Below are 84548 nucleotides of genomic sequence, written 5' to 3'. Positions count from 1 at the left end.
CGCCCGCTCCCGCTCCCGCGCCGCCCGAACCGGCACCGGCACCACCGGAGCCGGAACCGCTGCCTCCCGAGCCCGCGCCGTTGCCGCCTGACCCGGCACCATTGCCGCCGGAGCCCGCTCCCGATCCCGCACCTGCACCGTTGCCACCTACACCCGCACCGACGCCCGCACCGACCCCCGCGCCATTGCCACCCACGCCCGCACCGACGCCCGCACCGACGCCCGCACCGACGCCCGCACCGACGCCCGCACCGTGGCCGCCATTGCCGCCATTGCCGCCATTGCCGTTGCCATTGCCATTGCCATTGCCATTGCCATTGCCATTGCCGTTGCCACCCACGCCTGCGCCTGCGCCAGCACCGTGGCCACCGCCGTTGCCGCCCGCGCCGCCACCGTGGCCGCCACCGCCGCCGCCGCCGTTGCCACCCGCCGCTGCGTAAGCCGCACCGGACAGCGCTAAAGCCACCACCCATGTCGCCGTGTATTTCGTCGCTCGGTTCATCGTCCGCCCCTTTCTTCCTACAAACCGCTTCGAAAGTGCGCCGGTGCACGCTCGAATTCTGCGCGTAGGCCAGCAGCCGTCTCGCGCATACGATGTGCCACGATGAGCAGGGGAATCGATTCTAGTAAGGATAACTACGAAAAATACGATGCATCGCCCGATGCAGCCGCGCTCACCCTGGCGTTTCCTGGTACGGTGGGGTGTTTTCGCCGATGGCATTTTGAAGAATTGGCATCGGCAAAGTACGGATCTGACCACACGTCATGCGTGTGATCCCCGTCGAGGGGCGGGCTTGAATAAGAGTCTTTATCAATCGCCGGGACAGCATGAACCGTGCGCAGATTCCGGAGAAGAGGAACCTGGAGGAGCCACAGAATTCCTCAGAACACCGGGGCTGACGTTCCGATCGGCGTCAGAGTTTCCCGCTTTGCGCAAATTCGCGGATGCGCGTGGCGAGTGCCGGTATGCCAGCATTGCGGGCCACGTAGTGGGAAAGCTGGCGTGTGGCCAGATCGACGGTCACCTGGTCGTCGGGCGCTTTGGTATACGGTCCGTCGACGGCAGCGTGATATTCGATGCGCAACTGGGTGGCGTTCGCGACGATGCGCAAATAGCCGTAATTCTGGTCGTCGTAGTTTTCGATGACCACGGCATCGGTGGTCTTCGTTGCGGCCTGGATCAGCTGCGGTGCACGAAGCGGCGGTTGCCCGTTGGTGGTCAGTCGTTGTACGTTGTGTCCGCCGTTGCCGCACACGATGTACGGAATGTGGGTGCCGTCCGGACGCGTGCGAGTAAAGCGCTGATAGTTGTGCGCGTGTCCCGCAAGATCGGCATGAGGCCATACGCCCACCTCTTCGCATATCGCATCGATCTGCTGCTGCATCTCGATACTCCAGCCGTGACGTCCGCGAGCGACATACGGCGGATGATGATGCGCGAACAGTAATGCGCCCCTGTAGCCCTCCTTTTTCACCCGCGTCAACGCCGCCTTGAGAAACTTCAACTGGCTGTTGCCGATGTCGCTGTTCGAGATCACGCCAGGATCTTCGAGCGTATTGCTATACAACGCGATGATGCGCACGAACGGCGCTTCGAATGTAAAGAAGACGCCCGGCTGAATTTGCGCAGTACGTGAAAGATTGCCTGCATCGGGGGAGACCTGAAAGCAGTCGGAGCAGAAGTTTCGCAGAAACGCCTGCAAACTCTTTTCGTGCTGCAAAGGCGAGATCATCCCGTCATGATTGCCGGCAACGGCGAGGATCGGTGCGTGATAGTCGCGATAGGGTTCGTAGAACTGGTCGTAGTAGTACTGCGCTTCGCCGAAGCTGTAGACAATGTCGCCCAGCAGAAAGTTGAATTGCGGCACTTCGGCAGGATCGGTTTCGTCGAAGTCGCTGACCATCTTGTCGGAGACTTCGTTCTGCGTTTTGGGGCCGCGGGTACTGCCGCAATCGCCCGTCGAGTGAAAAACGATCTGTGCGTTCGCGTTGATCTGGTCGAGGACGGTCTGATCGTTGTCGATCACGTCCGCGAGTGTCAGGCGGGGCTCGACGCCGCCGCGCGGCGCAGGAAACGGAAGGGCCTTGAGTTTGTGCTCGCGGTTGAGTTCGTCGATCATCCGGTAGGCCGCCACATCGGAGGCGTGCCTGACGATGAAGGTTTGCGGATCTGGCGTTGGCTGCGGCTGCGAGAAGACGGGGGCGGCGAGAACGCGGCCGTTGCCGCCGTCACTGCCATTGCTGGCTGACGTTCGAACTGAGCGCTTCTTTGGCATGTTTTGTTTCCTCCGATCGCGGTTGAAAGGCGGGACCGCGTTTGACTGACGCGATCCCCTGCCGAATGCTCCGGGTGAGACGGTGGCTTGCGGGAGAGGTTCAGTCGTAGTCGTTGCAGGTCGTAACAGGCGATTTTTTTCTCCGCTTATACTCACTCTCGCCTGAATGGCGCATGCCCAGGTCCCACGCTGCACGCCGAGAAAAAACCACGACCTCAGTCGACAACACGGCACGCGATTCACGTTTCGTAACCGCGGTTCTTACATGACAGGTGGGACCTTTTATGCTAAATCGTGCTTTTGGCGCAGTGATTTCATCGTTGCTCGTGGCCGGCGCGGCCGCTGCACCTGCCATCGCGCATGCCGAAGACAGCTTCGCGCAGGACGACGACGCGTCGCATGGCCGAGCGGTCAAGGTGATGATCATTTCGATGTTCGGTCCGGAAGGGCAGGTGTGGCTCGATCATCTCGGACCGTGGCAGGACATCACCGTCGCGGGTCTGTCCCCCGATTACCCGGCCGTGCATTGCAACCGGCAGGATATCTGCGTGATGACGACGGGCATGGGGCACGCGAACGCCGCCGCGTCGATCATGGCGCTGACGTTCTCGCCGCGTTTCGACTTGCGCCACACATACTTCATGGTGGCGGGCATCGCCGGTATCGATCCGCTTCAGGGGACCGTGGGTTCCGCTGCGTGGGCGAACTGGCTCGTCGACTTCGGGATTCAGTGGGAGATCGACGGACGCGAAATTCCGGCGGGCTGGAACACCGGCTATCTCGGCATCAACACGACGGGCCCGACGCAGAAGCCGCCGCTCGACTATCGTACCGAAGTGTTCCAGTTGAACCCCGCGCTCACGAAGGCGGCATTCGCGCTGTCTCGCAACGTGACGCTCACCGACGACGCCCAGGCGCAGGCCGCGCGCGCCAGGTACAGCTATGCACCCGCGAACCGTCCGCCGACCGTGATCCAGTGCGACACGCTCGCGGGCGACACCTGGTGGTCAGGCACCGACCTCGGCGAGCGAGCGCGGCAATGGACGAAGATCCTGACCGACGGCAAGGGCACCTATTGCACGACGCAGCAGGAGGACAACGCCACCTTCGAGGCGCTGACACGTGCGGCAAACGTGCATCGCGTCGACCTGAATCGCGTCGCGGTGCTGCGCGCCGGCTCGGACTTCGACCGGCCGTATGCGGGCCAGTCGAGCGCCGATAATCTGCTCAACTACGCGTCGCAAGGCGGCTTCACGATCGCGATCGATAATCTGTTCCTCGCGGGCAATCCGCTGGTTCAGGACATCGTCACGCATTGGGGCGAGTGGCGCAACGGCGTACCGCAGCGGTAACGCATTTGAGGTGCGGTGACGCGGGCCGGGTGCCGGCCCGCGCACGCATCGCGTGTCTGCGCCATTGATTCATGTGCTGCGTCGTGGGCGGTGGTCACGTGTAAACCAGCGCAGGCGGGTGGCGTCTTGCGGTACCGGCTCAACTTTCTTCATCTATCCAGGCATTCTTTCGGATGCCTTTCCATTGGCGCGCCACAACCCGGCGGGAATATTCGAGGTGCCTTCTCGTTTACGCAGGACGCGAGTCGCGCGAAGCAACGCTGCGCGACCCGTCATGATCGATCAGGTCCATCGTACGCGCAGGAGGTGTCGAATGGAAACTTCACGTTTACTGTCCGCATTCAGTTCATGTCGCTAGCGAGCCCCCTACCAAAAATAGAGGGGGTTGACCCATCGCGATTCTGATTGCGCGTTTGCACAATGAAGACGTCGCGTGCGTGCAAAGGGTTCATCGTGAACGGTTTCACCAGCTGGAGCCTCGCGCTCCTCGATCGCCGCGGCACACGGAATACGGACTCCAGCTCTCACTGCCGACGCGATGTATTTGCTCCATGCGGCGCAGGAGTGGCAGCCATGACAAAGTTACTCGTCAGCCATGCAGCATTTCATCACTGGCTGTTCTGTGGCTGGGCACTCGCATTCGTGTTGCTCGCGTTGTTGCCGGCGACCATCGCACACGCGCTGCCGATCTTCGCGCGCCAAACCGGCCAGAGTTGTGTGGCTTGCCACGCCGGAGGACAATTTCCTGAGCTCACGCCATATGGGCGAATGTTCAAGCTCACCGGTTATACGCTCGGTGAACGCACGATCCCGATTGCCGCAATGGCAATCGGCAATCTGAGCCAGACGCGAGTCAATACTGATGCGAGCGGCAACACCATCAACACCAAGAATGGTCTGCCGATCTTCGACTTTGCGAGCATCTTTCTTGCCGGAAAGATCACCGACAAAATTGGTGCATTTACGCAATTCACCTACACGAACTACGACCATCAGAATGGCGAAACGAACAAATGGGAAGGCCACTGGGCATCCGACAATACAGACTTCCGGTTCGTGGACCGGATCATGGGCGAAGCGAACGACCTGATCCTCGGAGCAACGCTGCACAACAATCCAACCGTGCAGGATGTCTGGAACTCCGCGCCGGCATGGGGTTATCCGTACATTTCATCGACGATCAGTCCGGTTGCCAAAATCCCCAATCTTCCCGTTATCGAAGGAAGTCTTGCGTCGCAGGTGGTGGGTTTCGGCGGCTACCTGTACTGGAACAAGACGGTCTACGCCGAACTGACCGCGTACAGCACGGCCGATGGCATCTGGTCGTTCATGAGTCACGGCAACCGGGAAGGAAACGCGGCTCACCCGCAAATTTATCTGCGCGGTTACAACCCGTATGCACGCATTGCGTTGACGCGGGACTGGGGGCCTCATAGCGCAATGGTCGGCGCGTTCCTGTTGAACGTGAACATCTATCCGAACGACTCGAACCAGTTCCCGATCTTTACGCAGGGCGTGACGCGCTACCGCGATTACGGCGTGGACGCGCAGTACGAGTACCTGCTCGAGCCGCACACGATCACCGCGCAAGCCCGCTACGTGCGTGAGAACGTCCACGATCCGAATAATCTGGTCCTGAGCGACAGCACGTCGGGGAATCTCGACTCGTTGAGGATCAAGGCATCGTATGTGTATCAGGCCAAGTACGGGTTCAGTCTTTCGTTCTTCAATACGACAGGTAGTCCAGACAGCACGGCCTACGCGGCCAGCGCGAATTTCCACCCCAATACGCAGGGATGGACGCCAGAAATATTCTGGATACCGAATCAACGCATCCGGATAGGTATTCAGTACACGCACTACACCAAATTTCTCGGTGCGACGTCGAATTACGACGGCGCGGGCCGTAATGCGAGAGACAACGACACGCTTTTCATCTATCTGTGGGCTGCTTCATGGTGATGTCCCGTGGCTACCGGGGACAGCAAAGGCTGCAGCAAGGAGGTTGTTGCCATGAACAAGGTGACGCATATCGTCTCCATTGGGATGCTGCTGGCCGGGTCGGCGTGTCAGGACCTCGAGCATTCGCGACAGGTCGATAACCCGCAGGTGCGCGGAAAGACCATCGCCTTGCAGGTGTGCTCGAACTGCCATGGTGTGAACGGCGTTTCGGTGTCGCCTACGTTTCCGAAGCTCGCCGGGCAGCGCAAGGAATATCTGGTCGATCAACTGACGGACTTCAAGAGTCATTCGCGGGCCGACCCGAATGCGCAGCGTTTCATGTGGGGATTCACCCATTTGACCGACGCGCAGATCGACGAGCTCGCGACGTACTTCTCGAGTCAACCCGCGGTTCTCGGCGAAGCGAGCGATCTCGCGCTCATCAACGAAGGCAACGCGATCTATCATTCGGGCCTGCCGGACAAGGGCGTCTCGGCGTGCATGGCTTGCCATGGACAGCATGGCGAAGGGATAAATCAGTTTCCCCGGCTCGCGGGCCAGCACGCGGACTACGTCATGAAGCAGCTCAAGGTCTTCCAGCAATCGGATACCCGGCCTCGCGGCGCTGTCATGAAGGCTGTGTGCGCCAACATGTCGGACCGTGACATGCGTGCCGTCGCGGCCTACGTCGAGGTGTTTCCGCCGGAAGGGGAGGCGTCCGTCAGTCCGGCAGACGATCGATGAGCAATCAGGCGCACAGACCGCGATTTTTCGACGTCGTCTTTGAATAGCGAATGCCATGAAATCATCCTCACCGTCTTCCGATGCTGCGATGGCGACGCCAGCGGCACTACATCGGCCACGATCCACGTGGCGAGCGGCTCAAACGAGCCTGCTGTCCGACGAACGCCCCTTTGTGAGGCGCCTCGGTGCATTCGACTGGCTGTTTGCCCTTGCGATGGCTGGAGGCGCTGGCTTTGCCTTGTCGCGCTACCACGCGTACATGAGCGTCTATGACCAACTGGTGCTGGTGTGCTCGGTGCCGGCCTTCGTCGTGCTCGGCTGGCGCTGGAAGCCGGCACGGCTGCTGATCGCGGCAATCGCAGCGCTGTCGCTGTTTGCAATCCAGTTGTACCAGGGCGACCTGGGGCGCGCCAACAGCACGTTCTTCCTGAAGTATTGCCTGTCCAGCCAGTCGGCCATTCTCTGGATGAGCGTGCTTTTCGTGCTCGCCACCTTGTTTTACTGGCTGGGCACGCTGTCGCGCTCGCCGTCTGGCGGCGCAATCGGCTCGAAACTGACGTGGGCCGCGGTATTGATGGGTTTCGTCGGGATGATGGTGCGGTGGTATGAGTCGTATCTGATCGGTGCGGACGTCGGCCACATTCCGATTTCGAATCTCTATGAAGTGTTCGTGCTGTTCTGCGTGATCACGGCGCTCTTTTACCTGTACTACGAGGAGCACTACAACACGCGCTCGCTTGGCGCCTTAGTGTTGCTCGTGATCAGCGCGTCGGTCGGGTTCCTGATGTGGTACTCGATCGCACGCGACGCGCAGCAGATCCAGCCGCTGGTGCCGGCGCTACAAAGCTGGTGGATGAAGATTCACGTCCCGGCCAACTTCATCGGCTACGGCAGTTTTGCGCTGTCCGCAATGGTCGGCGTGGCGTACCTGCTGAAGGAGCGGGGTGTGCTGTCGGACCGGCTGCCGACGCTCGATGTGCTCGACGACGTCATGTACAAGTCGACCGCTGTCGGTTTTGGGTTTTTCACCATTGCGACGATTCTCGGCGCGCTGTGGGCCGCCGAGGCGTGGGGCGGTTACTGGAGCTGGGATCCGAAGGAAACGTGGGCGCTGATCGTCTGGCTGAATTATGCGGCCTGGCTGCATATGCGGCTGATGAAGGGGTTGCGGGGGCATGTTGCCGCGTGGTGGGCGCTCACGGGCCTGATGGTCACCGCCTTCGCATTCCTCGGGGTGAATATGTTCCTGTCCGGGTTGCATAGCTACGGCCGCCTATGAGGATAACGAACGAATGCGATGACGTATGAAGCTTCTGTTCTCGCCACAAGGCCCTATCAGGGTTTGAGCTTCGCGAGGCGCGGTGCGAAGCGGCACATTACGAGGGGGAGCAGTGCCAGGACGGCGCCGGCAAAGAATGTGGTGGACGCGCCGTGCCGATCCCACAACCAGCCGGCGATGACGCTTGCAAACAGCAGGCAGATGCCGCTTGCGAGATTGAAGACGCCGAACGCCGTGCCCCTGAGCGATTGCGGCGCGGTTTCGGCGACCATCGCAGCGAGAAGGCCTTGCGTGAGCCCCATGTGCAGGCCCCACAGTGCGACGCCGATGAGCACGGTGATGATCGACGCACTCGCGCCGAGCACCAGATCCGCCGCGATCAGTGTGACGATGCCGAGCGCAAGCAAAACGCGACGGTCGGTTCGATCGGACAGCGCGCCCGCGGGGTACGCACTAAGTGCATAGGCGAGACTCATCACCACCATCACGCCGGGAATCCACGCGATATCGATGCCGGTCTGCTGGGCGCGCAACACAAGGAACGCTTCGCTGAAGCGCGCGAGGGTGAAGGTCGCGCCTATCGCGACCACGAACCAGTAGCGCCCCGGAAATTCCCGCAACGCTTTCCAGCGCAGCGGTGACCGGAAGCTGCGAGACGCCTGTTCATGAGCCGGCTCCTCGATGCCGAACACAATCAGACCGACCGCAATGACGGCTGGCACGACAGCGAACCAGAGGACGGCGCGGATGTGATCCGAGAAGCGCAGCATCAGCACGATGGCCACGAGGGGCCCGGCGAACGCGCCTATCGTATCCATCGACTGTCTGAGCCCATAGCACGCACCGCGAATCTCCGGCGGCGCGACATCCGCGAGGAGCGCGTCGCGCGGCGCACCGCGAATTCCCTTGCCGGCACGGTCGATGAGACGCGCCACCGCGACAAGCGCGGGCGTGTGCGCCAGCGGAAAAAGCGGCTTGGACAGCGCGCCCAGCCCGTAGCCGAGCAGCAACAGCGCCTTGCGCTTGCCGAGCCAGTCGCTCACGGGGCCCGAGAAGATCCTGACGATCATCGCCGTCGCTTCGGCGGCCCCTTCGAGCAAGCCCAGCGCGCTCACGCTCATACCCATCGTGGTGACGAGGAAGACAGGTAGCAGCGCGTGAATGAGTTCGGAGGAAAGGTCCATGAAAAGGCTCACGTATCCCAGCATGCGTACCGCGCGGGGAATGGGGATGCGTGAGGTAGCGGGCGTCTCAGGCAGCACTGCGCTTGCTCCGGAGATACGTGTACTCGTGCCACGTGAGGGCGATGACGACAATGTCCAATGCCGTCACCAGCAGCGGCTCGTGCAGCAAGCTGATCCTACCGCAGTTCTTCCATGCGTTGCGGCTGCATCGGTCGCGACTGATTCGTGTTTCCGCCTCGCCTGCCGGTTGGCTCGCATGCACGTAACATGGAGTTGCGGCGCGATGGAACCCCGGGTTGCGCTGCGCCCATCAGACGCGTGGAGATGCGCCATGAAGAGCCTCTCGAGAATGTCCCCGACGCTGACTGCGTTGGCGCTCCTGCTGGCGGGATGTGCCATCGGCGTGTCACAAAGCGTGCAACAAAGCGGGCCACATCTGAGCCCAACCGAGTGCCGTGACCTGGCTGCGCTCAGAAGCAACGCGCCCCCGACGATGGCGCAGCACCAAAGCGAGCTGGCGGCCCTGAGGAAAGCGGGTTACAACCCGTCACCCTGGTACGACGACCCGTACTACCCAGACGATCTGCAGGCGGCGCAGCACGTGGTCGACTATTGGTTCAACACGGAGTGCCACCCGTCTGCGCCCGGGTGAGAAAGGTGGATTCGCTCCACTTCCCGGCAACAACGCGGAGTTCTGCTACCGGGTCTCTCGCGAGTGGACTATCCTGAAAGGATTAGTGGAGGCTGGTTTTCTTCTCCGCATTCGACAGGAGGTGTGCCATGTCGATGTCGACCACTTTGCAGGAGCGCCTGCGCAGCAAGGGCTCACGCTACGAAATCGTGCGCCACCCATACAGCCATTCGAGCATGGAAAGTGCTGCTGCGGCGCACATTCCCGGCGACCGTCTAGCAAAAACGGTGCTGCTCGAGGACGAGCACGGCTATGTGGCCGTCGTGCTGCCGTCAACCTATGCCGTGCAATTGTCCGAGCTTTGGAACAAGACAGGGCGCAGGCTCGGCCTTGCTACGGAAGACGAGCTGCGTGAGCTGTTCAAGGACTGCGATGCGGGGGCGCTGCCGCCGATCTGTGCGGCGTATGGGATGAAAACCTACCTCGAGACGAACCTGGCCGGCCAGCCGGACGTCTACTTCGAGGCGGGCGATCACGAAGAACTGGTTCATATGGACGGGGACCAGTTTCTGGCGCTAATGGACGACGCGGAGCGAGCCCATTTCGCAAGACGCATGCGAGGCATGGGTGGACGTGCGTGAGTGAGTAGTCGAACTGCGTACGTTCAGGCGGGGGCGGTGCCGATTGACCACATCGCGCCGGGGCAATCGCGTCCTGGTTTCGTGCGCATGGGTGGTTGCGTAAGCAACGATTAACGGCGCCGTCCTCGCAATCGTATCAATTAACCGGGAACAGGAGAGAAAATGCCTATCGCCAGACAAATATCGGCCCTGCTCGTCGCGGCATCGCTTGGGAGTGGCACAGTGACACCAACCGTCGCGCAGGACGACGCTTCGGGTGCAGCCAATGTCGCAGTGCCGGGGGGCGCGTCGTCCGCGAAGCCAACCAAAGCGGAGCGCAAGCAGGCCCGAAAGGAAGCCCGGGCGAAAAAGAACGCCGAATTGAAGAAGCTGGAGGCCGCGGGCTATCAACCCGGCCGCGCCAATGATCAGAACTATCCGCAGGATCTCCAGAACGCGCAAAAAAAGGCGGGGATTGGGCAGGGAGCCAGTCAATAGCGGCCGAATGCCTCAAAAATCCGCATGCAGGGTAACGTAGGCGCTAAGGGGCTCACCAAGATAGGCGCCGGCCTCATTGGCGGCGATGAAGTAGCGCCGGTTGGTCAGATTGTGGACATTGAGATCCACGCCCCAGTGATTCGCCTGATAGCCGAACGCCGCATTGGCGATGACATAGGATGGCACCGAATTGATGTTCGAGATGTCGCTGTACACCTTGCTCATGTAATTGATGCCCGCTCCGAAATGAAACCCGGGATGTCCCGCGATAGCGAATGTGTAGGTCGACCACAGATTCGCCATGAACGCGGGCACGTCCTGCGGGCGGTGGCCGACCGCCGTTATCCCTTGGGGATTGCTCGTGACATAGGCGTGCTGCGCCGTGAAATTGGCGATCACGTGCCAGTTGTCCGTAATGCCGGCATCGAGAGACGCCTCGCCGCCTTGTGTGCGCTGGCTGTCGTACACGACGGTTTCGATGTTGTTGACGGTCGTCGGCGTCGCCACGTTGTCGCGCGATACGTCGAAGAGTGCCGTGTTCAGAACGTATTGGCCGTCGAGCAATGAAAACTTGACGCCCACCTCGTACTGCAGCGCCGATTCAGGCGCGCCGATACCCGTCTGCGTGTTCTCCGAGTTGAAGTTCGTCAGATAGCTCTTCGATATGCCGAAGTACGGCGACATCCACGGCGTGAGCTTGTAAAGCGCGCCGATATTCCAGCTCACCGGCGCATCATTGCGCGAGTAGGTATTGCCCGCCAGTATCGGTACGCCTTCGTTGTCCACCCGTCCAGGCACGGTGATATTCGGTGTCAGCGAAGTCTGCCACCAGTCCTTTCGCACACCGACTCGTATTTTCAGCTTGCTCGTCGCATCCACCTGATCGGTGGCGTACAGGCTGTAGAAGTTCGCAACCAGATGATCGTTGTCGCATGAATGCTTCGCATCGCAAAGGAAATGCAGGCTCGCAATCGAAGTTTCAGGCGGCACCGGTGCGAACACATCTTCGATATTCGGAAGGTCCGCCGTGGAGCGATCGGTATTGATGGTCTGATGCTGATACTCGAAGCCTGTCAGCAGCGTGTGCTTGACGTTTCCCGTTGCGAATTTCCACACAGGTTCGAGCTGATAGTCGAGCGTATTGTCCGAATCGTTTTGTTGGCGCAACTGCCGGTTGACGACCTCGTTGCCGACCACCTTCGTCTTCGAACTATCCCCGTTGCCAAAGAACTCCAGGGAGCGGTGAAGGAACGAGAGCCGGTTGTTGATCGTCAGCACGTCGCTGACCTTCCACTCGTCGGTGAGGGTCGGGCGAACGTAGCTTGCGCGCGCATAGGCGAACGGCGTCGAATATTTCGCGTCGAATGGAACGTTCCGGATGGGGGTGCCGTTGTAATAGATGATGCCGTACGAATCCGGCGTCGAGCGGGAGTCTTGCGCCTCGAGCGAGAAGTCGATCTTGTGGTCGCCGATCTTCCATTCGACTGCAGGACGGATCTCCTTGTCCCAGTACGACAGGCTGCGGTATCCGTCCGATCTCGCACCCGTCGCGTCGACGCGATAGTTCAAGCCCGAGAGGCCGGTCGGCCCCGTGACATACGCGCTGCCCCAGACCGTGCCGAATGAACCGGCCTGGATGCTGCCTCCATATTGAAGCGTGGGAGACGGCGTGTAGTGGACGATATTGATCGTGCCGCCCGGCGGTCCGCTGCCAAAAAGTGATGAACCCGGTCCTTCGAGAACCTCGATGCGCTCGACACCATTCAGCGAATGCGAAACGCCGTTGACCTGATCGCCGTCGGAAAACCCGTCGGTGTAAATCTGCGCCTGGAGGCCGCGGATCATGAAGTGATCGAAGAAGCCCTTGGCATCCGGTCCGCCGGAATTCACCCCGGTGGCGTTGCTGAGGCTCTGCTGAAGCTTCGTGGCGCCTTGCTCCTTGAGCAGCCCGCTGGGGATTTCCTGCACAGTCATGGGCAGGTCGCCTATCGGCGTTCCGGTCTTGCTGACGTCTGCAGTCTGGTCAGGATCGTTGACGTTGTCGGGGGCGGTCGTCGGTCTGGTTGCGCGAACAACGACCGTGTTCAATGTGGATGGCGGTTGAGATTGTTGGGCCTGTTGAGCGTTCGCTGCGCTAGAAAAAGACAGCGTTGAAAACGCAACCGATACGGCGATTGCGATGAGAGACGGGGACGATTTCATTAACGTCATCCTGTTTTTGGGGATTTCTGATAATTCGTCGCCCCCTATATTCTTGAACGGAAATGACTTGCATATGTAAGCTGCAAATAGACAACGCGTGGGCCGTTTTACGAGCAGCCCGCCCGCTACCTCGAAGCAGCTTGGTGAAGCAATGGCCTACGGTTTGGGCTCGGTGACGAATCCGATCTTCGTCAGGCCGCCTGCATAGGCAGCTGACATCACTTGCGCCACCGCTTCGTATGCCACCTTGCGATCTGCGCCGAGATGCAGTTCGGGAAGCGGGTTCTCGTGTGCGGCCGCGGCGATTTTCGCGCGCAGCGCACTGGGGGTGACTGGCTGCCCGTCCCATAGCACGGTGCCATTGGCCTCGATCGAAACATTGACCTGCGCCGCCTTCGCGTCCTCCTTCTGACTGCTTGCGTGTGGTAGTTCAACTTTTACCGCATGGCGCAACGCAGGGATCGTCACCATAAAGACGATGAGTAAAACCAGCATGACGTCGACGAGCGGCGTCATGTTGATTTCGCCCATCAGACCATCGTCTTCGTCGTCACTAAACGGGGTTATGGCCATTGCCGTATCTCGAGGTCAGTCGCTGCCGGTGGCGAGCCGCAGGCCGCTGTCGTGGACAGTCGGCGAGAGGCTCGAACCGGTCACGAAGTACGCGTGAAGCCGATGCGCGAACCGCCTCAGCTTTCCGGCGAGCGCCTTGTTGGCGCGCGTCAACGCGTTGTAGCCCAGCACGGCGGGAATGGCCACGAAAAGGCCGAATGCCGTCATGATCAGCGCTTCGCCGACGGGGCCCGCGACCTGGTCGATCGACGACTCGCCAGTCGCCCCAACCGCCAGCATGGCGTGATAGATGCCCCACACCGTACCCAGCAATCCGACGAACGGCGCAGTGCTGCCGATCGATGCCAGGATAGAAAGACCGCCCTGCATTTGGGCGACACTCTCGTCCATCGTGTCTTTCAGGCAGCGCGTTATCCAGTCCGATACGTCCATGCGCTCGCGCAAAAGCGGCTGCGCGCTGCGATGATGATCGGCGGCCTCCTTGCCGGCCAGCGCGAGTGCGAGAAACGGATTGTCTCGCGTGGTGCTTGCGCGGTTTTCCGGTTGCCATGCCCCGTCCGTGAAATCGTCGAGTTGTGCGATTGTCGGATCGATGTCGCGAGCCAGTTTTTTGAGCCGGATGACATTCCAGCCCTTGACGATGATCACGCTCCACGAGAGCACCGACATGACCAGCAGTACCAGCGCGATGCCGCGCGTCACAAAGTCTCCGGCTGCCAGGAAGTGCGAAATACCATAGTTTTGCATGGCGGGTTCCCTATAAACGTCCGCGCTAGTTGTTCAGGGCGAATACGAAAGGCACAGACGTCGGCACACGGCGCGGCGTTCCGTTCTCGAGATACGGCTGGCACGTGCTGTCGCGCACAGCGGCAAGCGCCGCTTCGTCGAGGCGGTCGTGCCCGCTGCCGCTCTTCAGTTCCACGGATTCAGGCTGGCCCGTCAGTCCCACGATGAATTTCACCATCACAGAACCTGTTTCGCCTCGTCGTTGCGAGAGCGCCGGGTAGGGCGGTTGTGCGATGCTGCAATGCAGATGCGAGATATCCTGCGGAGCGGCCAGTGCGATTGTTGGGCGGGCGGAGACGGCATCGTGCGACGACGCGGCTGCCTGCTGTGCAGCGGCCATGGGTGCCGCTGGTGTCGAGGTGGAGGTAGTGCTCGACTGCGCCGAGACGGGTTCGGTTGCAGCAAGCCTGCGCGGTGAGGGAGTCATGGTTTCATGCAGCGTCGTCACATGATTCGGTTTCCTGATATTTTGCGGCTGCACCTTTGGCTTCGCAATGTCGACGGATGTCGCACGGTGCTCGAGCGGGGAAGGAGGCGACTGCGCGACGGCAGGTGCCGTAACCGGCGCGGGACTCAGCAGCTCGGCCGTGATCGTGCGCGGCTCGGCGGCCGGCGGCACAGGATCGTTGCGACTGCTCGACACGACCGCGAGTAGCACCGCGTGTATGGCAGCGACGACAACGATGGCGCTCGTTGCGCGGACATTGGGTCTGTCGGGCCATGCCGGCTCGCGATCGGCACTAAAAGGAAGCGAAATGTGCATGCGTTAGATCCGGTTCAAGCGGTTCGCTTTATCGAACGTCTGCGCAGTCGATGCCAACGGGCGGCTGCCCCTATGGACAGCCGCCCGCCGATGCCAGCTACAGTGCGCTTAACGCAGCGGGCGTCACGATCCCGTCAACGCAACGCCCGGACGACGTGATTCGCTCAATCGTCATCGTCGTCAGCAGCGGCGACCGTCTTCGCGCCATCGGTCGTGGGCTTCGTATAGACCGAGTGCGGCTCCGGATACGGCTTATTGCCCATCACGCCCGCCCACAGCACGCGGTTGAACACTTCCGGCGGGACGCGATCTTCCTTGGAGAAGTCGAAGCCCTTCGTCGCGTTCGCCCAGTAGGTCGCGTCATGCAGCGGATGAATGTCCGGACCCTGTGCATACTGGTTGCCGTCGTTGCCGCTCGACGTCGGGCCAGTCGCCACGTTGCCCACGTTCGTGCCCTTCAGGATCGTCGACGCAACGGCGGTGTAGGTCCACGAACCGTCCGAACCGGTGTCGAAGACATCGGCCATCGGTTGCGCGTACGCCGTGTTCAGGTCGATGTGCTGGGTGCCGAGCACGTCTTCCATGGTGCGGACCGCGTTGACCTGGCTGTAGGCGGTGCTGACCACGGCGTTCTTCTTCACATACGCGCCAACGACGTAGGCCGGAGCACGGTGCGAATCGACGTGATCGGAGCCGGCCTGCGAGTCGTCTTCGACCACCACGATCAGCGTGCTTTTCGCGTACGGGCTGTGCGCGACCGTCTCGATCAGCTTGCCGACCGCGAAGTCGTTGTCCGCTTGCTCCTGCTCGGCCGTGCCCATCTGGCCGACGTTCTGCGCATAGCTGCCGGTGTGATCGGAACCCATGCGGACGAATTCAAACGACGGGAGATGGCCGTTCGCGACGTACTGCTGGAATTCGCGGTTCCATTCGAGTTCGCGGAACGTGTCCGGATAGGCCTGGTCGAAGCCGCGATAGTACGGGTCCGTCAAGGTGACGAGCGACGGCTTGAGCGGGTAGACCTGAATATTGCCGGAGGCGAACGGGGTGAGGAGGGGGCTGGCGATCGTGCCGATCGAGCCGGTGTTGTTGACCATGCCGCCGTAGTTGCGGACCGTACCGCCGGCTTGCAGCACCGCATCGTAGATGCTCGCTTTCTGGTAGCCGAACGGGGCATCCGGCACCGAGATATCGGCGATTCCCGGCAGCGCGTTCGCCGTGCCGCCCGGCAGCGACGACGTTACCGTGGAGTAGGCGCCGCCCGAGGCGGTGTCGCGCATGGCAGTCGTGGCGAGGCCGACCGGCAGACCGCGGTTGGCGCCTTCGGATTCATACGACATGCCGCGGCTTACGCCAGCGTAGTTTTCCTGCTGCGAAACCTCCTCGGTCGGCGTGACGTGCGCATGCTGCACCCACGACCAGCCGTCCATCGAACCGTCGCCCGGATCGGTGAAATTGTCGATCGTGACGAAGTTGCCGGCGATATTGTGGAAGTTCGGCGTGGTCGACTTGCCATACATCGTCAGCGAGGGATCGCCGTTCGAGCCGTTGCCAAGGTCGCCGAGGATCTGGTCGAACGTGCGATTCTCCTTGACGACATAAATCACATGCTTGATGTGATCGCGCAGGAAATGCATCGTTTGGCGCTCGCTTTCCGACTCTCTGATCGAGTAGTGATTGTTTTCAGCGACCTGGCTGGTCAGCCGGGCAAGCGCGTCGCCCCGCGGAACCGGTGCGCTCACGAGGCTGCTCTGCTCGAGACCGAACTGGTACTGCGCCGAGGTACCCGAGGTGTACAGCGGGTTCGGACCGGTGTTCGACTTGCCATTGATGATGTACATCTGCGACCCGTCGGCGCTCAGCGTGATGTCCTTGGGCGCATAGGCCGTCGGGATCAGGCCGGTGACGTGGTAGCCTTCGTCGCCATCGAGCGAGATCACGGCGATCGAGTTGTCGCCATTGTTGACCGCATACAGGGTTCTGCCGTCGCGTGACACGGTCACGTTCACCGTGTCGCGGCCGCTGTATTTCTTGTTGTTGCCGTGGCCCTGATCGTCGCGGTCGCCGTCGTCGGACTGGCTGGCGATGTCGATCGTCCTCTCGACCCTGTGGCTGGCGGTATTGATGACCGCAACCTGGTCGGTGTTCGCCACGGCGACATAGAGTTTCGACTGATCGGGCGAGAGGGTCATGCCATAAGCATTGCCTTTCACCGGGATGCGAGTGATGAATTGCGGTGCGGCCGGGTTCGACAGGTTCAGCACCACGACTTCACGGTCCCGCACCGACGAGATAAACGCGGTGTCGTCGGACTTCAGTGAGACGGCCCACGGGTATTCGCCACCTGCGGCGCCTTGCGTGCCCGATGTGTTGAACGGACGCAGATCGTATTCGGACGTAACCGTGTTCGTCGTCGTGTCGATGATGGTAATCGAGTCGTTGTAGTTGTTCGCAACGACGAGGATCCGGCCATTGCCGGAGAGGGCGAGACCACCGGCGTTCGGTTTCACACCGTTGCCGATCCCCTTGCTGTGATTCAGGGCGATGGCTGCAGTTTGCGACCATTGGGCCGACGGAAGCGCCGATGGGCGGCCGTACACGTAGACCGCGTCGTCAGCGCCGCCGGTGCCGTACAGGGTCTGGTTTCCATTCCAGACGAGGCCATCGAACGCGTTGTTCTGGTGAATGGCCTGGACGAACTTCGGATTGGCCTTGTTGGCGCCCGACACGTCATAGATGAATATGTACTGAGTCGAGTCAGTCTTGTCGAGCGTGCTGTTACTGGGGCCCGTGTAGACGGTGTTGTAGCCTGCCGTGATCACGGCGAGGGTATTACCGTCCGGGCTGAGTTGTGACCGGATGGCGCCGCTGACGACCTGGGTCGGCTTTGCGGCGAGTTGCGGGTTGAGCAACTGCTGCACAGCACCCGGAATGGCTCCCGGGGAGATGAACTGGCCCGTCGGCAGAAGTTCCATGTTGCCTTGCGGCGGTGCTGCAAATGCAATACAGCTAGTCAGTAATCCTAATGCAATGCCAGATTGAACGACGTTTCGATTCATTTTGGTTCTCTCCAGATAATCAAAACAGAAAAGCCAAATTCGATTCAAGCGGAATCATTTGTCAGGTCTGTTGCCCCTGATTGCGGAGACGTGCAAGCGATTGGACCAGGTGGGATGTATTGCAGTGGCGCCATCCCGGCGCTTTCAGCCCGGTAACATTTAGTCAGTTTCGAATGTCAATCGAATGACATGTTCTGAGCGTGGATATTCAGAATGCGAATCGTTCTCTGTTGCTTCGTCGGTTATTTCGGCATACTGAGTTATATATGTGCCGAAAAAATGAGGTCGAGGTGCGATGCGGGGGGGCGCTAGCCGTCTTTGGTGCGCAGTCGGGGCCCGGTGCATTGTGGCACTCAATGCCTGCGTGGTTGCGCAACGGTTCGCCATAGAGACTACGAGTCTTGCATGACAGATGGGTGAAGGTTCTAGAGGCCGGCTATCATCTCGTTGCGCTCGCAAGTAAGATGCGCAGATTCTTCGATGCATAAGATGGCATGTCTACTCGCATGTTGTCCCTCACGTCGACATCAGGCTGCCCAGAATGGGCAGTTTTACCGGTGCTGATGGCCGGGATGCGCCACGTCGAGGACACGTCATACCTTTCTTTATCCTTTTATTCACCTTTCATTTCGCAAGATCGATGGGGCTTCCTCGGCACTGCCCGCAGCGAATTCCGTAAACAAGAAAGAATAGATGCCGCTACGCCTGGAGCTTTGACGCGAGGCAGATCGTCGTCGCGGGCAAGAGCATGGGTCAGCGAAAAGGAATCTGAGCGACAACCGGTAACTCCTACGCAAATCGCAAATCCCACAACACATCGAGTACGTGTTGCGTGGAACGTTCAACGTACCCCGCGCGATATGCAATGCCGAGCCGTCGCCACAACGCCGGGCGCAGTGGACGCATGACAATGCGATTGTCGGGTAATGGCGTGGTGGCCTCATGGGGCAAGAGCGCTGCGCCGTAACCCGCCGCTACCAGACTCTTGATCGCGTCGTTGTAGTTGAGCTGTATGCGCGGCGAAGGATGGTGCCCCGCGGTCGCGAACCACTCCGCAGTCAGACGCGAGAGACGCGTGGTCGAGTCATTGAGAATGAGCGGTTGGGCGGCGAGCCATTCGGGGGTGACGCGGGCCGGACACCGCCAATGCGCCGGCACAAAGGCCATCACAGGGTCGCGGCGCCAAGGCTTTATCACGAGTCCAGGCACCGGGGGCTGAGGCAGCGCGACCAGCCCGACATCCAGCGTTCCATCCACCAGCCGGGACAGCGTTTCTTGCGAAGTCAGCACTGCAATCTGAATGTCGATGGCAGGGTGGTGCTCGCGCAGGACCTCGAGCGCTTGCGGCAGCAGGTGCGCAATCACGCCCGTGGACGCGCCGAGACGCGCACGCCCTTCGAGCCCCTCTACCTGGCGTTGAATATCGTCTAACGCCTGCTCCGCGTCGGCCAGCAGTCGGCGCGCGCGCTCCACCAGCACCTCGCCGATCGAGGTCGGCCCCACATTTCCGCGCTTGCGTAACAGGAGGGGAGCCCCAACGCGGTCTTCGAGTTCGGCGATGTGAAGGCTGACCGTTGGCGGCGCCAGGTGCAATGCACGCGCCGCATCGGCAAATGAACCACGGTCGGTGACGGCGACCAGAGTGCGCAGGCGGTCCAGGCTGATCTCTCGCATGACGACGTCCAGATTCAGAAAAACTGAATGTTTGCGTTGTGAAATTCAACTTTCACTATTCTAACCGTCCGCGCAACATAGGGGTTCGTTTACCTCGGTTCAACTGTTCCAATCCATATCAGCGGAGTCATCCACATATGAGCTCTCCCGTAGTTTTCATCGACGGCGACCAAGGCACCACCGGGCTGCAAATCCACGACCGGCTGCGCAACCGGACCGACATCAGACTGTTCACACTTGCCGCTGCGCAGCGCAAGGATTCGCGGCGTCGCGCAGAAGCCATCAATGCCTGCGACATTGCTATCCTCTGTTTGCCGGATGCCGCCGCGCGCGAGGCAGTGGGCGCCATTGCCAATCCTGCCGTCCGGGTGATCGACGCAAGCTCCGCTCACCGCACGCAGCCGGACTGGACTTACGGTTTTCCGGAAATGACGCCGGGGCAGGCTGAGCAAATTGCGAACGCATGTCGGGTCACCAATCCTGGTTGTTATCCGACCGGTGCAGTCGGCCTGCTGCGTCCGTTGGTGCACGCCGGGCTCATACCGGGCAATTACCCGATCAGCATTCATGCTGTATCCGGCTACTCCGGGCGCGGACGTGCCGGTGTGGAGGAACATGAGGGGCCGCGAGCCGCCAACGCGCCCTCATACCAGGTCTATGGCCTGGAACTCGCGCACAAACACACGCCGGAGATCCAGCAGCATGCCGGGCTTGCGCAGCGTCCCATCTTCATTCCTGCGTACGGATCGTTCCGTCAGGGCATCGTGCTGACGGTGCCGCTGGCGTTGCCGCTGCTGGCACCCGGCGTGGATGGCGCCACGCTACACGCATGCTTCGCACGCCACTATGCCGAGGCAACTCACGTACGAGTTTTGCCGTTGCACGAATCGAGCGCCTTAAAACAGCTGGATCCGCAAGTACTGAACGGCACGAACGACATGCACTTGAGCGTATTTCACGACGAGGAACACGGGCACGTCCTGCTGTCGGCAGTTTTCGACAATCTTGGCAAAGGCGCATCCGGAGCTGCGGTTCAGAACCTGAACCTCATGCTCACGCGGCAATAGTGGCCCATGCCTTGAGCTTCCGTTTTCGACGCTGAATGTCTCCTGGTTTTCGCGGCAGCAGACATTCCTGTAGCGACGCGAAGGAGCGTACCCTTTCGTTGTGAGCCGACTGATGGCGTCGGCGCGCAATTGCCAGTCTTCTATAGGAGACGACCATGAAAAAGGAGCGAAAAACAGCCCGGCAAATTCTGTCCGGGAACTCCCGGGAGGTGATCTCGGTGGGCCCCGCGGACTCAGTGCTGACGGCGCTGCGTCTGATGGCCGATAAGGATGTCACCGCCGTGCTGGTGCTGCAGAGCAGCAATCTTGTCGGCATCCTGTCTCAGCGCGATTACGCGCGCAAGGTCGAACTGGCCGGGCGCAACGCGGCAGAGACGAAGGTCGGCGAGATCATGACTTCCGAGGTGATTTACGTCACGCCAGAGCATATCTGTGACCAGTGCCTGGCGTTGATGCATACGAGGCGGATCCGGCATCTGCCGGTCATCGATTCAGGACAGGTAATCGGCGTGCTATCCACTAGCGATGTCCTCGAAGAATTGATCCAGGAAGACGAACATTTCATCAGCATTCTCGAGCATGACATGCTTTACCTGACCGTCGATACGGGTGGCGCCTATTAATTCATTCGCGGGCGGTGAGGAGCGCGCCAACTGATTCCCGGCCAGATCACCAGCACGCATTTAGCGATGCGCGTGGCCGATCTGACTTTGTCGCAACGCGCCGCTATTTGAACTTGACGAGATCCTCGAAGATCAGCTGAGCCCAGCTATTCCCCTTGGCCTGGACAAGCGAGCCGCCATCCTTGAGCGGGCCTAGCGCAATGGGCGCGAAACCGAGTTGTTCGGCCAAAGCTGCGACCGGTGCCACCGCATTTTCGTCATCGCTCGACAGAAATACGACACGGCTGCCGCCCTTCACGTTCGGATCAGCGGCCAGAACGGCAGCGGGCAGATGGTTAAAGCCCTTTACGAACCTGGCGCCGGCAAACGCCCGGGCGACAACCGCGGACGACGGCAGTCCTTCCAGGTCTGCGACGGGAACGCCGAAAGCATTTGTCGTGTCGATGATCGTCTTGTCCTGCCAGGTCGTGAGCAGTTTCGCGACTTCGCGATGTTCCCAAAACGGAACTGCCAGGAAGATCGTGTCGGACGCGATCGCATCCCGCAGCGTTCTCGGGACAACGGTGGGGCCGATCGCTCGTGCCTGCTCCATCAACGCATCGGGTGGGCGCCGGCTGGCGACGCTCACGTCGATGTTCTTTCTTGCAAACGCTCGGGCGAGCGCCTGGCCTACGGCGCCAAAGCCAATAATCGAATAGCTCATGCGAACTCTCCATGTAGGCGGAAATTCCGCCTATTGATCAGGAATCCATATTTATATACACAATCTGGATCACTCACTCCTGGCTTTACGGCACGATTTCAGATAGCCGACAAGCCGCCGTCGACGGACAACTCCACCCCATTCACGAAACTCGAATCGTCTGAAGCAAGAAACAACGCGACCGTCGCGATTTCCTCGGGGCGCCCCATCTTTCCCCGCGGGATCACGGATTCGAACATCCGCTTCGCCTCTTCGTCGAGAACCTGGTCTTGCATCGGTGTGGCGATCGGCCCCGGGCTCAGCACGTTCACGCGGATATTCCTGCCCTTTAGCTCGTTGAGCCACGTGCGTGCGAATGAGTGCAACGCCGCCTTGCTCGCCGCATACACGCCGTAACCAGGAAAGCCTTTTACCGAAGCGACTGACCCGGTCATGAAGATCGATCCGCCATCGTTGAACAGCGGCAACGCCTTCTGAACCGTAAACAGCGTGCCGCGCGCATTCAGGTCGAAGATCGCGTCGTAGTGCTGCTCGGTAATCTCGCCCAGTGGTACGGCTTCGCCCCAGCCGGCGCTCGCGTAGAGGATATCGATCTTGCCTTTTTCCCGCTTGACGGTATCGAACAAGCGGTCGAGATCGTTGAGATTGGCGGCGTCGCCGCGCACGCCGGTGACGTTCCGGCCAATCGCGTTGACGGCTTCGTCCAGCGTTCGCTGCCGCCGGCCCGTGATGAAAACGTAGGCACCTTCTTCAACGAACAGCTTGGCGCTTGCCAGCGCCATGCCGCTCGATCCACCGGTGATGACTGCAACCTTACCCTCGAGCTTTCCCATAATGGCTCCTTTCGTGGTGTCGGACAGCGTCTCTGTTCCCATTTGCACAAAATCGCTGTATCTTGTGGATCACTGATCCACATCCAGATTCCGAAGATACGGATCACCGATCCACTTGTCAAGAAAACTATGCGGGCCGACGCCAGAAAGAATTACGACCATCTATTAGCAGTCGCGCGGGACGTCGTCACCGAGCATGGTGCCGATGCGTCAATGCGAGATATCGCCCGCCGGGCCGACGTCGGGTTGGCCACGCTGTTTCGTCATTTCCCGACTCGAGAAGCCTTGTTCGAAGCGTTGCTGCGAGAGGATCTGGACGCGCTGACGCAGAAGGCAGTCGAACTCGAAAGGTCGAATCCACCTGATGAAGCGCTCGTGTCCTGGTTTCGCGAAGGGGTGGCATTCGTCCATAGCTATAGCGGCGTTGTCGCGATGATGGCGAGTGCCCACGCGACCCCGGACTCCGCGCTTTACGCTTCATGTGCAGCGGTGCACTCAGCGGGCGAGCGCTTGCTGCTCCGTGCTCAGGCCGAGGGGTCCGCGCGTGCCGATGTGAATGGCGACGACCTGTTCGCCCTGATGTCGGCGCTCGGCTGGCTCGGTGACCAACCCTCATTCGCACCACGGGCCGACCATCTCTTTCAGGTCATCGCGAGCGCCATTCTGTCTGAGCGCACGAGCGGCGATGTCAGGAAAGCAAGGTGTTGAATCGGATCGGCGATCGGATGCGCGGGGCCGAGACGTCGCACATTTGCGGTTGATGGCGTAAGTGCCGGCCCACCGTCTCGTGCGCCGGCAGCCGACCGCTATCGCGCCGGCGAGTCGAAACAGGTCGAGTTGTGAGTTCAAGTCTTCGCCCTTGCCCCCTTCTTGCTCAGCGTTGACTCAGTCGGGCTACGGTTCTTGCAGTATCGGGATAGTGGATAGTTCCTTCCCTACGACATGGGTCTTCGTCTGATGGCGGGTCTCCCCAATGCCGAATTCCATATGTTCAACCGCTGTGGTCACTGGGTGCAATGGGAACACGTGGACAAGTTCAATCGCATGGTGCTGGACTTCCTGTCCAACTAAGCGTCGCTGGTGTGGAAGCCGCCAGGATTGCAAGCGGGGTTCGCCGTCGGCGTCCAGGTGAAAGCCGCCTGTTCTTCGGTCCGGGTAGTTTCGCAACCGTGACCTGAGACGGATTGTGTAGCTAATCGGCAAATGAGTTTGCCAGTCCTGGAGGCCAGGGACGGCCTCAACCGTGCGGCATGCCCTTCGGCGAAGCGATCTTCAAACGGCTCAGCGGCACCGATTACGAAGCCGTCTTCGTCGCCATGCGCTGATAGACGCGCAGCACCTCGTCGTTGTCACCCGGACGGCTGCCTTCCCAGTACAGTCGCCAGCCCCCGACGGGCGACTGACCGTCTGCAGGTCGACCCTGTTCGATGAGCCAGTTGCAGGACGTGGTCTGAGGGTCCGCGGTGGGCACGTGCATGACACCGGCGAAGTAATAGAGCATGGGCGCTTCAGATTCGCCCAGCCCACTGCTCGCCATGCAGTCTCCGGCTTTCCAGGTGCTGTTCAGTTTGGCACGCAGATCCTCGAACGGTGCGCGATAGCTCTTCGCGACGTCGAGCCAGGGCAGCAGCAGCGTGCCGACGAGCCCCCATGCGACGATGGCGCCCAGACACCAGCTGAATGCGCCGCGCCAGTTGCCCGCTGACTTGAGCCGGGGAAGCAGCAATACCCACCCGAGCGTGAGGGCGAGCGCCGCGATGATCAGCTTCGGCTGAATGGGCATCACCCATTCGAGCGGCAGCCAGCGGCCAAGCAAATGCAGGACACCGTGGGTCTCGGGGGCGCCCGTCATCTTCCACCACACGACCCATACAAGCACCACGAACGATCCGAACACGATACGGCTCGTGATATCCCACGCGAGGTGCACGCGCGGCGGCAGATAGCGGATTCCCTGCATGGCTAACAGGGAGAGCGGGGCAATGAACGGCAGGATGTAAAGTTCGCGCACTGTCGACGACGCCTGCAGTACCGCGAAGCCGATCCCCGAAAACAGCACCGGCAGTGCGACTTCGGGATGGCGTAGACGTCGCCATGCGCCGCCCGCAAGCGCCACGAGGGCGAGCGGAACGACCGGAAAGCCGACTGTCAACGCCGTGCGCAGCACAAACAGGTGCCCGACGTTTTCCGAGCCGAGTTGCGCCACCGAAAAGCCGAAGAAGCGGCCGATGTTGTTGTCCCACAGCCAGATCTTGAATAGCGCTTCGGAGCGCAGATAGAAGCAAAGCGGCCAGATCAGCGCGAAGGGAGCGAAGTACAGCGCCGAACGTGCCAGTGAGCGCGCAAAAAGGCTGCTGCGGCACGCAGGGTAAACCAGCATCGCCGCGCAGATGGTCGCACCCAACACGAGCGGCACGAACAGGCCTTTCGCCAGAAAGGCGATGCCGACGCCAACACCGAACATCGCAGCGGCATGACGGGCAGCGCGCCCTTGAATGCGGCTGTTCTCGCAGTCGCTGGACGCTTGCTGTGAAGTTGTGGATTCTGGCCACGCGGGTGCTGTGTTGCGGCCTCCGTTAGGAGAACGACGCAAGCCGCCTTCCATCCGCAAGTGAGCGCAGACAAGCTCGTAAAGTGCGCAGAATGCCAGCGCGGCGCCGGCCATCAGCGCGACATCCGTCATCATGTCGTGGATATGCTTGACGACTACCAGCGTGCTGGCGAAGAGTGCGAGCGTTCCGGGCACGCGCGGATAGCTCCACCGCACGGCGCCGGTAGCGCGCCGGGCGAGACGCGCCGTACAGGCAAGCGTGAGTGCAGCGAAGACGACGCTCGCGAGACGGGCCGCGTCGTGCAGCGGCAGAAAGCGGCCGAACATCCACGCGAGTGAGGCGGCTACCCAATCGTAGACGGGCGGTTTTTCCACGAAGGGCTGCCCGGCGCTGGTCGGGACGACCAGATCGCCGGTGTCGAGCATGTGCTCGATGATGCCGAAGGTGTAGGTTTCGTCCTGCTTCCAGGGATCGTGGCCGAGCGTGCCAGGCAGGAGCCAGGCGCAAACGAGCGCGAATGCAAGCAGCCCGACGAACAATCGTGAAGTCGCCAATGCCCGCGCGCCTTTGCGGGTAGCTGGTAATTCCGGGGGCAACGGAGTGACGGGCGGCGCCGGCTGACCGCCCGTGGTCAAGTCCCGCAGGTGCGCGACGCCAGTGGAGACGGAAGCCTGTTCGAGGCTAACTTGCGCGACGCCGGCGTCACCCTTGCTTTCCTGCATGTAACCTCTGCTCCCGGCGCGCCTATCTGGTCAGCGCCTTTCGTTATCGCCGTCGACGGACAGCTGTCACGAATACGATTGTATGCGCCGATTATTACTAAACATTACAGGGTGTAGTGTATTTGAAGGGTTTGCTTCCCACTATGCAACTGGAGCACTACACAAGCCGTCCGGCCTGCCTCATTTATTTGCATCCCTAACAAGCGCCAGTGACGCCGTGCAGGACGTCGCAAATTTTCTAGCACCTCGTTAGTGGAGCAATGAGCCAATTCGGGGCACGACCGCTCCGTGGTTTCCGAAATCAGTTTCTGGTATTTGTCGGTGGGAACGACCGATGCGGCGAAGTAGCCAACTGTATGGGAAATAGCGATGAGCCGCGTACTACTGGCTGACGACGATACCGCTTTTCGTGATGCACTTCAGACCTTGCTGGGCGACGCCGGCCATGAAGTCGCGACCGCCGGCAATGGCCTGGAAACGGTTTCGGCGGCCCTGGCCGCCACGCCAGAGGTGATTGTCTCCGACGTCCACATGCCTGTTCTCGAAGGGCCGGACGCCGTATCGATGTTGCGAGCTATCCCACGGTTTTGCGATGTTTCAGTCATTCTCATGTCTGGAGACGACACACGCGCAGGTATCGTTGCCGAAGGTTTTCTCCACAAACCTTTTGACCCAAGCCTGCTTCTCGATGCCCTTGCGAGCCTTTCAGAGCGCAAGAAGTGTGGAAGCGCAAGCGAACTCCCGAAGTCGCATCGCGCCGCGTACTGGTTGGGAAAATCGGGCATGACATCGGCAATCGCGAATCGGCAGCATCAGCGCGTTGCGCGCGCCTTCGAACTGGTGGCCGAGCAGGAGCGCCGGATATCCGGGCTTGAACGGCGCGGTATCGAGACCGGGCTGGCAATCGACTTGTACGAGATCATGGTGTGTAGCGTTGCGACGCTGACGCGCTTTGAGCAGATTACAGTTGACCCGATCAATACCGCCCCAAGCTGATCTTGCGTCTGCGATGCCGATAAAGCGCGGCGCGCGAAATGTCGATGCAGCCGCGCGGACTGGTGCGCCTGGCCGTGCCGATGTCGTTCGGCCTGCGCTGGGTCGCGCCGCTGCTGCCGGGCTTCTACCCCGAGGTGTCGATCGACCTGCATCTCTCCGATGCGACTGTCGATCTCGTGCGAGCTCGCGGATCATGTTACGCGCATATCGGTCACGGCCTACAATCCAAGGCGTGCAAGCTTCTTCGTGGCGGTCTATACGACGAACGCGGGCATGAGTTATGCGGCTTGCGCCGACAGGCGGCGAGGACGCCGCGCGCAATTGCGGAGGGGAAAGTCATGAGGCCAACCGTGTTAGGCGTGTACGACAGCTACGCGAATGCGAGTTCGGCGCAGCGCGCACTGGGCGAGGCTGGGATAGCCCAAGCGGATATTGCCATCTACTCGATATCGGCTGATGCTCCCCGCGAAAAGGGGCCACGTGTCTATGTGCAGGGCGCTGTCGATACGCACCACCACAAGAAAGTCTTCGATCGACTGGAACAGTTGTTCACGCGCATCTTCACGAAGGGAGCGTATCCATCCGATGCGGAGGATTACAGGGAATTCATCCGTCGCGGTGGCACGGTAGTCAGCGTCGATGTTTCTGAATCACAGGTCGATCAGGCGATTGAAACGATGAGCCGCATGGGCGCTGCCGACATCGAGGAGCGCGCCAATGCGTGGCGTACGGGTTCTGCGAAGGCGCAAGGTCCGGAACACACAGCGCATCCAGGCGGCGGCGTGATCGGCGAACGCGCCAAGCCGCTGGAAGTCACACACGGGTGGCCAGGCGACACGCGGGCCGCATCGGCGGCGCGGCCGGCGCCTTCCCCGGGTGCTCCTGCCGCGGCAGGGCGAGGGCCGACCCCGGCAGGGGAGAAGCAGCCTCACGCCGCGCAAGCGCCCGACGGCAACGCCGCCGCGGCAAACGCCCAGCGTCCAATGACGGGCTTCATGGGCGACCCCGGTCTCGGCGCCCAGCATGACGACCCACACCCGTACGACAGCGAATTTAAAAAGGACTACGACGCACATTACGCGAACACGGGTGCGTCATTCGACGAGTATCGACGTGCCTACTCACACGGCGCCACGCTCGGACGCGACGAGCGGTTTCGCGGGTCAGACTGGCAGGGCGTGGAAGCGAGTGCGCGCGCGAACTGGGAGTCGCGATATCCGGAAAGTGGATGGGAACGCTTCAAGACGGCTGTGAGGCACGGTTGGGAACGTGTCAGGGGCGGTGTATAGTTAAGAAGTCGGGCGCGCCAGGCTCCGAAAGCATCGACAGATTCGCTGCACGCGGCGAACGCCTGCAATTTAGTTAAGACTCCTACTGGTCACACGAACAAATCCACGCCGAATACTGGGTTGATGGCGCGAGGTCCGTAACTTGTCTGCACGAGAGCCTGCGGGAATATCAAGTCGACCTGTTCCGCTTGCCAGTCCTCCGCCGTTTCATACTCGCCAACGCAGGCAATCCTTGCGAATTGAAAGGCGGGTATCCGCAATTACCCCAAGGAAAAGACGCTGGCATTTCTCCGGCGGACATACTACGATTGCGCCGAATGTTACCGGTTACAGTAAACGGTAACATTGCGGCGGGCAAAGCCGGGATTCACCCCGGCGCGGCCGGAAGCGACCATTATTAATAGAACAGGAGACACGAGATGCATCTCGCCACCAACGCGCGGAGCCGTTCCAGGATTCGCTGGTGGGTTGCCGGCCTCATGTGGGCGGCGATCGCGATCAACTACATCGACCGCACGGTGTTGTCGGCGGCGGCGCCGCGCATCCAGTCGCAATTCCATTTGAGCGCGGTCGAAATGGGTGTCGTCATGTCGGCGTTCTTCTGGTCATACGCGCTGCTGCAATTGCCCGCGGGGTTTCTCGCCGATCGTTTGGGCCAGAAGAAAGTACTGGGTTTCGCGGTGCTCTGGTGGTCGCTGGCGACGGCGGCCACGGGCGTGGCGAACGGTATCAAATCGCTCGTCGCGTTGCGCGTGGCGCTTGGCGTGGGCGAGGCGGGCGCGTATCCGAGCAACGCGGGCATTGCGTCGAAGTGGTTCCCGCGCAGCGAGCGCGCGACGGTCGCGGGCATTTTCGACAGCGGTTCGAAGCTCGGCGGCGCCATTGCGCTGCCGCTCATCGCCGCGATGCTCACGGCGTTCGACTGGAAGATCACCTTCGCGCTGACTGGATTGCTCGGCCTGATCTGGTACGTCGTGTGGCAGTTCACGTTCAGCGATTCGCCGCGTGACCACAAGCGGGTCAATTCCGAGGAACTCGCGCACATCGAGAGCGATTTGCTGGCGGAGCAAAGCGACCGGGCGGCGAGGCCGCCGCTGCGCAAGCTGCTCGCGCATCGCAACATCTGGGCGATGTGTATCGGCTTCTTCATGATCAACTACAACTCGTACTTCTTCATCACGTGGCTGCCCACGTATCTCGTGAAGGCGCGTGGCATGACGATGATGGAAATGGGCTGGATGGCGTCGCTGCCGCTGCTCGCCTCGATCGTGATGGAGATTTTCGCGGGTTGGGCCTCGGATCGCGTGTTTGCCTCGGGCAAGCTTTCGCTCACCGCCACGCGCAAGCTCTTTCTCGTGATCGGCTTGCTGATGGCATCGAGCATTGGTTTCGCCGCGTTCGCCGATTCGGCCGCCGTTGCGGTGCTGCTCTTATGCATTGCTAAGTCGGGCACGACCGTGGCGGCTTCGCAGGTCTGGGCGCTCCCAGCTGACGTCGCACCGCGCAACGCCGTGTCGATGGTTGCGGGCGTCCAGAACACGGTATCGAACATCGGCGGTGTGGTTGGCCCGATCGTGACGGGCGCGATCGTCGGCGCGACGGGTTCGTTCGTGCCCGCGCTCGTGGTGTCGTCGGCGCTGATCGGCGTGGCGATCATCAACTATCTGTTCCTGCTGGGCAAGGTCGAGCCGATTCGTCTCGACGGTGCCTCGACGCAGCCGCAGGCGCGCGAGTACAGCAACGCCCCGTAAATCCACCGGTTCGGCCCTCGTTTTGTCGATGGAAAAATTCCCGCTAATTCCTTTCAAGCCGGAATGCGTAGTACTCCTGTAAATATTAAAACCAGACAGGTCACCTGTATGAAAAAAGCACTTTTCGCAGCGGCCGGGCTTTTGTCCGTCGCACCCGTCGTGGCGCAGGCCCAGAGTTCCGTCACGCTGTATGGTCTCGTCGATGCCGGTATTGGCTACGTCAACAACATCAAGGGCGGCTCGGCGTTCCAGCTGACGAGCGGCCGCCTGAGCGGCAGCCGGTGGGGCCTGAAAGGCAACGAGGATCTCGGCGGTGGATTGAGCGCGGTGTTTACGCTCGAAGGCGGTTTCAAGCCCAGCGACGGCACGGCCGCGCAAGGCGGGCGTTTGTTCGGCCGCAGCGCGTTCGTAGGCATTGCGAAGAGCGGCATCGGCACGTTCACGCTCGGCCGCCAGTATGAACCGCTGGCGGATCTCGTTGCGCAGTACGCAGGTCCGGGCACGTGGTCGCCGTCCACCCACGTGGGCGACAACGACAACCTGAACCAGACGTTCCGCATCAACAACGCGTTGAAGTTCCGCAGCGACACCATCGCGGGCTTCACTGTCGACGGCATGTACGCGTTCAGCAACCAGGCGAGCGGCTCGGCCGGGCAAGGCTTCGGCAACAATCGCGCCTGGGGCGTCGCCGCGAATTACGTGAACGGACCGCTCTCGATCGGCGGCGGCTACGTGCTGCTCGATCATCCGAACACGACGACCAACACGAGCGGCGCGATCGGCGGCGCGTCGAGCACGACCGGCGACGACTACAGCGGCGGATTCTTCTACGGGCTCGACGGCGGCGTAGCCCGTCAGCAGATTGCGGTGGCCGGCGCGAACTACAAGATCGGCAGCGCGATTGCGGGCTTTGCGTTCAGCCACACCGAACTCAACTACAACGACGGTTCCACGCGCAAGTTCAACAACTACGACGCGAACCTGCGCTACCTGCTCACGCCGGCCACGACGCTGATCGGCGTGTACACGTTCACCGACGGCCGCGCGAACGGTCTGCCGGGCACGGGCGGCGCGACGCTCAAGCCGAAGTGGCATCAGTTCACGCTGGGCGTGGATTACGCGCTCTCGAAGCGCACGGACGTCTACCTTTCGGGCACGTATCAACTCGCGGCCGGCGACGCGTCGACGCGCGTGGGTTCGACTTACAGCCGGATCGCGGCGATCGCCTATGCGGGCGGCGCATCGTCCACGAATCGCCAGGTCGACGTGTTCACGGGCATCCGCACGAAGTTCTGAGCGCGCTTTCAGGCGCTAAAAGCAAAAGGCCTCGCGATGTTTGCGAGGCCTTTTTGCGTAGCCATCGCGAGACGACGAATCTCAGGCCGAGCCGCGCTCGATCAGCGTGAAACCGACGTCCACTTTCGCGCGCTTGCTCGTGCCGGTCTCGATTTTCTCGATCAGCATGGACGCCGCCAGCTTGCCGATTTTCGTGCCGTCGATGCGAATCGTCGTGAGCGGCGGGTCGGCGTCGGCGGCGAAATTCTGGTCGCCGTAGCCAATCACCCTGAGGCGTCCCGGCACGTCGAGCTTGCGCGCATGGGCTTCCATGAGCACGCCGAGCGCCATGATGTCGGCGCCGCAGAAGATTGCATCGATCTGCGGATGGTCGTCGAGCAGCTTTGCGAACGCGCGTCGTCCGTCGCCGAGATGCGCGGGTGAGGGCACGGCGGCCACGGGAATCTCGCGCTCGCTGCCGAAGGCTTCGATGAAGGCGTCGGCGCGCAGCTTCGCCCGGCGGTCGCCCGGGGTGACGATGGCCGGATGCCGCGCGCCGCGCTCACGCAGGTAGCGCGCAGCCGCTTCGCCCACGCGCGTGTGCGAGAAACCGATCAGCATGTCGAGCGGCGAGCGCGTGATGTCCCACGTTTCGACCACGGGAATGCCGGCCGCGCGCAGTTTCTGCCGCGACGCCTCCGAGTGGATCACGCCGGTGAGCACGATGCCGGCCGGACGCCGGCCGATGATGGCGTCGAGCAGCGCCTCTTCGCGCGATTCGTCGTAGCCGCTCTGGCCGAGCAGCAACTGATAGCCGGCCGTCTCCAGCTCTGCGGTCAGGGCCGCGACGGTTTCCTGGAACACGCTGCCCGCCATCGCCGGGATCAGCGCGACGACGAGGTGGCTGCGATTCGAGGCGAGCGAGCCCGCGATCAGGTCGGGCGTGTAGCCAGTTTGCCGCACGGCCTCGCGCACGCGCTCCAACGTTTCGACCGAAACGAGCTCGGGGTTGTTGAGGGCGCGCGAAACCGTGACCTTCGTGACCCCGGTCAGACGGGCCAGATCGCTGAGCGTGACCCGGCCGGTGTTCTTGCGGGCACGCCGCGACGCGGTCCCGGTGGCGGGCGGGGCGAATTCTGTCGAGGTCTTGGTCACGGGCGCGGGCGCTCCTGCTGCAAAAAGGTGTTGGCAATTATCCCAAAACTGTACTACGATGGCATCTATGTTACCGGTTACATTAACCGGTAACTTTGTTCCAGAACGATAGGCAGCGCGTTTCCCGGCGCCGCCAGCAACCATCTCGCATGGGACCGGAGCAGGTGCCCCTGCGCGCCGTCCGGATCGTCAGCGGAGACAGGCGAATGCTCCAGTCCAACAAGTCCTATAGCGGGCCGTTGATCCGGCTCAACCCAAACGACAACGTCCTGATCGCGCGCGAGCCGCTGACGATCGGGCATCAAGTCCTGATCGAAGGCGAAGCGATTCGCCTGCGCGCGCAGGTCGCCGCGGGCCACAAGGTGGCGGCGCGGCGCATTGCGTCGGGCGAGCCCATCCGCAAGTACGACACCGTGATCGGGGTGGCCGCGCGCGACATCGAGCCCGGCGACCACGTTCACACGCACAACATCACGCTCGTCGATTTCGACCGCGATCCAGGCTTCGGTCTCGACGTAAAGCCAGTCGATTACGTTGCGCCCGAGCAGCGCGCGACGTTCAACGGCATCGTGCGGCCCGACGGCCGCGTCGCCACGCGCAACTTCGTCGGCATCATCGCGTCGGTCAATTGTTCGGCCACGGTCATTCGCCATATCGCCGATTACTTCACGCCCGAACGCCTGCGCGATTATCCCAATGTCGACGGCGTGGTCGCGTTCGCGCAAACCAGCGGTTGCGGCATGTCCTCGCCGAGCGAGCACTTCGACGTGCTCCGCCGCACCATTGCGGGCTACGCGCGTCATCCTAACCTGGGCGGCGTGCTCATCGTCGGACTGGGTTGCGAGCGCAACCAGGTCGGCGATCTGCTCGACTCGCAAGGGTTGGAGACGGGCAAGGCCGTGCACGCGCTGGTGATGCAGGACACGGGCGGCACGCGCGCGACGATCGAAGCCGGCATCCAGGCCGTGCAGGACATGCTGCCTGCCGCAAACGACATCGTCCGTACGCCGGTGCCCGTCAGCCATCTGAAGATCGGTCTCGAATGCGGCGGCTCGGACGGCTTCTCGGGCATCACCGCGAATCCGGCGCTGGGCGCGGCGATGGACCTGCTCGTGCGGCACGGCGGCACCGCGATCCTCTCCGAAACGCCCGAGATTCATGGCGTCGAATACATGCTCACCCGCCGCGCCGTGTCGCCCGAAGTCGGCCAGAAGCTGCTCGACCGGCTCGCGTGGTGGGAGCGCTATACGCGCGGCCAGAATGGTCAGTTCAACGGCGTGGTCGGGCCGGGCAACCAGCAGGGCGGTCTCGCCAACATCTTCGAAAAGTCGCTCGGTTCCGCGATGAAGGGCGGCACGACGCCGCTGCAGGCCGTGTACGAATACGCAGAACCGATCGATCGCGCGGGCTTCGTGTTCATGGACTCGCCCGGCTATGATCCCGTCGCGGTGACGGGGCAGATCGCGAGCGGCGCGAACCTGATCTGCTTCACGACGGGGCGCGGCTCCATGTTCGGCTCGAAGCCCGCGCCGACGCTCAAGCTCGCGAGCAACACACCTATGTTCACGCGCCTCGAAGAGGACATGGACATCAACTGCGGTCTCGTGATCGACGGCGAACGCACGATCGAGGAAATGGGTCAGGACATCTTCGATCTGATAGTTCGCGCGGCTTCCGGCGAGCGCACGAAGAGCGAACTGCTCGGACTCGGCGACAACGAATTCGTGCCTTGGCACATGGGCATCGTGAGCTGAAGGCGCGTAACTGCGCGCCTCGAATCGGTATCAATAGAACAGGAAGGGAGACAGCAGATGCTCGAATCTGCACAACGGCATGGCCGATCGAAGATGCGCTGGTGGGTCGCGGGCCTCATGTGGGCCGCCATCGCGATCAACTATATCGATCGCACGGTGCTCTCGGCGGCAGCCCCGAAAATTCAGTCGGAGTTTCATCTCGACGCGATGCAGATGGGCATCGTCATGTCGGCGTTCTTCTGGTCGTATGCGCTGTTGCAATTGCCCGCGGGCTTGCTCGCCGATCGCCTGGGCCAGAAGAAAGTGCTGGGTTTCGCGGTGCTCTGGTGGTCGCTCGCGACCGCGATGACGGGCCTCGCGAGCGGCTTTCGCTCGCTCGTCGCGTTGCGCGTGGCGCTGGGCGTGGGCGAGGCGGGTGCGTACCCGAGCAACGCCGGTATCGCCACGCGCTGGTTTCCGCGCAAGGAACGCGCGACCGTCGCGGGCATCTTCGACAGCGGCTCGAAGCTGGGCGGCGCGATTGCCTTGCCGCTGATCGCGTGGATGCTGGCCGCATTCGACTGGAAGATGACCTTCGTGCTCACGGGCCTGCTCGGCGTTGTGTGGTTCGTCGTGTGGCTAGTGAGCTTCACCGATTCACCCGCCGATCATCGGCGCGTGAATGCGGCGGAACTCGCGCACATCGAAAGCGATAAAGGCGTGCACAGCGCGCAGCCGCCCGTGCGTCCGCCGTGGCGCAAGCTGCTTGCGCACCGCAATGTGTGGGCGATGTGCATCGGCTTTTTCATGATCAATTACAACTCGTACTTCTTCATCACGTGGCTGCCCACGTATTTGATGAAGGAACGCGGCATGAGCGTGCTGCAAATGGGCTGGATGGCCTCGTTGCCGCTGCTCGTGTCGATCGTCGTCGAGATTTTCGCGGGCTGGGCGTCGGATCGCGTCTTCGCGAGCGGCAAGCTTTCTCTCACGGCAACGCGCAAGCTCTTTCTCGTGATCGGGCTCGTGATGGCGTCGAGCATCGGCTTCGCGGCGTTCGCGCATTCGGCGCTCGTGGCGGTGCTGCTGCTGTGCATCGCGAAGTCCGGCACGACGGTCGCGGCCTCGCAGGTGTGGGCGCTGCCCGGCGACGTCGCGCCGCCCAATGCGGTTTCGATGATCGCGGGGCTGCAAAACACGGTGTCGAATCTCGGCGGTGTGGTCGGCCCGATCGTCACGGGCGCCATCGTCGGCGCGACCGGCTCGTTCGTTGCCGCGCTGCTGTTCTCGGCGGCGCTGATCGGCATAGCGATCCTCAACTATCTGTTCCTCCTCGGGAAGGTGGAACCCATTCAATTCGGCGACCCCTCACAGGAGACACGCATTCATGAACCCGCAGACGTCAGGGCTTAATCCGTTCAAAGCCGCGCTCGCCGCGCGCAGGAAGCAAGTCGGCTTCTGGCTTTCCATGGCCGATCCGTATCTCGCCGAAGTGAGCGCGACGGCCGATTTCGACTGGCTCCTCATCGACAGCGAGCACGCACCCAACGAACTGCGCACGATCCTCGCGCAATTGCAGGCCGTGGCGGCGTACCCGGCCGAGCCGGTCGTTCGCCCCGTGAACGGCGATCCGGCGCTGCTCAAGCGGCTGCTCGATATCGGCGCGCGCAACCTGCTTGTGCCGATGGTCGATACCGCCGAAGAAGCACGCGCGCTCGTCGCCGCCGTGCGCTATCCGCCGCATGGCATTCGCGGCGTGGGCAGCGCCGTGGGCCGTGCGTCGCGCTGGAGTCTACGGACCGATTATCTAGATATTTCGGATGACGAAGTGTGCCTGCTCGTGCAAGCCGAAACGGCGACGGCGCTGGGCAACCTCGAATCGATCTGCGCGGTGGACGGCGTGGACGGCGTGTTCATCGGACCGGCCGATCTCGCGGCCTCGATGGGCCATCGCGGCAAGGCCACGCATCCCGAAGTGCAGCAGGCGATCGACAACGCGATCCGCACGATCGTCGCGTCGGGCAAGGCGGCGGGCACACTCACGTCCGACCCGGCGCTCGCGCGTCACTACCTGGAGCTCGGCTGCACGTTTGTCGCGACCGGCGTGGACATCCTGATGTTCGCGAACGCGGCGCGCAAGCTCGCGCGCGATTTCGCGGACGTGCGCACGGCGGGCTAATGCCGCGCGCGTTCGGTTCGCCGGTCACACCCGTCGCGACGGTTTAACGGATCACGACATCCCTTGTAGAAAGGAGCACGCAGTGAGTTTGGAGTTGACGCGAGGCGAACTGCTTCGACAGGATAATTTCATCGACGGCAAGTGGATCGCCGCCGCCGGAGGCAACCGTTACGCCGTGACGAATCCGGCGACGCAGGGCACGCTCGCGCAGGTGGCCAGCAGCAGCGCCGCCGACGCCCGCGCGGCGACGGACGCGGCGAGCCGCGCCTTGCCCGCCTGGCGCGACAGGCTGCCCCGCGAGCGGGCGCACGTGCTCAACCGTTGGCACGCGCTCATTGTCGAGAACACCGAGGACCTCGCGCGCCTCATGTCGATGGAGCAGGGCAAGCCGCTTGCGGAGGCGCGCGGCGAGGTTGCGTATGGTGCGTCGTACGTCGCATGGTTTGCCGAAGAGGCGACCAAGGTCTACGGCGACATCATTCCGCAGACACAGCGCGGCAAGCGCATGAGCGCGATCAAGGAGCCGATTGGCGTGGTCGCCGCGATCACGCCGTGGAACTTCCCGCTCGCAATGATCGCGCGCAAGATCGCACCGGCGCTCGCTGCAGGCTGCACAGTCGTGGCTAAGCCCGCCGAGGACACGCCACTTACGGCGCTCGCACTGGCCGCGCTCGCGCAGGAAGCGGGCTTGCCCGACGGCGTGCTCAACATGATCTCGGCCGCGCGGGACAAAGGGATCGCCGCTGTTGCCGACTGGCTCGCCGACGACCGCGTGCGCAAGATCACCTTCACAGGCTCGACCGCAGTGGGCAAGCATCTGGCGCGCGAATCGGCAGCCACGCTCAAGAAGCTCTCGCTGGAACTGGGCGGCAACGCGCCGTTTATCGTGTTCGAGGACGCCGACCTCGAGGCAGCCGTCAACGGCTTGATGGCGGCCAAGTTCCGCAACGGCGGGCAGACCTGCGTGTGCCCCAACCGCATCTACGTGCATGAATCGGTGTACGAACGATTTGGCGATCTGCTGGCGAAGCGCGTCGCAGCGCTTCACGTGGGACCCGCAACGGACCCGAAGGCGCAGATCGGTCCGATGATCAACGAGCGTGCGATCGAGAAGATCGCGAAGCACGTCGAGGACGCCGTGGCGAATGGCGCGCGCGCACTAGCGGGCGGCAAGCGGCTCGCCGAGCTGGGGCCGAACTATTACGCGCCCACCGTGCTCGCCGACGCGACCGACGCAATGGTGCTGTGCTGCGAGGAAACGTTCGGCCCTGTCGCGCCGCTGTTCCGCTTCACGGACGAGAACGAGGTCATCAGGATCGCAAACGACACGCCTTTCGGTCTCGCGGCTTACTTCTACACGAACGACGTGCGCCGGATCGATCGCGTGGCGCGAAAACTGGAAGTCGGCATCGTTGGCATCAATGAAGGCGCCGTGGCCAGCGAGGCGGCGCCTTTTGGCGGCGTGAAGGAGTCTGGCTATGGGCGCGAAGGCTCGAAGTACGGCCTCGACGACTACCTGAGCATCAAGTATTTGTGCCAGGGCGGGCTCGACTGATCACCCGCGAAGTGCGCGTGGGCTGAAGCGGCCCTGCTGGCCTGCGCGGCATGCAGCATCGATCAAAGCCGCGCAGGCCGGCGAGTCGGTACGAGGAAACGCGTAGAAACGCGCAACTGGCAACGCGGGCAGTCCTTCCTTGCGACCCAGCAAGCGCAAGCCATCGACTCGCTGACTATCGGCGATGACCGTCACTGCGAAACCCGATCTCGCCGCCGACAGGCAGCCCGCCATGCTGCTGCTCTCGAACACCAGGCGCCACGCTCGACCGGCTTTGTTCAGTGCGGTGATCGCCGACTCGCGATAAATGCAGGGATCGGGGAAAGCGGCCAGCGGCAGCGGCTGGTCGAGATCCAGATCCGCATCTTCCGCGTAGGCCCAGACTAGCGGCTCTTCCCACAGCAGCGTGCCGCCTTTGCCGACACGGCTGCATTGCTTGCCGAACACGAGATCCAGACGGCCGCGCTCCTGCTGACGCAACAGATCGGCCGTGATGCCGACTCTCAGGTCGATTGTCGCTTCGGGATGCTGGCGGCGAAAACGCTGCAACACCTGGGGCAGCCACGCGCCCGCGAAATCTTCCGATGCACCGACTCGCAGCAGCCCGCGCAGCGGCGTACCGCGTAGTTTCGCGCGGACTTCGCGTTCCAGATCCAGGATGTTTCGGCCGTAGGCGTACAAGGTGTCGCCGGCTTGCGTCAATTCCAGGTGGCGAGTCGTGCGTGTCAGTAGTCCGACACCGACGATCTGTTCGAGGCGCTTGATATGTCCGCTCACGGCCGAAGGGGTCAGCGCCAGACGCTCGGCGGCCGTGGCAAAGCTGCCGCTGTCCACGACTTCGAAAAAAGTGCGCAGCAACACGGTATCGAGCGGAACACCGTCGGCAGTGGGCAGCGTGTCCATCAGATCATTCAACGCGAAAAATCACCAATGATTAGTGATTATTCACCAATCGGCACGAGGCGTCGAGCTATCGTGGGACTTCCCTGTTTGCACGAGGAACACGATGAACACCTACCAGCATGCCGCCACCGGGCGGCTCGACATCGCCTGGCTCGAATGGAACCCGCAGGGGGCGCGCACAGCGGTGCTGGTGCACGGCTGGCCGGACAGCCCCCAGTCCTGGAAGAACGTCGCGCCCATTCTGGCCGATGCGGGTTACCGCGTTCTCGCGCCGGCGCTGCGGGGCTTCGCACCCACCCGCTTCCGCGATACGGCCACGCCGCGCAGCGGCCAGTTGTCCGCGCTGGGCCGCGATCTTCTGGATTTTCTCGCCGTGCTGGGCGTTGAGCAGCCGGTATTGGTCGGCCATGATTGGGGCGCACGCGCGGTCGCGAATGCGTGCGGCCTGCGTGACGGCGTGGCTTCTCATCTGGTGATGCTATCGGTGGGATACGGTACCAATGATCCGAACCAGATGCTGACCCTGCAGCAGGTGCGCAATTACTGGTACCACTGGTTCATGGCGACGCCGCGAGGCGCTCGCGTGGTGCGGGACGAACGTGAGGCTTTCGCCCGGCAGATGTGGGATACCTGGGCGCCGGCTGGCTGGTATGCGCCGGCCGACTTCGACGAAGCGGCGCAGGCATTCGAGGGCGACGATTGGGCAGAGGTCGTGCTTCATAGCTACCGGCACCGTTGGGGCTTTGTCGACGGCGACCCTGCCTATGCCGAGGATGAGGCGCGTCTGAATCCCGCGCCGAGGCTGTCGGTCGCAACGTTGGTGCTGCACGGCGGCGCGGACACCTGCAACCATCCCGATAGTTCCAGCGGGCGGGAGTCGTTGTTCGTTGGACGGTATGAGAGGAAGGTACTCGATGGCGTAGGCCACTTCCCGCAGCGCGAAGCGCCAAAGGACGTTGCCGATGCGATTTTGCGGTTCTGTCGATAGGCGCTACGCGCAGGGGGCTTGGCGGTACTTGGCGACCCTTCGTCGATCTGCCGGAATAAATTGTGTCCACGCCGTCCTCGATACGGCGCTGCCTGCTGCCATGAAGGCGAAACGCATCGTGACTGCGAAATCAGTCAATCCGACGTTGGGGAACAGTGGGCGGCTCCTCGCCGCCCACCGTCCGAAGCGTGCGGTTGCAGGCGACGTTCACGCGTTGATCCAGGCACGCGCCTGTTCCAGCTCGTTGACGTGGAACGCCTTGATTTCAGCCTTGGTAAAGAATCGCGCCAAATGCATCGAGGCGCGAATCCAGGCCGCATCGGCCACCACCGCGGCGCGCGTGACCTTGCGGGCGACGGACACGCCTAGCGTCATGTCGGTCCACAGCGCCTTTGGCTCGATACCGCTGAAATGCTCGATGCGTTCGAGCACACGGGTTTTCCCGTTCAGTTCAAGATCGCCACGCATGCGCTCGATGGCTTCGCGCAAATCGTGGTCGGTGATTTTGCCTTCGACGGTGATTTCGACGACGGGCGAATCGGGAGTGGAGTGATACTGGATCATGGCGGGCCCCCATGGTAAGGAGACGTTACACGCTCAGGCGCGGCGAGGCCTGGCGTTCGACAGCACTTTCATAGTACCCCTTTTCATGCGCCATGCTGCCCGCAAGAAAGTGGTGTGCCTTTTGAAAGCCGCCTCAAATGTTTGCAGTGCATAAAAAAAGCCGCATACAGGGACGCGGCCGAGGGGGGCACCTGACGGGGGCTATTCCGTGTGCAGGCGCATAGCCAGATTACTCAAGCTGTGTGACATTCATCTAGCCGAAAAAAATAGCGGCGCTTCGTGTCGACACGGCGCAACAACAAAATTAGGGAATCTTGCGGTGCGCTGCAGTCTGGGCTAGATCGGCCGCGTCGCTTTTAATGAGGGTGCTTCAGCGGCGGCCCCTCGTTCACCACGGAATCGTCTGATTTTCCCAGCGGGTGAATGTCCCCGACGGGCCGTTCGGACCCAGCAGAATGACGCGTACCGCTTCGCGGGCACCTTCCTCGACGGTCTCCGTGCCGGTGAAGCCGTTCAGGTTCGTGCGCGTGTAGCCCGGCGAAACGGCGTTGACCCTGATGCCCTCCGGTTCCAGTTCGATCGCCATGGCAACGGTCAATGCGTTGAGCGCCGTCTTGGACGCGGGGTACACCGGACCGAAGATCGAGCGCCACGGGAACGCAGGGTCCGAGTTTGTCGTGAGCGATCCCACACCACTCGACACGTTGAGGATGCAGGCGGCCATCGATTTGCGCAGGAGCGGCAGCATCGCCTGATAAACGGCCAGCACGCCGAACACGTTGGTGTCCCACACCGCGCGCATTTCGTCGAAAGAGACATTGCTCGGGCGGGTGGTCTTCGCGAAGTCCTCCACGGACTGGCCGGGCTGCCGGTTCGTGCTCGAAATCGCGGCGTTGTTGACGAGCACGTCGAGGCGGCCATGCTCGTCGCGAATGCGCTGCGCGGCGGCGGCGATCGAAGCCTGATCCGTCACGTCGAGCTGGAGCGCACGCGCGTTCGGCCCAATCTCCCTGGCCGCGGCCTCACCGCGTTCGAAATTGCGCGACCCGACGAGCACCGTGAGGCCGTGTGACGCGAGATCCTTCGCGATCTGCAGACCGATTCCCTGATTGGCGCCGGTGACGAGCGCGATGACATTGTCCTGCATGCAAATCTCCTGGTGTTGATTAGCTCGCCTCAGCTGCCCACGCCTGTGCATCGGCACCGGCGGGAATGTGCATCGGAGTCGAGGGATCGGTCGCCGCGCGCCACACGGCTTCGGCGACGTCCTGTGCCTGGGTGAGCGGGGACGCCGTGTCCTCCAGACGCGCGATGACTTCTTTGACGAGACCCGCATAGGCCTCATTGTCGAAGCCGTGGATGTGGGCACGCGCGTTCTCTCCAAAGCGCGTCTCCAGCGAACGGCCTGGTAGCACGAGGCGCACTCGCACGCCGAACGGTTCGAGTTCGAGCGCCATCGACTCGGTGAACGCGTTCACCGCCGCCTTGCTCGCGCGGTACGCGCCGATCAGCGGCAGCGCCTTCAGCGTCACGCTCGACGTAACGTTCACGACGACGCCGGCCTTGCGCGCGCGGAACTGGGGCAGCACGGCTTGCGTCACCGCGATCGTGCCGAACGTGTTGGTCTCGAAGACCTCGCGCACGGCGTCGATCGGAACAAGCTCAGCCGGGGACGCCGCGCCAAAGCCCGCATTGTTGACGAGGACGTCGATCGGGCCCGCAGCCATGACGGCCGCGCGTATGCTTTCCGGCTTCGTGACGTCGAGCGCCAGCACGCGCAGATGTTCCGAAGGCGGCAGCACGTCGTCACGCGGCGTACGCATCGTGGCGACGACCCGCCAGTCACGGGCCAGGAAGTAGCGGGCGATCTCGAGCCCGAAGCCGGACGAGCAGCCGGTGATCAGCACGGTTTGCATGGAATCTCCTTTGGTTTGCGTGTGTCCATACGATAGATCGCGCAGACCGTACTTGCTACAATCAAAGGTCCGAATTTCGTTTGCAGGAGTCCGGCCATGATCGATCCGTTGGCTGAAGTCGTGACGCTGCTGCAGCCGAGTGCGCGCTTCTCCAAACTCGTCCTCGGCGCCGGCCCCTGGCGCATCAGTCGTTCGGGTGCGGGCGAGCCTTTCTATTGCGTCATCCTCGATGGCGGGTGCTGCATCACGATCGACGATCACGCGCCGCTCGAACTCGTGGCCGGCGACTTCGTCCTGATTCCTGCGTCCTATGGCATCGAGGTGAGCAGCCTCGAGCCTCCCCCGCCGGACGTCGAGCCAGTGACGCCCGTCGCGCTGGGCAACAATGAATTCAGAATCGGCGCCGCGGACCACCCGGTCGATTCGCGCATGGTGGCGGGCCACTGCAGCTTCGGGTCGCCGGATTCATCTTTGCTGGTTTCGCTGCTGCCGCAACTCGTGCATGTCCGCGGCCAGGAACGGCTGGCCACACTCGTCAAGCTCGTGCGCGAGGAATCGAGAGCGCAGCGGCCTGCGCGTGAAGTGGTGCTCTCTCGCCTGCTGGAAGTGCTGCTCATCGAAGCACTGCGATCCACGGCGGGAACGTATGCGCCACCGGGGCTCGTGCGCGGACTCTCCGACAGCCGCCTCGCGGCCGCGATCCGGGAGATGCACGAGCACCCGACGAAGCCGTGGACGGTTGCCGCGCTCGCGAAGGAGGCCGCGCTCTCACGTTCGACGTTTTTCGAACGCTTCAGCCGCGCAGTCGGCGTCGCGCCGATGGAATACTTGCTGACCTGGCGCATGGCGCTCGCGAAGGACCTGTTGCGTCGCAATCACGGCCGTATCGCCGAGATTGCGCAACTTGTCGGCTACAGCTCGGCCAGCACGTTCAGCGTTGCCTTTACGCGGCACGTCGGCCGGCCGCCTACGCAGTACGCGCGTGAGGAGCAGGTGGCCCCGGATGGCGCGTAAGCAGGCGCGAGCGGGTTGCCGGGAGGGCTGTTCGCGTCGGCAAATTTCCAGGCGGTACTGCGGCGACTACTGTCCGAGTATGGAGAGCGCCTCATGCACGGGCGCGAGGGAGACAGCGACGATGCCGCCGAGCGGCGTGTTCATTTCCAGAATCAAAAAAATGGCGATAGAGGTGGATATCGCGCCCAGAAAGAACGTGATGACGACCGTCGTGTTGGGTGAGGTGAACAGCCCAAACGAGCCGAAGATGATGCACAGCCACAACACGAGCGTGAGCAGCAGCGGCATCGGGGTCGAGCCTGCCGCCTGCAGCAGTGCAAGCTCGCGCATCGCCAGGACGTCGCCGGCGATCTGAATGGCGCGCGCCTGTAGCCGGCGTTGCGTTTCACTGTTCGGTGACAGTTGCGCCAACCGGCGTTGAATATTTTCCCCGCGTTTAAGCTCCTCGGGGCTGCGCATGCTTGCCAGCTGAGCCGGATCGCCGGAGGTGATCTTCTGGATGCCAGTGGCGACGCCCTGCTTCAGCAAGACCCGGATCTCCTGCGTCTCTGGACCGTACTGGGCGAGTGTGCGATCGAGCAGAATGATTTCGGTGGCGTCGCGTACGACCGCGGCGTTCGCGGCATCGAATGAGTTTTTCGCCGACGAGATCAGCAGCCCGAGCACCAATGCGGCCATGGTGGCTATCAATCCAATCGTCAGCTTAATGACGCTGACCGATTCGTCGCCGAGATGATGCGCTGGCAGCATGGTATGCAGATACAGGCCGAGCAGGGCGCAGCTAAACACGCATGCAAACACAATGATCGCAATGCCCAGGTGTGGCACGGTTCGATTCTCCGTTTTCGCTGGAGGCGTGGTTGCCTTCGCCGGATGCCTGAACGACTATTTTGTATTACACCCCATGTAATTGGCGAGGCTGCGGCGCATCACTACTCTTTGTTTGTCGTGTCATCGCCCCTTGATGCATGCGTCCGACTCCCAAGGAAAAATCATGGCTCACTTTCCCGTATATACACTCGATTCGGCTCCGGAAGGCTCGAAGGCGGCATGTCGAGGTCTTGCCGAAGCAAAGCACTCTTTCAGACGCCGTGCGCTTCCAGCCGCCTGAAGATGAGGTAAGCGCGGAATAGTCTTCGCCCGCAAGGTGTTCTGTTGACGCAAAGACGATTCGTGTAGCAAAGCAAAGCCATCGAGAAACTTGCTATCTCTGCGAAAGGAAACAAGACAATGGAAACGCAATTGAGCACCTTGACGTCTGAAACCGCGAACGCATCTGCCGCCTCCCCACAAAAGCTGCTTCAGCTGGCCATGGGTTTCTGGGCCTCGAAGACGCTGCTCTCCGCGGTCGAACTCGACCTGTTCACCGTTCTGGGAAGGGGTCCGCGCACAGCAACACAACTGATGGATCAAATGCAGTTGCATCCGAGATCGGCACACGACTTCCTCGACGCTCTGGTCGCGCTAGGGGTCCTGGATCGAGACGACGGGCTGTACCGGAATACCGCCGAGGCCGATGCATTTCTGGACAGATCCAGGCCGGGTTGTATCGCCGGATTTTTGCTCATGGCTAACAACCGCTTATATCCGTTCTGGGGCTCGTTGACCGAAGCATTGCGCACGGGGCTCCCGCAGAACGAAGCAAAGGAGGGCGGTAACCCGTTCGATGCAATCTATCGTGACGAACGCGGACTCCGTGAGTTTCTGGGCGCAATGAGCGGTGTCAGCATGGATCTGGCAAAGGAGATTGCGCAAAAGTTTCCCTGGCAGAACTATCGCTCGGTCGTCGACGTCGGGACCGCGCAGGGCGCCCTCGTGGCGGAGATTGCGCGTACGCACGAGCATCTTGCGGGAATCGGGTTCGATCTGCCCGCCGTCGCTCCGGTATTCAACGACTACATCGCGGCGAACGCGCTAGAGGATCGAATTCGCTTTCATCCGGGCGACTTCTTCGTGGACGCCTTGCCTTCAGCCGACGTTATGGTGATGGGACACATTCTGCACGACTGGAATCTCGAACAGAAGCGCGAACTGCTCGCGAGGAGTTATCAGGCGTTGCCCGCCGGCGGATGTCTGATCGTCTACGACGCGATGATCGACGACGAGCGCAGGCGCAATGCGTTCGGCTTGCTCATGAGTCTGAACATGCTGGTCGAGACGCCCGGCGGTTTCGACTATACCGCCAGGCAGTGCCGCGAATGGATGACCGAGGCTGGCTTTCGGGAGATCAGGGTCGAACCGCTGGGCGGGCAGAACTCGATGGTGATTGGCGTGCGCTAGCGGTCGAGATGCGACAGCATGGGCGGCAGGTAACGTGTGCCCGCGGTCTGGTGTCCGGCAAGGAAACTCCGAATGTGATCCAGATCCGCCGGCGTCAGCCGAACTGAAGCTGCGTTCACGTTTTCCTCGAGGTATTGGCGCCGTTTGGTGCCGGGGATCGGCACCAGATCGTCACCTTGCTTGAGCAGCCAGGCGAGCGCGAGCTGGCCCGGTGTCACGGACTTCTCGTCGGCAAGGGCCTTGATGAAATCTGCGAGCTTGACGTTCGTATCGAAGTTGCTGCCCTGTATGCGCGGATCGTTGGCTGCCCGCCAGTCGTTGGCGGGAAGGTCCTCCGCCCGCCTGGCGTTGCCGGTCAGGAAGCCCCGGCCAAGCGGACTGTAGGGAACAAAGCCGATACCCAGTTCGCGCAGCGCCGGCAGCACCTTGTCTTCGACGCCGCGCTCGAACAGCGAATACTCGCTTTGCACGGCCGAGACGGGTTGCACGGCATGGGCGCGCCGGATGGTATCGACGCTCGCTTCCGACAAGCCGAAATAGCGAACCTTGCCCGCGGCGATCGCGTCCTTGACCGCGCCCGCCACGTCCTCGATCGGCACGTCGGGATCCACGCGATGCTGGTAGAGCAGATCGATGTGATCGGTCTGCAACCGGACGAGCGACGCGTCGATCACCTCCTTGATATGCTCGGGGCGGCTGTCGAGGCCGCGTACGCCGTTGTCGATCTTGAAGCCGAATTTCGTCGCGATCGTCACTGCGTGACGACGCCCTTTTAGCGCGCGTCCGAGCAGTTCCTCGTTGGCGAAAGGACCATAGATCTCAGCGGTATCGAGGAATGTGCAACCGAGCTCGATCGCCCGATGAATCGTGGCGATCGACTCGGCGTCGTCGGGCGTGCCGTAGGCGTAGGACATCCCCATGCATCCCAGCCCGATCTCCGAAACGGCGAGTCCTTCACGTCCAAGCTTGCGCGTGTTCAGCATATTGCCCTCCTGTGGTGGCTAGCTACCTAGCATGGCACGCGCGTCGGATACGTGTTAGCACGATACTCCTGATTGCTTGCACGATTCTCCTGCAGATAAGGGACGCTCACCAACTCCATTGAGTCGTCGCAAGGCGATGCGGGTGCGACCTCGCAGTCAGCGCAATAGACACGACCCATGCCGTCGAGCTGCGCGCTTGGCTTGCCGGCCTGGTCGATGATGTCACTCGCATCGATCTGCGCTTGGGACATGTGCCGGATAAGGTCCTCCATCTCGTCCAGAAGCACGCCGGGAATATCGTGAAACGCTTCCTTTGTGACGCTTGTGGAAGCGCGATCATTCTCATTTCAGGTAAATAAGCATTCCGAATAAAACGACGATGTTTGAAAGAACTGAGCCGTCGAACACGCAGTCGTCTATGGCTCCCATGGAGTTCCGTCACCATGCTTCTGCAAGCGTATACATGATTTGACCGTGGATCTGCAATCCTCGTACCAAGCCAATATTAGTGAGGGCGCCGCGTGATGAATCGGAATCCGTAATGTTTTTTTCACACAAATGCGCCTACAGCGACCTAGTGTGTTTTGGTAGTGGCATCTTCGCTGCATGTTTACGCGGACGGTAGCAAGCGTTGGTTTTGCGGTGGGGGCAAGTCGGTTTCACATGTACCGGAAGATCACGATATGAAAGTCATGGCTCCGGTGACGGACAGCCGGAAAGTCCACAGGCGTTTTCCCTTTTTCGCGAGGCTCAGAATGAAAATCAATATCAGGTGCTTATCCCGGTTTGCTTTCCAGGGCGTGGCAGGCGGCGGGGTCATTGCGCTCGCGTGCTCGATCGGCCCAGGCGCGAACGCGCAAACACTCGGATCGCTCGTCCAGGTAGCCGCGGGCGACCCGTTCAGCGGATGTGCCGCCGACCAGGTGCATGCGCAGGAATCGGCATTCGGCAGCGTCCTGTATCCGGCGACCTCGATTGAGCCATGGATTGCGGTCGATCCGACCGACCCGTCCCGTCTCCTCGCCGGCCACCAGCAGGATCGCTGGAACGACGGCGGTTCACGCGGGCTCGTCGGCGTCGCCTCGAGCGATGCGGGCACAACCTGGTCCAATTCGATTCCGTCCGGCGTGACTGCGTGCACCGCAGGCAAATTCCGGCGAGCTTCCGATCCCTGGGTAGATTTCGCGCAAGACGGAACGGCCTTCTTTTTCTCTCTGGTACTGGACCCTGCGCAGCCGACGACTCCTTTCGGAGCCCGAAATAGCGGAATGCTGGTCAGCCGCTCCACTGACCACGGCGCGACGTGGCAGCCTCCCGTTACGCTGATCCGCACCAACTCGCCGCACGTGCTCAATGACAAGAACTCACTCACTGCGGATCCGACCGCGAACAAATACGTCTATGCGGTCTGGGATCAGTTGAGCGTGTTCCCGCCGACGAAGGAGGGCGCCCAACTGCTCGCGCAAAATGACGGTGTTGAGATCGCGCGCCAATTGGCGGGCCTCTCTTCGACATGTGGGACGCCGCCGTGCGCGGGTGGTGCCCCCTCCTCCAAATTCAGTTTCACCGGCCCTAGCTTCTTCTCACGGTCCACCGACAATGGCGTGACGTGGAGCACAGCCGCACCGATCTACCAGCCTGGCACGAACGCGCAGACAATCGACAACATGGTGCGCGTGCTGCCTGATGGAACCGTGCTCGACTTCTTCACCGCGATCAACGTCACGCCATCTCCACTGAGCATCGGCTATATCAAGTCGACGGACAAAGGCGCGAGCTGGTCGGGGCCGACGTTCACCAACAATATTCATACGATCGGCGGCGTGGTCACCGGCGTGGTCACACCTGACAGCGGTCAGCCGATACGCGACGCCGCTATTCTCTACAGTGTCGCTGTGAACCCGGTCTCGGGGGCTATCTATCTTGCCTGGCAGGACGATCGCTTTTCGTCCGGGACCTGCACCACACCCACCGGATCGATTCCGATTGTCGGGATCGTCTTCAGCGAGTCGGATGACGGCGGGGCGACCTGGTCAGCACCCGTGATGATCAACAAGACGCCGCCGAACGGTACGAACCCCTGCCGTCAGCAGGCGTACATTCCGGCGATAGTGCCTTCGGGCGACGGCAATACGATCGTGGTGACCTACTACGACTTTCGTAATGACACGAACACGCCTGTGGGCTTCGAGGGCAGCGACTATTTCGCGGTGTTCTGCTCGACCGCCACTGCGTGCACGAACCCCGCCAACTGGGGTAACGAACGGAAACTGACTGACGCCTCGTTCAACATCCTGAACGCACCCGTAGCGGGCGGACATTTCCTCGGCGACTACATGGGGCTGGCCGCTAGCGGACCGAAAACTATTTACCCCTTATTCGGTGTTGCCACGAGTGCCAACGTGACGGCCGAATACACCCGTAAGATCACCTTACCGTAAGCGCTAACGGCGGCGGCCGCAGGAGGTCGCCGCCCATGAATCGGGAAGCATGTGTAGACGACCGATTCGGCCGACGCGGGAAGTTGGACACGCGTGCACTCCTCGTCAGGACGGCGGCGAGAGCGCCTCGTTGAACTGCGAGAGAAACTGTCATGAAGTAACGTCGGTGTGCTCGCCGGATCGCATCAATCCTTGCAGGGTTGTGGATTAAATCCAGCCTTGGCCAAGCCTTCCGTGAAAACGGCAAGATTTTCGTTGCGCTGGATCGGCATCCATTCGGTCAAGTTGCCGAGACGCAAATCGGGAACCAGTTCACGTAGACGAATCGCAGCTTGTCGAGCCTCCCGTTGATTCCCGAGCCAGGCCTGACTCGCGGCGAGCGTTGCATGGGCAAGGCCGAAACTGGGCAAATCCCGCATCGCCTTCTCTGCCCACGCAGCGGCCTCGACGAAGTTGCCCATGAACAAATGCGCGGCAGACAACCCAAACTGCATCCGGTAGCGTTCCGGATCCAACGGGCTCAGCTGCATCGCATGGGTAAATTGCCTGATCGCCTGTTCGGTTTCGCCGTGCCACAAGCGAACGAATGCGCCGAGGAACCACGCGGCGGCGAGATTGTGATTCAGCTCCAACGCCCGATCCAGAAGCGCAATGCCTTCCGCCAGGTGGTCACCGGCAAGATGTCCGAGGGCGTGCCCGCTACGCGCCAGGGCCACGGCGTCGTATCTGCCAAGCTCGACCGCGCGGCGCGCCAGACGCGCGCCTTCGGCCATTTCCCGCGGGCGATCCTGCATCCAGCCGTTGACCTTGCGCCAGCAATGACACCAGGCCGCCATTGCATACGCCGAAGCGTATTCCGGGTCGCACTCAAACGCGCGCTGGAATAGCGGCAACGCTTCGTCAATCGCTTCGCGGGTGCCTCGATGAAGCCGCGCCATGCCGCGTAGGTAGAAGTCGTACGCATCCAGACTTTCGGTCGGTTTGAACCGGGCGCGAGCGATCTCCGCCTGTTCGAGCTGCGGCGCAATTGCGCCGACCACGCTGTCGGCGATCTGATCCTGGAACTCGAAAATATTGTCGAGCACGCCCTCGAAGCGACCAGCCCAATGAGTCGCGCCGGTGCTCGCATCGACGAGCTGACCGGTGATGCGAACGCGGCCCTGTGCCCGGCGCCAACTTCCTTCGAGCACGTAGCGCACGCCAAGCTCGCGCCCGATCTGCTTCACATCCACGTTTCGATGCTTGTACGTGAAGCTGGAATTACGTGCCACGACGAATAACCAGCGGTATCGCGACAACGCCGTGATGACGTCCTCGATCACACCGTCGGCGAGGTAATCCTGCTCCGGGTCACCGCTGAGATTGACGAACGGCAGGATGGCGATGGAAGGCTTGTTGAGCTGCGCCGCGTGCGGCGACGACGTGGTTGTCTCGCCGGACTGAAGCGCCAGCGGTCGTTCGGTGATATCGGCGACGAACCGGAATCCCTTGCGCGCCACGGTTTTGATCACACGCTGCTGCTGACCGTCATCGCCGACCGCGGTGCGCGCGGCATTGACGTGGCTCGCCATGGTGGATTCGGAAATCACGCGTCCGTCCCACACCGCATTGATTAACTCGTCACGTCCCACGACACGGTTGCGATGACTCGCCAGATAAACCAGCAGATCGAACACCTTCGGCGTCGTGGCGACCGGTTGGGAAGCACGGCACAAGTCGCGACGTTCCAGGTCCAGCGTGCAGTCAGCGAAAACCCATTGCATTCGGGGCTCCAGCGCGAGAAGGCCGCCGGGCATGGGGTACCCGGCGCGCCGATGAAGCAGATCAAGGAATTTTGGACGGAAATACAAGGTGCAGGCAAAGCGGCGCCCGCGTCCGGAAATCATACTGCACCCATCGGATAAGGCGGCAAGCCCTTCGTAAACTTGGCCAGTGGGAGTGCAACATGAAAGTGGTCGTCATAGGTGGCAGCGGACTGATCGGCTCGAACGTGGTGCGGCGGCTTGGCCGCGATGGGCACGAAGTGGTGGCTGCATCCCCCTCGACCGGGGTGGACTTGATGACGGGCGAGGGGTTGGTGAGGGCGCTTGAAGGCGCGCAGGTCGTTGTCGATGTCGCCAACGCGCCATCCTTCGAGGACGACGCCGTGATGGCCTTCTTCCAGACAGCGGGCCGCAACCTGTTGGCCGCCGAATACGCTGCGGGCGTCGAGCACCACCTCGCCCTCTGCGTCGTGGGCACCGAACGCCTCCAGCAAAGCGGCTATTTTCGCGCCAAGGCCGCGCAGGAGACGCTGATCAAGGCGTCGCCGGTCCCGTACACGCTGCTGCGCGCCACCCAGTTCTTCGAATTCGTCGGCGGCATCATCGCCTCCGGCACCCAGCGAGACGAGGTGCACCTTTCGCCCGCGCTGATCCAGCCGGTTGCTGCCGACGACGTCTCCGCAGTCCTCGCCGATCTTGCGGCGGGGATGCCATTGAACGACACCATTGAAGTCGCCGGTCAGGACCGCTTCCCGCTGGACGACCTGGCCCGCAAGTTCCTCGCCGCACACAAGGATCCACGCACGGTGATCGCCGATGTCCACGCACGCTATTTCGGCAGCGAACTCGACGACCGCACCCTGGTCGCCGGCAGTGGCCATCGCGTCGGCCCGACGCGCTTTCACACCTGGCTCAGCCTCTCCGTTGCGAAAGACTGATTCCTGCAACGATTTTCCTCTGTTTAACCCTATAAAGGACATGCCATGACCCAGCGCATCGATTACCAGCAACAATCCCCGGAACTGTTCAGAAAATTTGTCGAATTCAGCCTCGTGCTCAAGAAGTCCGCTATCGAGGAATCCATCGGCCATCTAGTCGATATCCGGGCCTCACAGCTCAACGGCTGTTCGTTCTGTGTCGACATGCACGTGAAGGAAGCCACGATCCATGGCGAGCGTCCGCTGCGTCTTCATCACGTCGCCGTGTGGCGCGAGTCCAACCTGTTCACGCCGCGCGAGCGTGCCGCGCTGGCCTGGACCGAAGCGCTGACCCAGATTTCACCGCTTGGCGTGAGCGATGAAATCTACGACCGCGTGCGGACCCAGTTTTCGGAGAAGGAGCTGTCCGATCTCACCTTCCAGGTGATGTCGATCAACGCGTGGAACCGGGTCAACATCGGCTTCCGCATCCCGCCGGGGATCTACGACAAAGCCTTCGGCGTGGACAAGTCGGGCCTGGCCTGACCGCGGCGCAAAGGGGTAGCGTCATGCAAATTTCGAGATTGCTGATCGCATCGCTGCTGCTCGCTGCGGGCGCTGGGCGAGCGCACGAGCCGGCGCAAGCACAAGTCACGCCGCTGATGACCAAGGCGCTGGATGACTATCCGGGCAAGGAAGCGCTGATGATCCGCGTGGAATATCCGCCCGGCGCGTCGGACCCCGTGCATCGGCACAATGCGCACGGTTTCATCTACGTGCTGGAAGGCAACATCGTGATGCAGGTCAGGGGCGGCAAACAAGTCGCGCTCGGTCCGGGACAGACGTTTTATGAGGGGCCGAACGACGTTCATACGGTTGGGCGCAATGCGAGCCAGACGAAGCCCGCGACGTTCATCGTAGTGCTGCTCAAGGACAAGGGCGCACCGGTTCTCGTGCCAGCGAAGTAAGCCATGCCGTCGCCCGGCGCGGCTCACGAAATCTATTAATAGGATTACTTAAAATGACTAAAGCAACCCGCAATGTGCAGCCTGTTACCGCCAACCTTGGCAAAGCAGGTTCAGTCGAACTCGTGCCTTCCCGCTACGCCGTGCGCGTGGGTGACATCGACGTCGTGCTGATCAGCGATGGCATTCTGCCGCTTCCGAGCTCGACCATGTCCACCAACGTGAGCGAAGCGGACCGCAACGAATGGTTCGACGGTCGCTTCCTGCAACGCGACATGTTCGACTGGGCGCTGAATATTGCGCTCGTGCGCAGCGGCGAACGCCTGATCCTGATCGATTCGGGTGTGGGCGACGGTTTCGAATACTTCACCCGTGCAGGTCGGTCGGTGATGCGACTGGAATCGGCTGGCATCGACCTGGCTACGATCACCGATATCGTGATTACGCATATGCACATGGATCACGTCGGCGGACTGAACGTCGATGGCGTTAAGGCCAGACTGCGCCAGGACGTGCGCATTCACGTATCTGCGGCCGAAGTGGAATTCTGGAAAAGTCCGGACTTCAGCAAGACGGTGATGCCGGAAGCCGTTCCTCCCGCGCTCCGCAAAGCGGCTGCGAAGTTCACGGAACTCTACAGCGAAAACATCATGCAGTTCGATCAGACCGTCGAAGTCGCAACGGGCGTGTCGGCGCGCGTAACGGGTGGGCACACGCCGGGGCATTGCGTCGTAGACGTCGCCTCGAACGGCGAGAAACTGACGTTCGCAGGCGACGCGATTTTCGAAGTCGGCTTCGACCATCCCGAATGGCAGAATGGCTTCGAGCACGATCCTGACGTGGCTGCGGACGTGCGTATCGCGCTGCTCACCGACGCTGCTGAAACCGGCGCTTTGCTGGCCGCAGCACATGTGGCGTTCCCGTCCATCGGTCACGTTGCAAGGAACGGTAAAGGCTTCCGTTTCGTGCCGGTGCAGTGGGATTACTGATTGATGAACGCCTGTCAATCATCGGCGGGCGTGAAGGCCGCCTTCATGGCAGCACGACGATCTTCCCGCCGGCCTTGTTCTCTTCCATGCACCGGTGTGCTTCTACGATTTCGTCGAGTCGAAAAACCTTCCCAACGGGGACGCGAAGTGTTCCGGCCTTCACCTGCGCCAGCAATTCGTCATACGGCGTCGCCATGAATTCATTGACTCCGCCGTCGTAAATGGTGAGTTTCACCGTGCTCGGTATCACTTCCATCGGACTGAAGGTGTCGAACGACCACTGGTTGCCAACAATGCCAGTCATGCACACCACACCGCCTTGTTTCGCGCAGCGCAGCGAGTCCTTCAGCGTCGTGGTTCCGATGAGTTCCAGCACTTTATCCACGCCGCCGGGCGACACTTCGCCGATCTCCTGCGCGATTGTGCCCGAGTCTATGACGACACGGTCGGCGCCGTTCGCACGCAGCGCGTCGCCTTTCTGCGGATTGCGGGTCGTCGAAATCACAAACGCACCGTGCGCTTTGGCGATTGCCGCAGCGGCAAGTCCAACCGATGTCGTTCCACCCCGAACCAGCAGCCGGTCCCGCACTTGCAGCGCGAGGGCCTTGAACAGCGAGCCCCACGCGGTCTGAAGCATTTCCGGCATTGCGCCGAGCGTTTCCCAGGGCAAGCCAGTGACCAGTTTTTGTACCTGCCGGGCAGGTACGCAGGTGTACTCCGCATAGCTGCCGTCGAACTCACGCCCCAAGCCTCCCATCGCGGTGGCAACCGTCTCGCCCTTGGCGAACTCCATTCCCGGTGCGTCTTCCACGATGCCGACCGCCTCGATTCCCAGCACGCGTGGAAACTTCACGCTCTGAGAAAATCCCTGGCGGGTAAACATTTCGGATCGGTTGAGTCCGAACGCCTTCACGCGGATCAGTACTTCGCCGCGCTGCGGCGTCGGTATAGGCCGTTGTTCGAGCTTGAGCACCTCAGGACCACCCGGCTCGTGGATCACTGCTGCTTTCATGGTCGTCATCGACGCCTCCTTTGCGGCTCGCGAGTGTCTATTCGAAACCATAGAGCAGCTGCGATTTTCCGGTAGGCGGTAATGCAGAAAATCGTTTTCCACTTCCGGAAAGATCAGCGTGCCATGATATGTCACGTGGGCGCTCGTGCTCCGGGTTGGCATCTATCCTTGCGGCGCCGCCGACGATTGGCGCACAATGGTTTTCCAAGGATGGAAAAGCGATGGCGAACCTCAACTCGCTGGTGATATTCGCAAAGGTGGTCGAATCGGGCAGCCTTTCCGGGGCGGCACGCCGGCTTGGCATGCCGGTCTCTACGGTCAGCCGGCACATCGCTGAGTTCGAGCAGGCGCTGGGCGTTCGGCTCCTTGAGCGCTCCACGCGTAATCTCACCCTTAGCGACCTCGGCAAGGAGGTGTATGAGCAAGCCGTGCGAGGCGTCGAGCTGGGTGAGGCCATCGACAGCGTCGCGTCCAGCCATCTCTCGGACGTCTCGGGGCTCTTGCGCCTTTCGGCGCCGCCAAGCGTTTCGGACACCTTGCTGACGCCGCTTGTCCTGGAATTTCAGAAGCGCTATCCGAATGTGCGTTTTCAGATTCTCGTTACCGAGCGCTACGTCGAACATATCGCGGACGGCGTCGACCTTGTGTTCCGGGTTGGCGCATTGCGCGATTCGTCGCTGGTCGCGCGGCGCCTTCTGGCCTATCGTCATCGCATCGTTGCGACGCCTGCGTGCCTTAAGCGCTGTGGGGAGATACGAAAGCCGCAGGATCTGCTCGAGCATCGCCTCCTTGCGTTTTCGCACTGGAAGGCGGATTGCAGCTGGTGTTTCGTGCACGAGAATGGAGGGGAAAAGCAGACGCTCACGTTCCAGCCGTTGTTCGCGATGAACGATTTTGCGGGCCTCGCTTCCATGTTGCTGGCGGGTGCCGGTATTGGTGAACTGCCCCCTGTGGTCCGGCCCGATCTTGTTCGCGAGGGCAAGCTGGTGGAGGTGATGCCGCAGTGGCGCCTCCCGACATACGACCTCTCGCTCGTGTACCTGGGCAACCGGCACATTTCGAAACCGTGCAGGCTCTTCAAGGAATTCGCGATTGAAATGGCACCCGTGTTGTTTCCGGATTTTCCGCAGTAAGATGCAGACCATTCGAACTCCTGAATGATTTCGAATGGTTGAAACGGGTTCGATGGTATCGCCTGTTTTCGCCTTTCAGGATGGTAAGGTGCCAAAGAGCCCGGGCACCATCTTCGAGGCGAAGTCCCTGAAGATGCGTACCTGCCGGGGCAGATAGCGGTCGCGCAGGTTGGCGATGGTCAGGTCGAACACAGGCAGATGCCAGTCCGGCAAGACCTCGACGAGCTGCCCGCTGCGCACGAGGTCTGGCTGGACGATGGGCGGCAGTTCCCCGATGCCGCAGCCCTCGAGCAGCGCCACAATGAGCCCGGTGTAGTCGTTCATGGCCATTGTCGGCTGGAAGGAGACCGTTTCGGTATCCCGGCCGTTGACATGAACGAAGCTCCAGCTATAGTCCGGCTTCCAGAAAGAGAACGCGAAAAGCCGGTGCGCGGGAAGGTCCCGCGGCGACTGCGGAGGCGGGCATCTGGCGAGGTACTTCGGACTTGCAACGACCTGATGCCGGTAAGTCAGAAGCGTGCGCGCTGCGAGCGTCGCGTCGGTGAAGGTTCCGACCTTGAACGCGATATCGACGTCCTCGGCTATCTGGTCGACGATGCGTTCGGTAATGAACGCCTTGACCTCCACGTTCGGGTAAGACTGCTGAAAGGCTTCGACGACAGGCACGATCAGCGAGTCGGAGAGGTTTGGCGGCGCACAGAGCCGTACGGCGCCGGACACCTCGGGCAGGCGGTTCGAAATGACATTGTCGACGGCTTCGCTGACCTCCGTGGCCTGTCTTGCGAGCTCGAATACTTCGGTGCCGAAGTCCGTGAGCCTCAGGTGATGCGTGGATCGATCGAGCAAACGAACACCCAGCTGATTTTCGAGTTCGGCAATACGGCGGCTCACAGAGGAAATGGGCATCTTGAGCCGCCTCGCGCCCTCCGAGAAGCTGCTCGCCTCGACGACCTTCGCAAAAATGAGCAGCGTATTGAGATCTTTCATTACCGTTACGCTCCGTTCGACCTGCAACTTGCTGGCTATCTGCAGCTTCCATCGTCTGACGCAGATTACCGCCGCAACCGGGCGGCAGCAAGGCGGCAGTCCGCCCGTGGCGAGGTAAAGGAACCAGTCGGCTAGAGCACGACTCGCTCGCCGTTCGGATTGCCTTGAAAAGTCCAGCTTCCGCCGCTTCGGAACGACGCGCCTGTCGCGAACGTGTCCTCCATGAACTGGAGATACGTGCAGCGGCCATGTTCGACCTTGGCGAACACCGCGAACGGCGTCGTCACGACCTTTGAGAGTACCGTCGACCGGTACGTGAAACGACCGAACATGGCGGCGTATTCGTCGGTGCCGAACAGCGCCTCCGGCTCGAAGGACTGAATCTCCCAGTAGCGGCCGACATCCATAAAGGTCTTCACGATGCTCTCGGGACCACGAGACGTACCGGCCCACGGCATGATCCGCTTCAGATCGGGATTGTCGTAGTTGAGCGAAACATAGATCACGTCAGGTGTGACGAGCGAACGGACGCGCTCGATATCGGTTGGCTTCTCGAGTATCGAAGACAGCACTTCGGTTGGCGCGAGCATGGGCTTTCTCCTCCTCATCAGGGCACACGCTCAAGCATACAAACGCGGCCGCTCGCGTGAGCTTTCCAGAAATGGAAATCCGATTTCCGCACTGTCCGTTAGCGGTCGACCGAACGGTTGGCTACCATTGAGATCACATTGCGGTCACGCAAGCGGGAAACAGAAAGGAGCGCAACTGTCATGAGCACGGCAATCATCGGCCTTGGAAACATAGGCTCCCGGCTGGCGAAGAATCTGGTAACGGGTGGCGAGACGATCATCGTCGCGGCAAGGACGCCGGGCGAGGCCGAGGAGGTGGCCCGAGACCTCGGCAGCCATGCCGAAGCGCTGACGGTCGAGGATGCAGTCGCCAAGGCGGACGTCATTGTCCTGGCGATCCCGTTCGACGCGATCAGGCAATTTCTCGTTACGCATCGTGAGGCGCTGGCGGGGAAGATCATCGTGGACCCGTCAAACCCGATCGCCCCGGACGGTAAGGGCGGATACAGAAAGACCATTCCTGACGAGCAATCTTCTGGCGTGCTGATTTCCGGGCTGCTCCCGGCTCGGGCGCGTCTCGTCAAAGCGTTCGGCACGCTGGGCGCGCAATCGCTGGAGGCCGGCGCGAACCGGTCGCCGGAGCGGGCCGTGCTGTTTTATGCAGCGGACGATGCGCAAGCCGGCGAGGTCGTAGCAAGACTCATTACCGTCAGCGGGTTTTCTCCTTTGCGCGTGGGCGGCATCGACCAGTCGATCCGGATCGAGGTTGGCGGCGATCTGCACGAGTATGGACAGCTCGGCAAGCTGGTCAGCGCCAAAGAGGCCGTGTCGCTCGTCTAAGCGGCGTGCACGCCGTTCATCAGATCATGGAGGGACGACTCATCGTGAACACCGAAACGCGCACCGTCTCCACGCTCGCCGAATTGCAGACGGCAGTCGACGACGACCAGGTTCTGCATATCGTCGTTTCAGCGCAGATCGATGGGGTGGCAGCCCTTCGCCTGCGGCCCGGTTTGGCTCTGACCGGCATCGACGCACATGCCGCCCTGCGCTTCGCGCCCGGCAGCGACGGGCTCCAGCTTTCCGCCGACAATCGGGTAGAAGGCTTACGGCTTGCCACAGACGCCGATCGGCGCGCCATTTTCAATGACACGCGTGTCGACGGATTCGGTCGGCTCGTGCTGCGCCATCTGAATGTTGCGGGCGTCGTGCAACTGCTGGCCCGCGACAGTGTGGCTGGCGGCCATGTCGAAGCACACGATATCGACATTGGGGCCGCGGACGCCCGCGGCTATGAAGAGCGCCCGAAGGGATACGGCGTCGAAGTCGTTCCCGGCGTCTTCACGCTCTGGAATCAGCGCGACGACCGCGGCGTAGTCATCACGGCGGACCTCACCGGGCTTTCGGCGGGCCGTGCCGGTGCGCCGGTTCGCGGCAGCGGCATCTTCGTTGGCGGCGCCGGAGAGGCGGGCGGGCGCGTCGTGGCGAATCGGCTGGAGACAGGCGCCGTCCATAGCGATGGCGGCATCGCGCCCGGCACGCCGGATCGCATTACCGGCGGCGTATTCGTCGTGTCGGGCGCATTCGTGGCCAGCGTGCGCAATCACGGCCCGGTGACGACCTACGGTCCGAATGACATGGTGCTCGACAACTGGGGAGCCGTCGATCGCTGGATCGTCGACGGGAAGGTCACGTCCCACGGGCCGAGCGGCATTGGCTTCGTGAATTTCGGCTCCCTCGAGCGGCTCGAAGTCAACGCGTTGATCGAGACGTTCGGCCAGGGATCGCGCGGTTTCAATGTCTACACGGGCACCGTGCGGTCGGCGCAATTCGAGCGCGTCGTCACGCATGCCGATGGCGCAGTGGGCATTCAGATCAGCCAACCGGTCGGCGAAATCACGGTCCGCCGGGGCATCGAGACGTGGGGCGGTACCGGCGACTCATTGGTCAAGGGCGTCGTTGTCCGGCTTGCGGCGACAGCGCTCAGCATCAAGCCCGGAGGATCGGCGCGCAAGATCGCGATCGCCGGCGGCCTTATCACGCATGGCGAAGGCGTCAATCCGCTGGAACTGCACGGCGCAATCGACGCGCTCGAGGTCAGCGGTGGATTGACGGCTGCCGGTGGCGGATTCGCCACCATCTAGCACCGAACGACAACCAGGGAACGCAATGGATCACACGACAACATCCGGTATGGCGGAAGAGGCCCGTGCGCGGCGCGAGTTTCTGCGGGCTGGCTCGGCTTCGGCACTCATGCTTGCCCTGGCGGGCCCGGCGCTGGCCGCGGGCGAAAAGACCAGGGCTGATGTAGAGGAGGGCGGCTCGCCGCGGCCGGGCGGTCCACTCCAGTCTGCGGGAGCCCTCGAGTTCGGGCCCGGCAATGTCCTCTTCGTCGGCGATATCACAGGTGCGGCCATTCATGCGTTCGCACTGAAGGATTCGGACGTGACCTCTCAGGCCGACGTGGAAATGGGAAATTTTCATAACTTCGAAGGCCGCGATCTGGTCCTGGGCGTGGATCAGAAGCTCGCTGCGCTCTTCGGGACGACGGTCGGCAATATCGTCATCAACGATATGGCGATCCATCAGCCGTCGCGACAGATTTTCATGTCGGTCGAGCGCGGCAGCGGACCAGGCGCCATGGCTGCGATTGTGAAGGTCAATCACGGCAAGCTCGAGTTGCTGGAACTCGACGGTATTGCGCACTCGAAAACGGTAATTCCAAACGAGCCGGACCAGAACGCGATGCTGGAGTTCGAGCCCCAGCAGGTCTATGCGATTACGGACGTCAAGTACTACAACGGCGAGGTTTTCGTCACAGGAATCTCGAATCAGCGCTTTGCATCGACGCTGTATCGCATCCCGTACCCGTTCCGTTCCCGCCTGTCGACGAGCACCGTCGAAATCTGGCACCCGACGCACGGGGAGTTCGAAACGCGCGCCCCGATCGTGCGGCAACTGATCCGGGAGATGGATGGAAAACCGTACCTGTTCGCCGTGTACGGTTGCACGCCGCTCGTTCGCTTCCGCCTGGAAGATTTGAAGGATGGCGCGCATGTGCGTGGGGACACGATCGGCGAACTGGGCTATGGGTCGAATCCGTTGGATATGCTGACTTATACCGATCCGACGGACAATAAGGACTACTTGCTCGTGACCATCGACGTACGCAGCGCGTCGCGTATCGAAGCTGCGGAGTTGACGACCGCGAAACCCGAGCCGACCGGTGGCCCCATCGACTTCGGGCCGGGTGGCCTCGGGCGTACGCAGCGCGATCTGCCGATCCGGGCGGAACATATCGCGATTCTCGATCCACGATGGGCAGTCGTCATCTGGCGGCATCCAAAGACGTCCTGGCGGCTGGACATCGGCACGCTGATGGTTCCGTACTTCTTCGACCGCCGATTGGGAATGGCTGAAATGAACTGGCCGAATGGTCCCGATCCGTTCCACTACCGCGAACATCGCAACGAGATCGACCACGCGTAGCCGGTTGCGAGATCAGCCGGCCGCAGAATATCGCGCAACGCGACCGAGTAAGGATGCCGATGACACTCCAGCCAACACTGCGAGTCGAGCACGAGACCCAGAGGAGCGGGGTGGCTTGCGTCTGCGTGCACAACCTCGATGCAGATCTTGCTGCGCTTGTCGTCGAACACCAGGGGACGGCCCGCTCGCTGCAACCCGTGCTGCGTGTGAACGTTATCGATGCAGCCATGCGGGAAGGCGACGAACTTCCCGATGTGGCTGGCTGCTGTCAGCTTCTGGAGGCCGGGGTGCGATTCGTTCCGCGTTTTCCGTTCGAACCGGGCGTTCGCTATCGAGCAAGCTTCGATTTGCGGCCGCTCGGCTGTATTGGGCATGCGGACGTGCTGACGCTCGAATTCTCGCTACCGAACCCCATCGGGGTCGACCCGGCTTCGGTGTCGGAAGTCTTTCCATCCGCCGATGTCCTGCCGGAAAACCTGCTTCGCTTCTACGTTTGCTTTTCCAGCCCGATGCGGCGTGGCGGTGCCGAAACGCAGATTAGTCTTATCGGCCCCAATGGACGGCCTGCGCACGACGTGCTCTATCGGCCTGCGCTGGAGCTTTGGGACAGGAGCATGCGATGCCTGACGGTTCTGCTGGATCCGGGCAGGCTGAAACGCTGGGTCGGTCCCAATCGGGAACTGGGTCCGCCGCTGAGGTTGGGGCAACGCTACGCGTTGGCCATCGGCTCGGCAATGGTCGACTCATCCGGTCGTCCGCTTCGGCAGAATTTCTACAAGCCGTTCGTTGTCGCTCAGGCGGTCCGGGAGCCCGTTGCGCTCGCGCATTGGACGGTTCTGCCTCCTGCGGCGCAGAGTTGTCAACCTCTGGAGATCGTGTTTCCCAGGCCGCTGGATTGGGCGTTGCTGCGGCGCGCGATTGTGGTCGTAGGCGACGACGAACGGCCTGTAACAGGGCGAGTCGCGATCGAAAAGGGCGAAAGACGCTGGACCTTTACGCCGGATTCGCCCTGGACGGCGATGCGGCCCGCCATTCGCGTCGCGCCGGACCTTGAAGACGTCTGCGGCAACACCCTGTTCGAGGCTTTTGACGGGCCGCTGCGAGCGCACCGCGAATCGAGCGTGCAACGCACCTATCGCACGATTCGCTTCGAACTCACACGACCGGCGAATTCCGCGTGACGATTGTGGAGGCAACCCTTGGCCTCGGCGGCCAGTCGTTTGCCACGGGACGTATGGATTGGCAACGATTTCGAGCGAAGGAGCCGCATCAAGCTAGTTGCCCGATTGCTTAACGGTCTCGGTTGAGCAGTACGTTTTTGTAATGTAAACGGGCGACATGCACCGTCGCTTGTCCGAACACGAATCCGCCAACACCGCCGCCGATCATCGCTCCGACGACAGTGTGATTAGCAAGCGCACCCAGTCCAGAACCTACTCCGGCGCATATGGCGCACCCGAGGAGGCCGGCCCATGTCTCCCAATGCCGCCATGTTCGACGAAAGGCACGTCGCCAATACGCGCGTCTCTCTCTCGCGCTTAGATTTGCCAGCTCAGGGATGCTTTTCAACGTCCAAAAGATCGTCATTTCCCATCTCCTACCCGTTTATTCGCGCCGAGGCATTGTCGACGAACTTCGCCCCGTTGTCGACTGGCCGGAGTTGGCCGAACCTGGAAATTCGAAGTCGGATGTCCGGTCCCTCCGACGCTTCGGTCTAGAACTTCCGTAGCCGACCCGAAGCGGTCTCATGGTAGCTGGTCAAGCGGACGGCCGGTTCCGGTGATTAAACGGTCATCGGCCCGGCGACAAGGACAGCCGAAGTCTGGTCCGGGAGCGCGTAGTCAACTGCGTCTGAAAGCGAGGAGGCGGGCAACAGATCGCTGGCACACTTCGCCATGCTGGTTCAACGTGTCGCTCTGCACCGTCACAATTCCTCGGTCATGCTTCGATCTGGATGGCGCAATCTCCACGATCGTGCTCACGACGTGCAGGATGTCGCCTGGCCGGGTTGGGCGTGGCCAACTGATCTCGCTTCCCGCACCGATCACTCCACCCGCCAACGGCAGGCTCTCGACCAGAAGCTTCATCGTGATGGCCGCTGTATGCCAGCCGCTAGCCGCAAGGCCTGCAAAGAAGGTCTCGCGCGCGGATTCCTCATCCAGATGGAAGGGCTGGGGATCGAACTGCTCTGCGAAAGCGAGTATCTGCTCGGCGTCGAGCCTGTGCTCCGAACTCGTGTATGTCGCGCCCGGCGTCAGGTCTTCCAGATAAATCGGCTGTGCTCTCATGTGACTTCTCCTTGCAAGTGGTTCCGGACGGTCCGCTCGTTGTTCGCTCGCGGCATCGTGTGCGTCAATGCTGGCGTGATCTGCGTTACATCGTCAGATCAGCGTCAGTAAGCACGGCCGCGGGTGGCACGTTATCGCCGTCATCGAGCGTTTGTGGAATGAAGTCTCTCAGAAAATCCACCCAGCTTCTGATCTTGGCATCCAGATACTCGCGAGACACATAAAGAACGCGGATGTGTGTCTCATTCATCCGATGTGTAGGCAGTACACGTAGCAGCGTGCCGTTGCGCAGCCACGGCATCGCAGTCCATAGCGGGAGCGCGCCGATGCCCCGGCCGTCGCGCAATGCGAGCGCCATGGCTTCCGCTACGTTGACCTGAAAGGGCGAAGGAGGAAGCTCAAAGGTTTCCGTGCCATAGGGACCATCCAGATTCCATCGGCTTTGCGGGAATACCGGACTACTGGTGCGCATGCAGGTGTGAGCGGCGAGGTCGGCCACCGTGGCAGGGGTGCCATGCCGGGTGAGATACGAAGGCGACGCGCACAAGATGTTGCAGGTCTTTGCGACCGGGACCGACACGAGACCGGAGTCCGGCAACTCAATCGCGCCTAGTTGAACCGACACGTCGTAGCCTTCTTCGATCAGGTCGGGAACGTGCTGCGAAAGCGTCAATTCGACGGAGACCTGCGGAAACAGCGCCTGGTACCGCAGGACTGCGGGCATCACATAATGCTGACCGAAACTCGCGGTGGCATGCACGCGCAGGCGTCCCGACGGCTGCAAGTGCGCATTCGACGCCTCGGCCTCCGCCTGATCCACGAAAGCCAGAATCCGGTAGCAATGCTGCAAGTAACGCTGACCTGCTTCCGTCACTCCAACGTGTCGAGTCGAACGGTTTAGCAGACGCGTCTGCAGATGTGCCTCCAGTTCAGTGACGGCGCGCGACACCTGACCGGTAGATTTATCCACGGAGTTGGCCGCAGCGGTGAAGCTGCCAGCCTCAACTACGCGCACAAACATCCTCATGTTGTTTAGCGTGTCCATCGTATTTCCTTTATTGCGCCGCATGGCGCTGCGCGGGATGGGTGGCGGCAACGGCACTCATGCCGGATTGGCGTGCTCGCGCGATGCGTCCATATACTCTTTCGCCGAAACGGCGATCGTTTGCATAAGTGCGGCGCCATCCAGAAGCTCATGTGTGGCCCGATCAGCAGCGACTGAGGCCTGCCGCAGCAATCGGACTGCGAGTGTGTCGCAAGCCGTTGCGAGGCGCGCGAAATCGAGCTTGCGCAGCCTTCCCCGAATGACTGTCATCGCGCGCCGTAAGCCTGGATGCGACGAAGTACCGTTTTGTAGCGCGAGCAGGCTGTCGCCTATCGCCCACGCCGCGAGTAGTTCGCGCAGGCCGGTTTGCTCACCTGATGCCCGCTTGACGACGGAGGTTCCCGTGGCGAAACGGCGGCCGAGGCGATCGGCAGTGCAGCTAAGCCAGGCATCTCGCCGCCATCGTTGTGGGTTGCTGGCCAGGCTGGAAAGATCCCGCCGGACGGCGCGTTGCAGGCGCGCGATGCTCGACGCACGGTCCGCCGGAAACAAAACCGAAAACGCGAGCGTGGCCCAGGCGATTGCCAGCAGGGTGGACAGGGCGTCGTTCAGGAACGCCGCATCGTTAATACGCGCCACGTTGCTGGGTGAAGTGAAGTTCCAGAAGAACAGGGCAAATCCGCTGCCAATCGATGCCGTTCGAGGATTGCGCATCGCAAGACCCGCAGAGATCGTGAAGACGCCAGCAATACACGCCAGCGGAACGAAGTCCGTCACTGCCGGTAGCAAAACAAAATTACAAAGGATGCCTGCCAGTGCCGCAATGAATGCGCCCTTGAGCCATCCCATCGCGGCGGCTATGGATTTGGGGCGCGTGGCGAAGAGTGCGCTCACCACCCCCACTGTGGCGACGAAACCCGCGCCCGACGGCCACGCGCTAAATAGCCAAAACATCGACGCGGCTACCACAGCGAAAAAAGCCCGCATGCCGTTGTGCCAGGCAAGCACGTGGTCATGGTGGAAGGCAAATTTCACGAGCGATCGCGGAGGATTGACCTGATCCAGACAAGACTTTCGTGCGATAACCTGCTCCCACGCTGTGAGAAGCAGGGTTAACCGATCAAGAATGAACAGCATGCCACTCTGCGAACCGCGCTGGCCGTATGCTTCCGAAGCAAGAGCGAGCCTGATCCTTGACTTCAGAGAGGCGATTCTGGACTTGGCACTGGCGGAATCGGTGTCGTCGCCTGCCAGCAGCGTTGCCGTTTCATCGACCACGTCAATCTGAAGATCGGGGTTGCGAGCCAGTTGCGCTCGCAACGCGTGGATGGCGCTGAGCTGCGTGAGTACCGCGATGATTGCGGCGCGTAGATGTCCAATGGAGAGACGAACTTCCGCGGATGCAGCGGCAGCATATTCGGCCGCAGTGTCCAGTTCGAGAGCCGCCGCAAACAGCTTGTGTATGGCGACTTCATCCGTCTCGCGGCGAAGCGCGCGTGCGCCGAACTGTGAAGCCTTGCTCACGTAGCGATGAAATTGTTCGCGTACCTCTCGTAACGGCGCCCCAGGGGCGAGGATCGCAGTGAGGGTTGCTTCGACCAGAATGCCGACGACAACATAGACAAAGCGCGCGAGCGCGATATCGAATGCATGAAGGGGCGCGGATGCGGCATCCAGCCCGATGATCGCTGCCGTATAGCCTGCCAGTACCGCTGCATATGCGCGAAAATTCCGCAGTGCCGTCGCAAACCCGGTGCAAAGTCCAATCCAGCCGGCGAGCCCCAACAGGAAAAATTCCGGCGTCTGCGCAAACAGGGCGACGAGCACGAGTGCTGCGACTGCGCCCAGCGCAGTACCGAGGATCCGGTACTGGCTCTTCGAGACGCTCATGCCCCGACTATTCTGGGCGACGACCCACACGGTGATTGCGGCCCATTTCGGATCGTCGAGGTTCATGCAAAACGCGACGTACAGCGCGATCAGCGATGCGCCTGCGGTCCGGACGGCGTACGCCAGCCCCTCCCATGTAACGCACGGGATGGGTAGTCGGGGTAGTTTCTTGAAGTCCATCAAAAATGGAGTCCTAATTTATTGATGGCCAGTCTTCATACACCAGCGGGGCCACGCGTTTTCCGGTCGGAACGCCCCGTTCAGGCCAGTATTGCGCGATCGATCTCGCGAATCGCTACCGTGCCGAGCATCGCCATGTTTCGATCGACTTCGTCCCTGAGAAGGCCGATTGCATGTCGAACACCCGGCTCGCTGCCCACCGCGGCGGCGTACATGAACGGGCGCCCCGCGAATACGAACTGCGCACCGAGCGCGAGCGCCTTCAGGACATCTCCCCCGCGCCGGATTCCGCTGTCCATCATTACGACGGTTTTGTCACCAACGGCATCACAAATCTGCGGCAATACAGCTAGCGGCTCGACCGCCCCGTCCAGTTGGCGCCCACCGTGGTTCGACACGATGATCCCGTCCGCGCCAATCGCGAGTGCGCGCCGTGCATCGTCCACGTGAAGAATGCCTTTGATGACCAGATTCCCGCTCCAACGTTGACGAATGCTTGCGATGTCCGACCATGACAGATGGTCGCGTCCGGTGGTGTCGCGTACCGCCGAAGCGGACAGCATCGGCGCCCCTCGTGTCGCGAATGAGTTCTCGAAGTGGGGCATCCCGTGATTGATCAGCGTCCGGGCGAACGTGCCGAGCAGCCAGCGCGGATGGGAAATACCGTCCATCGCGAGACGAAGCGACGGGCGCAGCGGCAGCGAGAAGCCCGTGCGCACGTTGTTTTCGCGGTTTGCCCAAACGGGAATGTCAACGGTGAGGACGAGCGTCGCGAAGCCGGCGGCCTTGACGCGCTCGATCAGGGCGTCGCGGCGAGCGGCATCGCCGGGGAGATAGGCCTGGAACCAGGTGCCAGGTGCTTCGGCATGGACCGTCTCCATCGGAATGAGCGAGGAGCCGCTCATGATCGCAGGGATGTTTTCATCCTGAGCGGCCGTGGCCAATGCGATGTCGCCGCGATATGCCGAAATGGCACTGATTCCGACCGGTGCGATTCCGAACGGAGACGAATAGGTGTGGTTGAAGATCGTTGTCTGCTGTGACCGATGAGACACGTCGACAAGCACTTTCGTGCGGAACTTCAAGCGTTCGAACGCGGCCCGATTCGCCGCGATCGACATCCCGTCCTCCGCTGCGCCTGAAATATAGCCGAAGAGCGGACGCGGCAGAACGCTCCGTGCCGCCGCCTCGAAGTCCGCGAGCGAGAGGATCTGGCGCAGCCGCGGGGGGAGATGTTCCTTGACCCCGTAAGCTGGTTGTTCAATTCGCCCGACGGGCGTCGTCTCCTGCACAGTCATCTGCTCTGCATAGTCGTTCATTTCACCATCCCACTGTGTTACATCGAAATCGCCGCGTCGGCCCTCGGCGGTCGGTGTGCCCGACAACGCCAGAGCGCCGGCGACATCAAGACGCAAACGAACCGCGCTGGCGCATCAACTCGCGGAACAGCGATTCGTTCGGCTGGAATGGCGCCCGGCCGTGAAGGTAAAAATAGTTGTTCAGCACCACCAGACCGCCGACCGGCAGAGACACTTCCTTCGTGCCGGCCGCCGTTTCCATCGACTGGGACAGTGAGCGGAGAAATGCCGCTTCTTCACGGTTGGACGGCTGAACGAACTGGTCGATGAACGAGATCGACAGACCGAATTCGCTTTGAAAGAACAGCGGCCGCTCGATCTGCTCGCTGACGTTCTTGGAACCGGATCCCTTGTAGAAGAACGGCTTGGTCCCGAGCTTGTGATTGACGAAGCGATCGCGCTCTTCCCAGTCGTCGATGTGCAGAAACCGCGATTCGCCGCCGACCGCGTTTCGTTCCGCGAATTTCATCATCAGCAGCCAGTCCGTTGCGTCGCTCACGTACGTGCCGTCGGTGTGCATCGTGAACAGCCGGTATGCCTGACGAAGATACGAGTCGCTGTTATCGGTGTGCTTAACCACGAAGCGGGCGTAGTACGTTCCCGACATCGCATCGTGATTGCTCGGGCCGAGGATATGACCGATGGCCGTACCGAACTTCACGAAGTCAGAAGGGTCTTGCGAAAGGTCTTGGAGGCCGATAGTGAAACCGCCGTGCCGACGGTCCTTGACCAGCTCGACGAGCATGTCGGCAAAGTCGTCGCCCAGACGCTCGACCAGCAGATCGGCAAGGTGATGGCGCATGAACGGGACATACTCGAGATTCTGGACGTCGACATCGCGCACGTCCGCCAGGAATCCGGTCAGCGCGTTGGGGTCGACCGTCACGTTCATGATGCGGTGATGGGTGGGATGCGCCGACAAGCGGAAAAGCGGTTGCCGGTGCGTGATGGAACCAGGGTGGGTGATCAGTGCGTCCATGTTGTCCTCCAGTTGTTTCAGGCTCTATTTGATGCCTCTTCTTTGATATCATCCAGAAGCAATGTGCGAATGTTTATTCGCTTCTGGAGATTAAATGATCGACGCCCGTCAACTGCGATACTTCGTTGCGGTGGTGGAGGATCTTCACTTTGCCAAGGCAGCGGATCGACTGGATGTCGCGCAATCGGCGCTCAGCGCCCAAATTCAACGCCTCGAGCAGGAGATCGGCGTTCGTCTCCTGAACCGCAACAAGCGACAGCCCGTTACGCTGACCGATGCGGGGCGTTTGTTTCATGCCGAAGCGGTTGCAGCGCTACGTCATATCGAGCGTGCGGATCAGGTTGGCCGGCTGGCGGCCAGAGGCCTCGCTGGTGTGGTGCGGATCGGATCGGTGGCATCCGGCGTAAGCAGCGGTGTGCTCTCGAGGATGCTGCGTCAGTTTCGGATCTCGCATGGCGACGTGCGAATCGAGGTCGTGGCCATGGAGACCCCGCGCCAGTTCGAGGCACTCGTCAGCGGCGAGATAGATGTAGGTATCGTGAGACCGTGGCGCCAGCATCCAGCAGGTATCGTGGCGACAATCGTGCAGACCGAATGCCTGTTGGTCGCGATGGCCGAGGACCATGCATTGGCAGAAAGCGGGCACGTGTCGGTCAGAGACCTGAAAGATCAGCGTTTTATCGCCCCCCACTTCGACGACGACACGGGATTCAGCGAGGTGCTTACTGCGCTGGGCGTGGCGGGAGGCTTTGTTCCCTTTCTCGAACATCGCGTTCATGACTTCATCGCCGCGATCAGTCTCGCATCGGCCGGATACGGCGTGGTCGTCGTCCCGGAATCGATGCGCAACTTCACACAGCCAGGCATTTGCTATCGGCCGATCGAGGATTTCGAGTATCCGTGTCATCTCGCATTGGCCAGCAGGCGGCGAGAGCTTTCCCCCGCCGTTCGCGCGTTCGTGAAGGAGTCCCTCGCGCTGTTCACCGGCCGCACCTTATCAGACCCAGCTTGAACCTGGAGGTGACGATCCATAGAGAGTCAATCAGGACCGCTATGTAATTATTTTAGTCGAGCTTGACCGCGAAGCCGCGACGCACCGCGGGGCGATCGAACATGGCGTCGTACCATCGCTTGACGTTTGGGTAGTCTGCAAGATCGACCTTGTGCCGCTCGTGTCGCCACGCCCAGCCAATGATGGCAAAGTCGGCAATCGAAAGCTCGCCGGCCACGTGCTCACGGCCGGCGAGCCTTTCGTTCAGCACCGAATAAAGCCGTCGTGTTTCGTCTGAGAAGCGCTTGAGACCGTAGCGTCTGTCGCCCTCGGAAGCGAGGGCGGCGAAGTGTGCACCTGTCCGGGCATCGGTCCGAAACCACCCATCTGCCACATGAGCCATTCGATCACGGGCACCCGTTCGCGTAGACCACGTGGGAGAAATCGGCCGGTCTTTTCTCCAAGATAGAGAAGAATCGCACCCGACTCGAACACGCTGATGGGCCGACCATCGGGGCCGTCTGGATCGACGATCGCCGGAATCTTGTTGTTCGGGCTGATGGATAGGAATGACGGCTCGAACTGCTCGCGGTTGCCGATATTCACAGGCTGAACGACGTACGGCAACGCCATTTCCTCGAGCGCGACGCTGGCCTTGCGGCCATTAGGCGTGTTCCATGCATAGAGCGTGATCGGTTCGGTCTTCATGGATTCAGCTTAATTCGACATCGACATGTGTGCTGAAACCCGGACGCGTGGCGAGCGACGCGTACCAGCGCTCGAGGTCGGGCATTCGAGCACGTTCTATGCCCGGCATGCCAAACCACCGCTTCGCGAACGCACCGAGAACGATATCCGCAATCGTGAACGACTCGCCTTCGACGTAGTCGCGACCCCCCAACCGCGCTTCGAGCACTTTCCAGACTTCCGCGACCTTTACGACATCGGCGGCAATTTTCTCGATGTCCCGCTTGGCCTCGGGTGTGCGGACGATTCCCCAGAACACCGGACGCTCGGCCGGTTGCAAAGTCGAGAGCGACCAGTCGAGCCAGCGGTCGATGCTGGCCCGCGCCTTTGGATCGGCGGGATAAAGTGTGCCCGGTCCACCGTACTGCATCACGATATAGCGCAGGATCGAGTTCGACTCCCAAAGCACGAAATCGCCGTCGACGAGGGTGGGGACTTTGCCCATCGGATTCATCGCGAGGTAGTCAGGTTCGGTGTTGTGTCCGAACTGCAGACCGGCGTCTATCCGGTTATAGCGTAGGGAGATCTCTTCGCAAAGCCACAAGACCTTCTGGACGTTGACCGAATTGGCACGTCCCCAGATGGTAATCATGCGTGAGTCCTTCTAGTGTTTTGTTATTAGTGGATTGACCGCTTCACTCCGTCGTCGGCATAACGCTTACGCTGGCAATGCTGTCAGCAATTCGGCCGTCGTGACAATCGAATGGGCAAACGTGGGTCCGTTCAGTTCGTGGGCCGCCCGCATCAGTTCCGGCGTGAAGGCGGCGGTTGCGTCGCGTACGAGCGTCACGTGATAGCCGAGTTCCATCGCGAATCGCGCAGTGGATTCGATACAGGTGTTCGCGAGCAGGCCGACGGTAATCACGTGCGAGATTTTGTGCTGCTTGAGCTGGAAGTCGAGGTCCGTGTTGGCGAAGCCGCTTTGCGCCCAATGCTCGTGGATGACGATGTCGTTTTCCTGGGGAACGAAATCGGGGTGCCATTCGCCGCCCCAAGTGCCCTTTGCGAAGGTCTGATGCTTTTGCACGAGCCGTTGCGTCGGGTTCGGATGGTCCCAGTCTTCGTAATCGCCAGGCTGCCAGCGGCGATGCGGCACATAGAACACCTGAATGCCAGCCTTGCGTGCGGCGCCCACCGTTGCGCGCAAATTGTCGAGGAGCCGAACGTCGTTGGCGACTGCCTCGATCATCGGAAAGATCTTGCCGCCATGTGACAGGAAGTCGTTGTACGGGTCGACCAGCAAAAGGCCAGTGTGTTCGACGTGATAGACGGGGTCCGACATGATGTTCTCCGGAAAAGCGATGCGGGATGGGACACGACACAGCCGACACCCGTTGCGCGAAACTTCTGCGCGACGTCGCGCACTTCGTTGCCTCACGAACTCAGTTTATATATGAATTTCATAGTTGCAACTGGAACGTAAACACCATACCCACTGCGCGGGTATAAAGTGCAGGGTTCGTCACGGATGCGGATGTCATCGCCATGACGCAATCCGTGATACTATGAAAACAGAAGTTACGATGGAGGCAAAATGAAGCGCAGAGAGAAGGGGGTAGCCACGGTGTGCCCGGTTGCGCGATCGACCGAAGTTGTCGGTGACAAGTGGACGACGCTTGTGCTGCGCGAGTTGTACATGGGCGCGACCCGATTCGAGGAAATCCAGATTCAGACGGAGGCGACGCCCCAGATGCTGGCGACGCGGCTGAAGTCACTCGAGGCGGACGGGATGGTCGAACGCCATCCGTATCAGGAAAGGCCGTTGCGCTACGAGTACCGTCTCACGGAGAAAGGCCGGGCGTACTATCCGGTGATCCAGGCGCTACGCACCTGGGGCGAGACCTGGTGCAAGAGCAAAGGCGAGGAAGTCGCGGTGCATTTTACGCATCGTGTGTGCGGGCACGAGGTTGGCCTCGACTATATCTGCCCGTCGTGCGGAGAATATGTGGAGCGTCGCGACCTCGATGCAACCTTGAGTGCTCCGTTTGCGAAAGAGCGCGAGAAAAGGCGCGAGACATATCGGGCCGCGAAGGCCAGATCCGAATAGTTCGGTCAGCGCGCAGCGGGCTATCGTCCGGTCTGTTCCGTGCGCCGCGCGTTCGCCAGGAAGTCCGCGACGAAGGCTAGCGCGAGAGCGCCCGCGCCGCACAGGAATACGAGCGCGTAGTCGTTGTGAAGGCGAGAAAACAGATACGAGTCTCCATAGCCGCCGAGTGCCTGGAAGAGGGCAAAAGCCGTGGTTGCACGGCCCCACGCTGCGCGCTGTTCCAGAAAATTGTTCGGTAGCAACTCGTTGATGCGTCCGAGCACGAGCGGCACGATGCCGGGCGTGAACACGCCGAGGATGACTGTGGCGCCTGCGAGAACATTGGGATTCCCTGTCTTCGCCAGTACCACGATCGCGGTCGCCTGTAGTACGAGGCCGGCGCGCCAGGCTGCCCGAAAGCCGATGCGGCTGCCCAGATTGCTGCAGATCATGGGCCCCGCGATGGCGGCGAGACCATATAGCACCCAGTAGTCGGCGCCCACTGCTGCGCCGCGGCCGAGGCCGCGCGCCACGTAGTCCACGAGCAGCACAATCACAGGCACGAGGCCGAGCGCGTTCGCGGCGTATTGTGCGTAGAGCACGCGCAGCGCGAGGCCGCTGGACTCGCCCTTGTGCGCTGACCCGGCCTGCGCAGCGGGCGCATTCGTCGCCGGCCAGCCGAACCAACTCAAGGCTGTGAGCGAAAACGAGAGCATGCCGAGGCCGAGCCACGTGTTGCGCAGCCCGGTCGACAGGAGTTGCGGGATCAATGTGCCCGATGCCGCGACGCCGAGGCCCAGCCCGAGAAAGATCATCCCGCTCGCGAAGCCGCGGCGGGGCGCAGGAATATGCGGGAGGATCGATGTCGCGACGAGTACCATGATCGCGCCACCGGAAAAGCCCGACAGCAGACGCCAGAAGAAGAACCACGCGACAGAGACGGGCCAGGCGCACGCGAAGAACGCGATCGTCACTGCGGCCATCAGGAGTCGCAAGGCGGCCCGGTTCGACAGCTTTGCAACGAGCGGCCGTCCTGCCATCGCACCCATCAGATAGCCGGCGAAATTTGCCGCGCCGAGCGTGACGGTCTGCGAGGAACCGAACCAGTGCGCCTGGATCATTGAGGGAATGAGCGGCGTGTAGGCGAAGCGCGCGAGACCGATGGCGACCAGACTGCCGCAAAGCCCGGCGAAGGCTGCGAAGAGCGCGCGGGCATCGAGCGATGATGCATCGCTCACGTGGGACGTGGAAGGAACTGCAGACATTGCGAACTCCGGTATCACGGGTGTTGCGGGGGGAAGCGTCTACGCATTGACGTCTACGACTGTGCGACCCTGAATCTTGCCTTCCAGTATCTGGCCCGCGACTGCAGGAACGTCGGCGAGCCCGATCACATTCGTCGCGCGGCCGAGTTTGCTCAAATCGAGGTCGCGCGCAAGCCGCGCCCAGGCATCGATGCGTACGGACTGAGGAGCATTGACAGAATCGATGCCCGCGAGGGTCACGTTGCGTCGGATGAAGGGCAGGACCGAACCGGGGAGACCCGAGCCCTGCGCCAGGCCGCAGGCGGCGACGACGCCCCGGTACTGAGTCTGGGCCAGGACGTTTGCCAGCGTGTGATGTCCAACGGAATCCACGGCACCCGCCCAACGTTCGCTGGCGACCGGCGTACCTGGCTCCGAGAGCGTTCGTCGGTCGATAACTTCCGCGGCGCCGAGGCTGCGTAGATAGTCGGCCTCCGCGGGGCGGCCGGTTGATGCGACGACGCGATACCCGAGGCCCGACAGGATGGCAATGGCGATCGAGCCGACGCCTCCATTGGCACCTGTGACGAGGACGTCGCCGCGTTGTGGCGAGAGGCCGCCATGTTCGAGTGCCAACACGGCAAGCATGGCCGTGTATCCGGCCGTGCCGATAGCCATCGCGTCGCGCGTGGAGAACACCTCTGGAAGCTTAACGAGCCACTCGCCCTTCACGCGCGCCTTTTGCGCGAATCCGCCGTGATGATCCTGGCTGAGCTCCCAGCCGTTGAGGACGACACGGTCGCCGACGGAGATGCCGGGATACGTGGATGCCTCGACGGTGCCAGCCAGGTCGATGCCCGCGACCAACGGAAACTCGCGGATGATCTCCGCGCGCCCAGAGATGGCGAGTGCGTCCTTGAAGTTCACTGTCGAATATTCGACCGCAACGGTAACGTCTCCGGGCGTGAGGTCTTGCTCGCGCATATTGACGATGCGCGTCGAGATCACGTCACGCGGTTTCGTCGCGAGTAGTGCTTTGAAGGTCATTCGATTCTCCTGAGCAAATTGATTCCCGATGGCTCGAGCTATTGAGCCGTTGTCAAACGGAGAGTGATGTTTTCAGGTGGCCGGGTCATGCGTGCCCGTCAGCAACGGCTGAACTGGATCGTGCGTATGCGAGCGTATTGACCACTACGGCGGCGAGCGAGAGCAAGGCGCCGATCGCGGCGAGGCCGATCCAGGCAGCGTGCAGGGCACCTGCGCCTCCGAGTGCCGCACCGACTGCGCCACCGAGAAAGTACGAAACCATGAAAACGGTGTTCAGGCGGCCGCGGGCTTCGGGCCGCAGTGCATAGATCCGCGCCTGGTTGGCAATGAAGCTCGCGCGATTGCCCAGATCCAGCAACACCATCCCGACGATCAACCACACCAGGCTGCGTGCGCCCGCTGCGACAAATGCAAACGCGATGGCGACCGTGAGTGCGCCTGCGGTTGCAACATGGCGCGCGCCGACGCGATCGACGATCGCGCCCAGTCGTGGCGATACCGAAAGACCGACAAGGCCGATCAGCCCAAATGCTCCGATCGCGGCCGGGCCGTAATGGTAGGGCGCTCGTGCGAGTAGTACCGCGAGCGTTGCCCAGAGCGCGCTGAATGCGGCGAACACAAGAAACCCCATCGTTGCCGAGAGGCGTAGTAGCTGTTCCTTGCGAACGAGGCGAGCGAGCGAGTGCATCAACTCGCGATAGCGGATCGCCGCGAGCGCATTCGACACGGGCAGTTGCCTGATGACAATCAGAAGGCCAATGTCGATGACGGAAGCGATCACGAATATCGATCGCCAGCCCCACAGCGCGCCGACGACGCCACTCAGCGTGCGCGCCAGCAGGACGCCAGAGGAGAGCCCACCCAGCAGGGAACCGACCACGCGTCCTCGCGTCTCGGGCGTCGCCATGCCCGCGACTGCCGGGATGATGATTTGCGCGGAGATTGATGTCATTCCAACGAGGAAGCTGCATAGTGCCAGCGCGGAGAAGGACGGTGCCGCCACGCAGGCGAGCAGTGCCACTGCGTTCGCGATAATCGCTCGCGTAGCGAGTTTGCGCGGTTGGACACCGTCGGCGAGCGGGACGAAGAGCAGTAGTCCCATCGCATAGCCGAGCTGGGTAAGGGTGGCGATGAGGCTCCCACGCGCCGACGACACAGCGAAGGTCGATGCGATCTGCGGCAGCAGCGGCTGATGGTAGTAGATCGGCGAGACCGCGAGCGCGCAGCAAAGTGCCATCAGAAAGACCTGGCGCGGGGAGATCATGGGTGCCTTCGCTAAGGTAGGGGCGGAATTGCGCGGAATTCGCGGTATCGACGGAGTCGGACGAATTACAGAGCAAGGCGTGATCAGGCTTTGGGCAATGCGTCGAGGAACTCGCAGGTGCTCACGATACTGTGTGCGTAGGTCGGCCCGTTCAGCTCATGCGCCGCGTGCATCGCTTCCCACTTGAGAGCGGCCGTTGCGTCCTTCACGAGCGTCACGTGGTAACCAAGCTCCGTTGCATATCGCGCCGTAGCCTCTATGCAGGTGTTGGCCAGCAGGCCGACGATCACCACGTGCGTGATGCGACGCTGCGTGAGCTGGAAGTCGAGATCCGTATTGGCAAAACCACTGGAGCCCCAGTGTTCGAGCGCCACGACGTCACCTCGTTGCGGCGTGAAGTCAGGGTGCCATTCGCCGCCCCACTCGCCCTTCGCGAAGTGATGACCGTCCATGATCTTGCGCTGGCTCGGGCTCGGATGACACCAGCACTGATAGTCGCCAGGCTGCCACCGCCGGTGCGGTACATAGACTACCTGGACGCCGGCATCGCGGACGGCTCCGTTGATACGTCGCAGATTCTCCAGCAGTTCGACTTCTTCAGCGACATCCTTGACGAAGGGCCAGACTTTGCCTCCTTCGGAGAGGAAGTCGTTAAAGGGGTCGACGAACAGCAGTGCGGTTGATCTGGCCTCGTAGGCGACGCGGCTCATTGCATTTCTCCGGAAGGGGTTCATACCAGAACGCTGACTTGAAACAGCTCGCCCTCTCATCCGGACGCGCGTGCGACTTGCGACGCCGGTACGGCCGGAGATGAGGACTCTCTGTTTCGGCATTGTATATATGAAAAACATAGCGTCAAGTTAGGCATAAATCCCATTTCATGTGTACGGGATTGCGCAGCGTTTTTGTTGAATATGACCGGTTTACACTCGAGATAAAAGATTGCTACTATGAAAATCATATGTACAATTCTGAGGCAGCAAGCCCGGAAGTTGTTCGTATCGTTCGTACGAAGCCCACCTGATCGCAGTGCCATACCCTGGAGAGCAACATGCAATACCTCGTGATGATTTCCCGTTCCGAAAACGCATCTTCCATGTCCCCTCATAATGAAGAGGTCGAGGCGGAGGCCGAGTTTGTCCGCCGTCTTTACGCCTCCGGAATAGTTCGGCAGGTATGGCTGAGGGCAGAAGGGGGAGCCTGCATGATTTCGGAAGCAGATGACGAAGACGGCCTGAGACAACTCCTCGGCGAACTTCCTTTGGTCAAGACCGGCTATCTTGCGCCGCCACAGATCAGCCGATTGCGCTCGTATTCGGGGTTTGGTCCGCGTAGTCTCTGAGCCACTTCAGTTCTCACGCCTGTACGGGCCGGCCAATCGGTGGAGATGGCGACTCTCACATCATGTCGTCAAGCTGACAATCATCCTGGAACGATCTCAATGACACGCTGGAAGCTATTCGGTATGCTAACTATCGTCGTTGCGCTGTTCGCCACGGTGTCCTCTGCAATAGCGCCGGACCGCGTGGCATCGCTGCAATACGCGATACGAGCAACGGCTCGCACGTCCTTTATCCTGTTTCTGGCGGTCTTCCTGGCCACATCGTTTGCGCGACTCGTCCCGTCGGCGCTAACCCGCGCGCTGGTCAGGGAGCGGCGGTTTATCGGATTGTCGTTCGCCGCCTCGCAATTTTTTCACGCAACGGCGCTCATTATCTACATCAGGACAGCGCCCGAGGCATTCTGGGTGGGGCGTACGCCCGCGACAAACATACCGGGCTCCATCGGCTATTTGATGATTCTGTTGCTGACGGTCACATCGTTCGCAATGCCGGCGCGTCTGATCGGTCCGGCCAACTGGAAGAAGCTGCATCTCGCGGGCGTATGGGTACTAGCCGTCATTTTCACGGCTTCCTTCCTCACCCGAGTCCATCAACATGCCGCTTATCTCGTTCCCGGCATGGTCATGGTTGTCGCGATGTTGCTACGCATGGCCGAGCGGTTCGAAGCGTGAGGTCAGGGATTCGCCGCACCTGGAGGACGGCCTCCCGCGCAATCCATTCAGGCTGGCGCAGCAGTCGAAACTCGCGATCTTGGAACGCGCATCAAGGAGGCCCCATATCCGAGCGCGACACCGTTCGCAAGGTGTGCAAATCGCAACGCTCCATCACATTGCGTTATTTGGCCGCTGGCTACGACTTGCGCGGTTGAGAAGCGAGGTTGGATTCGTCATGGCAGTCCGTTACCTCTATAGGAACAGACGATTCAATCGTCGCAAGGACGCTCCGGCGAATGGCTCCTTCTGGCCGCCTACGGCCTAACCCATATGCTGCCCGCAGCCACCCTCAACCGTCACTCGACCCAGTGACGCTTTGATTGCCAGTTGCCTGAGGTGGGCGCACAGCGGATATCAACTCGACGGTCTGTCGGAAGCCGGATCGGTAATGAGTCGCGTGCTGCGTCGGTAGGTGACATAGGCCCAGAGCCAATCCAGCATGACCTTCACCCTGTTCGGCCCTCCGGTGAGAAACGCGATATGTGCGGCGCCCCAGAACCACCACGCTGGCGCACCCCACATGCGGATGGGGCCGATTTCTGCCACCGCGGCCTGACGCCCGATCGTTGCCAGGCTGCCGAAATGCTTGTATCGAAACGGCGGAGGCGGACGGCGACCCGCAAGCTGTGCGTCGATCACGCGCGCTGCATATCTTCCCTGCTGTTTGGCGGCAGGCGCCAACCCCGGCACCGCTGCTCCGTTCCAGCCCAGACTCGCAGCGGCGTCGCCAATCGCATAGATGCCTTCTGCGGCCGGAACGGAGAGATCGTCGTTCACCTTGATTCGTCCGGACGCGTCCTCTGGCTGGTTTAGCCATCGGGCGACCGGAGACGCTGCCACTCCGGCAGCCCACAAGATGGTTCGGGATGCAATGCGATCCTTGCCGAGGTCGGCGCCCTTCTGATCGACGCCCAGCACCCTGGTATCGAGGTAGATCGTGACCCCCAGCTTGCGAAGGGAACGTTCCGCGGCGGCAGACAGGGAAGGCGGGAACGTCGGCAGAACGCGAGGGCCGGCATGGACCAGAATGACGCGCGAGGTCGACGGATCGATCGTGCGATATTCCTGATCCATCCCGTGGTGCGCCAGTTCCGCGATGGCGCCGGCCAGCTCGATGCCCGTCGGTCCTCCGCCGACGATGATGAACGTCAGCCACGCGGCACGGGCTGCTTCGTCGGCGGCCGTTTCCGCTTCTTCAAATGCCCGCAGCAGACGGCTCCTGATCGAGGTCGCGTCCTCGATGCTCTTGAGCCCGGGCGCGTAAGGCGCCCAGTGATCGTTGCCGAAGTAACTGTGACGCGCGCCGGTCGCGAGTACGAGATAGTCGAATTTGAGGCTGGCTGCGCCGATCAGCACTTCGCGGGCGGCGGTGTCGATGCCTGTGACGCTTCCCAGACGGACCTGGACATTTCGCTGGCCACGAAAGAGGCTCCGGATCGGCGTCGCGATTTCGCCGGGCGACAACGCTGCTGTCGCGATCTGATAGAGCAGCGGTTGAAACAGATGATGATTCCGCTGGTCGATGAGGGTGATCCGGCAGCGCGAATTGCGCAGGCCGCGAACGGTCTCGATCCCGCCAAAGCCGCCGCCGACCACCACGACATGCGGACACTCGTCCAGCGTGCCTTCTTCTTTGTCCGGGCGGTCGAGCACCCAGCGGGCGAGCCAATGATCCACCGAGATGGCGCCGGGCCCCGTGGCGACAAACATAAGCAGCAGGAGAAGCATAGCCAGCCGGTCGTCCATGGACATGGCGATGCCAGCGAGTGGAACCATGGCGGCATAGATGAACATCGCCGGCCGCGTCAAGCAGCCGAAGGCGATGCAGAATGCGAGCAGCGCAGCGATCCATGTGGGGTAGGCGAACAGTGCCGCAAGACCTTGATGGGCAGCCCGCCCGAATAGGGTAGGCGTCAATGCGGAGGCGAGACTGAGCGACGCCGCTATGCCTGCGCGCGAGACGAGCAGGAGCACAGGTGACACATATCGCTCGATCAGCTCATAGCATGTCCTGACCTGTCGGGCCGGCCCAAGCGGCGCCCACGCCAGGCCTCGCGCCAACATCGCGTCGAGGGAGAATGTTCCCGGACCCAGCACGACCAGCCAGGCGAGCAAAACAAGCGTTGTGCCGTCCGGGCCGAGGGCGATCGATCCGTAGCCGCCAACGAGCAACGCAAGCGCGATGGGCCGGGTCAGCAGGCCAGCGGTGAGCAGGAGCGGCACGATACCGTGCAGCGCTGCCTCCACGCTGGACGGCGCATGCAATCCGGCGGCGGTTGAGCCGCTGTGATTGCCTTGCGCCATGGTCATGATCTGATGCACGAGCACGACCTGCCCAAACCAGACGCGAGTGGCAAGAAGCAGCCAAGGCATGCAAAGCGCACGTAGTTTGGGCGCGAAGCGGATCAGCGGTTTGAAGGCGTTCCAGAACATACGGCACCCTTTCGAACGAACCATCACGGCGCATGCGGCGTCGACGCGAATCTCACCAGCGCAGACAACGCGGCGCGACGGCCGCGCCGACTGCAGTCGTGATGACGATGGCGAGCACGTACCAGACTCCCCAGAACGGGACCGCCATCTCCGAGCAATAGAGCGAGTAGACGAGCAAGCCCTGCGCGCCTGCCAGCAGACCCGCGCCTGCGCCGGCCAGGGCGAGGCGCGTCGGCGCGAGCTGCTTCATCGCGCGCAATATCGCAGCGAGCGAGGGCAGCGAGAGCAGCACGACGTTCGCCGTCGCCGTGCGCCATGTCGTGCCGAGCATCAACTCGAGCCGGTAGCCCGGCGGCGTCGCCAGCAGAACGCTGCCGGCGGCGAGCAGCATGGAGGCCACCGGCAGCGCCGCCGCGAGCCCCGCGAGCCTGAGGTGCGCGCCGGGGCGGCCCAGCCGCTCGGCGAGCGCCACGGCCGCGGCGATGATCGCGAGCGGGAACGCGAGGCGCACCCAGAACATCGTCGTGAGGATCAGCTCGGGCATGTCGCTGCGCACGCCGTACAGCGCAACCAGCAGGGCCGCGCTACCGGCGAGGCCGTGCAGCAGTGCGCGCGTGAGCCGCCTTGGGCCGGCGTTGCGCTCGATGGGCGACACGTCGCTCGCGAGCCGGGTGACCAGCTCTCGCGTTTTCATGACCGGTACGCGCGGTCTCCGAGCAGGTAGTCGATCGATATCACGCCGGGGCCCCAGGCGGCGATGCCGAGCGCCATGGCGGCCCACGTGATGTGGATCGGCCAGCCGTCCGGCACCGTCAGCTCGATGATGCAGGTCATCAGCAGCAATCCTGCGGCCGCGAAGCGCGTGCCGAACCCGAGCACGAGCAGCACCGGGAAACCGACCTCGCCGCACGCGGAGAGGAACGCGAAGAGGGCCGGCGCGGGAAACGGATACGGACCGCCGGGCAGATGGAGCTTGAATTCGTCGGTGAAGAGATCGATGGCCGTGTCGTTGAGCTGCAGGAACCCGTGCCACTTGAGGATGCCCGATTTCCAGAAAGGCACCGCAAGCGCAATGCGCAGCACGAGTTGCACGAACGACGGTTGTGCGAGCCGTTCGATGAAGCGCCGGGCGCACCCGATCGCGTGCGCGACGTTGCCCGCGAAAGACGGTCTGGAGTCCTGTCGAGTTTGCATGATGGTTACGCTCCTGGTTGAACGGCGGCGAACACGCCCGCCGAAATCATTGCGGCCAGGCTGGCCGGCAGGTCAAAGGCGGCGCTCTCCTCGAAGGCTGCCTGCGCGGCGGCGCCGAGCGGCATGCCCTCGATGAGTGCGAGCAGAAACGCAGCGCCGCCCGCGGGCAGGCGCGAGACAATCACGTCGTAATCGGGCCGCGTGACGAGCGCGTCTTCCGCATCGCTCGAATGCAGCGGGGTGACGGGGCCGGGCGTCCGGTTCATCGCGAAGATCGCGGCGGCCGGGTAGCGCGAGCGCACGATGCGAGTAGCCGGATGCGGGACAAAGCGCAGTTGCGCTAGCGAATCCGCATCGACGCCCGCGAATGCGTCGGCCGCAAGCGGTGTGGCGTCCCCGGCGTGGTAGGCGTCGAGCCACGCGCGCTCGATGCGTGCCGTATCCGCAAGCCACGGCATGTCACGCGCGTACTCCCAGGTTTCGATGAACGACGGAAAATCGCGTCCGTACTCGAACAGGAGCGGCGAAGCCGGTGGCGTAGCGCGCACGTGACAGCGCGCCATCGCGCGGAAGAACTCGACGCCCGTGATGCGCTGCACGGCGGGATAGATCGCGGCCAGCGCATCGATGAGGCTGACCGTGACGTTGTTGCGATAGACGTTGTAGCGCTTCACGACGCCCTTGCCGTGCGCCGCCACGACACCATTCGGTGCGGCGAGGTCGGGGTTCGTCAGTCCCGGCGCGAAGGCCGTCGCGTAGTCGCTCGCGGATGGTTCAGGCTTCATGGCGGGCACGCTCCTTGAGGTATGCGTCGGACTCCGATGTATTGTTGAGAAAAAATTCGGAAGCGATGCGCCGGGCCGCCAATGCTTGTGCGCGCAGTTCGGGCCACGCAGGCAACTGGCTGTCCCATTCCACCAGTGTCGGTATGGGCCCGGTGCGTGCGATCACGTCGCGGTAGAGCGCCCAGACCGGATCGGCGACGGCGCGGTCGTGGCTGTCGATGAGCAGTGGCGCATGCTCGTCGTCGTGCTGCTCGCTGTAGCCGGCCAGGTGAATCTCGCCGACGTATTCGAGAGGAAAGTCCGCGAGGTACGCGTGTGCCGGATAGCCGTGATTGGTCGCTGAAACGAAAACGTTGTTGACGTCGAGCAGCAGCCCGCAGCCTGTGCGCTGCGCGACCGCACGGATGAATTCCGTTTCGCTCATCGTCGACGAGGCGAATGCCACGTACGTCGACGGATTCTCGAGCAGCATCGGACGTCCAATGGCTGCCTGCATCTGATCGATGTGATCGCAGACCTTATCGAGTGTCGCCTTCGTGTAAGGCAGTGGCAGCAGATCGTTGAAGAACGTGCCGCCGTGCGAAGACCACGCGAGGTGTTCGGAAACGAGTGCGGGTTCGTAGCGCGCGACCAGCTCGCCAAAGCGCGCGAGATGGCCGGCGTCGAGCCGGTCCGGTCCGCCGATCGACATGCACACGCCATGCAGCGAGACCGGATAGCGCTCGCGGATCGCGCTCAATGCGCGGTGCGGCGGACCGCCTGCGCCCATATAGTTCTCGGCGTGCACCTCGAAGAAGCCGTCCTGCAGACCGTCTTCGAGAATCGCCGCGAGATGCTCACGCTTGTAGCTGGTGCCTGCTAGCGCAGCCGCGCCGGGCGCCATGCGAAGGGGACGGCCGGACCGCGCCGCTGATTGCATGGGAGTGCTCATGACCGTCCCCTCTCTTTCGTGGTCGTAGCGATCAGGACTTGATCGGCGTGAGCGAGCCGTGGCCACCGCCTGGCACGACGATGCTCGCGCAGGTGCCACCCTGAACGAACTTCCACGAGTTGCCCTGGAAGTCGACCGTCGAGGTTCCCTGACAGGTCGTGCCGGGACCGGCGGCGCAGTCGTTTTGCCCCTTCAGCGCGACGCCGAAGCACTTCTCCTTGTGCGCGGCGACGGCGGCGTTCATCTCTTCCTTCGTGAGCGGTGCGGCATGTGCGACTGAAGCCAGCAGGCTGGCAACGGCGCCTGCAAGCAGGGCGGAACTAACAGTGGTCTTTGCGGACATGGACGTTCTCCAGTGATTGAGATTTGAGGTATCCGTCGCGGATACACCAGCTAATTCGCGCGATGCAGTGGGCCGGTTACAGCGATCGATTTATTTTTGCGCGAAGCTTCGAAGGAGGGGGAGAGCAAAACCCTTTCAAGCTCTGCCAAGCTTTATCGCGCACAAAAAAAGCACTTCAGCTTGTAAGCGGGATGCGCAATCGCCGAATCGGGTGGGATGACCTGATCGCGGTCGACGTTTTAGGGCGAAGGCGTTCAGCGAGTAACAAAAATGGGAGACGACCATCCAGGCTGTCTTTGAGGAGGGAATGGGGCGCGACATTACACCGCTCTTTCAGATTTTCATGTCTATGGTCCACGCCCGACGCCGGTTTTCGGGTTTTTTCGCTGGCTTTTCAATTGCTTTTGTGCTGCACCATTCAATTTCCCAGCGGCAATTCTCAGTCAGTCCATATAAGATGCATTGAAAATGAATGTATTGGCGAGAGCGATCATGACCGTTTTTCGAATCGAAAAACCCACCCCCGCGGCCCGCGGCGGTTTCGCGCTGTGGGCGCTCGGCTTCCGGCCGTTCTACCTTGGTGGCGCGCTCTTTGGCGGCGCGGCGCTGCTGGCCTGGATGGCCGCGTATGCCGGCCATCCGTTGCCGGGTCTCAGTTCCTACCTGCCTGGCATGTTCTGGCACGCGCATGAGATGATTTTCGGCTTCGGCGCGGCGATCGTGGCGGGTTTTCTGCTGACCGCGGTGCGCGCGTGGACGTCGATCACGCCGGCGCAGGGCAAGTCGCTGGCGGCGCTGTGGCTGTTGTGGCTCGCGGGG

General features: G+C 61.8%; 77 protein-coding genes and 3 pseudogenes (1 of these 80 running past the window's edge). 38 read left to right on the top strand and 42 right to left on the bottom strand.

Features of this window, described 5'->3' with window-relative positions:
* The coding region (locus ACOJB8_RS16960; RefSeq protein WP_475013421.1) for a hypothetical protein at positions 1–469 on the bottom strand (469 nt) is incomplete at its 3' end.
* Between the two features lie 445 nt (positions 470–914).
* A complete protein-coding gene (locus ACOJB8_RS16955) occupies positions 915–2519 on the bottom strand; it encodes a metallophosphoesterase family protein (RefSeq protein WP_368684501.1) in 1605 nt (534 codons plus the stop codon).
* Positions 2520–2560: 41 nt separating this feature from the next.
* Here ACOJB8_RS16955 and ACOJB8_RS16950 point away from each other — a divergent pair, with 41 nt between their 5' ends.
* From ACOJB8_RS16950 to ccsB, 4 genes are all read left to right on the top strand, one after another.
* The gene (locus tag ACOJB8_RS16950) at positions 2561–3628 is read left to right on the top strand and encodes a purine-nucleoside phosphorylase (protein ID WP_342947248.1); all 1068 of its coding nucleotides are present in this window, start codon (positions 2561–2563) and stop codon (positions 3626–3628) included.
* Between the two features lie 453 nt (positions 3629–4081).
* Positions 4082–5590 (top strand): cytochrome C, encoded by a 1509-nt coding sequence (locus tag ACOJB8_RS16945; RefSeq protein ID WP_256094851.1) that lies wholly within the window; start codon positions 4082–4084, stop codon positions 5588–5590.
* A 51-nt stretch (positions 5591–5641) separates the two neighbouring features.
* Positions 5642–6313 carry a c-type cytochrome gene (locus ACOJB8_RS16940; RefSeq protein ID WP_069266387.1) on the top strand — a complete coding sequence of 224 codons (672 nt, stop codon included), beginning with the start codon at positions 5642–5644 and terminating at the stop codon, positions 6311–6313.
* 55 nt (positions 6314–6368) lie between these two features.
* Entirely contained in the window at positions 6369–7592 is a 1224-nt protein-coding gene (ccsB, locus tag ACOJB8_RS16935) for a c-type cytochrome biogenesis protein CcsB (RefSeq protein WP_475013420.1), read from the top strand.
* A 56-nt stretch (positions 7593–7648) separates the two neighbouring features.
* Here ccsB and ACOJB8_RS16930 read toward each other — a convergent pair whose 3' ends face one another.
* A complete protein-coding gene (locus tag ACOJB8_RS16930) occupies positions 7649–8800 on the bottom strand; it encodes an MFS transporter (RefSeq protein WP_069266389.1) in 1152 nt (383 codons plus the stop codon).
* 307 nt (positions 8801–9107) lie between these two features.
* Between ACOJB8_RS16930 and ACOJB8_RS16925 the strand changes: the two genes are divergently transcribed.
* The 3 genes from ACOJB8_RS16925 (at position 9108) to ACOJB8_RS16915 (ending at position 10525) form a co-directional block, all read left to right on the top strand.
* Positions 9108–9428 carry a DUF4148 domain-containing protein gene (locus tag ACOJB8_RS16925; protein ID WP_368726875.1) on the top strand — a complete coding sequence of 107 codons (321 nt, stop codon included), beginning with the start codon at positions 9108–9110 and terminating at the stop codon, positions 9426–9428.
* Between the two features lie 128 nt (positions 9429–9556).
* Positions 9557–10048 carry an aminoacyl-tRNA deacylase gene (locus tag ACOJB8_RS16920; RefSeq protein ID WP_069266391.1) on the top strand — a complete coding sequence of 164 codons (492 nt, stop codon included), beginning with the start codon at positions 9557–9559 and terminating at the stop codon, positions 10046–10048.
* Positions 10049–10210: 162 nt separating this feature from the next.
* On the top strand, positions 10211–10525 hold the full coding sequence (locus ACOJB8_RS16915; RefSeq protein ID WP_475013419.1) for a DUF4148 domain-containing protein: 315 nt from the start codon (positions 10211–10213) through the stop codon (positions 10523–10525).
* Between the two features lie 12 nt (positions 10526–10537).
* Here the strand turns inward: ACOJB8_RS16915 and ACOJB8_RS16910 are convergent, their stop codons facing one another.
* From ACOJB8_RS16910 to ACOJB8_RS16885, 6 genes are all read right to left on the bottom strand, one after another.
* Positions 10538–12499 (bottom strand): TonB-dependent receptor, encoded by a 1962-nt coding sequence (locus tag ACOJB8_RS16910; RefSeq protein ID WP_368726874.1) that lies wholly within the window; start codon positions 12497–12499, stop codon positions 10538–10540.
* A gap of 384 nt (positions 12500–12883) precedes the next feature.
* Positions 12884–13300, bottom strand: a complete 417-nt coding sequence (locus tag ACOJB8_RS16905; protein ID WP_368617108.1) for an ExbD/TolR family protein — start codon at positions 13298–13300, stop codon at positions 12884–12886.
* Positions 13301–13315: 15 nt separating this feature from the next.
* Positions 13316–14047 carry a MotA/TolQ/ExbB proton channel family protein gene (locus ACOJB8_RS16900; RefSeq protein ID WP_342947251.1) on the bottom strand — a complete coding sequence of 244 codons (732 nt, stop codon included), beginning with the start codon at positions 14045–14047 and terminating at the stop codon, positions 13316–13318.
* Between the two features lie 25 nt (positions 14048–14072).
* Positions 14073–14534: an energy transducer TonB gene (locus tag ACOJB8_RS16895; protein ID WP_368726873.1), complete on the bottom strand. Its 462-nt coding sequence runs from the start codon at positions 14532–14534 to the stop codon at positions 14073–14075.
* Between the two features lie 479 nt (positions 14535–15013).
* A complete protein-coding gene (locus ACOJB8_RS16890; protein ID WP_368726872.1) occupies positions 15014–17824 on the bottom strand; it encodes a bifunctional YncE family protein/alkaline phosphatase family protein in 2811 nt (936 codons plus the stop codon).
* Between the two features lie 873 nt (positions 17825–18697).
* Positions 18698–19582, bottom strand: a complete 885-nt coding sequence (locus tag ACOJB8_RS16885) for a LysR family transcriptional regulator (RefSeq protein ID WP_342947253.1) — start codon at positions 19580–19582, stop codon at positions 18698–18700.
* A gap of 137 nt (positions 19583–19719) precedes the next feature.
* On the opposite strand from ACOJB8_RS16885, the gene argC reads away from it, so the two are divergent.
* Positions 19720–20649: an N-acetyl-gamma-glutamyl-phosphate reductase gene (gene argC / locus ACOJB8_RS16880; RefSeq protein ID WP_368726871.1), complete on the top strand. Its 930-nt coding sequence runs from the start codon at positions 19720–19722 to the stop codon at positions 20647–20649.
* A 155-nt stretch (positions 20650–20804) separates the two neighbouring features.
* Complete coding sequence (locus tag ACOJB8_RS16875) at positions 20805–21272, top strand: CBS domain-containing protein (protein WP_368602165.1); 468 nt, start codon at positions 20805–20807, stop codon at positions 21270–21272.
* Between the two features lie 103 nt (positions 21273–21375).
* Here the strand turns inward: ACOJB8_RS16875 and ACOJB8_RS16870 are convergent, their stop codons facing one another.
* Entirely contained in the window at positions 21376–21975 is a 600-nt protein-coding gene (locus ACOJB8_RS16870) for an NADPH-dependent F420 reductase (protein ID WP_475013418.1), read from the bottom strand.
* 98 nt (positions 21976–22073) lie between these two features.
* Entirely contained in the window at positions 22074–22808 is a 735-nt protein-coding gene (locus tag ACOJB8_RS16865) for an SDR family NAD(P)-dependent oxidoreductase (protein ID WP_475013428.1), read from the bottom strand.
* Positions 22809–22937: 129 nt separating this feature from the next.
* Between ACOJB8_RS16865 and ACOJB8_RS16860 the strand changes: the two genes are divergently transcribed.
* Together ACOJB8_RS16860 and ACOJB8_RS16855 are read left to right on the top strand one after the other, a co-directional pair.
* Positions 22938–23516 (top strand): TetR/AcrR family transcriptional regulator, encoded by a 579-nt coding sequence (locus ACOJB8_RS16860; RefSeq protein WP_368602166.1) that lies wholly within the window; start codon positions 22938–22940, stop codon positions 23514–23516.
* Between the two features lie 219 nt (positions 23517–23735).
* Positions 23736–23879, top strand: a pseudogene (locus tag ACOJB8_RS16855) (2-hydroxy-6-oxo-6-phenylhexa-2,4-dienoate hydrolase); the annotation flags it as partial.
* 223 nt (positions 23880–24102) lie between these two features.
* On the opposite strand, the gene ACOJB8_RS16850 reads toward ACOJB8_RS16855, so the two are convergent.
* Positions 24103–26082, bottom strand: a complete 1980-nt coding sequence (locus ACOJB8_RS16850) for an ArnT family glycosyltransferase (protein WP_475013417.1) — start codon at positions 26080–26082, stop codon at positions 24103–24105.
* 369 nt (positions 26083–26451) lie between these two features.
* Between ACOJB8_RS16850 and ACOJB8_RS16845 the strand changes: the two genes are divergently transcribed.
* The 5 genes and pseudogenes from ACOJB8_RS16845 to ACOJB8_RS16825 all read left to right on the top strand — a co-directional run bounded on the left by ACOJB8_RS16845 (position 26452) and on the right by ACOJB8_RS16825 (position 31414).
* Positions 26452–27078 (top strand): response regulator, encoded by a 627-nt coding sequence (locus tag ACOJB8_RS16845; protein ID WP_342947259.1) that lies wholly within the window; start codon positions 26452–26454, stop codon positions 27076–27078.
* Between the two features lie 23 nt (positions 27079–27101).
* Positions 27102–27257, top strand: a pseudogene (locus ACOJB8_RS16840) (LysR substrate-binding domain-containing protein); the annotation flags it as partial.
* Positions 27258–27416: 159 nt separating this feature from the next.
* Positions 27417–28367, top strand: a complete 951-nt coding sequence (locus tag ACOJB8_RS16835; protein ID WP_475013427.1) for a hypothetical protein — start codon at positions 27417–27419, stop codon at positions 28365–28367.
* A 419-nt stretch (positions 28368–28786) separates the two neighbouring features.
* Positions 28787–30118 (top strand): MFS transporter, encoded by a 1332-nt coding sequence (locus ACOJB8_RS16830; RefSeq protein WP_368726869.1) that lies wholly within the window; start codon positions 28787–28789, stop codon positions 30116–30118.
* Between the two features lie 108 nt (positions 30119–30226).
* Entirely contained in the window at positions 30227–31414 is a 1188-nt protein-coding gene (locus tag ACOJB8_RS16825) for a porin (RefSeq protein ID WP_069266406.1), read from the top strand.
* Positions 31415–31495: 81 nt separating this feature from the next.
* Here the strand turns inward: ACOJB8_RS16825 and ACOJB8_RS16820 are convergent, their stop codons facing one another.
* On the bottom strand, positions 31496–32548 hold the full coding sequence (locus ACOJB8_RS16820; protein ID WP_069266407.1) for a LacI family DNA-binding transcriptional regulator: 1053 nt from the start codon (positions 32546–32548) through the stop codon (positions 31496–31498).
* A 206-nt stretch (positions 32549–32754) separates the two neighbouring features.
* Between ACOJB8_RS16820 and ACOJB8_RS16815 the strand changes: the two genes are divergently transcribed.
* From ACOJB8_RS16815 to ACOJB8_RS16800, 4 genes are all read left to right on the top strand, one after another.
* Entirely contained in the window at positions 32755–34302 is a 1548-nt protein-coding gene (locus ACOJB8_RS16815; RefSeq protein WP_368602170.1) for a UxaA family hydrolase, read from the top strand.
* A 57-nt stretch (positions 34303–34359) separates the two neighbouring features.
* Positions 34360–35694: an MFS transporter gene (locus tag ACOJB8_RS16810; protein ID WP_069266409.1), complete on the top strand. Its 1335-nt coding sequence runs from the start codon at positions 34360–34362 to the stop codon at positions 35692–35694.
* On the top strand, positions 35669–36460 hold the full coding sequence (hpaI, locus tag ACOJB8_RS16805) for a 4-hydroxy-2-oxoheptanedioate aldolase (RefSeq protein ID WP_475013416.1): 792 nt from the start codon (positions 35669–35671) through the stop codon (positions 36458–36460). Before ACOJB8_RS16810 ends, hpaI begins: the two co-directional genes overlap by 26 nt.
* A gap of 82 nt (positions 36461–36542) precedes the next feature.
* Positions 36543–38015 (top strand): NAD-dependent succinate-semialdehyde dehydrogenase, encoded by a 1473-nt coding sequence (locus ACOJB8_RS16800; protein WP_368684513.1) that lies wholly within the window; start codon positions 36543–36545, stop codon positions 38013–38015.
* On the opposite strand, the gene ACOJB8_RS16795 is transcribed toward ACOJB8_RS16800, so the two are convergent.
* On the bottom strand, positions 38016–38918 hold the full coding sequence (locus tag ACOJB8_RS16795; protein WP_368684540.1) for a LysR substrate-binding domain-containing protein: 903 nt from the start codon (positions 38916–38918) through the stop codon (positions 38016–38018). It abuts the gene before it with no gap.
* Between the two features lie 103 nt (positions 38919–39021).
* On the opposite strand from ACOJB8_RS16795, the gene ACOJB8_RS16790 reads away from it, so the two are divergent.
* Positions 39022–39906 (top strand): alpha/beta fold hydrolase, encoded by an 885-nt coding sequence (locus ACOJB8_RS16790; protein ID WP_475013415.1) that lies wholly within the window; start codon positions 39022–39024, stop codon positions 39904–39906.
* Positions 39907–40113: 207 nt separating this feature from the next.
* Here ACOJB8_RS16790 and ACOJB8_RS16785 read toward each other — a convergent pair whose 3' ends face one another.
* From ACOJB8_RS16785 to ACOJB8_RS16775, 3 genes are all read right to left on the bottom strand, one after another.
* Positions 40114–40470 (bottom strand): SpoIIAA family protein, encoded by a 357-nt coding sequence (locus tag ACOJB8_RS16785; protein WP_342947269.1) that lies wholly within the window; start codon positions 40468–40470, stop codon positions 40114–40116.
* Between the two features lie 388 nt (positions 40471–40858).
* On the bottom strand, positions 40859–41617 hold the full coding sequence (locus ACOJB8_RS16780) for an SDR family oxidoreductase (RefSeq protein WP_342947270.1): 759 nt from the start codon (positions 41615–41617) through the stop codon (positions 40859–40861).
* 19 nt (positions 41618–41636) lie between these two features.
* Positions 41637–42386, bottom strand: a complete 750-nt coding sequence (locus ACOJB8_RS16775; protein ID WP_342947271.1) for an SDR family oxidoreductase — start codon at positions 42384–42386, stop codon at positions 41637–41639.
* 96 nt (positions 42387–42482) lie between these two features.
* Between ACOJB8_RS16775 and ACOJB8_RS16770 the strand changes: the two genes are divergently transcribed.
* Positions 42483–43400 (top strand): AraC family transcriptional regulator, encoded by a 918-nt coding sequence (locus ACOJB8_RS16770; protein ID WP_069266417.1) that lies wholly within the window; start codon positions 42483–42485, stop codon positions 43398–43400.
* A gap of 66 nt (positions 43401–43466) precedes the next feature.
* On the opposite strand, the gene ACOJB8_RS16765 is transcribed toward ACOJB8_RS16770, so the two are convergent.
* On the bottom strand, positions 43467–44228 hold the full coding sequence (locus ACOJB8_RS16765) for a bestrophin-like domain (RefSeq protein WP_368684517.1): 762 nt from the start codon (positions 44226–44228) through the stop codon (positions 43467–43469).
* Between the two features lie 402 nt (positions 44229–44630).
* Between ACOJB8_RS16765 and ACOJB8_RS16760 the strand changes: the two genes are divergently transcribed.
* A complete protein-coding gene (locus ACOJB8_RS16760) occupies positions 44631–45680 on the top strand; it encodes a methyltransferase (protein WP_368602178.1) in 1050 nt (349 codons plus the stop codon).
* Here ACOJB8_RS16760 and ACOJB8_RS16755 read toward each other — a convergent pair.
* Entirely contained in the window at positions 45677–46663 is a 987-nt protein-coding gene (locus ACOJB8_RS16755; protein ID WP_342947273.1) for an aldo/keto reductase, read from the bottom strand. The two genes, ACOJB8_RS16760 and ACOJB8_RS16755, sit on opposite strands and share 4 nt — an antisense overlap.
* A 26-nt stretch (positions 46664–46689) precedes the next feature.
* Positions 46690–46950: a hypothetical protein gene (locus tag ACOJB8_RS16750; protein WP_475013414.1), complete on the bottom strand. Its 261-nt coding sequence runs from the start codon at positions 46948–46950 to the stop codon at positions 46690–46692.
* A 468-nt stretch (positions 46951–47418) separates the two neighbouring features.
* On the opposite strand from ACOJB8_RS16750, the gene ACOJB8_RS16745 reads away from it, so the two are divergent.
* Positions 47419–49104: a sialidase family protein gene (locus ACOJB8_RS16745; RefSeq protein ID WP_475013413.1), complete on the top strand. Its 1686-nt coding sequence runs from the start codon at positions 47419–47421 to the stop codon at positions 49102–49104.
* Between the two features lie 185 nt (positions 49105–49289).
* On the opposite strand, the gene ACOJB8_RS16740 is transcribed toward ACOJB8_RS16745, so the two are convergent.
* Positions 49290–50867, bottom strand: a complete 1578-nt coding sequence (locus ACOJB8_RS16740; RefSeq protein WP_475013412.1) for a winged helix-turn-helix domain-containing tetratricopeptide repeat protein — start codon at positions 50865–50867, stop codon at positions 49290–49292.
* A 182-nt stretch (positions 50868–51049) separates the two neighbouring features.
* On the opposite strand from ACOJB8_RS16740, the gene ACOJB8_RS16735 reads away from it, so the two are divergent.
* The 4 genes from ACOJB8_RS16735 to ACOJB8_RS16720 are packed head-to-tail and all read left to right on the top strand — an operon-like array spanning position 51050 to position 53738.
* Positions 51050–51805 (top strand): SDR family oxidoreductase, encoded by a 756-nt coding sequence (locus tag ACOJB8_RS16735; RefSeq protein WP_342947277.1) that lies wholly within the window; start codon positions 51050–51052, stop codon positions 51803–51805.
* 45 nt (positions 51806–51850) lie between these two features.
* A complete protein-coding gene (locus ACOJB8_RS16730) occupies positions 51851–52330 on the top strand; it encodes a carboxymuconolactone decarboxylase family protein (protein WP_069266424.1) in 480 nt (159 codons plus the stop codon).
* Between the two features lie 23 nt (positions 52331–52353).
* The gene (locus ACOJB8_RS16725; RefSeq protein WP_475013411.1) at positions 52354–52752 is read left to right on the top strand and encodes a cupin domain-containing protein; all 399 of its coding nucleotides are present in this window, start codon (positions 52354–52356) and stop codon (positions 52750–52752) included.
* A gap of 53 nt (positions 52753–52805) precedes the next feature.
* On the top strand, positions 52806–53738 hold the full coding sequence (locus ACOJB8_RS16720; RefSeq protein WP_475013410.1) for an MBL fold metallo-hydrolase: 933 nt from the start codon (positions 52806–52808) through the stop codon (positions 53736–53738).
* A gap of 43 nt (positions 53739–53781) precedes the next feature.
* Here ACOJB8_RS16720 and ACOJB8_RS16715 read toward each other — a convergent pair whose 3' ends face one another.
* Positions 53782–54759 carry a zinc-binding alcohol dehydrogenase family protein gene (locus ACOJB8_RS16715; RefSeq protein ID WP_475013409.1) on the bottom strand — a complete coding sequence of 326 codons (978 nt, stop codon included), beginning with the start codon at positions 54757–54759 and terminating at the stop codon, positions 53782–53784.
* 212 nt (positions 54760–54971) lie between these two features.
* On the opposite strand from ACOJB8_RS16715, the gene ACOJB8_RS16710 reads away from it, so the two are divergent.
* Positions 54972–55883, top strand: a complete 912-nt coding sequence (locus tag ACOJB8_RS16710; RefSeq protein ID WP_475013408.1) for a LysR family transcriptional regulator — start codon at positions 54972–54974, stop codon at positions 55881–55883.
* A 75-nt stretch (positions 55884–55958) separates the two neighbouring features.
* Here ACOJB8_RS16710 and ACOJB8_RS16705 read toward each other — a convergent pair whose 3' ends face one another.
* Both ACOJB8_RS16705 and ACOJB8_RS16700 read right to left on the bottom strand, forming a co-directional pair.
* The gene (locus tag ACOJB8_RS16705) at positions 55959–56870 is read right to left on the bottom strand and encodes a LysR family transcriptional regulator (RefSeq protein WP_342947280.1); all 912 of its coding nucleotides are present in this window, start codon (positions 56868–56870) and stop codon (positions 55959–55961) included.
* A gap of 131 nt (positions 56871–57001) precedes the next feature.
* Positions 57002–57460 (bottom strand): nuclear transport factor 2 family protein, encoded by a 459-nt coding sequence (locus ACOJB8_RS16700; protein ID WP_342947281.1) that lies wholly within the window; start codon positions 57458–57460, stop codon positions 57002–57004.
* A 117-nt stretch (positions 57461–57577) separates the two neighbouring features.
* Between ACOJB8_RS16700 and ACOJB8_RS16695 the strand changes: the two genes are divergently transcribed.
* Genes ACOJB8_RS16695 through ACOJB8_RS16680 form a run of 4 tightly spaced genes read left to right on the top strand, consistent with a single transcriptional unit; the run spans position 57578 to position 62109 of the window.
* The gene (locus ACOJB8_RS16695; RefSeq protein WP_475013407.1) at positions 57578–58279 is read left to right on the top strand and encodes an NADPH-dependent F420 reductase; all 702 of its coding nucleotides are present in this window, start codon (positions 57578–57580) and stop codon (positions 58277–58279) included.
* A gap of 44 nt (positions 58280–58323) precedes the next feature.
* Positions 58324–59583 carry a hypothetical protein gene (locus ACOJB8_RS16690; protein WP_475013406.1) on the top strand — a complete coding sequence of 420 codons (1260 nt, stop codon included), beginning with the start codon at positions 58324–58326 and terminating at the stop codon, positions 59581–59583.
* Positions 59584–59608: 25 nt separating this feature from the next.
* Entirely contained in the window at positions 59609–60928 is a 1320-nt protein-coding gene (locus ACOJB8_RS16685) for a hypothetical protein (RefSeq protein ID WP_475013405.1), read from the top strand.
* A gap of 53 nt (positions 60929–60981) precedes the next feature.
* Positions 60982–62109, top strand: a complete 1128-nt coding sequence (locus ACOJB8_RS16680) for a hypothetical protein (protein ID WP_475013404.1) — start codon at positions 60982–60984, stop codon at positions 62107–62109.
* A 660-nt stretch (positions 62110–62769) separates the two neighbouring features.
* Here ACOJB8_RS16680 and ACOJB8_RS16675 read toward each other — a convergent pair.
* From ACOJB8_RS16675 to glaH, 5 genes are all read right to left on the bottom strand, one after another.
* Positions 62770–63216 (bottom strand): MaoC family dehydratase, encoded by a 447-nt coding sequence (locus ACOJB8_RS16675; protein ID WP_342947285.1) that lies wholly within the window; start codon positions 63214–63216, stop codon positions 62770–62772.
* 85 nt (positions 63217–63301) lie between these two features.
* On the bottom strand, positions 63302–64261 hold the full coding sequence (locus ACOJB8_RS16670) for a LysR family transcriptional regulator (RefSeq protein WP_475013403.1): 960 nt from the start codon (positions 64259–64261) through the stop codon (positions 63302–63304).
* Between the two features lie 57 nt (positions 64262–64318).
* Positions 64319–66331, bottom strand: coding sequence for an FUSC family protein (locus ACOJB8_RS16665; protein ID WP_475013402.1), 2013 nt, complete (start codon positions 66329–66331; stop codon positions 64319–64321).
* 80 nt (positions 66332–66411) lie between these two features.
* A complete protein-coding gene (locus ACOJB8_RS16660; RefSeq protein ID WP_368726740.1) occupies positions 66412–67650 on the bottom strand; it encodes an alpha-hydroxy acid oxidase in 1239 nt (412 codons plus the stop codon).
* A gap of 85 nt (positions 67651–67735) precedes the next feature.
* Positions 67736–68668, bottom strand: a complete 933-nt coding sequence (glaH, locus tag ACOJB8_RS16655; RefSeq protein ID WP_342947289.1) for a glutarate dioxygenase GlaH — start codon at positions 68666–68668, stop codon at positions 67736–67738.
* A gap of 94 nt (positions 68669–68762) precedes the next feature.
* On the opposite strand from glaH, the gene ACOJB8_RS16650 reads away from it, so the two are divergent.
* Positions 68763–69680 (top strand): LysR family transcriptional regulator, encoded by a 918-nt coding sequence (locus ACOJB8_RS16650; protein WP_475013401.1) that lies wholly within the window; start codon positions 68763–68765, stop codon positions 69678–69680.
* A gap of 52 nt (positions 69681–69732) precedes the next feature.
* Here ACOJB8_RS16650 and ACOJB8_RS16645 read toward each other — a convergent pair.
* The 3 genes and pseudogenes from ACOJB8_RS16645 to ACOJB8_RS16635 all read right to left on the bottom strand — a co-directional run bounded on the left by ACOJB8_RS16645 (position 69733) and on the right by ACOJB8_RS16635 (position 71688).
* Positions 69733–70367 (bottom strand): annotated as a pseudogene (locus tag ACOJB8_RS16645) (glutathione S-transferase family protein).
* 4 nt (positions 70368–70371) lie between these two features.
* Positions 70372–70998 (bottom strand): glutathione S-transferase family protein, encoded by a 627-nt coding sequence (locus tag ACOJB8_RS16640; RefSeq protein WP_368726738.1) that lies wholly within the window; start codon positions 70996–70998, stop codon positions 70372–70374.
* A 66-nt stretch (positions 70999–71064) separates the two neighbouring features.
* On the bottom strand, positions 71065–71688 hold the full coding sequence (locus ACOJB8_RS16635) for a cysteine hydrolase family protein (protein WP_475013400.1): 624 nt from the start codon (positions 71686–71688) through the stop codon (positions 71065–71067).
* 252 nt (positions 71689–71940) lie between these two features.
* Here ACOJB8_RS16635 and ACOJB8_RS16630 point away from each other — a divergent pair, with 252 nt between their 5' ends.
* Positions 71941–72453, top strand: a complete 513-nt coding sequence (locus ACOJB8_RS16630) for a winged helix-turn-helix transcriptional regulator (protein WP_342947294.1) — start codon at positions 71941–71943, stop codon at positions 72451–72453.
* Positions 72454–72473: 20 nt separating this feature from the next.
* On the opposite strand, the gene ACOJB8_RS16625 is transcribed toward ACOJB8_RS16630, so the two are convergent.
* From ACOJB8_RS16625 to ACOJB8_RS16610, 4 genes are all read right to left on the bottom strand, one after another.
* Positions 72474–73697, bottom strand: coding sequence for a YbfB/YjiJ family MFS transporter (locus ACOJB8_RS16625; RefSeq protein WP_475013399.1), 1224 nt, complete (start codon positions 73695–73697; stop codon positions 72474–72476).
* A 39-nt stretch (positions 73698–73736) separates the two neighbouring features.
* Positions 73737–74723 (bottom strand): acrylyl-CoA reductase (NADPH), encoded by a 987-nt coding sequence (gene acuI, locus ACOJB8_RS16620; protein ID WP_475013398.1) that lies wholly within the window; start codon positions 74721–74723, stop codon positions 73737–73739.
* Positions 74724–74808: 85 nt separating this feature from the next.
* Positions 74809–75987 carry an MFS transporter gene (locus ACOJB8_RS16615; protein ID WP_475013397.1) on the bottom strand — a complete coding sequence of 393 codons (1179 nt, stop codon included), beginning with the start codon at positions 75985–75987 and terminating at the stop codon, positions 74809–74811.
* Positions 75988–76070: 83 nt separating this feature from the next.
* Positions 76071–76697, bottom strand: coding sequence for an isochorismatase family cysteine hydrolase (locus ACOJB8_RS16610; RefSeq protein ID WP_368726732.1), 627 nt, complete (start codon positions 76695–76697; stop codon positions 76071–76073).
* Between the two features lie 341 nt (positions 76698–77038).
* On the opposite strand from ACOJB8_RS16610, the gene ACOJB8_RS16605 reads away from it, so the two are divergent.
* Both ACOJB8_RS16605 and ACOJB8_RS16600 read left to right on the top strand, forming a co-directional pair.
* Complete coding sequence (locus tag ACOJB8_RS16605; RefSeq protein WP_342947299.1) at positions 77039–77329, top strand: hypothetical protein; 291 nt, start codon at positions 77039–77041, stop codon at positions 77327–77329.
* 123 nt (positions 77330–77452) lie between these two features.
* Entirely contained in the window at positions 77453–78001 is a 549-nt protein-coding gene (locus ACOJB8_RS16600; RefSeq protein ID WP_475013396.1) for a hypothetical protein, read from the top strand.
* 396 nt (positions 78002–78397) lie between these two features.
* Here ACOJB8_RS16600 and ACOJB8_RS16595 read toward each other — a convergent pair whose 3' ends face one another.
* Genes ACOJB8_RS16595 through ACOJB8_RS16570 form a run of 6 tightly spaced genes read right to left on the bottom strand, consistent with a single transcriptional unit; the run spans position 78398 to position 83729 of the window.
* The gene (locus ACOJB8_RS16595; RefSeq protein ID WP_475013395.1) at positions 78398–80476 is read right to left on the bottom strand and encodes an NAD(P)/FAD-dependent oxidoreductase; all 2079 of its coding nucleotides are present in this window, start codon (positions 80474–80476) and stop codon (positions 78398–78400) included.
* 52 nt (positions 80477–80528) lie between these two features.
* Positions 80529–81170 carry a DUF1109 domain-containing protein gene (locus ACOJB8_RS16590; protein ID WP_406953431.1) on the bottom strand — a complete coding sequence of 214 codons (642 nt, stop codon included), beginning with the start codon at positions 81168–81170 and terminating at the stop codon, positions 80529–80531.
* Positions 81167–81670 carry a DoxX family protein gene (locus tag ACOJB8_RS16585; protein ID WP_083245397.1) on the bottom strand — a complete coding sequence of 168 codons (504 nt, stop codon included), beginning with the start codon at positions 81668–81670 and terminating at the stop codon, positions 81167–81169. Before ACOJB8_RS16585 ends, ACOJB8_RS16590 begins: the two co-directional genes overlap by 4 nt.
* 5 nt (positions 81671–81675) lie before the next feature.
* Positions 81676–82455, bottom strand: coding sequence for an HvfC/BufC N-terminal domain-containing protein (locus ACOJB8_RS16580; protein WP_069266449.1), 780 nt, complete (start codon positions 82453–82455; stop codon positions 81676–81678).
* Positions 82445–83374, bottom strand: coding sequence for an MNIO family bufferin maturase (bufB, locus tag ACOJB8_RS16575; RefSeq protein ID WP_475013426.1), 930 nt, complete (start codon positions 83372–83374; stop codon positions 82445–82447). Before bufB ends, ACOJB8_RS16580 begins: the two co-directional genes overlap by 11 nt.
* 43 nt (positions 83375–83417) lie before the next feature.
* A complete protein-coding gene (locus ACOJB8_RS16570) occupies positions 83418–83729 on the bottom strand; it encodes a BufA1 family periplasmic bufferin-type metallophore (RefSeq protein ID WP_069266451.1) in 312 nt (103 codons plus the stop codon).
* Between the two features lie 492 nt (positions 83730–84221).
* On the opposite strand from ACOJB8_RS16570, the gene ACOJB8_RS16565 reads away from it, so the two are divergent.
* Positions 84222–84548, top strand: the 5' end (the start) of a protein-coding gene (locus ACOJB8_RS16565; RefSeq protein ID WP_475013394.1) for an NnrS family protein. It continues 870 nt past the right edge of the window; the window shows 327 of its 1197 coding nt (coding positions 1–327); the start codon lies at positions 84222–84224; its stop codon lies beyond the right edge, outside the window.

The sequence above is a fragment of the Paraburkholderia sp. BR10141 genome (assembly GCF_056155635.1).
Note: the sequence above shows the minus strand (reverse complement) of the source record. Positions and strands in the feature narration are given on the sequence as shown.

Coding starts and splice junctions, on each gene's coding strand:
- ACOJB8_RS16850 (WP_475013417.1), bottom strand. CDS start 26,082: ATGCAGGAAAGCAAGGGTGACGCCGGCGTCGCGCAAGTTAGCCTCGAA.
- ACOJB8_RS16940 (WP_069266387.1), top strand. CDS start 5,642: ATGAACAAGGTGACGCATATCGTCTCCATTGGGATGCTGCTGGCCGGG.
- ACOJB8_RS16910 (WP_368726874.1), bottom strand. CDS start 12,499: ATGACTGTGCAGGAAATCCCCAGCGGGCTGCTCAAGGAGCAAGGCGCC.
- ACOJB8_RS16700 (WP_342947281.1), bottom strand. CDS start 57,460: ATGCTCGCGCCAACCGAAGTGCTGTCTTCGATACTCGAGAAGCCAACC.
- ACOJB8_RS16775 (WP_342947271.1), bottom strand. CDS start 42,386: ATGCAAACCGTGCTGATCACCGGCTGCTCGTCCGGCTTCGGGCTCGAG.
- ACOJB8_RS16710 (WP_475013408.1), top strand. CDS start 54,972: ATGGCGAACCTCAACTCGCTGGTGATATTCGCAAAGGTGGTCGAATCG.
- ACOJB8_RS16585 (WP_083245397.1), bottom strand. CDS start 81,670: ATGCAAACTCGACAGGACTCCAGACCGTCTTTCGCGGGCAACGTCGCG.
- ACOJB8_RS16915 (WP_475013419.1), top strand. CDS start 10,211: ATGCCTATCGCCAGACAAATATCGGCCCTGCTCGTCGCGGCATCGCTT.
- ACOJB8_RS16830 (WP_368726869.1), top strand. CDS start 28,787: ATGCATCTCGCCACCAACGCGCGGAGCCGTTCCAGGATTCGCTGGTGG.
- hpaI (WP_475013416.1), top strand. CDS start 35,669: ATGAACCCGCAGACGTCAGGGCTTAATCCGTTCAAAGCCGCGCTCGCC.
- ACOJB8_RS16670 (WP_475013403.1), bottom strand. CDS start 64,261: ATGGACACGCTAAACAACATGAGGATGTTTGTGCGCGTAGTTGAGGCT.
- ACOJB8_RS16930 (WP_069266389.1), bottom strand. CDS start 8,800: ATGCTGGGATACGTGAGCCTTTTCATGGACCTTTCCTCCGAACTCATT.
- ACOJB8_RS16725 (WP_475013411.1), top strand. CDS start 52,354: ATGCAAATTTCGAGATTGCTGATCGCATCGCTGCTGCTCGCTGCGGGC.
- ACOJB8_RS16600 (WP_475013396.1), top strand. CDS start 77,453: ATGCTAACTATCGTCGTTGCGCTGTTCGCCACGGTGTCCTCTGCAATA.
- ACOJB8_RS16755 (WP_342947273.1), bottom strand. CDS start 46,663: ATGCTGAACACGCGCAAGCTTGGACGTGAAGGACTCGCCGTTTCGGAG.
- ACOJB8_RS16825 (WP_069266406.1), top strand. CDS start 30,227: ATGAAAAAAGCACTTTTCGCAGCGGCCGGGCTTTTGTCCGTCGCACCC.
- ACOJB8_RS16950 (WP_342947248.1), top strand. CDS start 2,561: ATGCTAAATCGTGCTTTTGGCGCAGTGATTTCATCGTTGCTCGTGGCC.
- ACOJB8_RS16790 (WP_475013415.1), top strand. CDS start 39,022: ATGAACACCTACCAGCATGCCGCCACCGGGCGGCTCGACATCGCCTGG.
- ACOJB8_RS16615 (WP_475013397.1), bottom strand. CDS start 75,987: ATGATCTCCCCGCGCCAGGTCTTTCTGATGGCACTTTGCTGCGCGCTC.
- ACOJB8_RS16760 (WP_368602178.1), top strand. CDS start 44,631: ATGGAAACGCAATTGAGCACCTTGACGTCTGAAACCGCGAACGCATCT.
- ACOJB8_RS16815 (WP_368602170.1), top strand. CDS start 32,755: ATGCTCCAGTCCAACAAGTCCTATAGCGGGCCGTTGATCCGGCTCAAC.
- ACOJB8_RS16675 (WP_342947285.1), bottom strand. CDS start 63,216: ATGAGAGCACAGCCGATTTATCTGGAAGACCTGACGCCGGGCGCGACA.
- ACOJB8_RS16900 (WP_342947251.1), bottom strand. CDS start 14,047: ATGCAAAACTATGGTATTTCGCACTTCCTGGCAGCCGGAGACTTTGTG.
- ACOJB8_RS16570 (WP_069266451.1), bottom strand. CDS start 83,729: ATGTCCGCAAAGACCACTGTTAGTTCCGCCCTGCTTGCAGGCGCCGTT.
- ACOJB8_RS16785 (WP_342947269.1), bottom strand. CDS start 40,470: ATGATCCAGTATCACTCCACTCCCGATTCGCCCGTCGTCGAAATCACC.
- ACOJB8_RS16685 (WP_475013405.1), top strand. CDS start 59,609: ATGGATCACACGACAACATCCGGTATGGCGGAAGAGGCCCGTGCGCGG.
- ACOJB8_RS16730 (WP_069266424.1), top strand. CDS start 51,851: ATGACCCAGCGCATCGATTACCAGCAACAATCCCCGGAACTGTTCAGA.
- ACOJB8_RS16640 (WP_368726738.1), bottom strand. CDS start 70,998: ATGATTACCATCTGGGGACGTGCCAATTCGGTCAACGTCCAGAAGGTC.
- ACOJB8_RS16875 (WP_368602165.1), top strand. CDS start 20,805: ATGAAAAAGGAGCGAAAAACAGCCCGGCAAATTCTGTCCGGGAACTCC.
- ACOJB8_RS16770 (WP_069266417.1), top strand. CDS start 42,483: ATGATCGATCCGTTGGCTGAAGTCGTGACGCTGCTGCAGCCGAGTGCG.
- acuI (WP_475013398.1), bottom strand. CDS start 74,723: ATGACCTTCAAAGCACTACTCGCGACGAAACCGCGTGACGTGATCTCG.
- ACOJB8_RS16660 (WP_368726740.1), bottom strand. CDS start 67,650: ATGAACGACTATGCAGAGCAGATGACTGTGCAGGAGACGACGCCCGTC.
- glaH (WP_342947289.1), bottom strand. CDS start 68,668: ATGGACGCACTGATCACCCACCCTGGTTCCATCACGCACCGGCAACCG.
- ACOJB8_RS16635 (WP_475013400.1), bottom strand. CDS start 71,688: ATGTCGGACCCCGTCTATCACGTCGAACACACTGGCCTTTTGCTGGTC.
- ACOJB8_RS16865 (WP_475013428.1), bottom strand. CDS start 22,808: ATGGGAAAGCTCGAGGGTAAGGTTGCAGTCATCACCGGTGGATCGAGC.
- ACOJB8_RS16680 (WP_475013404.1), top strand. CDS start 60,982: ATGCCGATGACACTCCAGCCAACACTGCGAGTCGAGCACGAGACCCAG.
- ACOJB8_RS16810 (WP_069266409.1), top strand. CDS start 34,360: ATGCTCGAATCTGCACAACGGCATGGCCGATCGAAGATGCGCTGGTGG.
- ACOJB8_RS16740 (WP_475013412.1), bottom strand. CDS start 50,867: ATGCAATGGGTTTTCGCTGACTGCACGCTGGACCTGGAACGTCGCGAC.
- ACOJB8_RS16845 (WP_342947259.1), top strand. CDS start 26,452: ATGAGCCGCGTACTACTGGCTGACGACGATACCGCTTTTCGTGATGCA.
- ACOJB8_RS16735 (WP_342947277.1), top strand. CDS start 51,050: ATGAAAGTGGTCGTCATAGGTGGCAGCGGACTGATCGGCTCGAACGTG.
- bufB (WP_475013426.1), bottom strand. CDS start 83,374: ATGCAATCAGCGGCGCGGTCCGGCCGTCCCCTTCGCATGGCGCCCGGC.
- ACOJB8_RS16705 (WP_342947280.1), bottom strand. CDS start 56,870: ATGAAAGATCTCAATACGCTGCTCATTTTTGCGAAGGTCGTCGAGGCG.
- ACOJB8_RS16745 (WP_475013413.1), top strand. CDS start 47,419: ATGAAAATCAATATCAGGTGCTTATCCCGGTTTGCTTTCCAGGGCGTG.
- ACOJB8_RS16720 (WP_475013410.1), top strand. CDS start 52,806: ATGACTAAAGCAACCCGCAATGTGCAGCCTGTTACCGCCAACCTTGGC.
- ACOJB8_RS16870 (WP_475013418.1), bottom strand. CDS start 21,975: ATGAGCTATTCGATTATTGGCTTTGGCGCCGTAGGCCAGGCGCTCGCC.
- ACOJB8_RS16715 (WP_475013409.1), bottom strand. CDS start 54,759: ATGACGACCATGAAAGCAGCAGTGATCCACGAGCCGGGTGGTCCTGAG.
- ACOJB8_RS16905 (WP_368617108.1), bottom strand. CDS start 13,300: ATGGCCATAACCCCGTTTAGTGACGACGAAGACGATGGTCTGATGGGC.
- ACOJB8_RS16835 (WP_475013427.1), top strand. CDS start 27,417: ATGAGGCCAACCGTGTTAGGCGTGTACGACAGCTACGCGAATGCGAGT.
- ACOJB8_RS16925 (WP_368726875.1), top strand. CDS start 9,108: ATGAAGAGCCTCTCGAGAATGTCCCCGACGCTGACTGCGTTGGCGCTC.
- ACOJB8_RS16625 (WP_475013399.1), bottom strand. CDS start 73,697: ATGTCTGCAGTTCCTTCCACGTCCCACGTGAGCGATGCATCATCGCTC.
- ACOJB8_RS16885 (WP_342947253.1), bottom strand. CDS start 19,582: ATGCGAGAGATCAGCCTGGACCGCCTGCGCACTCTGGTCGCCGTCACC.
- ccsB (WP_475013420.1), top strand. CDS start 6,369: ATGAAATCATCCTCACCGTCTTCCGATGCTGCGATGGCGACGCCAGCG.
- ACOJB8_RS16630 (WP_342947294.1), top strand. CDS start 71,941: ATGAAGCGCAGAGAGAAGGGGGTAGCCACGGTGTGCCCGGTTGCGCGA.
- ACOJB8_RS16920 (WP_069266391.1), top strand. CDS start 9,557: ATGTCGATGTCGACCACTTTGCAGGAGCGCCTGCGCAGCAAGGGCTCA.
- ACOJB8_RS16780 (WP_342947270.1), bottom strand. CDS start 41,617: ATGCAGGACAATGTCATCGCGCTCGTCACCGGCGCCAATCAGGGAATC.
- ACOJB8_RS16650 (WP_475013401.1), top strand. CDS start 68,763: ATGATCGACGCCCGTCAACTGCGATACTTCGTTGCGGTGGTGGAGGAT.
- ACOJB8_RS16595 (WP_475013395.1), bottom strand. CDS start 80,476: ATGTTCTGGAACGCCTTCAAACCGCTGATCCGCTTCGCGCCCAAACTA.
- ACOJB8_RS16590 (WP_406953431.1), bottom strand. CDS start 81,170: ATGAAAACGCGAGAGCTGGTCACCCGGCTCGCGAGCGACGTGTCGCCC.
- ACOJB8_RS16610 (WP_368726732.1), bottom strand. CDS start 76,697: ATGAGCCGCGTCGCCTACGAGGCCAGATCAACCGCACTGCTGTTCGTC.
- ACOJB8_RS16580 (WP_069266449.1), bottom strand. CDS start 82,455: ATGAAGCCTGAACCATCCGCGAGCGACTACGCGACGGCCTTCGCGCCG.
- ACOJB8_RS16860 (WP_368602166.1), top strand. CDS start 22,938: ATGCGGGCCGACGCCAGAAAGAATTACGACCATCTATTAGCAGTCGCG.
- ACOJB8_RS16665 (WP_475013402.1), bottom strand. CDS start 66,331: ATGGACTTCAAGAAACTACCCCGACTACCCATCCCGTGCGTTACATGG.
- argC (WP_368726871.1), top strand. CDS start 19,720: ATGAGCTCTCCCGTAGTTTTCATCGACGGCGACCAAGGCACCACCGGG.
- ACOJB8_RS16605 (WP_342947299.1), top strand. CDS start 77,039: ATGCAATACCTCGTGATGATTTCCCGTTCCGAAAACGCATCTTCCATG.
- ACOJB8_RS16890 (WP_368726872.1), bottom strand. CDS start 17,824: ATGGAACTTCTGCCGACGGGCCAGTTCATCTCCCCGGGAGCCATTCCG.
- ACOJB8_RS16795 (WP_368684540.1), bottom strand. CDS start 38,918: ATGGACACGCTGCCCACTGCCGACGGTGTTCCGCTCGATACCGTGTTG.